The following is a 112,521-nucleotide window of genomic DNA, read 5'->3' as shown; positions in this document are numbered from 1 at the left end:
GGGGTGCGAGGGGTCCTGCGCGCCGACGATGACCTCGTAGGCGGGCACGCCGCCGCAGTCCTCCGGCGGCTCGGCGCCGTGCCCGTCGCGGCACGCTGCCGGTGGTGCGCTCTCCTCGTGGGTCTCGATCGCCTCGAGGGTGAGCGTGACCCGCCAGTCGTCGCCGTAGTCGTAGATGTAACGAAGCCGCTCGCCCGCATCGGTGAGGACCTCGCCGGCGCGCACGAGTTCGGCGGGCACACCCGTGTCGCCCTCGGCAATCTCGAACGGGCACAGGTACGCCGGCTGCCCCCACGGGTCGTCGGGGTCGCTCGAGAACCGGTGCAGGTGGTAGTCGTCCCACCCGAACGCGGCCTGGAGTACGACGTGCAGCTCGTCGAGGTGCAGCCCCGGTGACACCGCCAACTGCCGCCACACCGCCGGCGCGGCGCCGTCGAGTTCCGCGCGCAGCACGTAGGTCGTTGTCGGGCCGCTCCGCCCGTGCGGTGGCTGGGTTCGTGCGGTGGGACCGCTGGCCGTGGGTTCTCCCATGGCGGCATTATCGCGGAGACCGCGACCTCGAGCCGGTGCCGGCATCGTGACATGACATCCGCGAACCGCTTCCTCGTGATGCGCGTCCGTGGGCTGGACGGGACATGTGCACCGGGCGCCGGCTCCGACGCACGTGGCCCGTAGCATGGCCCCCACGGATGCGGTGGTCAGGAGCGCTCGTGGCCTCTGGGCTTCTGGGGTGAGCAGTCGCACGACGCGGTCCCCCGTGCCCGGAACGCAGCGGTGATGCTGGCGTAGTGCGTGCTTGTCGGAGAGGGGTGACGAGGTGACGGTACGCGTCGATGTCGCCCCCCGCGTGCTCGAGTGGGCCATCGAGCGGTCTCGTCGGGATCCCGCGGAGCTCGAACGACGTCACCCGAAGCTCTCGGAGTGGACGCGAGGTGAGCGGCGGCCCACCTTGACCCAGCTCACCGAGTTCGCGCGGGCGACGCGAACGCCCGTGGGGTACCTGCTGCTGGCTGAACCACCCGACGAGGAGGTGCCGCTCGCGGACTTCCGGACGCTGGAAGACGAGGCGATCGAGCAGCCCAGCGCGGATCTCCTCGACACGATCGCGCTGGTCGAGCAACGTCAGGCGTGGTACCGCGGCTTCGCGCGCTCGATGGGCGAACCCCCGGTGCCGTGGCCAGGCGTGGCGAGTACCGAGGACTCGCCGCGGGTGGTGGCTGAGCAGATGCGGTAGGTCTTGGCCTTCACCCTCGAGCAGCGGACGGCGTTCTCGACGTGGGAGGAGGCGCGCAGCGGCCTCGTCGCAGCGATCGAGGCTGCCGGGATCCTCGTCATGGTCAGCGGGATCGTGGGCAGCAACTCGCATCGCCGGCTCGACCCAGGTGAGTTCCGTGGCTTCACGATCATCGACGATTACGCGCCGGTGGTGTTCGTCAACGGCGCCGACACCAAGGCCGCGCAGATCTTCACCTTGGCGCACGAGCTCGGCCACGTCTGGCTCGGGCAGTCCGCCCTCGACAGCCCACGGATGGACGTGCACGCGGAGCATGACCTGGAACCGTGGTGCAACGCCGTTGCGGCGGAACTGCTCGTCCCCGAGGCCGACCTGCGGCAGCACCACGACCCGGACCGCGATCTCGTCGAGGAGGCCGGCCGGCTGGCTCGCCGCTACAAGGTCAGCAGGCTCGTGGTGTTGCACAGCCTCTATGACGCGCGGCTCGTGGCATGGGAGCGCTTCCGAGCGTCGTACCGCGAGGAGCTGGAGCGGGCCGCGGAGCGGCCTTACACCGCAGGGGGCGACTACTATCGGACCCAGCCGGTCCGCATGAGCAGGCGCTTCACCCGAGCGGTCGTCGCCAGCGCACTGGAGGGGCAGACGTTGTAGCTGGCGTCCGATCCCATCGAGTTCTGCCGGATCCTGGAGGATGGTCAGGCCCGTGAGCTCGGCGGTTGCCGCGACCAGGAGGTGAGGTGGGGCCTGTGGATCTCCCCGTCTTCGAAGACACCGGCATGATTACCGTGCGAGGCATGTCTGAGCCGATGCACGAGCTCCCCGAGTCGATCGTCCTTCCCCGGGAGGAGTACCGGCTCCAGCACGCAGCCTTGGAGGCGGCACTGGACGTGTTCGACCGATTCCCGGAGGTCGATCAAGGCGGCGCGGCTCGTCGGCAGGTTGAGACCGCCCTGCGAGTCCTCCTGCGGCGGATCTGGCCCTTCCTCGACGAACTCGACGGTGAGTAGGCTGGTGGTCATGGACGTAGTCCAGGAAGCGACCTTGACCCTGGGACAGGCGGCCCGGCGCCTGGGCACGTCGGTCGATGAAGTCCTTCGGCTCGTCTATGAAGGGACGCTTCCCGCTGTGCCCGAGCGGGCGACCGGTCGCTTGCTGGTCGACAGCGCTGACGTGGAACGCCTCCGCGACCGCAGCAGCTGATCTCCCGAGTGCCCCCTTCGGGGCTGACTCTTCCAGAACGTCGAGTCGGGCGTCCGATCGTCGACGGTGAGCTCCTCGACGTTCCTGTGTGGGTCTTGACAGAGGTGCCACGAGCCGTCAGGCTAACAGTGTTAGAAACATCGTCCACTGATCGGAGTCGCCCGGTGTCGGCGTCTGCCCCCGTGCCCGTGCGAGAACGCCGTCGTCAGCAGACGCGGGCAGAGATCTTGGAGGCGGCCTGGCGGCTTGCGGAGCGCGACGGGATCGCGGCCTTGTCGTTGCGGGAGCTGGCGACAGAGGTGGGGATGCGGGCGCCGTCGCTGTACACCTACTTCGAGAGCAAGGCGGCGATCTACGACGCGATGTTCGCGCAGGGCTACCGCGAACTCGACGCCATGAAGGCCGGCCTCGAGCTCGACCCGGACGATCCAGTCGGCACGCTCGAGCGCAACATCGAGGCGTTCGTGGACTTCTGCGGCGAGTCGTTGGCGCGGTTCCAGCTGATGTTCACCCCAGCGGTGCCCGGGTGGCAGCCGTCGGCAGAGGCCTACGCGGTGTCGGTGACCACATACGAACGTTCGGTCGAGGACTTCGCGCGGTTGGGCATCGAAGAACTGCGGCACTTCGATCTGTTGACCGCGCTGCTCTCCGGGCTGGCGTCCCAGCAGTTGGCCAACGACCCCGGCGGGGATCGCTGGCGCCGGCTGAGCCGCGAGGCCGCCGAGATGTATCTCGCGCACGTGCACAAGGGGAGGGGACAGCCATGAGCGTGGACATGACTCGTTGGGCGCAGGAGATCCCGGGGATCTCGCGCGACACCGATGCCCGGGAGGTCGCACTGGGTGCCTACGAGCGGCTGCTCGAGGCGCTCGAGCAGCTCGAGCCCGAGGAGTGGCGCGCGCCGACCGAATGTCCGGGCTGGGACGTGGCGGCCATGGTGGGCCACCTCATCGGCGCGGCGAAGGCGGGCGCGTCCGTGCGCGAGACGTTGCGGCAGCAGCGATGGGCCAGACGCCACGCCGAGGCGTTCGACAGCAACCGCCTCGATGCGGCCAACGAGCTGCAGGTCCGCGACCACGCCCACCTCACACCGGACGAGCGCATCGCGGAGCTCCGCCGCCTGGCTCCCGCCGCCGTGCGGGGACGGATGCGGCTGCCGCGCGTGCTGCGCCGCATCGAGCTGCCCCTCGACCCTGGCGGATCGAACGCTGCGGGAATGCCGGCCACGGTGTCGCTGGGCCACCTGATGGACGTGATCTACACCCGCGACGTGTGGCTGCACCGCGTCGACATCGCGCGCGCCACCGGGCGGTCCGTCGACCTCGACTCGTCGACCGAACGCCGCGTGGTCGAGGACGTCGTGGCCGAGTGGGCCGAACGGCACGCTCAGTCCTTCCATCTCACCCTGCACGGTCCGGCGGGCGGGGTGTTCCGCCACGGCGAGGGGGGACCGGAGCTGGCGTTCGACCCGGTCGAGTTCTGCCGGGTCCTGTCCGGACGCGCGTCGGGCGAAGGCCTGCTGGCCACCCGCGTGCTGTTCTGAGTCGACACAGCTCGTCGGCCTGCATCGGCATGCACGACAAGTGAGCACAAGGAGGTCCACCCATGGACAGTGAGCGCATTCACCGCATCACCTCCGACGACGGCACCGAGATCGCCGGCCGCGTCGTCGGGCGGGGTCAGCCGTTGGTGCTCCTGCACGGCGGGGTCTTCTGCGGCGAGACCGCCTGGGAGGGGATGCTGCCCCACCTCACCGACCGGTTCACCTGCTTCCTGCCCAGCACCCGGGGCAAGGGCCTGAGCGCCCACGCCCACCAGTACTCGCTGCAGTGGCAGCAGGCGGACGTGATGGCCTTCATCGACAGTATCGGCCAGCCGGTGCCGCTGTTCGGCTGGTCCGGCGGAGGGCTGACGGCGCTGGGCGTGGCCGAGCAGAGCGACGCGGTAACCGCGGTGACCGCCTACGAGCCGGCGGTCTTCGAGACGATCGACGAGGACACCTTCGCCGAGATGGGCGCCACCCTCACCCGCATGGCCGAGGGGGTGGACCGGGACCGGCCCGCTGAGGCGGCACGCCAGTTCCTGGCCCTCGTCGGCAACGACGACGAGTTGGCCGCCCTGGTCGCCGATGGCCTCCACGAGGTCACCGCACCGAACCAGCTCGCCGACCTGCGGGTGCTGCAGAACGTCGACCCCACGGCGCCGAGTGCCACCGACCCGGCGGCGCTGGCCACCATCACCGCGCCGGTCCTGGTCCTGCAGGGTGACCGCCCGGCCTTGTCGTGGTTCCCGCGCATGAACCAGCACGTGGCTGAGCACGTGCCTGGTTGCGAGGTCCGCACGATCGCCGGTGCCGGTCACCTGGGCCCGGTCGCCGCACCCGAGCCGGTGGCCGCGGAGCTCCGCCGCTTCCTCGTGACGAGCGGGGAGCGTGATACCGGAGAGTCGTCTCGTCGCTTGGTGGGTTAGATTGCCGTCGTGCGCATTGGTGACATCGACATCCTTCCCGTCAGCGACGGGATGGTGGGGATGGAGCAGGCCTTCTTCGTCGGCCTGGACTTCGCCGCCCACCCGCAGCTGCTCGCCGACGACGGTCGGGTGCACATTCCGGTCGGCTGCTTCCTGATCCGCACCGGTGGACGGACGGTGCTGATCGATGCGGGTTTCGGACACGTGCAGGAGGAAGCGGTGGACTGCGGCTACCTGCCGCAGGCGCTGCGCGCGGCAGGCGTGTCCCCCGCCGAGATCGACGTGGTGGCCTGCACGCATCTGCACCTGGACCACATCGGGTGGCTGGTGGCCGACGGTGCACCGTTCTTTCCCAACGCGGTCGTGCGGTACGGTCAGGCGGACTGGGAGCACTTCGCCAGCGGTGCGTACTCCCACGACCACGTCCGGCAGATCATGCAACCGCTGCAGGCAGAGGACCGCCTCGACCCGTTCGATGGGGACCTCGAGACGGTCGCACCCGGCCTGACCGCTCGCCACACCCCCGGACACACGCCGGGCCACTACGGTTTCATGGTCGCCTCCGGCGACGACCGCGCCTACATCCTCGGCGACGCGGTCGAGTCACCGCTGCAGATCGAAGAAGGCGACTTCCACGCGCTGTCCGACGTCGCTCCCGAGGTGGCGGCCCGGACCCGTGAGGCGCTGCTGCAAGAGATCGAGGGCAGCGAGCACGCGATGACCGGCTCGCACTTCCCCGAGTTGGCGTTCGGACGCGTGGTCACCGGCACGGGCCGGCGCTTCGTCCCGGTGGGCTGAGCGGGCCGAGCGCGGGGCGTGGTGGCCCGCGACGACGATGGCAGCCTGTACGCAGAGTGGTCGATTGTGGTGCTTCGTGCACGTGTGCGTCCGTGCCGTTGGGCCTCGTGCCAGAAGCTGACGAAGACGTGGGGCAGGCGCGCAGGGCAGTGCTCACCTCCCGCCTTCGGAGGGTGCGGACCGGAGGCTGCCGTCCGGCGAGCCGGGCGGGTCCGGCGGCGCCTGGGTGTGCGGCAGCACGTGTGGCTTGTAGCGGGCGAGCAGCGCGTGGCCGATCCCGAGCGTGGCGAGGACGGTCGCGGGCACGGCCACTTGGGGGACCGGCAGGGCCAGCGCCGGGACGATGAGGAACCCGATCCAGAGCGAGATGTAGGTGAAGTAGAGGTGGTCGAGATAGCGCGCCTGCCAGCCGTGGCGCTGGAGGCGTGCCTCCCGGTGACCGCGGACGAGGCGGTAGGCGATCACGGCCCCGAGGCCGCAGAGTCCGGCGAAAGCGACGCGGGCGCCGGCGGCGAGGTGCGGCCAGTCGAGCGCGACGAGGGCGACCATGGCGACGAGCAGCACCGCGACGAGCGCGGCGTAGAGCCGACGCAGCCACTGCCGACGCTCGGCGGTCACGCTGCGCGGAGACAGCACACGCAGGCCCACGATGAGGCCGCCGACGCCGGCGCCGGCGTGGAGGAGCACGAGCACGGTACGAAGCATGGGGTCTCCTTCCCCTATGGCTGGTCGAAGGGATCCAGCCCGGGGTCGTCGATGAGGTGGGCGACCGCGCCGAGAAGCTCCAGCCAGCCGTCGAAGGGGGCTTCCTGCCCGGAGTCGGCCATCGCTGTCCCGCGGCAGTGGCTGCGGTCGTCGAGCGTGAGCCGCACGACCACCATCCGCCTAGCGGGCATGACGTCCCGCCCTCGTCAAGGATCTGCGTCCAGGGGCCATGCGTGCCTCCGTCCGGCGCGGTGGGTGCCGTCCGAGGGGTGGCGTTCATCGCAGGTGCACGGTTGTTCGCCCGCAGAGGACTCCTGGTGAACGGTCCCGACGGCTACGTCTCAGCGGGGTGGTTCCATCGGATCGGGGCGCGCGGGTCGGGGGTGTAGGAGCAATAGGTGCCGGTGCGCACGGTCGCCCGGAGGTGCTCGCCGAGGGTCGGGTGCGTGTCGGCGATCTTGGCCATCGCTGCGCGGATCGCCCGGGTGACGTTGAGTCGGGCGCGCTCGGTGTGCGAAGCGGCGTGGCGGTCTCGGCCCCCGAGGCCGACGGCCCGGGTGAGCTCGCTGGTGAGGAAGTCGAACTCCTCTCGGGCCCGGCTCGCCCGCTCGGGATCGTGGTGCCGCTCGGCCTCCTCGAGGTCGGCCTCGAGCTCTGCGAGCCGGGCTCGGTAGGCAGCCTTGGCCTGCTCGTCGAGCAGCGCGCCCGCGTCGCCGAGGTCGCGGCGCGCGGTGAGGTCGTCATCCGCGCTCGGCGCGGAGCGCCGGGCGTCCGGCGGAGCCTCGGTCCGCTCGAGATCGATCGCGTGCAACTCCCTTCCCGGGTTGGCGAGGAGGCGGGCGAGGTAGCCGAGCCCCTTGGTGTCTCGCAGTCGGACGAGCATGCCGTCGAAGGCGATGGTCCAGTAGTCGCCCTCGCGACGGAACTGCTCGGCCGGCGCGGCTGGCGCGTCCACGCGATCGGCTGCGGCCTCTACCGGGGCAACGTCCGCGGTGCCGGGGATCTCAGGTGCGTCGTCGGACCGTGCGCTGTCCGCCTCGAGGGCCGCGAGGCGTGCGAGGACGGCCGGGAGCCCGGCGGCGCCCGCGAGGTCCCTCGCTTCCCGCAGGCGTTCTTGGACTCGTTCCCGTTCGTCACCGCGGGCGAGGAGGACCTGGGCGTGTGCGCAGGCGGTGCGCGCCTGCCAGGTCCGGGCCTCGAGCTGGGCGTTGGCGGTGGCCGCGCGGGAGAAGAGCGCGTCGGTGTCGGCGTCGGCGAGCACCGCCGCGAGCAGGGCGCGGAACAGCCACACCGACCCCAGGCACACGACCGGGTGGGGCATCCCCACCGCCACGACCCGGTCGGTGTAGGCGTCGAGGAGGGGAGACAGGCGGGCGGCGGCGTGCCGGTCGTCGAGCTCGTGGGCGGCGAGCGCGGCCACCGCGGCGGTGGGCAGCCACAGCCCGTCCCGCGGTTGTTCAGGCAGGTCCTCGCTGAGCCGGTGTAGCTGCTGGCGTGCTTCGGCGCCATGGCCGCGCTCGACCTCGGCGAGCGCGAGCCAGCCGCGCGCCCACCCGAGACGCGGGAACTGCTCGACGAGCCGCCGCCAAGTGGCGTGCAGCTCGCCCAGGCGGCCCTGCTCCCACCGGATGACCGTGAGCTGGTTGCCGTGCGCATGCGCCGCGTCGGGGCGGCCCGCTCCGAGGTCGAGAGCGCGGGCTGCCCGCTCCTCGGCGGCCTCCAGCCGGCCGGTCAACAGCGCCCGCATCGCCTCGAGGCTGGCGGCGGTCCACCGGTGGTAGGGCATGCGGGCCTCGTCGGCGAGGCGGGCGTGCGCGGCGAGATCGTCCTCGGCAGCGCGCACGTCGCCGGCCTCCACCCAGCAGGTGATCCGCCGGGCGAGCGCGACGAGCTCGAGCGCCGTGTCACCGGTCGAAACGGCGAGCTCGCGCATCTCGTGCGAGAGGCTCAGCCGCTCCTGGAGACCGTCGGGCCCCCACACGGCCATCCAGCGGGCGCGCAGTGCCGCGCCGAGTGCGGCGGCGTCACCCGCCTCGCGGGCCAGATCGACCGCCTCTCGGCTGAGTTGGCCCTGCGCCGCCGCCTCCGAGGCGAAGGTGAGCTCGAGGGACAGCCTGGCCAGCAGACGAGCGCGCAGCGCCCCCGCCTCCACCCCCGCGAGTGCCTCCTCCAACAGCGCACGCAGCTCCCGATCGCTGACGCCCGACTGGACCTGCGGCTCACCGAACCCCAACGCCGCCTCGGCCAGCTGCCAGGCAGTGCCGAGACGACGAGCACACTCGGCCGCACGGCGGAACGTCTCCTTGGCCGCGGGATAGTCCCCGGCGCAGGCCCGCGCGTGACCGAGCCGCAGCAGCAACGTGCAGTGCTCGTCCTCGCCCGCATCGGCGAGCGTCGCGGCCTCGAGAGCGCGGCCGTACTGCCGTGCGGCGTCTTCGTACGCCAGCGAGGCCATGGCCGCGTCGCCGGCACGCCACGAGTAGCGCAACGCCTTCGCGGCGGCCCCGGTCGCGGCCGCGTGTGCGAAGTGGTGCGCGAGCGCCTCGACGTCGGCGTCGAGACCGCGTCCCTCGAGCGCCTCGCCGACGGCGAGGTGCAGCTCGGCGTGGGCGCCGAGCGGCAGGTCCTCGTAGATGACCTCGCGGAAGAGCGGATGGGTGAAGCGGTAGCGGCCGGCGGCCTCGTCGACCGTGATGATGCCGAGCCTCGCGCTGTGAGACAGTGCGGCGACGACGTGGTCGTGCGGCAACCCCGTCGCCGGTCCGGCCAGGGCGAGGTCGAAGTCGCGGCCAACGACCGCCGCCGCGGAGAGCGCCCGGATCGCATCGGCCGACAGGGGGGAGAGGCGGCGCCGGATGACCGCCCGTACCGAATCCGGCACAGGCGGAGTGACGCGACCGGGCACGTGCAGCGGCTCCGTGGCGGCCAGCAGCCGCGTGACCTCCCGAACGAACAGCGGATTGCCCTCGGTCACCTCGAAGATGGCCGCGACCTTGCCCTCCGCCGGGGTGATGCCCGTCTGCTGCTCGACCAGGCGGGCGACCTCCGACAGTCCCAGCCCCGCCAGCGGCACGACCTGGCCCTCGCGGACGAGCTCACCGAGCATCCCGGTCGCCTCCGGGCCCCCTTGGATCTCCCGGGCGCTCGCCACGATGACGACACCGCCGACGCGGTCCTCGCGGACGAGGAACCGCAGAAGGTGCAGCGACGCCTCGTCCGCAGCGTGCAGGTCGTCGATGAGCAGTAGCAGCGGCTGCTCCGCCGCCGCAGCGGCAAGCAGCGCAGCGATCTCATCGAAGAGTCGGAAGCGGTCACTGCCCGTGTCCGCGACAGATGGCGCGTCGGCAGGGTCGGGCCGCTCGTCGGCGAGCTCGGGCAGGATGCGGGCGAGCAGCGACGCGCCCCGGACCGTCGGCGCCGGCAGCCCGTTCGGCTCGTCGGTGACAGCGAGGTTGCGCAAGAGCTGGGTCCACGGCCAATAGGGGGGCGAGCTGCTGTCCTCCCAACAGCGCGCACGCAGCACCCGCAACCCTCGTTCCCCCGCGTGGACGGCGACCTGATCGGCCAGGGCCGTCTTGCCGATCCCCGGCGCCCCGGTGACCAAGAACAGCTCCGGACGCTGCGCCGGCGGGCCCTCGACGGCAGCGAGGAGCTCGGCCTGCTCAGGCTCGCGCCCGACGAACACCGCCCGGCGCTCCCGACCCGGATCGCTGGTGGAGGCCATGAACTGTGCAGTCTCTCACAGGCCGCCCCAGCGAGCGGCGAACGAGCGTGCAGGCCAGATGAACGCATCCCCGCCGTGAGCAGCCCATGCCGTCGCGTCGCTGCGAGGAGGAGACCATGCCAACGAACGCCGCCACAGGGACGCCACGACCCCTGGCCCAGGGGTGGGTGACCCTGCAACGGGCGGTCGCGCTCGGTCAAGTGCTGGTCTTCACCGGCATCATGCTGCTCGTGCGCGGCCAACTCATCCCGCCCCTGGCCGTCGCCACGGCGCTGTTCGCCGCCGCCGGCCTCCTCAGCCTGCGCGCGCCGCGCACCGGGGCCGTGACGGTAGGGATCCTCGCCGCGCTGTGGCTGGCCTCCAACGTCGCCTTCGCCGCGCAGGTCGTCCCCGACCTGGCCGCCGTCTCGATCATCGAGATCTTCGTGCCGACCTTCGCGATGAACGTGCTCGCGATCGCCGGCACCCTCGGCCTCGTGGGCAGCCTGCTGCGCAGCACCGGCATGGCCGCGCGCTACATCGGCTGGGTCGTGGGTGCGGTCCTGGCGACCGGGATCGCCACGAGCCTCATCGCAGGCCTCACGTGACGGGAGCGTCCTGCTGAGCACCGCTCACAGGACCGCCGTCGCCTGTCATGTCGTTCCAGCAGCCTCCGGCTAGCTGGCGAGCTCGACGGAGCGAACAGGGCGTTGCTATTCGGTCTCGCCGCTGCTCTCGGCGATCCCTTCGCGCACTGCCCAGACGCCGAGTTGGGTTCGGCCCGACAGCCCGGTCTTGGTGAGCAGGTTCGAGACGTGGGTGGAGGCGGTCTTGCGGGTGATGAAGAGGCGGTCGGCGATGCCGGAGTTCGTGTAGCCACGGGCGACGAGGTCGACGACCTCGAGTTCCCGCGGGGTCAGCGCCGCGTGCCGTCCGCGCCCACCGTCGCCGCGTGAACCGCCGCCGTCGCCGCGCCCACTGCGCCCTCCGCCTCGGCCTGCGACGTGGAGTCGCTGCCGCCCGGCCTCACAGCGGTCCCGGCGGGCCCCGGGCCAGTGTTCCAGCCACCTCACCGCGGCGGCGGCGTGTTCGCGGGCTTCTTCGAGACGCTCGCTGCTCGACTCCCCCGCGATCTCACCCCCGCGGACGAGTTGCTCGCTGAGACGGTGGTGCGCGTCGGCGAGGAGCGTCGCTCGTCGTCCACGCCGCTCGGCGGCGACCGCGGTGCGCAGTGCGGTGACGCTCTCGGGCCTCCGCCCCCATGCGGCGTGCACAGCGCCTCGGGCGTGCGCGACGAGCCCGGCGTGGCGCGGCAGCACCGGCGGCGCCTCACGCTCGACCAGCGAGTCGACCAGGCCGGGGTCCACGCCGGCGTCGACCGCGGCAAGGGCAGTGTCCCACCACATCGAGGCGACGCAGGGGCAGACGTCGTCGACGTGCTCGCCGACCCGGCGCAGGCCTTGCTCACCCGCGTCGGCATCACCGCGGAGGGTGCCGAGCGTGGCGAGAACGAACCCGGCGTCGACCTCGCTCTCGGCCGGTAGCGGTCCGCCGCCGAGATCGAGTTGCTCGGCGTGCGCGCGTGCTGCTCGGTCGAGGTCGCTTTGCTCGGCGGCGAGGTAAGCGTCGAGCGAGGCCCGCCACGACGCTTCGTGGGGTGCGAGCGGGACGCGTCGTGCGGCGACGAGCGCGGTCTCGGCGGCACCGAGGTCGCCGGCGGCGACCGCGAGGTAGGTGGCGAGGAGGTCGAGTTTGTGGTCGAGGCGCTCGAGGCCGTAGCGGTCAGCGACATCGCGGGCGTCGGCGAGGATCTCGGCGGAGCGTTCGGTGCTGACGTCGTCGGGCTGCTCGGGGACGAGCCGGTTGTGCAGCGAGCCGGCGAGCGTGTCCACGTCGCCGTGGCGTTCGCTCTCGTCGCGGGCGCGGTTGAGCAGATCGGCGGCGTGGGCGAGATCATGTTCGGTCTGGTGCTCCGGCGAGTCGAGCAACCCGCCGGCCTTGTGCAGCCACGCCTTCGCGAGGGTGCGTCGGTCGCCGATCCGTTCGGCGATCGTCGCGGCTCGGTCGCCGGTCTCGACCGCGGCGGCTGGATGCCGGCGGGTCTGCTCGAACCGCGCCCGGGTCGCGAACGCGTGCGCTTTCGCCGGCGAGTCCGGCAGTGTCTCGGCGGTGGCGACCGCGTCGCCGAGCACTGCCAACGCCGTCGAGGTGTCGTCGTCCCACCAGCGGAACCAGGCGAGGTGGCACCGCGCGAGCGTCGCGGCCTCGAGGTCGCCGGTCTCGTCGGCTTGGGCGGCCCACTGCTCGGCGTGGGCGGCGGCGAGCGCGAAGTCGCCGATCTGCGCGGCGGCGCGCGCGGCGAGCTCGGAGAGTTCGGTGTCGCGGCGCGAGGCGAGCGCGAGCTCGGCCGCGGCGAGCGCTTCGCGGGGCGCTCCGGCGTGCAACGCGCCGCGAGCCGCTTCGTGCGCGTGCGCGGCGGCCTCATCGGTCCGCTCGGCGCCCGCGGCATGGTGCGCCAACGTGGCGTGGGCGACGTCACCGCGCTCGCGCAGCGCGTCGTGCGCCCGGGCGTGCAACGAGCGGCGCACCGTGTGCAGCACCTGGCCGGCGACGGCATCGGCGACGAGCGCGTGGCGGAACCCCAGCCGAGCGTCGGCGGCTTCCTCGAGGACGCCGGCGCGAACGAGTCCGGCAGCAGATTGGGCGAGTGCCGCCTCGTCGGTGTCCAGCGCGGCGGCGATGGTGGCCAGATCGACGCGACCGGCGAGGACCGCGGCGGCTTCGAGCAGCCGCCACGCGGCCGCGTCAATGCCGTCGAGGCGGCGCAGCGCGGCCTCGCTGGTGCTCCACGGCAACTCGGCGGTCGCGAGCGCTTCGGGGTCGGCCAGGCGTGCCCCGGCACGGGCGTGGGCGCCGCCGGCCCCGGCGTCGAGGAGCTCCTCGACGAAGAACGGATTGCCGCGGGTCCGGCGGCGCAGACGCTCGACGACCCCGGCGTCGACGGGGCGGCGGTAGGCGTGCTCGAGGAACTCGTGCAACTCCGCGGCGATGAGCGGCTCGACGGGGATGTGGCGGACGGTGCTCTGGCGTTCGAGCTCTGGCAGGGCGCGCGCGAGCGCGTGGCGGCGCTCGAAGTCCTCGGGACGGAACGTGGCGACGACGAGGAGCGGCTCGCGGCTGCGGGCGAGGCGCGTCAGCACTTCAAGGCTCGCCGAGTCGGCCCAGTGCAGATCCTCGAGGACGACGACCGCGGGCCGCGAGCCGGTGAGGTGACAGACCAGCGCGACGCCGGCGCGGGCCAGCTCCTCCTGACTGTGGGTGTGGCCGTCGTCGGGGTGGTCGGCGAGGCGGACGAGCGGGTCGAGCAGGTGCCCGATCGGGTGCCGCCAGCGCTCCAGCGGTTCGGGGACCGGCTCGAGGAGGGCGGCGTGGTCCTCGGCGAGGTCGCGGACCAGGCCGAACGCACGGTCGGTGTCGCCCTCGCGCGCCTGGCCGACCAACGCCGGCACGTCGGCGGGCAGCTCTCCCGCGAGCTCGCGCAGCAGCCGCGTCTTGCCGATACCCGCCTCGCCGGTGACCAGCGCTACGACGGGCCCGGTCTCACAGTGGACCGCGTCGAGGCTTCGACGGAGCTCGTCAAGGAGCCCGCCGCGACCCACCATCGTCGGCAGCCGACCGGGTCTAGAGGCGAGCATCGCTCTATCATAGGCAGCAGCGGTCGGGACACAGCGCCCCCGGTCGCGGGTCAATCGCGGGGCTGGGCGCGTCGCGTCACTGGGCCGCGGGCACAGTCACGAGGACGACGAGGATGACCGTGGCGAAGGCCGCGCCGAGCGCCATCGCGCGGGCCAGGGCCACGCGCGGCGCCGGCCGGCTGACAGGTGCCGCGCGGCGGCGCGCGGCGGCGGCGCGCAGGCCCTGTTGCCGCTCCTCGGCGACGACCTTGACCAACTCGTCCTGGATGAAGTGCATGGCGTGCTCCTGGTCGGTTGAGGAACACGATGCGCGTCTCAGGCACCCCGCCACCTCGGGCACATGCCCGAGATTCCGGCGCCATCCGGATTCCGGCGCGATCTAGCCCAGGTCCGCCACGGTCATGCCGGTGACCGCTAGGAGTCCGAACGCGACGCCCCAGAGGGTGATCGACACCAGCTGCCAGCCGATCACCGCCGACCGGCTCGCGCCGAAGGAGACCATCGCCGCCGCGGTGATCTGACTGGGGAGCACGGACTGTCCGAGCAGGCTCACCCCGGGTACGCCGAAGCGGTCGAACATGCGCCGGAGCTTGCGTCGTCGCGACGAGGGCTCGGTAGGCTCGTCCGAAGCGAGGCGCCCGCGCGCCGCTCCGGCTCCCATGACCAGCACCAGCATGGTCACGGCGTTGCCGAGGATGGCCACGGGGATCGCGGCAGCGGGATGGACGCCCGCGACCACGCCGATGACCGAGCCGAAGTAGGACTCGACGAAGGGCACCGCCCCGGCGACCAGCACGCCGAACCAGGCCAGCAGCTCAGGCAGGGACTCCGTGAACGACTGCAGTTGCTCCACCACGGGAACCTCCGGGGATCGGGCGGGGATCGGGACAGCGCAGTCCGGATAGTACACTGTGCTAGCACGCTGTGCTAGCATGGTCGGCAACGGTCGGGAGTTGACCGTCGGCGAAGGACGGCGATGAGTACCGAGCGACGGGCCGAGATCCTGCGTGCCGCCCGCGAGATCGCGATGCGGGGAGGGCTCGCAGCGATCAGCGTCCGCTCGGTGGCAGCGGAGGCGGGCATCGGGGCCTCGACGCTGCGCCACTACTTCCCGACCCAGCGGGAACTGCACGACGCCGTGGCGGCGGCGTTGATGGACGAGCAACTCGATGACCTGCGCATCGCCGATGCCGGACTCGATCCGGCGGCGCGGCTGACCGAGTGTCTCGCTCAGTTCCTCCCGCAGAGCGACGAGCGCATCCACGATCTGGACCGGTGGCTGGCGCTGCACCACGCCGTCCGCAAGGGCGAGGCCGACCCCGCACCGTTGGCGGCGATGAGCGCGCGCGCCGCCGAGCGGATCGACGCCTGGTTGGAAACCCTGGCCGAGGAGGGTGTGCTGCGGGACGCGCCCCGGCAGCGGCACCTCGCCACGGTCCTCGCGGTGGTGGACGGGGTGTGCCTCGGGTTGCTGACCGGCACCAGCCTGGCCACCGTCGCCGACGCGCTCGAGGTCGTGGACGCCACGGTCCGACACACGGTCGTCGCGTCCGGGCGCGCCCCCTAGTCGATCGTCGCCTGCGACATCCAGCAGCCGGTCGGCTCGCGCAGCCCGCCCTCGCCCCTTACCGAGCTCCCATCCCGCCGAGCAGGAGGTTCCCATGTCGGCAACGCTCAAGATCCTCACGGCCGTCGCAGGGGTTGTGCTGACCGTCGTTGGTGCTCACGCGCTTCTCGGCATCTTCCCGACCGACAGGAACGTGCACCCACCGCTCAGCCCTGCGCCGAAGGCGCCGGTACTCTGGATCGCCCACAGTCGGCGCGTCGGTACCTGCACTAACAGGTGCTCGGGAAGATCAGGAATCGTACCGCTCTACCGAGCGCGAGCCTGTGGAGTCGAATGTTTGCTTTGGTTCCGTGCTCGCCCACTGACGGCCGAGGAACCACAGTCCGCGAAGTCCGAAGGCTGTCAAGACGCCGAACGTGAAGCGAATTTCGCCCGTCCCGGCGGCCAGTTGGGCGAAACTCCAAAGCGCGTACCCGAGAGCGAGTGGAGAGGCCACGAGCGTGCTCGACGACTGAGCGGTGGCGCCGCGACCGTCCGGCGCGGCCTGGGCACCCCGAAGAGGGCCCGACGGGCGGGGATCACACGAAGTGGATGCCCCCGTCGACGATGACCGACTGGCCGGTCATGTAGTCGCTGTCGGGCGAGGCGAGGTAGGAGACGAAGCCGACGACGTCCTCGGGGCGCTGCATGCGTCCGAGGGAGATCATCTGCTCGGTGTACTTCTGCTTCGCCTCACCCGGCTCGAGGCCCTCCTCCTCGGCGAGGCGTTCGTCGATGAGGTCCCACATGGGCGTGTCGACGATGCCGGGGCAGTAGGCGTTGACGGTGATGCCGTGCTTGGCCCATTCCGCGGCGGCGTTCTGGGTCAGGCCGCGAACGCCGTACTTGGAGGCGACGTAGTGCCCGAGCATGGGGAACGGCCGGTGCGCGACGAGCGATGCGGCTCCGATGATCTTGCCGCCGCGGCCCTGCTCGATCATCTGGCGCGCGGCGGCGGTGTAGGTGAGGAACATGCCGCGCAGGTTGATGCCGAGCATGCGGTCCCAGTCCTCGGCGGACACCTCGAGCAGTGGCTTCACCTCGGCGATCCCGGCGTTGGAGACCATCACGTCGAGCTGACCGAGCTCGCTGACGAGCCGCGCGACCACGTCGTCGGGACCGCCGGCCTCGGAGATATCGCCGGGCACCACGGTGGCCCGGACCCCGCGTGACTGGACCTCGGCGGCGAGGTCGTCGAGCGCCTCACGTTGGTCGGGGAGGTCATTGAGAGCGACGTGCAGGCCGTCTTCGGCGAGTCGGCGGGCGATGCTCGCGCCGATGCCGGACGCGGCCCCGGTGATGCACGCGACACGCTCGGTGGTGTGGGTGGGGGTGGTCATGGCCTACCTCACAATCGCTCGGGTTGGTGTCGGTCGGTCCTGCGATGCGCCGGCCATGTACCCACTGTCGGGCCGTCGACGCTCCAACCGCCTTCTCGCGGCCGGCGGGAGAGGCCTCGTCGTGGTCGACGGCGGCGGGGTTGGCGGCGGCTCTCGGGGGTGTCCGCCCCTCTGGCGAGGGGCCATCGCAAGGTTGGGCACGAGCGGGTCTACGCCCTCTGGGGTAGTCGCGTGCCGGTGGTCTGCGACGAGGCGCGTACCGCGGTCACGCTGGACGGCCGACGCGGGCGGGGCGGAATGCTGCGTACCATCAGCGGCGTCGGAGGAGGAGGAACCGGGCCCATGGCGTCTGTCCGTGACGGGGTGCGCGGCGTGGTGGGCCGGTACCGGCGATATCGCCGCGCGGGCGGTCGGGCGAGGTCGTGGGTGCCCGATGTCGGGTTCGCGACGGGGGTGTGCGCGGTCGCCTTCGCTTCGCTGGCGTTGTCCGACGAGCCTGCGGTCCGGGCGGTCGACGTCGGCGCCTATGGGCTTCTGGCTGGGGGGTCTGCGTTGCTGCTCCTGCGGCGCCGCCAGCCCGTGGCGGTTCTCGCCGCGGTCGCTGTGGTGGCCCTGATGTCGTTCGCGTTGGGCTACCCCGGTGGCCCGCCGACGGTGGTTCTGATGGCCGCGATCTACGCGGCGGCAGCGGCGGGGCGACAAGCTTGGACGTGGTCGGCGGTCGGGCTGTTCGCGGGGGTTGGCTCGGTGTACCGGGCGCTGGTCGAGGGCGACCCGCTCGTGACGATCGCGTTGAACTCGGCGTTGTTCGTGCTCGTCGCGTTGCTCGGTGATGCGGTGTCCAGCCGCCGTGCACTGCGGGGGGAGGCCGCGGCGCGGCTTCGTCACGCGGAGGAGGAGCGCGAGCGGGACGCGCAGCGGCGTGTGCTCGACGAGCGTCTCCGCATCGCTCGTGAGCTCCACGACGTGATGGCGCACACCCTCAGCACCGTGACGGTGCAGGCCGGCGCGGCGGCGGACAGCCTCGACGAACGGCCGGAGGCTGCCCGCACCGCCGTGGCGACGATTCGGGGCAGCACCCGCCAAGCGATGTCGGAGCTGCGGGCGACCGTCAGCGTCCTGCGCGACGGCGACCAACGCTCCGGGCTCGCTCCCACCCCTGGACTCGTGGATCTGCCGCCGCTGATCGAGTCGGTGGAGCATGCGGGCCTGACCGTCGCGCTGCACGTCGAGGCGGGTGAGCGGCCGTTGCCGGCCGCCGCGGAGCTGACCGCTTACCGACTGGTCCAGGAGGCGCTGACCAACGTGGTGCGCCATGCCGGTGCGGCCACCGCGACTGTCGTCGTTGCGCGTGAGGGCGACACCCTCGTGGTGACGATCGACGATGACGGGTGCGGCACTGCCGCGGTCAGCCAGCCGGGCTTCGGGTTGCAGGGAATGCGCGAACGCGCAGAGGCGGTCGGTGGCTGGTTGCGCGCGGGTCCGCGGGCCCAGGGAGGGTTTCGCGTCGGGGCGGACCTGCCGGTCGGGGAGCTGACGCGGTGACCGCCTCGAGCGAACCGGTGCGGGTCCTGCTGGCCGATGACCAGACGCTCGTGCGCGCCGGGTTTCGGCTGATCCTCGAACGCGACGAGGGCATCGAGGTGGTCGGGGAGGCCGGCGATGGGCAGGAGGCCGTCGACCTGGCGCGACGGCTGATGCCCGACGTCGTGCTGATGGACGTGCGCATGCCGCTCATGGACGGGCTCGAGGCCACGCGTCGCATCCTCGCGGACCCGCGCACCGAGGCGAGCAAGGTCGTGGTGCTGACCACGTTCGAGGTGGACGACTACGTGTTCGACGCGTTGCGCGCCGGGGCGAGCGGCTTCTTGCTCAAGGAGACCGACCCCGCGGAGCTGCGCCAGGCCGTTCACGTGGTCAGGTCGGGGCAGGCGCTGTTGTCGCCGAGCGTGACCCGACGGGTGATCGCGCAGTTCGCTCGCGCCGCTGACCAGCGCCCCACCGAGCCCGAGCGGCTCGACCGGCTCACCGCGCGGGAGCGCGACGTGCTCGCTCTGGTCGCGGAAGGGTTGACCAACGACGAGGTCGGCCAGCGACTGTTCATGAGTCCGGCCACGGCGAAGACGCACGTCAGTCGAGCCATGAGCAAGCTCGATGCCCGTGACCGTGCACAGCTCGTCGTGATCGCCTTCGAGACCGGCCTGGTCGGGCGAGGCTAGCTCCCCCGGGTGGGGTCGAGCCGGGTGGGGTCGAGCCGGGTGGGGTCGAGCCGGGTGGGGGTCGAGCCGGCGGGACGCCGGCTGCGTGGTCGCGTACCCCGCCAGCGGCACCTCCTCGACGCGGCGGTACGCCCATTGACGGAGCCGGATCGCGACGCTCGGCGGACGACGGCGCCCGACTTCTTGCGGACTATCGGTGTCGACACCGAACGCAAGGGAGGGCGACATGGGACAGGACCGCACCGCGCTGGTGATCGGGGGAGGGGTCGCCGGACCCGTCGCAGCCGAGGCGCTGCGCCGAGCCGGCATCGAGGCGGTGGTGTACGAGGCGTACGCCGACAGTGCCGAGGACGTGGGCGCGTTCCTCGGTCTCGGGCTCAACGGCATCGACGCGCTCCGCGCGGTCGACATGGACGCGCCGGTGCTCGACCGGGGGTTCGCCACGCCACGGATGGTGATCGCCAACGGCAACGGCCGGGTGCTGGCCGATTTCCCGAACGGCGGGACGCTGCCGGACGGGACGCGCGCGATCACGATCGCCCGCCCCGACTTGTGCGCCGCGCTGCGTGAGCAGGGCGAGCAGCGCGGCATCCGCATCGAGCACGGCCAACGGCTGGTCGACGCCCGTGCGACCTCCGAGGGGGTGCGGGCGGTGTTCGCCGATGGGAGCACCGCCGAGGCGGACCTGCTGGTCGGCGCTGACGGGATCGGGTCCGCCACCCGGCGGGCCATCGACGCGTCCGCCCCCGAGGCGAGCTACGTCGGATTCCTCAACACCGGGGGGTACGCCCGCGGGCTCGACCTCGACACGGAGCCGGGCGTGACCCACCTCGTCTTCGGTAAGCGCTGCTTCTTCGGCCACGTCAAGGCACCGGACGGGACGATCTGGTGGTTCGCCAACCCCCCGCGCGCGGTCGAGCCTGCACCCGGCGAGCTCGCGGCGATCTCACCCGACGAGTGGCGCAGCCACCTCATGGAGCTGTTCGCCGAGGACCGCACGCCCGCGATCGGGGCGATCGAGCACACCGACCGCATCTTCGCCGGCTGGGTCACCTACGACATGCCGTCGGTGCCGACGTGGCACCCGAGCGGATGATCATCATCGGCGACGCGGCCCATGCCGTGTCCCCCTCGGCCGGGCAGGGCGCCTCCATGGCCATCGAGGACGCGGTCGTCCTCGCCCAGTGTCTGCGTGACGTGCCGGCCATCCCCCGGGCGTTCGAGCGCTACGAGCAATTGCGCCGCGACCGCGTGGAGTCCGTCGTCGCTCAGGGCCGCCGCAACGGCCAGGGCAAGACGGCCGGCGCGTTCGGGCGCGTCACCCGCGACCTGTTCATGCCGCTGGCGATGCGCGCGATGTTCCGAGGTGGCCGGGACCCGTTCCGGTGGCAGTGGGACCACCACATCGACTGGGACGCGCCCGTGACCAGCCCAGCTCCCTCGGTGGCGCTCCCACCACGGCAGTAGCCACGACGCGCCGCTCGGCGATGTCGAAGCGGGCCGGCGCGAGCACGCTCGTTGCTTGGCCCACTCGCTCCGAGTCCGTCTCGACCCGGCCGGCGGGTTCGTAGGTGCCCATCACCCGTGACGCAGCAGCTGGACGAGGTCGCCGGCTGGAAGGCGCGACTCGTAGCCGGTGAGGCGAATGGCCGCGGCCCGGTCGACGGGGCTATCCGTCCGCGCCGGCTGCCGTGTCGCCCCGATGGTGTGCGTTCACCAGCTCCTCCCACGCGGCCAGGAGGTCACGGCCCCGATGGGTCCCACGCTGGACGATTCGGTGAAGCGCGTCCGTTGCCCGGGCTCGCTCTTCCCCGTCGGCGACGCCGAGGAGCGCGACGAGATCCACGTCGTCCTGAGGGCGCTGTGCCTCGCGCGACAGCAGCTTCAGGGCCAGGAGGTGGCCGATGCGGGCGACCGGAACGATCAGGCCGGGGAAGACCTCGAGCGCTTCGGCATCGTCGGTCAGTTCCTGCTCGATGCCGGAGGAGGCGAACAGCAGGTCCGCGACCGCCGTTTCGTGGCCGGGTTCCGAACCGAGCCGGACCGCGGCCAGTCGCTCCAGCGAGTCGTGCTCGAGGGAGGCCAGCAGCACGTAGGGCGGCACCAGCCGGCGCACGACTTCTTCCGCGGCCGTGTCGTCGGCGACGGCGACGGCCAGATCGACGTCACGGGTGAAGCGGGGTTCGGTGTGGGCCGACACGGCGAGGCCCCCGACGAGCGCGAGATGCACGCCCGCCTCCCGGAGCCGGTCAACGAGGTCGCGGAGGGTGCGCTGCAGGTCACTCACTCGTTGATCCGCAGCGTGACCGGTGTGCCGGAGCCGTCCCCGTGTTCGGCGCCCGGGCGTTCCCGGAGCCAGGCCGCCAGGCGCCGGTCGATCTCCTCTGCCGACGCGTCTGGACAACGGCGGCGGAGGTTCTGGCGCATCATGGCGACGCCGTCCTCGTGCAGCGCGAGGGCCGCGCGGAGCCGCTCCGCCCGCTGGTCGTCCATGGCGCCATTGTCGCAGAGCACGGCGCCGCGTGCCCTCGGGACGCCCTTGGCAGGCGCTGCCTCAGGTACGAGAGGTCGGCTCCGCCCGGCTGCTCGACCTCGGCGAGTCGCGCGGCGTCCAGCACCGCCAAGGTGACGTTGTCCAGCCCGCGTGCCACCGCGGTGTCGCGGGCGGATGGAGATCATCAGGCACAGCGGTGATCTGAGGGCGCTCACCGGGCTTCTGGCCTGGGTGCGAGCCCCATTGAGCGCTCAGGTCTCCGACGGTCGGGGGAGGGGTTGGAGGCGGTGGTCGGGGGTGAACAGGCGGCGGGTGAGGCCGAGTCCGACGATCGCGCTGGTGGTGGCGACAGCGCCGAGGACGAGGAACATGACGACGGCCTGGACGAGGACGGCGTCGACGGGATGGACGCCGGCGAGGACCGGCGTAGGCCGTCATCGCGGCGACCCACAGCCACGACCACGCCAGCGACCGGTCGGGGTCGAGCACCACCGCCAGCGTGCCGCCGACCAGCAGCAGCTGAACCATCGCGCGGGCCGCGGACCAGGCGATGCGCCGTTCGAGGCCGAGACGCTGCCAGCCGGAGATGCCGACGGCGACGGCGACGAGGGCCAGCGAGGCGAGCAGGCCGAGCGCAGTGACGTCTCCCTGCCCCATCATGATGCTCCTCCATCGGAGAGGAAGGTGTCGAGCTCGGCGACGTCGCGGAGTCCTTCGGGGGTGCCCGCGTGGACCAGCGCTCCGTCGACGAGGGCGAGCACGCCGTCGGCGATGCGTTGCAACTGCGCGAGCTCGTGGGTGACCCACAGCATCGGCGTCCCCCGGGCCGCCAAGTCGACCGCGAGACGCTCGAACGCGTGCTTGGGGGCGGCGTCCAGCGCGGAGGTCGGCTCGTCGAGCAACAGCGCCTCGCAGTCGGCCACGAGCGTGCGTGCCAGGCAGGCGCGTTGGGCTTCGCCGCCCGAGAGGCTGTCGGCGTCCCGGTCGAGCAACGCAGGGTCGAGTGCGGCGGCGGTCAACGCGGCGGCGAACCGGTCGTCGTCGCCGGCGGGCGCGGCGACGACGAGGTTGTCGCGGACCGTGCCGGCGAACGGCGTCGGCGTCTGGAAGACCATGCCGACGCGGCGGCGGAGCTCAAGCGGGTCGAGACCTGCGAGGTCGGCGCCGCGATAGGTCACCGTTCCGGTGGTGGGCACGTCCAGCCGGTTGCACAGGCGCAACAGCGTCGACTTGCCCGCCCCGGACGGGCCGATCACCACGGTGATGCCGGACGCCGGCACCTGTGCGCACACGTCGGTGAGCACGGCGGTGCCGTCACGTTCGACGTTGACGTGATGGAAGGTGAACAGGTCTCGTGCGGCGGCTGTGGGCGCAGGTTAGGTCATTGCGCGCCCCGGACGGGTCGGTGCAGGTCGAGGGCCCACGAGTAGCCGACGAGACAGGTGAGCTGGACCAGGAACAGGTAGAGGAGGAAGAGCACGGCCGCGCCGAGCTCCTCGGAGCCGCCGTAGGCCCGGCCCACCTCGACGCCGATCTCGAGCAGCAGCACCCAGCCCAGCGACATGCCCGCGAGGAAGCTGCCGGTCGCGCCCGAGGCGACGAGCAGCGGGCCGAGCGCGACGGGCACGGGCGTGAACGCCCGGTAGGTCACGGCGAGGACGACCCAGCCGCCGAGCCAGGCCGCCCAGAAGCTGAGGCCCGCCGCCAGCAGCATCACGTCCTGCGCGGCGAGCCGCCTGCGGGTCGCAGGCAGCGACGCGCGCAGCCAGGCGAGGACGTGGCGAGCGGCTGCCGGCAGGTGCATGCGCTCCCTCAGCCCTGGGGTGTCCTCGCCGGAGGCCAGCACCCGAGACGTCTGTTGGCGAGCGATTGTCGGTCCCTGGTGAGCGCGGCAGCAAGACGAGGTAGCGTTGATCTGCGATGAGCGAGGATGGGGACGAGGAGGGGGACGGAAACGGCTTCAGTCCCGTGATGGCGATAGCTCTGGGACCCACCTTCGGCGCGCTCCTCGGCATGCTGGGGATCACCGTGACGGACCACATCGGGCCGGCTATCGCGATTGGCGCGGCCATCGGACTCATGTTCGGCGCGGTGATCTACGCACTCTTCGGTCAGCACGAGGAGCCGTAGCCCGAAGCGCGCCTCGCGGGCGGGAGTGCGCAGTCCCGGGTGGGCACGGGCGGGTCACCAACGGTCGACGATCTGGATGAGGTTGCCGCAGGTGTCGTCGAACACGGCCATCGTGACGTTGCCGAGATCGGTCGGGGGTTGGGTGAACTCGACGCCGCGCTCGGTGAGCCGTTCGTACTCGGACTGGACGTCGTCCACGCCGAACTGCGCCAGTGGGATGCCGTCCTCGACGAGGGCGTCTCGGTACGGCTTGACGGCGGGATGGCCCGCGGGCTCCAAGAGCAGCTGCGCACCGTCGGGCTGTTCGGGTGACACGACCGTCAGCCACCAGGCGTCGTCGCCGATGGGGATGTCGTGGTGGGCTTGGAAGCCGAGGACGTCGGTGTAGAAGTCGAGGGCTGCCCGCTGATCGTCGACGAAGACGCTGGTGAGGTGGATCTTCATGAGGCGTCCTTTCCGGGGTTCAGCCACCGCTGGGTGAGGTCGGCGAGGGGTTCGCGGTTGAGGTAGTGGAGCTTCGAGCGCCCACGCCACTGCACCGTGACCAGGCCAGCGGACTCGAGCACGGTGAGGTGCTGCGAGATCGCCTGCCGGCTGGAGTTGATGCCGTGCCGGGCGATGAGCAGGGAGCAGATCTCGAACAAGGTTTGTCCGTCGCGGGTGGCCAGTTCGTCGAGGATCAGACGGCGGGTCTCGTCGGCCAGGGCCTTGAACACGTCGGTCACACGGCAAGATTACGCAAGCAGTCACTTGCATGTCAAGGGATTTATGCGCGCGGCCTGCGCCGGTGTGGCGTCTGTGTCACTTGAGCCAAGATGGCACTTGCCGTGGTGCCGTACCGGTGCCATACTGCCGCCATGGATCTCACTCCGTACATCGACCGTTTGCGCCGTGACCTGGCCGTGGCCGCCGAAGCCGGTGGTGACGAGGCCCGCGCGCTTGCGGACCGGCTCTCCGCGCCACTCGAGTCGGCCGCGCAGCTCGTGCTCCTCGAGGCGCTGACCGCTGCCACCGAGGAGATCACCGTCGAGCTCGCCCCGGGCTCGGTGGAGGTCCGCCTACGCGGCCGCGAGCCCGACTTCGTGGTGACGCTGCCCCCGTCCGCCGAGGGAGCCGACGTCTCCGCCAGCGACGACGCCGACCGGGCGGGCTCCGAGCCGGGAGGGCTGGCGCTCGGCGTGGCCGGACGGGACGCCTTCGCCGACGAGGGGGGCACGGCACGGCTCAACCTCCGCCTCCCCGAGACGCTCAAGGCCCGCATGGAGGAAGCAGCCCGCGCCGAAGGGCTGTCCCTCAACGCCTGGCTGGTCCGCGCGGCGGCTGCGGCGCTCGACGCCGGGGAGCGGCGGAGTCAGCACGCCCGGCCCGGGGGCGCCAGCGGCGGCCAGCGCTTCACCGGCTGGGTTCGGTAGCGGGCCTCCGCCACTCCACCCGCCACCGAGCCGGCGCCACACACCGCCCCCGCCCTGCACGCCCGAAGGGAGCGCCATGCAGACGTTCCACACGCCCGAGCCGATCACCGCGGTGATCGACGTCGCGCTCGGTGCGGTCCACCTGATCGCGAGCGACCGGACGGACACCGTCGTCACCGTGAACCCGAGCGACCGCACGCGCGAAGCCGATGTTGAGGCGGCCGAGAAGACCCGCATCGAGCACGACAGCGACGGGCTCGCGGTCCGCGGTCACGCTCCCAGTGGTCTCGGCAAGCTCGTCGGACCGAGCTCCCGTTCGGGATGGGTGTCGGTCGTGATCGAGCTGCCTGCGGGCTCGGACGTCGAGGTGGACGCACAGGTCGGCGACGTTCGTGCCGACGGTCGTCTCGGCGAGGTCCGCGTCAAGACGAACGGCGAGATCCGGTGCGACGACACCGGCCCGGCCCGGCTCGAGACACGCGCCGGCGCCGTGACGCTCGGTCGTGCCGGCGGACGGGTGACGGTCGTCGCTGCCGGCGAGGTGCGCATCACCGCGGTCCAGGGCGAGGCCGAGGTGAAGAACCTCAACGGCCGCACCTGGATCGGTGAGGTCACCGGCGAGCTGCGGGTCCGCTCGTCCAACAGCGACATCACCATCGGCCGGACCCACGGGCCGATCGAAGCCAGGACCGCGAACGGCGCGATCAGCGTGGGCGAGGTGACCGGCGGCAGGATCAACCTCGCGACGGGCTCCGGCCAGGTCGACGTGGGAATTCACGCGGGCACCGCCGCCTGGGTCGACGCACACTCGCGCTTCGGGCGGATCACCCGGGACCTCGACGACGCGCACGGGCCCGGGGACGACGGGGCGACCGCCGAGATCCGCGCCCGCACGTCTTTCGGCGACATCGCCATCCACCGCGCCTGAGCAGGGGCGCATCCGCACGAGGGAGGAACCCCCATGCCCATCGCACCCAACCCGCCAGCGATCGCCGCCACCGGCCTGTGCAAGTCCTACGGCGACCACCTCGTCCTCGACGGCATCGACCTGCACGTCGCCGAGGGGACCGTGTCCGCGCTGCTCGGCCCGAACGGGGCCGGCAAGACCACGATCGTGAACATTCTGTCCACGCTGGTCGGCGCCGATCAGGGCCACGTCGAGGTCTTCGGTCACGACCTGACCGCCGAGCCCGACGAGGTTCGCGCGGCGATCGGTCTGACCGGCCAGTTCTCCGCCGTCGACGAGGTGTTCACGGGCCGCGAGAACCTGCGGCTCATGGCCGATCTGCACCACCTTCCACGGGATGCGGGGCGTCGACGCGTCGCCGGACTGCTGGAGCGCTTCGACCTCGTGGACGCCGCCGACACGCCGGTGCACACCTACTCCGGCGGGATGCGGCGACGGCTCGACCTCGCCATGACGTTGGTCGGTCGGCCACGGCTGATCTTCCTGGACGAGCCGACCACCGGCCTCGATCCCCGCAGCCGCCGTGGCCTGTGGGAGATCGTCCGCGAGCTCGTCGCCGACGGGGTCACGGTCTTTCTCACCACCCAGTACATGGAGGAGGCCGACCAGCTCGCCGACCGCATCGTCGTGCTCGACCGTGGGACGGTCGTGGCCGAGGGCAGCCCCGACGAGCTCAAGCGTCGCCTGCCCGGCGGGCACGTCCAACTCGAGTTCGCCAACGTCGACGACCTCGAGGCGGCCGCGACCCGTCTTGACGCAGCCGTGCGCGACGAGGCGGCGCTCGCGCTGCGCGTGCCCGGCGACGGCAGCCTGCAGACGCTGCGTGGGCTCCTCCACGAGCTCGACGCGGCCGCGGTCGACGTCGCCTCGTGGTCGGTGCACCACCCCGATCTCGACGACGTCTTCCTCACCCTGACCGGGCACCCGACCGCGACAGCCGGCTCCGAGCCCGCGTCCGCCGCACCGACCACGGAGAACGAGTCATGAGCACCATGGCCCGCACCCTGCGCGACTCGACCACGATGGCGCGGCGCAACCTGCGCCGCCAGGTCCGGCTGTCGCTGATCGTCTACCAGCTGGCCGTCCCCGTCGTCCTCCTGCTGCTCTTCGTGTACGTCCTCGGCGGCACGATGGGTGATGGGCTCGGCGTGCCCGAGGGCGGGCGTTCCGCCTACCTCGCCTTCGTCACCCCGGGCATCCTGTTGATCGCCATCGCCGGTGGTGCCACGAACACCGCGATCGCCGTGACGATGGACATGACCGAGGGCATCATCTCCCGGTTCCGCACCATGTCGATCGCCCGTGGATCGGTGCTCACCGGACACGTCGTCGTCGGCGTCCTCCAGGCGGTCGCGGTCGTCGCGGTCGTGGCGGGACTGGCGGTCCTGCTCGGGTTCCGCCCCACCGCGGGGCCGTTGGAGTGGCTGGCCGTCGCCGGCGTGAGCGCCCTCATCGCGCTGGCCATGACCTGGCTATCGGTCGCGTTGGGTCTGGTCGCCAAGAGCGTCGAGAGCGCCAGCAACCTCCCGATGCCGCTGATGCTGCTCCCGTTCCTCGGCAGCGGGTTCGTACCGGTCGAGTCGATGCCCACCGGGATGCGCTGGTTCGCCGAGTACCAGCCCTTCACCCCCATGATCGACCTGTTCCGCGGGCTGCTCACCGACGCCCCGATCGGCAACAGCGCCGTGGTGACGATCGCCTGGTCGCTCGGGATCGCGCTCGCCAGCTACCTGTGGGCGCGCCGCAGCTACGAACGGGTCACCGACCGCTGAGCGCGGCCTTGAGCGCGGGTTCGAGTCCGGGTTGGCGACCGAGCCAGGGGCCCGGACGCTCATGCCCCCGATGGTCGAGACCCGATGCGCACGCCGCTGACGAGGGCGGTGGGCGTCAGTGCCGTCGACACCGGGTGCGGCGTGGCACGATGCGGCCATGACGCCCACCGCTCGCTCCGAGGACACGTCGCTCGACGCGGCCGTGAGGTTGTTGCGCGCGGCCGGAGCGCTGTTCGTGTTCTTGCACGGCAGCCGAGCCGAGGGGACCGAGCGGGCGGACTCGGACGTCGATGTCGCGGCGCTCTTCGATGGCGAGGTCGACGAGGCGGAACTTCGATCGCGTCTGCCGGCGGGGGTCGATCTGCTGGTGCTCGATCGGGCGCCGCTGGAGCTGGCCGGGCGGGTGGCGTTGCATGGCCGCCTGCTGGCCGAGGCCGACGCGGCGCGTCGGGTCGAGTGGCAGGCCATGACCCGCAAGGTCTACCTCGATGAGCGTTTCCGGGTAGAGCAGGCGCGAGCGGACTTTGCCGAGGCGTGGCGCGGTGGTTGACCCCGAACGGCTCGCCCGGCTGCTGCGCAGCGTGAGCGACGACGTGGGCCGCTTGGAGCCGCATGCCTCGGCGGCGCCCGAGGACGTGCTCGCCGACGACGTGCGGCTCGATCACGTGAAGTATCGGTTCATCACCACGATCGAGGCGGTGGTGGACGCGGCCCATCACATCTGCGCCACCGAGGGCCTGCGTAGCCCCGCGACCAACGCGGACGCCGTGCGCGAGCTCGCCGAGCATGGCGTGTTGCCGCGGGAGCTCGCCGACGAGGTGGCCCGCGCGGTCGGGTTCCGCAACGTGCTCGTGCACCGCTACACCGAGGTGGTGGACGAGCACGTGGTCGCGCAGCTCGCTCGTCTCGCAGCGCTGCGGGAGTTCGTGCGAGTCGTCTCCGAGCGCTACCTGTAGACGACGACGCCGCTTGACTGGGCCGGAGGGCACGGCTTGCATTTACTTCGGTAAGGTATACCTTAGCGGATCGGCGCCGTGGGGTGCGGCGTTCCCGATCCGCGACAGGAGTGTGTGTGTCCCTGAACGCCGAACCCTCGACGGCGACTCCGGCCCCGACACCGAGTCCGGAGTCGACCCCGGCGAGGGAGAGTCGTCGCCGCGACTCGTGCGCCACCACCTCGGTTGACGCTGGCGAGTCGATGGTCGGGCGGGGAGGTCAGGTCGAAGCGTGGATCCTCCTCGAGCACAACGGCCCCTGGCCGGCGACGGCGCCTGACGGGGTCGTGGACCCGGGTGTTCTCGCCGAGGCGCGACGGCGCGCTCCCGGCGTGCGTGTCCAGCTCATCCGCAGCGCGGAGCGGCCCCGGGTGACGCGACCCCTCGCCCTGCTGGCGTGGACCTCGGGGACGAATCCTTGGGTCGAGGCGCGTCGGCTGGGGAGCGAGCAGGAGCTGCTCGACGTCGACCTCGAGGCCCTGGCTCGGGGGGCGCCCGTCGGCTTTGGGAAACCCGTGTACGAGCCGTTCCTCACGGTGTGCACCCACGGGAAGAAGGACCCCTGCTGCGCCGAGTTCGGCCGACCCGCCTTGCGGGCGCTCTCGGTTGCGCTCGCGGGGCGCGTGTGGGAGACGACGCACCTCGGTGGCGACCGCTTCGCGGCGAACGCACTCGTTTTCCCCTACGGGCTCTGCTACGGGCGCGTCGGACCAACCGACGCGCTGGCGCTGGCCCGCTGCGCCGACGCCGGGGAGGTGCACCTGCCGAACCTGCGGGGCCGCACGAGCCTGTCGCCCGCCGCCCAGGTCGCCGAATACCAGATCCGGCGGGCGACCGGCCTCACGGGACTCACCGACGTGAGCGTCGAGGACGTCGCCGAGAGCGACGGGCAGTCGGTCGTGCAACTGGCCAGCTCGGTGGGACGATTCGAGGTCGCGCTGGCGCTGGTCGACGAGGGGGTGCCGGGTGTCGGCAGCTGCGGGAGCGGGGCGACCGCTTCGACGGGCCGGTGGGTGGCGCGATTGGTGCGCCACGTCGAGGCGGCCGCCGCGGCTGATGTCGCGTGACGCCCCCGGTGCCGCCTCGGCAACCCGACGTGGCGCACCGGGGGGCCAGGCTGCGCGGGGCGGGGGGTCACGGTTGGCGTGCCGTGGGCTTGCTCGTCCTGGCGGTGGGGCTCGCCGTCGCGGTGCTGGCGAGCCTGCGGTTCGGGTCGGTCGCCCTGTCGACTGAGGCCGCGCTGGGCGCTTTGCTCGACTTCGACGGCTCGAGTGAGCACCTCATCGTCCGGCGCATGCGGCTACCCCGCACGATGATCGGTCTCGGGGCGGGCGCGAGCCTCGCCGTGGCTGGTGCGATCATGCAGGCGGCGACCCGCAACCCGCTCGCCGGTCCCGGCATCCTCGGTGTGAACGCCGGCGCCGCGGTCGCCGTCGTCACCACGGTCCACGTCGCCGGGGCCGTGACCCCGAGGAGCTCGGTGTGGGTGGCGCTCGCCGGCGCCTTGACGGCGGCCCTGCTCGTGTACGTGATCGGTGCGGCCGGGAGGTCGGGCGCGACGCCGATCAAGCTCGCGCTCGCCGGTCTGGTGACGACCGCGCTGCTCGAGTCGTGGACCTCGGCCGCCCTGGTCCTCGACCGTCGCACCCTCGACCAGGTGCGGTTCTGGCTCGCTGGCTCGCTCGCCGGCGGCGAGCCGGAGCTCCTGTGGCAGGTTGCGCCGCTCATGCTGGCCGGGATCGTGCTCGCCCTGCTGCTCGCCCGGCAGTTGAACGCGCTCGCCCTTGGTGACGACGTGGCTCGCGCGCTCGGACAACGGACCGGCAGTGTCCGGGTCGCGTGTCTCGGCGTGGTCGTCCTCCTCGCCGGGTCGGCGGTCGCGGTAGCCGGTCCGATCGCCTTCGTCGGCCTCGCGGTTCCGCACATCGCCCGCGTGCTCACCGGACCCGACTACCGCTGGGTGCAGGCGTACGCGGTCGTCCTCGGCCCGACGCTCCTCCTCGCTGCGGACGTCCTTGGTCGGGTGGTGGCCCGCCCGAGCGAGCTGCAGGTCGGCATCGTCACCGCCCTGTTGGGGGCGCCGTTCCTCGTCGCGCTCGCCCGCCGTCGATCGCTCCCGAGCGTTTGAGGCGCGACGCGATGCCCGAACTGCTGCCCCGCCCCCACACTCGCGGGGCGACCGGGTCCCGGTCGCAACGGGTCACGGTGCGGTTGCCGGCCGTGGCGCTGTCGACCCGGATCAGTCCACGCACGGTCGGTGCGGGCATCGTCGCATTCGCCCTGGTCATGGCTACGACGGTCGCGGCGCTGCTGCTCGGCGAGGTCGAGCTCGGCCCCGGCGGGGCGCTCAGCGCGCTGGCCGGCGCCGAGGAGACCCCGGAGGCGGAGGCGTTCGTCGTGCGCGCCCTGCGGTTGCCCCGTGCCCTTGCCGCGGTCCTGGTCGGCGGGGCCCTCGCAGCGAGCGGCGCGATCTTCCAGGGACTCGTCCGCAATCCTCTCGTCGCGCCCGACGTCATCGGGGTCAACGCCGGCGCGGGAGTGCTCGCGGTCCTCACGATCGTGACCGCCCAAGCGGTGGTGTGGCTGCCGGTGGCGGCGCTGGCGGGGGCGGTGGGTACAGCGTTCGCGATCTACGGTCTCACGTGGCGCCGGGGGATCAGCGGCCATCGGCTCGTGCTCGTCGGCATCGGCGTGAACGCCGCCCTGACCGCACTCACGACGCTCCTGATCGTCCGGTTCCCGGTCGAGCGGGTCTCGTCCGCGGTGCGATGGCAGACCGGCACGCTGCACGGCACCGGCTGGGACGAGGTCGCGCTCGTGGGGGTCGGTGTCGCGGTGCTGCTGCCCTTGGGGGTATGGCTCACGCGCCAGCTCGGGGCGCTCGAGCTCGGCGACGACGCAGCCCGCGCGCTCGGCGCCCGGGTCGAGCCCGCCCGTGCGGGCCTCCTGGGCGTCGGCGCGGGACTCGCTGCCGTCGCCGTGGCCGCGAGTGGCCCGATCGGCTTCGTCGCCCTGGCCACGCCACACCTCGCTCGTTGGCTCGCCGGGCCTCTGACGCGGGGCGTGCTGGTCCTGTCCGCCCTGCTCGGCGGCGGGTTGGTCGGACTCTCCGACCTCGCCGCCCAGCACGCGCTCCCGACGAGCCTGCCGGTGGGTGTGGTGACCGCTGCGGCCGGGGCTCCCTACTTCCTGTTGTTGCTGTATCGCACGAACCGTGCTGCTCTGTGATGGAGGTCCAGCCGATGCGCCGACGCACCGAGACGCCCGCGACCACGCTCTCCCCGCGTAGCGAGGACTGGGTCGCGGACCGTCCGAGCCACGGCTCGAGTGGGTTGTGGGCGGAGCACCTCGAGCTGGCGTACGACACCGAGACCGTCGTGCGCGACCTGTCGCTCGAGGTCCCCGAGGGGCGCATCACGGTCATCTGCGGTCCGAACGCCTGCGGCAAGTCCACCCTGCTGCGCGGTCTCGCGCGCCTGCTGCGTCCGCGCCATGGGGCGGTACACCTCGACGGCCAGTCGATCGCGCGACTGCCGACGAGGGTCGTCGCCATGCGTGTCGGCCTGCTGCCCCAGGCGCCCCAGGCCCCCGAAGGGCTGACCGTGGAGGACCTGGTCGCCCGTGGCCGGTTCCCTCACCAGCGCTGGTTCCAGCAGTGGTCCTACGAGGACGAGCGGGCGGTGGACGCTGCGTTGGCGCTGAGCGGGGTCGACGACCTGCGCGACCGGCCCGTCGACGAGCTCTCCGGTGGCCAGCGTCAGCGCGCGTGGATCGCGATGGCGCTCGCGCAGGAGACGCCCATCCTCCTGCTCGACGAGCCGACCACCTTCCTCGACCTCGCACACCAGGTCGAGGTGCTGGACCTGCTCGCCGAGCTGAACGAGCGGCAGGGACGCACGGTCGTCATGGTGCTGCACGACCTCAACGAGGCCTCCCGCTACGCGCACCACCTCGTCGCGATGCGCGGCGGGCGCGTCCACACCAGCGGCGCCCCGGCCGAGATCCTCACCCCCGAGACGATCGGCGAGGTGTTCGGGGTGTCCGCCCGCGTCATCGAGGACCCGGTCACCGGCACACCGCTGTGTGTGCCGTACAGCGAGGCCCGATCGGCCGGACGACGGGGACGGTCCGATGCTGACCGCGGCGCGGGTGCGGTCCGCCTCGAGACCGGAAATTGATAAGGTTAGCTTTACCTAATATCAGCCGAGGACTGGAGGATGCGTGACACACGCGACCTTGCGATTGATCGGGTTGGTGGCCGTAGTGGCCGCGTTGCTCGTGGCGTGCGGCAGCACCGAGGGCGGAGATGCGGAACCTGACCCGGAGGCCGCCCCCGACGGCGACGACGCGGAGGAGTCCGCGGAGGACGGGCAGCAGGAGGAGCCTCCCGACGAGAGCGGGGAGGCGACGTCGGAGCCGGAGGACGGCGGGGACGGCGACACCCGCACCGTGGCTCACGACCTCGGCGAGGCCGAGGTGCCCGCCGAGCCGGAGCGCGTCGTGGCACTGGACTCCCCGCACCTCGACGCCGCCCTCTCCCTGGGGGTGGACCCCGTGGGCGCGGTCGAAGTGTTCGCGGGGGAGGGGTTGCCCGCCTACCTCGACGACCAGGCCGAGTCGGTCGTTCCCGTCGGCACGATCGAAGAGCCCGACCTCGAGGCCATCGTGGAACTCGAGCCGGACCTCATCCTCACCGCCACCGTGCGCCACGAGGGCCTACGGGACGAACTCGAAGCCATCGCGCCGACCGTGTTCACCCAGTCGTCGGGCACCACATGGCAGGACGACTTCCAGCTCGTCGCCGACACGCTCGGTCGGGCTGAGGCCGGCGAGGAGATCCTCGACGATTACGAAGCACACGCGGCCTCGGTCGGCGAGACAGTCGGCGCGGAAGGGGCCGAAGCTGCCGTTGTGCGGTTCCTACCCGACGAGACGCGTGTCTACGGACCCGAGACGTTCTCGGGGAGAGTGCTGCGGGAGGTGGGGTTCGAGCTGCCCGAGCTCGAGTACGACGAGTACTCGATGGCGCTGATCAGCCCCGAGCAGATCGGCCGGATCGACACCGCCGAGGTCATCTTCGCGACGGCGTACGGTGATCCCGCGGAGAGTACGCGGGGTGAGGTCACCTCCCTGTGGGAGCAGCTGCCGGCGGTGGGCGCGGGATGCCAGTTCGATGTCGCCGACGACGACTGGATGATTGGCATCGGACCGATCGGCGCCGAGATAATCCTCGAGGACGTTCTGGAGCGTCTTCAGGGGCCGGCCTGCCCGTAGGCCCAACTCTGCTCCGCGCTTCGGTGACCTCGTGGCACTCGTTGGCCGCAACAACCCGTGGGGGCTTGGGGTTGCGCGCTGGTCTCAGATCCGGGGTGCCTCTCGGCGCACGCCCTCGAAGCGGTCGAAGTCGTGGTCGAAGGACACGATCGTGCCGCGGTGCTCGATCGCCAGCGCCGCGAGGTGCGCGTCGTTGACGAGGTTGCCGCCTGCTCCCAGCCCGCGAAGGAGGTCCCGCACGAGTCGCGCGTGCTCGAGGGTGGGGTGCACCACGACGGCCGGTGGGGCGGCCAGCCACCCGTCGACACGGTCCATCGCGTCGTCGATCGTCAACGGCGAGGGGAACAGCCCGTCGCGGGTGGCAAGGCGCACGAACGCGAGCAGGACGACCCACGCGAACGCGACCGTGTCCTGCCCGGACAAGGCTCGGTCGAGCCATCGTCGTGACGGCTTGTGGCGCTCGGCGTCCACGTTGACCGCGTACAGCAGGACGTTCGCGTCGACGAGCTTCACGAGCCGGCCCGCTCCTTGCGAACAAGGTCCTCGTCCTCGAGGTCACCGGCGACCTGCAGCGCGCGGTCGAGGTTCACCGACGGGCGTCCGAGCGAGGCGGTCGGTGTCTGGAACTCCTCGGCAGTATCCCCCGCGCCGCTGCGGATGACGTCGTTGAGCGCTTCCTTGAACGTCATCCCGCGCTCGCGCATCCGACGCCGCACGATCTGCGCGGTGTCGGGGTCCAGGGTCACGGTCGTCCGCATCGGGCTCATCATAGCATCAGGACTACTGATGCGATGATGCATCCGTGAGGTATCGCTCGCGGTCGGTTGGATCGAGCTTCTCGACGGCGAGGCGGAGTGCGGGGCGGGGCATCGTTACCGCGTGCTCGGTGAGGAAGCGGTGGAGGGCGGCGGGATCCCTGGACCCGGCGTGTTTGAGGAAGATGCCGACCGGCTTGTGCACGGTCGGATCCTCGTCGCCGGCCAGTTGCGCGGCGATGGCAAGGCCCGCGGCGAGGTCGTCGTCGCTGCCCGCGCGGACGAAGTGCAGGGGCGCGGTGATCGCGGTCCGTCGCTCGAGTGATGCGGGGGAGGCTGCGAGGTCGTGCAGCGGAGTGGGGGAGCGACCGGCGAGGTAGCCGCCGACGACGCGGGGCGCGGCACGATCGACCATGTCCCAGGTGGTGATCCGGTCGTGGCGGGCGAGGTAGCGCTCGTAGAGCTCGCGGCGCTGGTCGTCGTCGAGTCGGCGGCGGGCCCGGAAGTCCAGGATGCTCATCGCCGTCATCCGGGGCTCGTAGGCGGGATGATCCAGCAGCTGGTCGACCTCGACCAGCGGCAGGTCGGTGTGGGCCTTGGCGACGTCGAACAGGTCGCGCATGCGCACCCCGAACGCCGGCTCGTCGGGTGCCAGCCGCTTGCGGACCTTCGCGAGCTCGTCCTCGGCTCGCAGGGCCTCGAGCTCCTCGACGATCGCCGTCGCAGACGACTTGGACGTCGACATCCCGCCTCCCTGGTAGCCGGGCAGGGAGCGTAGCGGGTCAGGCCGGCGAGTCGACGGTGGCGAACTGGCACGAACCCGTGATGGTCGGCGGCGAATTCGTGTCAACGAAGGGCTCGGCGCTTGCCTTCGGTCCAAGCATAAGCCACTATTAATATAGCCATCTCCTTATGGAGTTCGACCGGATGGCGACGAGGGAGGCCCGGGATGGCGATCGACCCCGAAGGTACGGCGAGACTGGTGACCCGTGAGGTCCGCACCGACGCCCGTGACGGGCGGGCCACGCGGGTGGTGGTGGCGCGTCGCTCGTATGCGACCACCCAGGACGACCTCTGGGACGCGGTGACCAATCCCGAGCGCATTCCGCGCTGGTTCTTGCCGGTCAGCGGCGATCTGCAGCCGGGTGGACGCTACCAACTCGAGGGCAACGCGGAGGGCACCGTTGAGCGGTGCGATCCGCCGCGGTCCTTCGAGGTGACCTGGGAGTTCGCCGGGCAAGTGTCGTGGCTAAAGGTCGAGCTGGCGCCGTCGGCCGACGGCGCCACGCTCGAGCTGGCGCACGAAGCGCCGGTAGACCCGGACTTCTGGGCGCAGTACGGGCCCGGCGCCGCCGGTATCGGGTGGGACCTCGGGCTCATGGGCCTCGGCTTGCACCTCGACTCGGCGGCTGGGGTCGACCCGGCCGACGCCGACGACTGGGTGGTGAGCGAGCCGGGCGTGGCGTTCGTTCGACAGGCCGCTGCCGACTGGGCCGACTGTGCGATCGCCGACGGCGACGACCCGCGGGCCGCGCAGGAGGCAGCCGAGCGCACCGTGGCCTTCTACACCGTCCCGCCGCAGTGACCGACGCGTCGTTCGCTGCGCTGGGCGACCCGGTCCGAAGGCGGATCCTCGAGCTCCTCGCCGAGGGGGAGCAGCCCGTCGGCACGCTGGTCGTGACCCTGGCCGCCGAGCACCCCATCAGTCAACCGGCGGTGTCGCAGCACCTGCGGGTGCTGCGAGACGCCGGACTCGTGACCGTCCGCGCGTACGGCACCCGGCGCTTGTACGACCTCGACCGCGACGGGCTTCGCGAAGCGGCCACGTGGCTCGCCGGGTTGGCCGAGCAGCCGGGACCGTTCACTCAGCCGTTCGATGCCCTGGCCACAGAGGTCGTTCGCAGCCGTCGTGCCACCACGATCCGGGAGGGCGGGGCGCGCGCGGACCCCGCCGCGGGCTGAACCGTATCGACAGCGACCTCGGCTTCGCCCTCCCCGCCGGCGAGGTGGTGCGGGGGCGGAGGTCCTCGAGATGGGGCGGCGGCTCGACCGAAGTCGCTCATGTCGAGACCGCAACGGCGCCGGGCTTCCGGGTTTCGCGCTGGGCTCGTAGCTTCAGGCCGGCGTGATCTAGTGGTTCGTTGCGTAGGTTCCTTTCCTGTTGGGGGTCGGGGGTGGATACTGGCCGGCATGGCCAACCATGCGAAGGTTCTGGACGTCTCGGAGGAGGACCGGCGGGTCCTGCAGTCCCGCGTGGCAGCGCGGACGGTGTCGGTGCGGGATCGGGAGCGGGCCCAGATCGTGCTGCTGGCCGCTGAGGGACTGCCGGCAGGCGAGCTCGCCGCCCGCGTGGGGTGCTCCCGACCCACGGTGACCCTGTGGCGCAACCGCTACGCCAAGGACGGGCTGGCTGGGCTGGACGATGCGCCGCGCTCAGGCGCGCCGCCCAGGCTGACCCGCCAGCGCACCGACGAGATCCTGGCGGCCACGCTCGCGCCGCCACCGGCGCATCTGGGGGTGACGCACTGGTCGTCGCGGCTGCTGGCCCGCCACCTGGGCGATGTGTCGCACACCACGATCACGCGGCTGTGGAAGTCATGGCAGCTGCAGCCGTGGCGCGCCGAGACGTTTAAGTTCCCCACCGACCCCGAGCTGGTCGCCAAGGTGCACGACATCGTCGGGCTGTACCTGCACCCGCCGGAGAACGCGGTCGTGCTGTGCGTCGACGAAAAGTCCCAGATCCAGGCGTTGGAGCGCACCCAGCCGATCCTGCCGCTCAAGCCCGGCCAGGCCGAACGGCAATCCCACGACTACCGCCGGCACGGCACCACCACCCTGTTCGCCGCCCTGGAGGTGGCCACCGGCAAAGTGGCCGGCGCCTGCTACCCCCGCCACCGCCACGAAGCGTTCCTCCAGTTCCTCAAGCAGGTCGCCAAGACCTACCCGCGGGTGCCGCTGCACGTGATCGTCGACAACTACTCGGCGCACAAGCACGCCGACGTCAAGACATGGCTGGCCAAGAACCCGCGGATCCAGCTGCACTTCACCCCGACGCACTCCTCATGGATGAACCTGGTCGAATCGTTCTTCTCGATCATCACCCGCCAGGCCATCCGCCGCGGCTCGTTCACCTCCGTGCGGCAGGTCACCGACGCCATCGCCACCTTCATCGACGGCTGGAACGACCGCTGCCAGCCCTTCACCTGGACCAAAACCGCCGACGACATCCTCGCCACAGCCAACCGGAAAGCCGACTCCGTTACAGAGCACTAGCCCACCCTGGCGCCCCGATGGGCCGGGAGATGGGCGTCGATCCGTTCCCATGGCGTCTCTTGTGCTGGTGCGATCGACGCAGGACGATCGAGTCGCTCCCGATTCTCGGGCTGGGAGCCCGACGCCAGGGCCTCCGGGTGATCAGCGAGGGCACGCCGAGCGACGGCAGGCTCAAGCGATGCTTCGCTTAGTCCCGCTCGCGGTGGCGCTCAGCGATGTCGAGCTGAGCGAGCCTGCGGGTCGAGGTCGTGCGGCAAGGGGTCAAGTCGGCATGGCTTGTGCCGACATTGACAGCACGGGCAGGACAAGCGAGTAAATAGGGGTCTCCTGACGTGTTCGTGGGTCATGTGGGGGCTCGGCCGGGCAGGGGTGGGCAGAGTCCGCCGAGGGTGAGCATGGCCAGCGCGATCAGCGGTGGGGGCGAGTGGAACCCGAACGCGACGCGGGTCAGCAGCCGGATGCGGGTGTTGGCGCTCTCGATCCGCGCGTTCGAGAGACCGTGGGCCACGGCGGCGTAGATGCGGGTCTTGTGCGCGCGGACGATGCGGGCGAGCTTGACGAAGCTGGGATCTTCGAGCGGGCTGCCCAGGCGAGCCAGCGCTCGAGCAGCGCGATGGCGGCCTCGGGGGTGTGTTGGTGGAACACCAGGCGTAGCTGCTCTTTGAGCAGGTAGGCGCGACACAGCCGTTGGTTGGTCGCCGCGATGTCGGCGAGCTTGGCGCCCTGGCGCTCGGCGAGGTCGCCGGGGCTCTTCCACAGCGCGTAGCGGGCGCCCTTGAGCTCTCGTGCGTGGGTGGTCTGCCCGGCGCGGCGCGCGTCGTTGCAGGTCTGGCGGCGCGCCTCGTCGAGCGCGTCGGTGGCCCAGGCCACCACGTGGAACGGATCCATGCAGCGGACCGCGCCTGGCGCGCGCCGGTCGACGACGTTGGTGATCCAGTTGCCCGCATCCCCGCTGAGATCAGCCGGAGCCGGGCGGCGCGCTGCTCGCCGAGGTCGCCCGGAGAACGCCTCCACGGTGGCCTCATCCCGGCCCGCCCGCGCCCAGATCAGCCGGCCGGAGTCGTGATCGACCACGACGGTGAGATACCGCTGCCCCTTGCGATGGGAGATCTCGTCGATGCCGATGCGGCGCAGCCCCTCGAGCGGGTCGATCTTGGCGCCGCGCTCGTCGGACACGCGGGTGATCGTCGCGCCGACGGTGCGCCACGCCACCCGCAACAGGCAGGTGACCGCCTTCTTCGACGTGTGCGTCGCCAGCCACGCGGCCTGCTCCTCGAACGCACGGGTGAACCCCGCGCCGTGACGCGCCCACGGCACCGTCTCGGCGTCGTCGTCCCACTCGACATCCTCGATGACCGTCCGGTCGTCGACACCCAGCAGCCGCTTCCATACCCTGACCCTGCGTCGCGGTGCTCTCGCGTGCGTCCGGCAGGGTGCCGGCATCGGCCTGACAGGGCTTGAAGGTCTCCCGCATAGTGGGTCCGAGGACCGTTGCAATGAAGAAGGTAGTCTGGCAGCTCGGCAGAGTCGCTGTGCTGCTATTGCTGCTTGCCGCGATTGGATATGTGCAGCATCTGGCGATTCAGCCTTGGAGAATGATCTCCCATTCGGATCTGGTGTGGCCATGGTTGGTGTCGGCCGCGCTCGTGGTCGTGTTCCTGGTGATCGCCTTGGTTGGACGCAATGGGAGACAGTCCCGAATCATCCTGCTGGTTGAGATGTTCGTCTCCGCAACCTTCGGTCTGATGCCGCCATCGCTATGGCTGCAGTGGTTCTTCTCCGGACCGCTGGACTGGCTCCCTGACAACTTCCTTCTCATTACCGGGGCGGGCAACACCAACGGGTTCGCGGCCGCGGTCTCGATCGCGTGGTTGGTCGCGGCTGGGATGGCGCTGGTACGCCGAGTTGGAAGCGACGCGCAGGAGGGGTTGCCGGGATAGCGGTTTGTTGGGCTGACATGGTGGAGTTTGCCTGTGGGGAGCAAGACCGTCCTCGACCGTGATCCGGAGGAGGTTAAAAGGGGGGTCTACTGACGAGATTGCAGGTCGTGCGGGTGGTGGGGAAGCCGGCCGGGACCGTCCCGTGAGCTGCGAGACCGTCCCGTGAGCTGCGAGCGGGGTCCGCGTGGACGCTTCGACGCGCCTCGACGTTTACGCAACGTCAGCGACCCGCAGGGCGTGCGAGGACGCGCGTCGCGTTAGTGTTCGAGCGGCTCGATGAGGAAGTCCAGCAGCCGTTCGACCGCGCCGACGAGGCTCGGCTCGAGGTCGGCGATCGAGTCGACGGCGCGCAGCAGCCTGCGCCACAGTGCCGCCGGCTCCTCCTCGCCGAGCGCGCGGCAGATGCCGGTCTTCCAATCCTGCCCCTTCGGGACCTCCGGCCAGGCACGCAGGCCGACGGCACGCGGGCGCACTCCCTGCCACACGTCGACGTAGGGATGGCCGGTCACCAGCACGTGCGCGCCCGTGATGCGCTCGGCGATGCGGGTCTCCTTCGAGCCGGCGACCAAGTGGTCGAGCAGCACGCCGAGCCGTCGGTCGTGAGCGGGACCGAAACGGCGGACGGCCTCGGGCGCCTCGTCGGCCCCGCCGATCGGCTCGACGACCACCGCGGCCTCGCGCAACTCCTCTCCCCAGACCTTCTCGAGCAGCTCGGCGTCGTGGAGCCCTTCGACGTAGATGCGGTGCGGGCTGGCCACGCGCGCCTGCTGTGAGCGCCCGACGAGCGCGCCCGAAGCGGTCTCGTGGCGCTGGTCGGCAGGGCGCTCGGCGGGATCGGGTCTGCGCACGAGCGTGGCTGGCTGGTCCTCGACGAGGAAGCGGCCCCCCCGCAGGGGGAAGGCGCGCTCGCGGTCGCGCCAGTCGCGCAGCACCACCGACCCTCGTTCGAGGCGGACGATCTCGCCGCTGAAGCCGGACGCGCGATCCTCGACGATGGTGCCCGGCACGGCGGGAACCTCGCGGGAAGCGCGGTCGGTCGAGCGGCGGTCGGGGCCGCCGGTCGGATCGGGTCGCCAGGATCGCACGGGCGCTCGCCAGGGTCGGTGGGACAGGGCGAGGGGAGCGTAGAGCACGCCCTGCCGTCACCGCGGGAGGGCCCGTTCGAGCACGTGGGGCATCCGGGGCCAGCGTCGTCGTCGAAGTCGGCCTGCGCTGCGATGGGCGCACGAGCGCGGTGGCGTTGCACCGTTTCCATCGTGACGGGTGTGGCCGAAGGGGGGTCGTGTGACCGATGCTGGTGTCCGGTAGCGGCCGCGACGCCGCCCGCCACGCCCGCGATCGGGTGTGGGGTCAGGGTGCACGGCGCCGTGGGCGCCTCGACGGTCACGACGAGACGTAAGGAGCACGACATGGGCTTTGCGAATCCGCATGCGCTGGCAACGACCGAGTGGCTCGCCGAGCACCTTGACGATCCGAAGGTCCGCCTCGTTGAGGTCGACGAGGACACGACCGCCTACGAGCGCGGCCACATCCCCAACGCGATCGCGTGGCACTGGGAGCGGGACCTGCACCATCCGGTCCAGCGCGACTATATCGACCAGCCGGGCCTGTCCGCGTTGCTGGCCCGTGCGGGGGTCGACGACGACACCACCGTTGTGCTGTACGGGGGCAACAACAACTGGTTCGCCGCGTACGCATACTGGCTGCTCAAGTACCGGGGATTCGACCAGGTGACGCTCCTCGACGGGGGCCGCAAGAAGTGGGAGCTCGAAGGTCGGGACCTCACGACCGACGTGCCCTCGCTCCCCGAGACCGACTTCCGCATCCGCGAGCCGGAGCGACCGGAGCTGCGCGCGCTGCGCGACGACGTGATCGGGGCGGTCGACCGAGCCGAGTTCGTCGACGTGCGCTCGCCCGAGGAGTTCTCGGGACAGAAGCTCGCGCCCGACCACCTGCCGCAGGAGCAGCCCTACGTCGCCGGCCACATCCCGGGCGCCGCGAACGTGCCGTGGTCGAAAGCCGCGCGCGAGGACGGCACGTTCAAGCCGATCGAGGAGCTGCGCGAGCTCTACGAGGGGGCCGGTGTCGACGGGGATGGCGAGGTGATCGCGTACTGCCGGATCGGAGAGCGCTCGTCGCACACCTGGTTCGTGCTGAGCGAGTTGCTCGGCCTTGACAATGTCCGCAATTACGACGGCTCGTGGACCGAGTACGGCTCGCTCGTCGGCGTCCCTGTCGAGCGGGACGCGTGAGTCCCGCGACCACCGACCGCCCCAACGGGAGGAGTCGACCATGAGCGCGATCGACCAGTGCCTGGCTAACAACGAGCAGTACGCGGCCGCGTTCGGGTCGGCCGACCTGCCGGTGCCCCCGTCGCAGGCGTTGGCCGTGGTCGCCTGCATGGATGCCCGCATCGACGTCTACCGGGCACTCGGGCTCGGGCTCGGCGATGCGCACGTGATCCGAAACGCCGGCGGGGTGATCACCGAGGACGCGATCCGCTCCCTCACGATCTCGCAGCGCCTGCTCGGCACCCGAGAGGTGCTGCTGGTGAGCCACACCGACTGCGGCATGCTCACCTTCCGCGACGACGACGTGAAGGACGCGATCGCCGACGAGGTCGGGTTTCGGCCGCCGTTCGCGTTCGAGGCGTTCGACAGCCCGGAGGAGAACCTTCGGCAGTCGATCGCGCGAATCCGCGCGAGCCCGTTCCTTCCCGACACCGACCGGGTGCGGGGCACGGTCTACGAGGTCGCGACCGGGAAACTGCGCGAGGTCACGCCGAGCTGAGCCGTCTCCCCGGCACTCGTCGAACTCCGAGGTGTCGAAACCCCGCAGTGGGGGATGTTGCAGGGCAGTACCACGAGTGCGCCGCTTTGCCTGGCGCCGTGCGCAATACCCAATGGACGCGACATCGACGCCGCTTGCCGGGCAGTCCTGGCGGCGCGAGGCCGCCCGCCCCGGGAGTCCGCCGATGAGAGCCTCGCCCGTTCGGATCCGAATCGGCGCGGTCGCGCTGGCCACGGCCGGTGTGTCGTTCCTGCTGTACCCGCTCCTGCGTCCGTGGGAGGACGAGACCACCGTCGTCGGTGCGACCGCGGCGATGAGTTCGAGCGCCTGGGTGGCCTCCCACGGATTCGCGATGATCGGGTTCGTGCTGCTCGGCCTCGGCGTCCTCGCCGCGTGGGGTGCCGTCCACCGCACTGCGGGGGAGCCCGTCGCGCTCCTCGCGGTGTTGCTGACCTGGGTCGGTATCGGCCTCACGCTGCCGTACTACGGTGCGGAGACCTTCGGGCTCCATGCGGTCGCCGCCGCAGTCGACGCCGGCGAGGCCTTGGACGTGGTGGCGATCGCCGACGGGTTCCGCTACGACCCCGTCGCGGTCACCAGCTTCGGCCTTGGCCTGACGGCGTTGGCGGCTGGGATCGTCGCCCTCGCCATCGCGGTCCGCCGCTCGGGCATTCTCTCCCCCGGCGCTGGGCTGCTGCTCGCGGCCGGCTTCGTGCTGTTTCTGCCGCAGTTCTTCGCGCCCCCCGCGGGGCGGATCGCCCACGGCGTCCTGGTCGCCGCGGGCTGCCTATGGACCGCGTGGTCGCTGTGGACGTCAGGGAGAACGGCCCATGACGCGGACGTGGACCGACCTCCGATGAGCGGACACCTCGACTGAGTCCCATGACCCACCGACACCGGGGTGGTGACCAGTGAACCCGGGACCTTCGTCCTGCTGGGCCAGGGACGATCGACCCTGAACGCCCGCATTTTGTGAACGAGTGTGTTGCGAAATCCCTGGCGGCGAATTCCGGAGGTAGTGATGCCAGCGCCCACCGAACCGCGTGACGCCCGTGTCCTCACGGACGACGGGCCGCCGGCGCTCTCCCGCGGCACCGCAGGGCCTCGGCACCACACCGCGCTGACGCAGCGGCTGGCCGAGATCTCCGAGCTCACACCGTACCTCGAGTGGCTCATCACCCCCGAGATCCGCGGGCAGCTGGCCGGCATGCTCGGCTTCCTGCACGACGACGTCCTCCACCACGCGCACGAGGAGGAGCGGGTGATCTTCCCCCCGCTCGAGCGTCTCGGTCCCGAAGGCGAGCGCTTGCGGGCCGCTCTCCTCGCCGAGCACGACACGCTACGCGAAGCCGCGGCCCGCCTGGACGCCTGTGCGGTCGTTCACCTCGACCAAACCACGATCCCCGGCCTGGCGGGCTTGATGCGCGCGACCGAGGCGCTCCTGGCACACCATCTCGATCAGGAGGCCTTGGCCACCGAGCGATTGCTGGTCCAGCTTCCCGACTGGGCTCGCCAGGAGGTCGCCGAGGGTCTCGAGCGGCTCGATGCCCTGGAGGTCCGGCCCGGTCCGGGTCCCGACGAGTGGTGGCTACCTGAGCGCATCGCGCACAAGGATCCCGTGGCCCACGACCCGTCGCGGGATCCGGAGTGGCGTGCGTCGTGCGATCCGCGGGCGCTCGTTCTCGCACGCTCTGCGGCTGCGGCCGCGGCCGATGGGACGAGCGTGAACCGGTGGCGTCAGGCGATCCTGCAGTGGAGCGGGTACCGACGCCACGTCGACACCGTGGAGCGCTGCATGCGCGAAGCGGGGGAGTGGCCGTGGAGCATTCCCTCGGCGGGCTGAGCCGTCCGGCCTCCCGGGAGGGGGCTCCCTGGGGGCGGAGGGGATAGGCTCCCGTGTCGCGGACGTCCGCGCCGAGGGGCCCGAACCGTCGAGGGAAAGGACGCGGCTGGTGGCTGGCGTCGACGACACCCGGATCGTGGATCTCGGGGCGTTGGCGGCCGAGGTTCTGGCCGCCGCGCGGGCGGCACCGGCGGGTCGAGCCGCGCGGTCGCTCCTGCCGGGTGCCGGCTCCGCGCTCACCCAGACCATGCTCGGCCTCACCGCCGACCGCGAGCTCGCCGACCACGAGAACCCGGGGATTGCCACGCTGCACGTCCTCGAGGGTCGTGTCGAGCTCCTCGCCGGGGACGAGGCAGTCGAGTTGACCGCGGGACAGTGGGCGCTGATCCCCGCCATGCGCCACGGGCTGCGGTGCCTCGAGGACGGCGTGGTCCTGTTGACCGTGCATTCCGCACGTCCGTCGCCCTAGGACCGTGAGGCCGGCGCGGGGGGTCACCCCCCACTGGCGGGGTCGTCGGTACGGTGACCCGCGGATCCGCGGGTCACCGTACGACGCTTCTGAATCGAGCCGCGGCGCTGTACGCGTACCCGCGTGGGCGCGGGTACGCGTACAGGGGGTCCGGTGCCGCTGAGTGTCACGGCTCCCGGTGGCTCGGGTGGCGGGCTCCGGTCACGAGGCCCCGCGGGCGAGGTCGTTCCAGTAGGCCTGGAGGCGGTCGGCGAGTTGCTTCGGTTGACCCAAGGCGACGAGGTGGCCGCCCGGCATCTCGTCGGAGGTGATGCCGAGACGTTCCTCGGCGACGTGGCGCTGGAAGTCGGCGGGGAAGAAGCGATCGTCCCGGCCGGCGAGCACCCGGGTCGGCACGTCGGGCCACCGGTCCAGTGGGAACGGCTGCGCGAAGGGCGTCTCGGACTGGACCCGAGCCTCCTGTCGGAGGACCTCGGCCACGACGGCCGCGGGAAGGTCGTGGAAGAACTCCTCGAGCACATCGACCTCGTCCGTGACGGGGCGATTCTCGCGGGCTGCGTGCTCGGCGCGCGCCTTGGCCTGGCCGGTCGCCGCCCACCACGAGCCGCCGGTCTCGCCGGGCAGCGGGATCATCGCGTTGACCATCACGAGCAGGGAGACCTTAAGGCGTTCGCAGACCAGCGGCGCGGAGAGGCCGCCCATCGACTGGGCCACCACCACGAGCGGGTCGGAACCGCGGGCCGCGGAGGCCACGGCGTCGGCGTACTCGTGCAGACCCGCGCTGTCCTCGTCGGCCGGTAGGTCCACCGCAAGGGCCGTGTGGCCACGGGCCTCGAGCTCCGGGACCAGCCGGTGCCAGTACGAAGCCAGCCCGCCGGCACCGGGCACGAGCACGAAGGTGGCCGGAGTCGGCGTAGTCACGGGAGCTGCCGAAGCTGTCATGGTGTCGTCCTTCGTCGCCGGCGGTCTCTGGTAGGTAGAGACCCGGCTGCCTCCACGAACTCATCGCTGGCCGCGTGCCCGGGCGAGAAGCAGCCGCGCGTGGCCCACACCGATCCGTGCGGACCGCCGACCGGTCACAATCGCCCCCTCGTGATCGTCTGCGCTCGTTCGGTGGCGACACCGTGCACCTTCCAGAGGGCTCGAAAGTCAAACCACGACACGATCGGCGGCCTGCCAGGGTGTCGGCCTACGCGGTCTCCTCCCGCTCGGCGGCGCGCTCGGCCCGCTCGCTGGACTCCACGACCAGCTCGGGGTGGTCCTCCTCGTGGCGGAACGCGCGCACCAACGCCCAGCAGGCGGCGAGCAGGAGGATCGCCAAGGGCACGCCGGTCGCGATCGAGGCCTGCTGCAGGGCCTCGAGCCCGGTCTCCCCACCGAGCGAGAGGAGAATCGCGGCGACCAGTCCCTCGAGGGCCGCCCAGAACACTCGCGTGCCGGTGTGCGGGTAGATGCTGCCGCCCGACGCGTGGATGTCGTCGACCAGGGAGCCCGAGTCCGACGAGGTGATGAAGAACAGCGCGATCGCCGCCACGGCCACGAGCGACGTGAGCACGCCGAACGGCAACAGCTCGAGCGTCTCGAACAGCGCCACGTCCAGGTTCTCCTCGGCCGCGTCCACCACGCCGGGCTCGCCGGTCAACTCGGCGAACAGCGCGGTCTCGCCGAACACGGTGAGCACGAGCGCGGTCACCACGGTGGGTACGAGCAGCACGCCGGCGATGAACTCGCGGATTGTGCGGCCGCGGGAGATGCGCGCGATGAACATCCCCACGAACGGCGACCAGGAGATCCACCAGCCCCAGTAGAACAGCGTCCAGTCCGCCTCCCAGTCATCGCCGACGAGTTCCTGCGCACCGAGTGAGAGGCGCGGCAGCGACGACACGTAGGCGCCGAGGTTGTCGAACAGCGCGTTCAGCAGGAAGACGGTCGGGCCGGCGAGCAACACGAACACCATGAGCACGCCGCCGATCCCGACGTTGGCCAGGCTCAGGCGCCGAATGCCACGGTGCAATCCGAGAACGACAGAACCGGTCGCGATGACCGTGATGACCGCGATGATCGCCACCTGGGGTCCGATGCCGGACGGGATGCCGAACACGTGCTCGAGGCCGGCGTTGATCTGCGTGGCACCGATCCCCAGCGACGTTGCCACGCCGAACAGTGTCCCGACGATGGCGAGCACGTCGATGACGTCGCCCGGCCACCCGAAGATGCGGTCACCCAACAGCGGGTGAAAGGCCGAGCGCATCGCGAGGGGCAGCCCACGCCGATAGGCGAAGTAGCAGAGGGCCAGCCCCACCACGATGTAGATCGCCCAGGCGTGCACGCCCCAGTTGGGTCGGAGCGGGGCGCGGTGCCTGGCTTGCGCCGGGTCCGTTTCCCCGCCCCGCCCGCCGAACCGGACGTGCGGCTCTCACCGCATCCGGCTCTCCACAAGGTCATGCCGGGAAGCTGGCTGCTGTGCGGGGTTCCTCGGTCCAGGGGGTGGGGATCTGTGCGCCTCGGTACCGGTGCCTGGTGATGGCGACGGTCGTGGGGTCGAACAGTTCCACGCCTTCGTCCGCTGCCCATGTTCTGCCTGCGGGGCGCAGGTAGCGACGGCGGAGCGTCTTCCAGTTGGCCTTCGGGTGTTTGTGGCGGAGCCAGTGAACTACTCGCCACCAGGTGTAGTGGCGGAGGTAGCCATAGGTCGCCGACGCCGAGGAGTGTCGGAAGTACTGGGTCCAGCCCCGCAGCACCGAGCTGAGGTGCTGCAGCAGGCTGGCGAGGGATCGGTTATATCCCTGTGTCGTGGCCGACTTCACCTTCCGCTTGATCGACGCGAGCGCCTTCTTGGCGGGGTAGGTGTAGATGAAGTGGCGGTCCGACCCCTGTTGGCGGTCCCGTTTGATCCGGAACCCGAGGAAGTCGAACCCCTTGTCGATGTGGGTCACGCCGGTCTTGGCCTCTGACAGGCGCAGGCCCATCGGCGCGAGGAGACTGGCGATGTCGCCGCGCAGCGCGTCGGCGTGCTCGCGGGAGCCGGAGACCAGGACGACGAAGTCGTCCGAGTAGCGGATCAGCCGCCAGGTCGCCCCGCCCCGCAGGCGGTGCCGATAGCGTTGTGTGGCGTCTCCCGCGTTCTGCCACTGCTCAACGACGTGGTCGTCGAGCACCGACAGGGCGATATTGGCCAGCAACGGGGAGAGAATGCCTCCTTGCGGAGTGCCGGTGTGCGTGTCCCTGCTGACCTGATCCTCCGAGAGGATCCCGGCCTTGAGGAACGCCTTGACCAAGGCCAGCACCCGCTTGTCCCCGACCCGTCGGCGCACCCGGTCCATCAGGGCCGTGTGGTCGATCTCGTCGAAGCACGCCTGGATGTCGGCTTCCAGCACCCACTCGTAGGAGCGAGCGGCGTAGAAGCGGACCTCCTCGATGGCGTCTTGGGCGCGGCGTCGAGGCCGGAAGCCGTACGAGCACGGCTGGAAATCCGCCTCGAAGATCGGCTCCAGCACCAGCTTCAGGCTGGCCTGGACCACCCGATCAGCCACGGTGGGGATCCCCAACCGTCGCTTCTTGGTCGTCGCCGGCTTGGGGATCGTGCGTTCGCGGACCGACTGAGGCGTGAACGCGCGCGCCCTGAGCTGGGCGCGCAGACCATCCAGAAACGCCTCGACCCCGCCCTGCTCGATCTCGCGGGCGGTGCGCCCGTCGACACCGGCAGAGCGCGATCCCCTGTTGTTTCGGACCCGAGTCCACGCCACCACGAGGAACGCCGGGTCAGCGACAAGGTTGAACAGGTCATCGAACCGACGGTCCGCATCACCGCGAGCCCATCGGTGCAACTTCGTCTGGATCTCCAGTACCCTGACCCGCGCCTGCGCGGCGTCGGGCCATGGCGCGCCAGTGTTCACCGGCGACCTCCTGGCATTCCAGTCCGACCGTTGCGATCTTGCTGCCTGCCTTCGCCATGTGGACGGCTCTCCCGCCCTCGGACTACTACACAGGCTCCGTCCCACCCCCGGGCCAACAGTCGGCTGTGGACCTGCCCGTCACCGGCCTGGCTGGCCGACGGGAAGGGCAGCCCAAGGGCGGTTCCCACGTTCACTGATCTCCGGTCGACGGATCCGGCGTCCGGCTTTACCCCTGCCGCCTCGCCATGGCTACGCCGCAGGCTTTCCCCATGGCCTCCCCAGCCGGTAACTGGAACCGCTGCAGGAGTCGCATTCCCCAACACAAGGTCCGCGCGCACGACTGACCGGCCCACATCCACCAGGTTCGAGCCGGATCCACACTTAAGGGGCTTCAACCACCGGTTCACTCGCGTTACACCCTTCCGTCTCGCTAGACGAACCCGAGCCGTCTGGTAGTGCCAGCCCGCTCCGCCGTTGTCGAGGCTGCTCTCCACCCTCCCCTGCACACCCAGGATCAGGCTGCCTCCAGCTTCACCGCCCTGCTGCGACAGGACAGAGGAGGGTCCTTACACCCCTCCCGGTCAATCAGCGCCTCGTGGCGCACGTGGAAGAACGTGGTGGTCATCGCGTCCGTCGCGGCCTCGGGTGACCCGGGTTCCGCGTCGGACCAGGGTGGGACCTGGAGCCCGAAGTGGCTGATCGGCTCCGCGACGCTGAAGAACAGCAGGCCGATGCCCATGCCCGCGCTGAACAGCATCGCGAACCACGCGGGGTAGCTGTAATGCGGACGTGCATCGTCGGGGCCGAGCCGCTTCTCGCCGTGACGGCTCACGGCGAGCCAGACCACGAACACCAGGAACACGGTCACCGCGCCGAGATAGAGCCACGCGAGATTCGCCGCGATCGCGTCCTGCACGGCGGCGAACGCCTCCGTCGCCCTGTCCGGAGCGAGCGACCCGAGCGCGAGGAACGCGACGATGATGATCACCGCGGGGATGAACACCTGCGGGCGGATCTCGAAGCGGGTTCGCGTCTCGAGCTTCGTGGTGAGGTAGGCGGTCTCCGCCTCCTCGCCACTCGGGCGTTGCGAGTGGGCACCTTCGCTCATGGCTACCACCCCTGGTCCCCGCGTATCGGTGGACAGTGAAGGTGAGCACGGTGGGTGGCCAGCGATTACCTCGCTGAGACGAAAGAAACACGACTTTCACGTCCGACCGGACGGGGCTACCCCGGGTCGTCGACGAACCCGAGGAAGAGCGGGACGCCGTTCTCGGTGTCGCGGACCGCGAACGCGAAGGAGCGGTCGACGACGACTTCGGTGAGCGCCGGCGCGGACTCCGCCATCACACCACCGGTGACCGCGGCCGCCTCGGTGCCTTCCTCGTCGACCTCGATGACGGCCTTCTGCGCCACCGTCTCGAGCCACGGGTTGTTCGGCGACATGCCGGTGAAGTCGTGGCCGTCGCCCCAGGCGCGCTCGATCCCGAGGGCCTTGAGGGGCGCGGTGAGGTCGTGCTCGGCCTCGAGGTCGAACGTCGGCAGGACGACCGGCAGCTCCTTGCGGGACGCTCGCTCGGACAGCTCCCGCCACTCGTCGGCGCTGAGCTCGTCGAGCACGGCCGCGATGGAGGCCTCGTCGGTGGGTAGCAGCACCTCGAACCCGAATCGCGCGTCGGTCGCCTCCTCGTGCTCGCCGTAGGGGAGACGGGCCAGGTACGAGGTCGCGCTCGTGGTCCGCGGCGACGAACACGTCGGCCTCGTCGTGGTGCATGAGGTCGGTGGTCACCTCGGCGCCGTCGTCGCGGGTGAACGGTCCCGCGGCGGTGTCGTCGGGGTCGAACTGGTCGGTCCAGTCGCCGGCGAAATGGGTGGCGTTGGCCAGTACGGCGACCGCGTTCGCCCGCGGCAGCCCGAGCGCGTCACTGATCTCGTCGACCAGGCCATCGGTGCGCTCCTCGGCCCACGCATCGATCTCTTCGACGTCGTCGGCGTCGCCGAGATCGAGCTCGTCGATGCTGGCGCCGAGCGTCGCGCGGATCTCCTCGCGGTAGTCGCCCTCGACGGGGTAGTCGGGGGTGAACCACGCGGCGTTGGCGAGGGTGAGGTCGACGTCGGGCGCGGTCGCGAGGTCGAGGAGGAGGCCACCCACCTGCCCGTCGGTCACCGCGTCGACGTCGGTGTGCAGCGCGGCGGCGATCTCCTCGGCGGTCTCGCCCTCGGCGCCCGGCAGCAGCAGCACAAGCAGGGCGGCCGCGGACACGGGCGAGAGCACGGTTCCGGCATCGTCGTCTTCGCCGCCGGCTCCGTCGTCGCGGAGCTCGTCGAGCAGCGCGAACCCGAACGCATCGATGCCCTCGGCGAGACGGGAGGTCCGTTCGGCGTCGACGTCGGCGAGGCGGCTCCGGTCGATGTCCTCCACGTCGCCCACGGGTCCGGCCTCCGCCGGTGCGCCGGTGCCGCTCCCGCACGCGGATGCCAACAACGCAGCGGCGGAGAACAGCGCCGCTGCTCGCGTCGCCCCACTGGTTCGGCCCATCTTGCGTCCCCTCCGGCTTGCCGACGGGCTCGGCCAATCGTGCCCTGTTCCGACGTTGCCCGACCTCGCGAGGTTCCGCGGCGGAAGCGTCCGAGGGGAGGCTCCGATCGGCGGCTGAAGTTGGCCGGTCACTCCTGCTCGGGATGCCACGCCTCTGCCTGTAGTCGCAGGTCATCGAGGCGCTGCCAGTGCCGTCCCACCGCTTCGAGCCCTTCGGGAGTGAGGCGTACCGTGGTGCGTGGCTGACGACCCACGAACGCCTTCTCGATCTCGACGATGCCCGCATCCTCGAGCCTGGCGAGGTGACTGCCGAGATTGCCCGTGGACAGCCCGGTCAATCGCTGCAGGAACGTGAAGTCCGCCTCCCGGCACGCCGACAGCGCCGTCGCGATCGCGAGCCTCGCCGGCTCGTGGATCAGCTTGTCGAGCCGTGTGAGCTCGGCGAAGGGTGGATCCTGCCGGTCGTCCGAGTCGGTCACACCTCGCCCCCCACGGCACCCCGAGGCCCTCGCGTGAGCAGGCGCACGTACTCGACGGTCCCGGCGAGTACCAGCCAGACAGGTACGAGCAGGGGTTGGTAGCCCGCGAGGGGGTGGATCGGCTCGGCCAGGGCCGGCGTGGCCGGCGGGAGCGGGACGTCGATCAAGGCCCCGAGGGAGAGCAGGCTGGCGACCGCGATCACCGCCCCGATCACGAGGTGCTGGGCGTAGGCCCACGGGGCCTGCCAGGCGAGCGCGGCGATCAGCAGCCCCAGCAGCACTCCCGTTCCAAAGACGGGCGAGTCGAGCGTGGGGTGGTCGAGGGCCATGGTGACCAGGAGCGCCGTCGCGGCCACCACCACGATCGCGACGCTGCGCCATTCCCAGCGGAGCGCCACTCTCCCGAACCGGGCGCGGTGCCACCGATGGGCAAGGACCGTGGCCCCGGCCGCGGCGAGCACCCCTATCCCGAGCGCCGGCAGGAACCAGCCTCCCAGGTCCCAGCCCAGTTCCCCGACGCCGAACAGCAGGAGGAGCGCGCCGAGCGGCACGATCCGCAGGCCCGGCACCGTCGCGAGCTGTGTCCGCCGCTCGACGGCTCGGCGATCGATCAGATTCATGATGCAGACCCTTCTGCACTGCAGACTCATCTGCAAGATAGCCACTCCGGCCGGGGTCCGTCAACGCCCGTTGCAGGCGGACTTGACACATCGAACTTCGTATATGATCTTCGAGATATGGATGAGCCGGACGAGACTTCGCACCTCAGTCGGAGCATGCTGAGCGATCGTGCGTACGAGGCGCTGCACGAGCGGATCATCAACCTCGAACTCGAGCCCGGTCAGCGGCTCAACATCGATCGGCTGTCGCGAGAGCTGGGGGTCAGCCCCACGCCGTTGCGGGATGCGCTGCGGCGCCTCGCGGACGAGGACCTGGTCGGGGTCCAGCCGTTCAAGGGCTTCTACGTGGCGCCGCTGCTCGACATCGACGAGATCCACGAACTCGCCGAGGTCCGGGCCCTCATCGAAGCGCACTCGGTGGAACGCCCCGGTGGGGCCGCCAGTGGGACGGTGACCGACCTCCGCAAGGAGGTGGAGCTCATGGACGGCCTGATCGAGGCCGATGAGCTGGACCTGCGGGGGTTCAACGGGGCCGACGCGCGGTTCCACACCACGCTGGTCGCCTCCGCGGGGAACCCGATGCTCGAGCGGACGTACCGCAAGCTCAACGCGCACGTGCAGATCGCCCGGCTGTTCATCGGTCGCGGACGCGTCGATGCGAGGCAAGCCAACGACGAGCACCGCCGGATCGTGGCGGCCCTCACCGAGGGCGATCTCACCAAGGCACGCGCCGAGCTCACCGCCCACATCCAGGGTGTGGCCGATCGGTTGGGACACGAAGGCGAGGCCGTGACATGAGCGGGGTCGCGGAGGCGATCGTCGAGCAACTCGTCGGGGTGGGGGTGCGGCGTGCCTACACGGTGCCGGGGGAGAGCTTCCTACCGCTGCTCGATGCGTTCGACCGCCATCCCTCGACGATGCTCGTCTCGACGCGGCATGAGTCCGGGGCGGCGTTCATGGCGGAGGCCGACGCCAAGCTCACCGGTGTCCCCGCCGTGGCCATGGCGACGCGCGGTGTGGGGGCATCGAACCTGTCGATCGGGGTCCACACCGCTCGGCAGGACTCCACCCCGATGATCGTGTTGCTCGGCCAGGTTGAGACGGCCCACCTGACACGCGAGGCCTTCCAGGAGGTGGACCTGCCCGCGTACTACGCGGAGATCACCAAGTGGGCGGCCACGGCCACGAGCGCCGAGCGGTTGCCCGAGCTCGTGGACCGCGCCTGGCACGCGGCGACCTCCGGGCGACCCGGGCCGGCGATGCTCGCACTGCCGGCGGATGTGCTGGAGGGGGACGCGCCGGAGGACGACGGGTGGCGGCCGAGTGTCGCGCGGCACGCGACGGCGGCGCTCGCGGGCCCCGAGGCCGAGGAGTTGGCGGCGCGCCTGAGCGAGGCTGCGGCCCCGGTGATCATCGCCGGTGGCGGGGCGCAAGGAGCGCGCGAACAGCTGGTCGCGGCTGCCGAGGCCCTGGGCGCAGGGGTCTACGCGAGCTTCCGCCGGCAGGACGTCTTCCCGAACGACCACCCCCTCTACCTGGGGCACCTCACGCTGGGGACGCCGCCGACGATCCTGGAAGCGCTGCGGGAGGCGGACGCGGTGCTCATCGCCGGCGCCCGAATGAGCGAGATCACCACGCAGGCGTACACGCTGCCGCGGCCGGATGCGTGGATCGCCCAGATCGACGCCGACCCCGAGATGGTCGGTGCGGTCGTCCCGGTCGACCTCGGCGTGGTCGGTGGCGCACGGGAGGTGCTGGGCCAATTGGCTGCCACGGCCGCCCAGCAGCCCGCACCGACCCGTGACTGGCGCGAGGCCCACACCGCCTTCGAGGAGGCGAGCCGGCCGACCGCCCACGTCGGGGATCCCATACACCCGGAAGCGGTGATGGCCGCACTGGCCGCCACGCATCCCGACGACACGCTGATCGCCAACGACGCCGGCAACTTCTCGGTCTTCGGGCACCGTTTCTGGTCGTTCCGACATCCCAGGACCCAGCTGGGGCCGACGAGCGGTGCGATGGGCTACGGGGTGCCGGCGGGGGTCGCGGCGGCGCTGGCGGAACCCGAGCGGGAGGTCGTGGTGCTCGTCGGCGACGGGGGCCTGCTCATGACCGGGCAGGAGCTGGAGACCGCGGTTCGATACGGCGCCCGCCTCACGGTGGTGGTCTTCCGCAACGGCCTGTACGGCACGATCGCGCTGCACCAGGGTCGCCAGCACGGCCGTACGTCCGGCGTCGACATCGGCGAGGTGGACGTGGCCGGCCTCGCGCACGCCTACGGGGCGGCTGCCTGGCGGGTCTCCCGATCCGACGAGCTCGAGCCGGCGCTCGCGGCCGCGCGCGACCACGCCGGTCCAGCGGTCGTCGACGTGCTCGTCGATCCCGACGTTCTGACCCCGGCAGCTCGACTCAGCGACCTCGTCGCGGAAGGAGGCTCGCGATGAGCCGCCGGCCGCAGGTCGTCAAGATCGAGCCGATCCCGGTCGCCCACCAGCTGCCGAGCGGACACCGCTACGGCAGTGCCCGCGGGCAGATCCCGGCCCGCGCCGCGACGCTCGTGCGGCTCGAGACCAGCGAGGGGGTCGTGGGTTGGGGTGAGGGCTTCGGCCCCCCCGGTCCGGTGGTCGCAGGTGTCGCCGAACTTCGCGACGAGGTGGTCGGCCAGCCCGTCGACCGCATCGTGCCCCTGGTTCGTCACATCCTGCAGACGGGCTATCACCGCGGTCTCGGCGGCGCGCATCTCGCCGCTCTCAGCGGCGTCGAGATCGCGCTGTGGGACGCGTGGGGCCGCACGCTCGGCGTGCCGGTGACATCGCTGCTGGGCGGGCGCGCCCGCGAGGAGCTGGTGCCATACGCCTCCACCGGCTACGTCCTCGACCACGAGGACGGGGAGGCCGCTTACGCGGCCCAGCTCGAGACCGTCGCGAGCGACGGATTCCCCGCGGCCAAGGTCAAGCTCGGGCTGGGCGCCGAGCGCGACCGGCGACGCGCGGAGCTCGCCCGGGAGAAGCTGGGTGACGACCGCGTGCTGATGGTGGACTTCAACGGCAACTACACCGCTGATCTCGCGATCGAGACGTTGATGGCGATCCGCGACCTGCGCATCGCGTGGGTCGAGGAGCCCGTTCCTCCCGAGGACCTCGACGGCCTCGCACGCGTTCGCGCCGCAGGCGTGCCGATCGCCACCGGCGAGGCCCTCTACACCCGGTACGGCTTCCGGCCGGTGATCGCCTCCCAGCTCGCCGACGTCGTGCAGCCGGACGTCGCGAAGTGCGGGGGCATCGCCGAGGCGCGCGTCATCATCGACCTCGCTCACACCTGGAACCTTCGGGTCTCCCCCCACGTCTGGGGTGGGGCGGTGGCTCAAGCCGCCTCCCTGCAGCTCCTCGCCGCCGTCCCCGCGACCCCGCACACCGCCGTCGCCCCGCAGCCGTTGTGGCTGGAGTTCGACCGTGGGGCGAACCGCCTGCGTGACGACCTGCTCGTCACCCCGATCCGGCCCGTCGACGGGGTCGTCCCGGTCCCTGACGGCCCGGGACTCGGCGTGGAGATCGACGAGGACGCCGTCACCGAGCTGCGCGTGAGGACATCGTGAGCCGCGTGACACTGGCCGTGTTCGGCGGCACGGGGTTCATCGGCCGTGCCGTCGCCGCGGCCGGGCGCGCTCGGGGCTACGAGCCGGTGCTCCTGGCACCCGACGACCCGGCCGGGGCCGCGGTCGTGGCCTCCGACGTGCCGGTCGTTTACTGCGACGTGGCCAGCCCGGAGAGTGTGCGCGAGGCGCTGGCGACCACGCGCCCGGGCGCAATGGTCCACCTCGCCGCCTACGGCTCGGGGCCGGCGGGACTGCTCGCGGGCGCGAGTGAGAACCCCGTGGCCGCGGTGGACGTGAATGTGCGGGGACTCGTGAACGTGGTCGAGGCGGCCGGCGAGGTCGGGCTGGACCGGATCGTGTGGTCGAGCTCCACGACCGTCTACGCATTCGGCACGCCCGATCCACGGTCACTCGTGGACGAGCGCGTGCCCCCCGCCCCACAGACCATCTACGGGGCGACCAAAGCCGCCGCGGAGCTGATGGCGGCGCCACTCGAGGGACGTACCGGCGTCCGGCCGGTCGGGTTGCGGTTGCCGCTCGTGTTCGGACCGGGACGCTGGTACGGGGGCTCGCAGGACGCGCTGGTCGCCTTCGTCGCCGATGTCGCCGCCGGGCGACCGACCCGCATCCAGGCGACCGACACCCTCGCCGACTGGATGTACGTCGACGACGCCGCACACGCCCTGCTGGCCGCGCTCCACGCCGACTCCCCGGGCCACGTCTACAACCTCGCCGCCCACCAAGCGTCGCTGGCCGAGCTCGCCCGCGCCGTGGCCGCCCACGCCAGGGCGCCGGCCGCGGTCGACCTCGTCGCGCGGCAGGGACCGGATTTCCCGCTCGTCGACGGCTCCGCGGCCGTCACCGACCTCGGGCTCGAGCCGCCGCTCGGGCTCGCCAGCGCTGCCGCCGACTACGTCGCCCGAACGGAGGTCACCGATGCCCACGCCGACTGAGCGCCTGGCCGAACTCGGCCTACAGCTGCCCGAGCCCGCCAAGCCGTCCTTCAACTACGTCCCCGTCGCGGTGCACGGCGACCTCGCCTTCGTGAGCGGCCAACTGCCCAAGGAGGAGGGCGAGGTACGCATCACCGGGCGCGTCGGCGAGGACGCGGACCTCGAGGAGGCCAGGACGGCCGCCCGGATCTGTGTGCTGCAGGGGCTCGCGGTCACCGCGGACGCGCTGGGCGGTCTCGATCGCATCCGGCGCGTCGTGCGCGTCACCGGCTTCGTCGCGAGCGCCGAGGGCTTCCACGGGCAGCCGAAGGTCGTGGATGCCGCCAGCGACCTGCTGGCCGAGGTGTTCGGGGACGCGGGTCGCCACGCCCGCTCGGCGGTCGGCGTGGCCGAGCTCCCGCGCGACGCCCCGGTCGAGCTCGAGTTCATCTTCAGCCACGACAACGTCCAATAGGGACGGGAATGGCCATCGAACAAAAGGAGGCACCGAGATGCGAGCGCAACTCCGCAGATTCTGGCTGCTCGCCGCGCTGATGACCGCCGCCCTGGTCCTTGCGGCCTGCGCCGAGGACGAGGACGACGTGGCCGACGACGAGCCCGACGCCGACGGCACCGAGGAACCCGAGCCTGACGACGAGCCCGACGACGAGCCCGACGACGAGCCGGACGACGAGCCGGACGACGAGCCCGACGAGGAGGAGGCCGAGGAAGAGCCCGACGAGGCCGCCGACGAGACCATCGATGTCGAGGAGCGCACGATTCGGCTGGCCACGATCCGGACCACGGACGACCCCGCGCACGCCGGGGCCGAGCGGTTCGGCGAGATCCTCTCCGAGCGCACCGACGGGGCGGTCGAGGTGGACATCTTCCCCGACAGCCAGCTCGGCGACTTCCCTGATCTGTTCGCCGACATGCAGGCCGGCGAGCTCGACATGTTCTACGAGGGGATCTCGATCTACCCGACGCTCGACGGCGGGGACAACTTCCTCGTCACGAGCGTGCCGTTCATGTGGGAGAGCTACGAGCAGTTCCGGGAGGTCATGGAGACCGACCGCTTCCAGGAGCTGTTCGACGAGGCGGCGGAGGAGACCGGGGTGCGCGTCATCGCCACCGCGGGCGACAAGGAGCCCCGCGCGCTGAGCGCCGACCGCCCGGTCGAGACCGCCGACGACATGGAGGGCCTCTCGCTGCGGATCGCCGAGGCCGAGATGCCACAGCAGTTCGCGACCGCCCTCGGCGCCCAGCCCGAGGTTGTGCCCTTCAGCGATCTGTACCTCTCGTTGCAGCAGGGTGTCGTCGACGCGCAGGAGAACGGCGCGATCTCGATGGTGACCCAGAGCTTCTACGAGGTGCAGGACTACTTCATGCCGATCGACTACATCCGCGACGTCGAGACCTTCTACATGAGCGACGAGATCCACGCGGACCTGGAACCTGAGCTCCAGGAGGTCATCGAGGAGGCGGCCGAGGAGGCCGGCGAGGTCGTGACCGAGCAGGTCGGCGAGCAGATGGACGAGGCCATGGGCACCCTCGAGGAGAACCTCGAGATCGTCGAGCCCGACATCGAGTCGTTCGAGGAGGCGCTCGAGGGCGAGTTCGAGCAGTTCGACGGTGACCTCTGGGAGCAGGGCCTGCTGGAGGAAACCCGCGAGCTGGCCGAGGAGGCCGGTTAGCCCACTCGGCCGGGGCCGGGGCCGGGGCCGGGGCCGAGTCCCGACCCCGGCCGCCCCGTGGCCTGACGGGGGTCCTGTGGCCCCAGCGGCGGCCCCGGCCGGCCGTTGGCGATGAGGAGGTGACGTGACGACGCTCCCCGTCGAACCCTTGCGCGCCGGTGTGCACCACCTCGCCCGCGCGTGCGCCGGCCTCGCCGGGCTGTGTTTCTTCGCGATCTTTCTCATCAACGCGGTCCAGATCGCGATGCGGACCTTCTTCGGCGGTGGCTTCCTGTGGGTCACCGATCTCAGCCAGTTGCTGTTCGTCTGGATGGTCATGCTCGGGGTCGTCGTGGCTTATCACCAGCGGGGCCACATCGTCGTCGACTTCGTCGTCGCGCGGTTCCAGGGACGCTCGGAGCTCGCCCTCGCCACGGCCGTACGCGCCATCGAGTTGGTGCTGTTCGCCTCGCTCGTGTACGCGGGCATCCAAGTGACCCTCGTGCGCACCGGCATCGCGTACATCCAGTTGGGTCTGCCCACCAGCTGGGCCTTCGCCGCGGTCCCCACCGCCGGGACCCTCCTGTTGCTCGCCGCGCTGGTCCTGCCGTTGCGCTTCGAGCGGGAAGCGGCGCGCGACGACGTCGAGCCACCGGAAGGAGACCAGGAGTGAGCGCCCCGTTCGATCTGTCCGCCGCGAGCTCGGCCGAGCTCGCCCCCACGCTCGGCGAGGGGCAGGTAATCCTCCTGCCCGTCGGCGCCACCGAGCAGCACGGACCCAACCTCGGTCTCGGGATCGACTACCGCATCGCCGATGGCTTGGCCCATCGGATCGCCGAGCGGCTGTACGGCCTCGCACTCGTCGCGCCGCCGTTGCCGTTCGGGCTCTCGGCCCATCACATGGCGTTTCCCGGCACGATCTCTATCGGATCGGACGCCTTCCAGGCCGTGATGACCGACGTCGTGCGCAGCCTGGCGCGCCACGGCCCGCGCCACTTCCTGTTCGTGAACGGGCACATGGGCAACCAGGCCGTGCTGTCGGTGCTCACCACGCGGCTCGAGTTCGAGGACGGGCTGCGGGCGGCGTCGGCCTTCTATCTCGCCCAGGCACGCGACGTGATCCAGGAGCACGCGGTCACCGATCGATGGGGCCACGCCTGCGAGATCGAGACCAGTGTGGCGATGGTGCTGGCGCCGGAGCTCGTCCACACCGACGCGCTCGAGGCCGGCGACCTGATCGAGGAGTACGGGCCCTACGAGGACAATTACCAGCCGCACGCGCTCCAGGTGCCCAAGTCGTTCGCGGCCCGCACCCGCAACGGGGCGTTCGGGGACGCCCGCCGTGCGAACCGCGGGGCGGGGGAGGAGATCGTGGAGACGGCCGTGGACCGGATCGCGGCCTTCGCTCGTCACTTCGTCACGACGGACCCCAACGCGTGATCGCGCTCCTCTTCGTCCTGCTGTTCGCCCTCATGGCACTGGGGGCGCCGGTGTGGGTCGCCATGGCCACGTCGGGCGTCGCCTACGTGTTGATCGCCGATCTCGGCGAGGCGACCCGGCTCCCCACGGCGATGGTGGACGGCGTGTCCGGCTTCGAGTTGCTGGCGGTGCCGTTCTTCATCCTCACCGGGGACCTGATGAACCGCAGCGGGATGACCAAACGCCTGATCGACCTCGTGCTGTTCTTCATCGGCAAGGTCCGGGGCGCTTTGGCGTACGTGTCGGTCAGTGTGAGCTTGTTCGCGTCGGGAATCTCGGGCAGCGCCCCGGCCGACGCCTCGGCGGTGAGCGCCGTGCTCATGCCCGCCATGCGCGAGGAGGGCTACCGGCCGACGTTCGCGGCGTCGGTGAACGCGGCGTCGGCGATCATCGGGCCGATCATGCCGCCGAGCATCCCGATGATCTTCGTGGCCCTGGTCACCAACCTCTCGGTCGGGCAACTGTTCCTCGGGGGCGTCGGTCCCGCGCTGCTGCTCACCGCGATCCTGTTCGTGGTGCTGTTCCTCCGTGGCCGCCACCAGCCCATGCCGGTGGCCAAACCCACCGAGCGGTCGTTCGGCAGCCTGCGGCGTCTGCTCAGCGAGGCGCTGATGGCCCTGGTCGCCCCGGTCATCATCGTCGGTGGCGTGCTCACGGGCGTTGCGACGGTGACCGAGCTCGCGTTCGTGGCCAGCGGCTACGTGTTGCTGGTGGGCATCCTCATCTACCGGACGATCTCGCTGCGGGACCTGTGGGGGATCTTCCGCGACAATGCGGTCTTCGCCTCGACGGTGATGGTCCTGTTCGCGGTGGTGGGGATCTTCAGCTACATCGTCGCCGCCGAGCGGGTCGGGGACGACCTTGCGACGCTGGTGGACGGCCTCGATGTCGGGCCGGTGCAGTTTCTGCTGCTCGCGATGGTCTTCTTCCTCGTCGTGGGACTGGTCATCGACGCGGTACCCGCCATCCTGATCTTCGCACCGATCCTGCTGCCGGCCGCGCTCGACGTGGGTGTGGACCCCATCCACTTCGGGGTGGTGATCGTGGTCAACCTCATGATCGGCCTGCTGACGCCGCCGGTCGGGGCGTTGTTGTACGTGGTGAGTAAGGTGAGCCAGGTCTCGTTCGTCGGGCTGACGCGTCAAGTCCTGCCGTTCGTGGTCGCGTTGCTCGGTGGGTTGGTGATCATCGTCCTGGTCCCCGAGATTGTGATGTGGCTACCCGAGGCCATCTTCCGCTGATCCTGACGGGTCGTTCGTGGTCCGCGGAAGCGGCTCCGGGAACCGGTCATCGACGGCTCCGGTCCAGAGCGACGGCTCCCGCCCGGGGTGACGGCTCCCGCCCGGGGTGACGGCTCCGGCCAGGGTGGAATGTTGACGCGACGTCGACACGCAGAAGGAGTACGCACATGAGTACCGAGGGGATCGAAGCGCTGACCGGGGCGAACCTGGTCGCTGACCGTGAGCGCGCCGAAGGAGCGCGCTTCCGCGGGCCGGACCCGCGCACCGGCGGGGAGGGTCCGCTGGCGGTGGCCGAGGCCACCAGCGGCGAGGTCGCCGACGCGGTCGCTGCGGCCGTGGAGGCCGCGCCGGTGCTGGCTGCCTGGACGCCGCAGCGGCGCGCTGAGGTCTTGCGAGGGCTAGCCGACGCGCTGGACGCCGACGGCGAGGCGATCATCGCCGTCGCCGATATCGAGACCGCCTTGGGGCGGGCTCGGCTGTCCACGGAGTTGGCGCGGACCAGCAACCAGCTACGCCTGTTCGCCGACGTGGTCGCGGAGGGTCGCTACCTGGAGGCGACGATCGACGCGCCCAACCCCGATGTGGTGCCCCCGAGACCGGATCTGCGCCGTCAGCTCGTGCCCCTGGGTCCGGTCGCGGTCTTCGGTGCGAGCAACTTCCCGTTGGCCTTCAGCGTGCCCGGTGGTGACACCGCCTCGGCGCTGGCGGCGGGCTGCCCCGTGGTGGCCAAGGCACACCCGTCCCACCCGGCGACATGCGAGCGGACCGCCCGGGCGCTGCGGGCGGCGCTGACGGACGCCGGCGCCCCGCCCGGCTCGCTGTCGATGGTCCACGGTCAAGGGGTCGAGGTCGGGTCGGCGCTGGTCGAGGCGCCGGGCATCGCCGCGGTGGGATTCACCGGCTCGCGGGCGGGGGGTCGGGCGCTGCACGATCTCGCGGCACAGCGTGATGTGCCGATCCCGGTCTACGCCGAGATGAGTTCGCTGAACCCCGTGTTCGTGACCGACGGTGCGCTGGCGGCCCGAGGCGAGGAGATCGCTGACGGCTTCCTGCAGTCGATGACCATGGGCACCGGGCAGTTCTGCACCAAGCCCGGGGTGCTGGTGCTGCCCGACAGCGCCGAGGGCGCCTCGTTCGCCGAGCGTGTTGCCGAGCAGGCCGGGGCGCATGCGGGTGGCCCACTGCTCAACGGGCGCATCGCGTCCGCGCTGGCCGAGCAGCTGGCGCGAACCCGAGCGATCGACGGCGTCGAGGTACTGGCAGCCGGTGAGGTCACCGAGCGCGATGGGTTCGCCGCCCGCCCGACCGTTCTGCGCGTCCCTGCCGAGCGCTTCCTGGCCGAACCGGATCTCGCCGCCGAGCACTTCGGACCGATGGCCGTGCTGGTCACTGCCTCACCCAGTGAGCAGATCACCGTCGCAGCCTCGCTGGAGGGCCAGCTCACCGCCACCGTGCACACCGAAGAGGACGAAGCGGACAAGATCACCGAGCTGGTCGAGGAGCTGACCCGCATGGCCGGCCGCGTGGTGTGCAACGGGTATCCCACCGGCGTGGCCGTCACCCACGCGATGCACCACGGCGGCCCCTATCCGGCCACCACCAACCCGCTGCACACCTCGGTCGGCTCCACAGCCATCCGCCGGTTCCTGCGTCCCGTCGCCTATCAGACGGCCCCGCAGGCCCTGCTGCCCCCCGCCCTGCGCGACGAGAACCCGCTCGACCTGCCTCGGCTGCTCGACGGCGCGTGGACCACGGCGCCGGTCGAGCGTTAGGGCGAAGACCGGTCGCTGCCGTGGGCGTCATCGCCCACGGCAGCGACCGATGATGTCCACACGCGGGCTGTTTGCGCGCCCGATCAAGGCACTGTGCGGGCGTGACGTACGCCCATGCGCGAGTCCTCGATGCCCCAGGAGACGACACGCTCGGGGTACAGGCGGATCAGGGCGCTCGGTTCGGTCAGCGCCTCGGCGCGGCCGCGCACCTCGACGCCCCGCGGTTGCCACGGCGGCAGGACGTCGTCGATGACGACCGCCGCGCGACCGGTGCGCGCGACGTCCCGGAACTTCTTCGTCGACGGCAGGTCCATGCCCTCGAAGTCCAGCGTGTCCAAGTCGCTGTTGTGCGTCCAGCCGGTGGGGACGACGTGCGGGGTGCCGTCGGGGCCGACCGTGGCGATGCGGCCGAGACGACGATCGCCGTGCAGGTACTCGAGTTCGGCGTCGGTGAAGACCTCGCTCACGGGTGCACTCCTTCCACCGGGCCGCTGGGCGCGGCCCATGCCGCGGCCCTCTGTGCCGAGGGACTACACTCCCTGTGTAGTTCCTAAGTATGCACAGTCTGTGTAGTTGTTCAAGGGGTGGTGCTGTGGAACCCAGCAACGCGCGCAGTCGCCGCACTCGCGGTGCCCTGTTGGGCGCGGCCCGTGCCATCCTCGAGAACGAGGGATTCGACGCGTTGACGATGGCCGCCGTCGCCCGACGAGCGGGCGTGACCCGACGCGCGGTGTACCTGCACTTCTCGTCGCGGGCGGAGCTGCTCGCCAACCTGTTCGGGTACGTGGCGCAGGCCGAGGGACTCGCGGACTCCCTCGAGCGGGTCTGGCAGGCGCCCGACGGGCCGACGGCGCTTGAGCGGTGGGCGCACCACCTGGCCGACTATCATCCGCGGATCATGGCAGTCGACCGCGCGATCCAGCAGGTCGAGGCACGGGATCCGGACGCGGCCGCCCACCGCGAGCGCGTGTCGGCGGCTCAGCTCGAGGGCTGCGGAAGGATCGTGGCGCAGTTGGCCGACGAGGGATGCCTCGCTGCGGGCTGGACGCGGCGCACGGCCACCGACTTCCTGTTCGCGCTCATCTCGACCGATATGTTCGAGCGCTTGCTCTTCCGGGGGTGGTCGTCCTCGGAGCTCTCCGAGCACCTCGCCGGGTTGCTGCGCGCCACGTTCGTCGACGCGGACACAACGGGGTTCGAGCTGACCTCGCCGCAGTCGCCGACGTGACGTGAGCGCTACCTGAGCAACAGGGCGTTCGAAACCGCAGTCGTAAACTTTATGTCATCGGACCTACCGGGAGAGTGTGATGAGACTCGGCTTACACTACGTGTCGTTCTCCGGTCCGCCCGATCCCCCGAAGATCGCGCCGACGCTCGCCGAGACCGCACGCACGGCCGAAGACGCCGGCTTCTCGGCGTTCACGGTGATGGATCACTACTTCCAGATGGACATCGAGGATTGGCTCACCGCCGAGGAGCCCATGCTCGAGGCCTACACGACCCTCGGTTACCTGGGGGCGGTGACCGAGCGCCTGACGCTCGGGACGCTCGTGACCGGGGTCATGTACCGCTATCCGGGCCTGCTCGCGAAGATCGCGACCACGCTGGACGTGCTGTCCGAGGGTCGCTGCCGGTTCGCCATCGGCGCATCCTGGTACGAGCGCGAGAAGCGTGGTCTCGGTGTGCCGGTCGTGCCGATGCGTGAACGGTTCGAGCGGCTGGAGGAGACGCTGCAGATCTGCCTGCAGATGTGGAGCGACGACGACGGGCCCTACGAGGGTCGCCACTACCAGCTCGCCGAGACGATGTGCGTGCCCCAGCCGGTGAGCCGGCCGCATCCACCGATCATGGTCGGGGGTGGTGGGGAGCGCCGAACCCTGCGGCTCGTCGCCCGCTACGCCGACGCGTGCAACCTGTTCGGCGCGGAGCCCGAGGAGCTCGCGCGCAAGCTCGGCGTGTTGCGGGCCCACTGCGAGGCCGAGGGCCGTCGCTACGAGGAGATCGACAAGACCGTGCTCGAGCTCGGTTCCCCGCTCGACGATCCGGACGCGTTCGTGGCGACGCTGGAGCGTTACGCCGAGCTGGGGGTAACCGAGGTCCTGACCGTGCCGGACCGGCCACCGGTCCAGTTCGCCGAGCAGATGGGCGAGCTCGTCGTCCCGAGGGTCGCCGCGATCCGGTGACGGCTTGCGCTCACGCGCGGCGCCCCCACGTCAGAGCGTGCACGGGGGTGAGTTCGGTCGAGCCGAGGTCGACGAATCCGTGACGCGACAGTAGCTCGTCATAGGCGCTGCGCGGCAGCAGCTGATCGTCGATCTGCGCCTCGAAGAACTGGATGCCGCCCATGATCCGGCCGGGAACGCTGGCCAACCCCTCGTCGGTCTCGGGGAAGGGGAAGTCGCTGATGACGAACCATCCACCGGGCTCGAGGGTCCCGAGCACCCGCTCGGTGGTGCGGTCGAGGTCCCGGCACTCGTGCATCGAGATGTTGTTGACCACGAGCGCGGCGGGGTCGTCGAGGACGAGGTCCTCCAGCGGACTGACGTGCACCGAGACGCGCTCGGACAGGCCGGCCTCAGCCACGCGGTCGCGGGCCAGGCTCACCGAGTACGCGTCACCGTCGACGCCGACGATCTCACAGGTGGGGTAGGCCTCGGCCAAGCGCAGTAGACCCTCACCGGACCCGCACGCGGTGTCCACGATGCGCCCGCCATCGGCCAGACGCTCGTCGAGGCCCGAGACCTGCCCGAGCCCGGAGCCCACGAGGCGCGTGTAGAACGGAGTGCCGGTGCCGGCCACCCCGGCGATCCACTCCGGGCCGCAGTCGTCCCACCAGAGCCGCTCCCCGGACGGGAGGGCCGCCTCGAAGCGGTCGAACATCTCGTGCTGTTCGAAGACCAGGAAGACCCCGCCGATGTAGGCGGGCGAGTCCATGTCGAGCAGGAGCGTGGCTACGTGCGGGGCGAGACGGTAGCGCTCCCCGTCCCGCTCGCACACGCCGGCAGCCAGCGCCGAGCGGCACCACACGGCGACGTAGAAGCCGTCCAGGCCGAGGCGGCGGGCGAGTCCTTCGGGCGAGAGCCCGTCAGGTTCGTGGGCCAACGCCTCCACGAGGCCGGTGCGCAGGCCGAGGCTGATCGTGCGGTGGCTGGCGTAGCCTGCGGCGTGGGCGAGCAGGGGCTTGGCCTGCTCGGCGACGGTGAGTGCGGCGCTCGCGGTGGCGGTCATCACGGCTCCTGTCGGTGGCGGTCGAGTTCGCTCGGTGCTTGGATGTGCCCTGACGATGGCACCTCCCGGGGGTGCGGCGCATCCGTGACCTCACCCAATCCGAGCGCAACTTCGGAGTGGCCGGCACGGCCCGGCGCGTGAAGGCGTTCCGTTCCCTACGATCACCGGCATGGGGACCCGCCTGGCCCACCTCGAGGCTGCCGAGCGTGCCCTGGCTGAGGGTGATTGGCCCGCAGCCAGGGATGCGTACAACGCCGCGCTCGAGACCGTTGAGACTCCCGAGGCCCTCGCCGGGCTCGGCGAGGCCCTGTGGTGGCTCGGAGAGATCCCGGCGGCGATCGAGCGCACCGAGCGTGCCTACGCGGCCTTCCGCCGCCGGGGCGAGCCCAGGGCCGCCGCCCGGGCGGCCCTGTGGCTCGCGCTGCGCCACGACGCCAACCTCGGCAACTCCGCCGCGGCCGCCGGCTGGCTCGCACGTGCCAGGACCCTCGTCGACCACCACGACTTCGAGGACCTTCGTGGGTGGGTGTTGTTGTACGAGGCCGAGACCGCCGGTCCGGGGCCAGGCCAGGCCGCCGCGCATCGGGCCCGCGAGCTGGCCCGGGAACACGGGGACCTCGCGCTCGAACTGTGCGCCACCAGCGAGCTCGGAGCCCAGCTCATCTCCGGTGGCCGGATCGGCGAAGGCAAGGTCCACCTCGACGAGGCGATGGCCGGGTCGCTCGCCGGCGAGGGCGACGCGCCGTTCACCGTCGTCTACGCGAGCTGCAACACCCTGCATTCATGCACGGCCTGTGCCGATTTCGAGCGGGTCGTGCAGTGGGCGCGCGCTGCGGATCGCTTCGTCCGGAGGTTCGGTTGCCCCTTCTTGTTCAGCCGGTGCCGCACGATCTACGGGGCGGCCCTCGTCGCGGTCGGTGATTGGGTCCAGGCCGAGGAGGAGCTCGTGGCCGCCGTGCGCCTCACGCGCGAGGCACTGCCGCCGGTGCACGCGGAGGCCCTCGCAGGGCTGGCCGGCCTGCGCCTGGAACAGGGCAGGGAGGAGGAAGCCGCACGCCTCGTCAACGGCCTCGGCGAGCACCCGCTAGCCGCTGCGGTCCTGGCCAGGATCCGCCTCCAGCGCGGTGACCCCGCCGGGGCGGAGGCCCTCCTGCGTCCCTGGCTCACTGGGCCCGCGAAGGCCACCCTTGAGGAGCTGGCAGCCCACGAGCTCTTGGGGGAGGTCGAGATCGCGCAGGGGCGAGCCGACCGGGCCGGCGAGCGCGGCCGGGTGCTCGCCGAGGCCGGCGAGCGATCATCCTGCGAGCTCACGTTTGCCCGTGGCGCGCGGTTGATGGCCCGCGCCCAGGCCGGTGACGACGAGGCGGTCCGGTCCGGGCTCGAGCATGCGATGGCGGCCTTCGCTCGGCTGCGGATCCCGCTGGAGGCTGCGCGGACGCGGATGGAGCTCGCTCGCTGCCTCGTCCACGATGCCCCGGAGTCTGCGGCCGCCGAGCTACGCCACGCTCTCGAGGCCTTCGAGGGACTCGGCGCCGCGCGCGACGCCGATGCCGCCGCGGCGCTGCTTCGCGACCTGGGGGTCAAGGTTGCCCGCTCGGCGCCGCGCGGCCGGGCTTCGTTGAGCGCCCGAGAGCGTGAGGTCCTCGCCCTGGTCGCCGAGGGATTGTCGAACCCCGAGATCGCCGAGCGGCTGTACATCAGCCGCCGCACCGTGGAGCACCACGTCGCCCGCGTCCTTGAGAAGCTCGGCGTGCGTACCCGTGGCGAGGCCATCGCCAGCGTCGCCCGGGGCCAGCCCACCGACGCTGCCGAGCCCTGATGTCGGGCGTGGTGAGGTGCCGATCGTCGGCGACCCCTGGGGGAGTAATCCTGCTGATCGGCGTCCGGGGGGAGCCCATGCGCGACCCCTTGAGGACCGTCGAGGACTGGGACGAGCGCTACCGCACCAGCGAGCTCGTGTGGCGCGCCGAGCCGAACCGGTGGGTGCGCACCCACTCCCAGGGCCTCGCGCCGGGCACCGCCCTGGACCTCGCGTGCGGCGAGGCGCGCAACGCGGTGTGGCTGGCCGAGCGTGGATGACAGGTCACGGCGGTCGACTTCTCGGCCGTCGCGCTGGACAAGGCCCGCGAGCTGGCCACCAGCCGCGGGGAGGGCGTCGCGATGCGGATCCGCTGGATCGTCGACGATGTCCTTACCGACGACGACCCAGCGACCTACGACCTCGTGCTCCTCGTCTACTTCCACGCGTCGCAGGCTCAGCGCACCGCCGCGGTGCGGCGCGCCGCCGCCGCCGTCGCCCCCGGTGGGCGGATGCTCGTCCCGCCCTCGATCTCGTCGTCGAACTCGAGCGTCACACGGATGCCGAGCGGGGCGTCAAGGGGCCGTCCCTCGGCAGGGCGCCCTGACCCCTGCGCCCCTGACCCCTGCGCCCCTGACCCCATCAGGGACGATGGCATCGGTTCTGACCGTTTCACCCCCGCTCGCGGCCGCAGCGAAGCCACGGGACGATAATGTGCCCGTTTGTCATGCTCCATACGGGTTCGACCCAATCTACGCATCCTCGAGGAGGCACCGTGCCCACGGTCATCCGGGACCTGTTCGCCGAGCCACGCACTCGCTGGCCGATTCTGGGCGGCTCGGTGGTGTTGCTCGGGATCTTCTTCGCGTTCGATCTGCGCAGCAACGGGATGGAGCGCAACTTCTCGTTCGCGAACATGGCTGATCCCGTGTGGACGCTCGAGGAGTTCGGCGCGTTGTGGGTCTACGGAGGCTTCGCGCTGAACCTGCTGATCGCGGTGGGCACGGCGACGCTGATGGTGCTCGCGTTCACGTGGGCGAGGGCCGCTCGGCGCGCCACCGCCTGCTCGACGAGCGCGGTCGCGCCCGTGGCGATCGCGTTCGGCACGTTCACGTGCCCGGGCTGCATCCTGCCGGTGACCGGTCTGTTCGGGGTGACGGTCGCGGCGACGTCCCTACCGTTGCTCGGCCTCGAGATCAAGGTCATTGCCCTGGCCGTCGTGATCGGCGCGCTCGCCTGGGCCGTGCGCGCGAGCAGCCGGGCCAGGGGCTGGTGAGCGCTTCCCGACCAGGGGTCATTTGGTTGCGGGCTCGGGCGAGGAGCTCGCGCCATCGATCTCCGCCTTGCGGGCTACCAGGATCCTGAAGATGAGATCATCCGGTAAGGCCTCGTCGGGTGGGAACCGAACGACGGTGCGCGAGGCGTCGTAGGGCTCCAGATCCTCCGCGAGGTCCTGCAGCACGCGCCCGTACATCACGTAAAGAGCCACGTGTCGCTGGGCTGCGCCGATGCTGACCAACGGCTGACCGAGATAGCGGAAGGCGGGGACGCCGCGGCGCATGACCTCCTCGACCTGAGGACTCACCTCGGTGACGGCCCGACGCATGCGCTCGATGCCTCGCGCTTCGACTCGGGCAGCTTCGCGAGGTAGTCGTCGACGGGGGACGTCATGGTCGAACCTCCGTGCGGCGTGTGGTGGCGGTGCCCCTCGCAGGGGTAGACGCACGAGCCTTGGGTGACTCATCGGCCTCCCACAGCGCGGGTGCGCCCATTGCTGACAACGGGGAACTCTCGCGACCGACCCTGGGGAGAATTCCGTGTCGCTCACACCCGCATCGCCTTGGCGGGAAGTCGGCGCAGCTTGTCGCTTTCGGGTACGGACCCGGTCGCGGTCGACGACGAGGATGGCCGGCGGTTACCACACGACCTCAGGAGGAGCACATGAGCGGCAAGATCGGGACGACCGGCACGGGGGAGTCGCAGGCAACCGACACGGTGGCGGCGCCTCGTGAGCAGGTTCAGGGCAGCCAAGTCGAACGCCGGGCGTCAGGGTTCACTCGAACCGCGAAGCCGCCGGGTACACAGCGTTGCGGGGACCCCATCGCCGGCTCGCGCTTTGGTCCGCGCGCGAGCGCGCCGTACTCGAACGCGAACGCGACGAAATCAGTTCACAGCCCGACGACGACAACCGGCCGTCATCCTGACCGAGGCCGGCAGCTTCCGCTCAACCGCACGCGTCCCGCAGGCTCGGGTACGGATTGATGATCTGATCGCCGTCCGCGTGGATCTCGAAGTGCAAGTGCGGTGAGGTCCCTCGCGCGTTGCCGGTCGTGCCGACCGTGCCGAGGGTCTGGCCGGTCTCCACCCGCCCCGAGACCGCGAGGCTGTCGAGATGGGTGCCGATGTAGACGTGACCGTCGACCCCGTGCAGGCGGAACTGCAGCCCGGCGCGTTCCCCGCGCACGTGCTCGACACGGCCCGGGACGGGGGCGACCACCCGAGTGCCCCTGGCCGCGTACAGATCCACCCCGTTATGGAAGCGACCGCCGGGTTTGGCGATCCCGAAGTCGTTGACCCACCGCGCCGATCCCCGGACGGGGCAGTGCCAGCCGCCGGGGATGGCGAGGGTGCTCCCCGGCAGGATCCGATCGGGGTCGGCGATGCCGTTGGCTTCCGCGAGCCGGTCGACGCCGACCCCGAAACGCTGGGCGATGCCCGACAGGGTCTGGCCTGGCGCGACCCGGTGTTCGCCACCCCCGCGTGAGGCGACGTTGCGGGCGGCAGGGCCGCCCACGTTCAGGCGCTGACCCGCCTTGACGTGGTGCCGACTCGCCAAGCCGTTCCAGTCCGCGAGCTGCCGTGCGGTGACGCCGTAGCGGCTGCCGATCATCGCGAGGCTCTCGCCGGGGCGGACCACATGGTGGCCGCCGGATCCGGCCCCGCCACCGGTGGCTCCCGGGATGCTCAGGGTGGAGCCGGCGACGATGCGGTTCGGGTCGGCGAGGTCGTTCGCCCGTCGGAGCGCCGAAACCGTGGTCTCGTGGCGCTGGGCGATGTCCTCGAGGGTCTCCCCGGGCTCGACCGTGTGGTTCTCGGGCGCGGCCCCAGCTGTGAGCAGCGCGCCGGTCACGACGAGCATTCCTGCCGTCCAACGACGTCCCCGCCACGCCGACCGGCCGGTCCTTGAGCCTGTCTCTCGCGGATAATCGGACATCACTATCCTCCGTGCCGACATGCACGACATGTCTTTACTGTGACCACATCACTGTGACCACATCACTGTGACCACATCACTGTGACCACATCACTGTGACCACATCGAACACTCATTCCAACATGACCATCCGTACGGGGCTGTCCACGCTCAGCAATACCCCCGTTGGGCGGACGTCTCTCCGTCGCGACGAACGGTCGCCGTCCGCGCCTGCGCCGCAAGCAGCTCGTCCTGGGGGCGAGGAGGAGTCAGCAAGCGCCTCGAGCGGGTGGGTCCCATTCGGCGGCTCAGCGTCGCTGCCGGATGCGGATCATGTTGCCCGCGGGATCCCGGAGGGCTCAGTCGCGCGCGCCCCACGGCTGATCGACCGGCTCCTGGACGATCTCGGCGTCGCCGGTCTGCACCGCACACCTCGGTGACGCTGAGGTCGCCCCGTCGCAGCAGCGCCATCGCACGCTCGATGCGCCGCGTCATCAGATAGGCGCAGGGAGACTCCCCGTAGGCGCGCCGGAATTGGCGGCTGAGGTGCCCGGCCGACATGTGCACGCCGCGGGCGAGGGCCTCGACGTCGAGCGGCTGCGCGTACTCCCGGTCGATCCGGTCGCGGCGGCGCCGCAGTCGCGCGAGTTCGCGCAGGTACTGCGCGGCGGCGCGTGTGCGGGTCCGAGCGCGAGCCTGCCATGTCGCCGTGGCGTTTGCCCAGTCCTCGCCCGGGCCCCCGCGCCGCTACGGGGTGCGCAGGGCGGGGTCGCTGGACTCGCGGTGCCGTGCGGCCAGGAAGGCCTCCCAGGTCAGCTCGCCGACCGCCCGGTCCGGGGCGAGGTTGGCCCCGTCTCGAAAGGCGCGGGCGGCCCGTCCCGGAATGCGCACCGGCACGATCGGGCGCCGTGTACGGTGAGCCCGTAGGTAGCCGCGGGCCAGATCTCCCAGCTCGTGGATCTGTGGACCGGCCATGTCGGGCACGTGTCCGGCCGGGGGCGCGAGCGCCAGGTCGGTGAGCCGACCGGCCACCTCGCCGGCCTCGACCGGTTGGAACCGGAACCCGGACGGCACCGGGATGGCCGGTAGCCGGCTCATCTGGCGGACGGTCGCGAGGATCAGGTCGTGGAACTGGCTGGCGCGCAGCGTCGTCCAGGGCAGTCCCGAGTCGGCCACCACCCGCTCGGCGGCGAGCTGCGATGCGTAGTACCCGAACATCGCCCGGTCGAGGCCGGCGGTGGCGGGGATACGGTCCGCCCCGACGACCGAGATGAACACCAGGTGCTGAGCGCCTGCCCCTACCGCGGCCCGCACCAGATGCCGCGCCTTCTCCTCGTCGCCCTTGGCGCTGCCCGCGCAGTGCACGATGACCCCGGTGCCGGCCACCGCGGCATCGATGCCCTCGCCGGTGGCCAGGTCGCCCCTGACAACCTCGAGGCCCGCTCCGCCTCGGTCGAGGTCGGTACGGCCGGTGCGGCCTTGACGGCTAAGCACGCGTACTTCGTGGCCCCGGGCGCGCAACCGCGCGACGACGTGACGGCCCAGGGTCCCCGTACCGCCAGTGACCAGAACGGGACGCACCCGGTCGCTCGGGCCATCGTGCATCGGTTCCTTATCGTGCATCGGTTCCTTATCGTGCATCGGTTCCTCCAATGTCACATCGGGGGTGTTGGGCGGGTCACTTACTATGACCCCTGGCAGCGCGAGGATGTGACTGATGAGCGACCACGACTGGCTCGCCGACCGGTTCGAGAAGCAGCGGCCCCATCTGCGGGCGGTGGCCTACCGGATGCTCGGGTCGTTGGCCGAGGCCGACGACGCCGTGCAGGACACGTGGCTGCGCGCCAGCCGGGCCGGCGCGAACGACATCGACAACCTCGGCGGGTGGTTGACCACGATCGTCGCGCGCGTGTGCCTGAACGTGTTGCGGTCCCGCAACGCGCGACGGGAGGCCTCCCTCGACGCGGACGTCCCCGACCCCGTCGTCGGGCCCGGGGACGAGCCGCCGCCCGACGAGGAGGCGCTCTTGGCGGACTCGGTGGGTCTCGCGTTGCTCGTCGTGCTCGATGCCCTCTCCCCGGCGGAGCGGGTCGCCTTCGTGCTCCATGACATGTTCAAGTTGCCCTACCAGGACATCGCTCCGCTGGTCGGTCGGTCTCCCGCGGCCGCGAGACAGTTGGCCAGCAGGGCCCGCAGACGGGTTCGGGACGCCGGGCCAGCGACCCCCGACCCCGATCTCGGACGGCAACGGGAGGTCGTCGACGCGTTCTTCCGGGCCGCCCGCGGTGGCGACGTCGACGCGCTCGTCGCGGTGCTCGACCCCGAGGTCGTGCTGCGCGCTGACGCCGGTGTCGGGGCGCCCCAGGCGTCGGGGGTGTTCCGCGGCGCGGCGGCGGTCGCGCGCCAGGCGCTGCGGGGTGCCACCCCCGCCGCGGTGGTGCGACCGGCCTTGGTAAACGGCGCCGCGGGAGCTGTCATCACCGTCGGGGAGCGGCCCGTTGCGGTGATGGGCTTCACCGTCGCCGGGGGCAGGATCGTCGAGATCGTCGCGATCTCGGACCCTGAACGCGTCCCGAGGATCGCTGCCCCGGGGCGGTCGTGGTCACCGGGCACCGCTCGGTGATGGAGCAGCCCGTCCTACCGGCCGCGCGGGCGAGGTGCTGCGGTGATCGCCGGGCATGGACACCGTTGCCTATTCCCGGGACTCCGGTCGCTCGGCGGGCATCGCCGACTCGGTCGTGAGCAGCAGGATCGCGCTCAGGAGCGCCAGGAGCGCCCCGGTGCCGAACAACGCGATGTCGCCGTACCCCGCGAGCTGCCCCGCGAGCAGGCTGCCGGTCATCCGCCCGCCGCCGAGCACGGCGGTGGCGTACACGCCCTGCATGCTCGCGCGGAACTCGTCGCTGGCGCGGCGGTCGAGGTAGATCTGCGGTGCGACCGCGACGGTGACGATGACGAGGCCGTGCACGAGCTGCGTGCCGAGCGCGATCCCCACGGTCGGCACGAACGCGAGCAGCAGCAGTCGCACGACCTGCGCCGCCATGCCCAGGACCACGAGGCGGCGGAACCCGACGAGCCCGAGCAGCGCGCCGAACGCGAGCATCCAGCCGATCTCGACCACGACGCCGACGTTGAACACGATGCCGGCCCACTCCTCGCCGATGCCGACCGAGTCGGTCAGCCACAGCGGGTAGAACGTGAACCACAGCCCGTTCGAGATGTTCGCGAGCAGCATCGCGAGCACGAACCAACGGATCCGTTTGGCCATGAGCGCGCGGATCGCCGCCCGTGTCGCGACCGGCCGCCCGACCGGGCTCGTCGCAGCGACTCCCGTGATCGGCGGCAGCCGCCACGTGTTCGCGACCCCGAGTGCGCAGGCCAGCACGGCGGCGACGATGATCGCCTGCGTCGAGCCGGCGCGCTCCACCAGGAAGTACAGCGCGAGGCTCGGAATGATGAACCCGACCGTGCCCCACACCCGCACCCGGTGGAACGGGGTGTCACCACTCAAGCCGGCGGCGCGGCCTTGGAAGAAGAGGCCGTCCTGGACCGACATGATCGGTTGGTAGGCGAGGCTGTGGAGCCCGAACAGCAGGGCGACGAGCGCGAAGCCGGTCGAGTGCGACATCCCCCACAGGGCCGCGCCCCCGATCGCGAAGCTCCCGGCGAGCAGCCGGCGGGTGGGCACCCCCAGGTCCGCGAAACGGGTCAGGAAGATCGGCGCCACGATGATCGCGAAGCCGCTCAACCCCACGACGAACCCGATCTGCGGGTCGGAGAGGCCCTGCTCGCGGCTGAGGTAGATCGGCAGGAACGGGCCGATCGACCCGATCACGGCGTACGCGAGGACGTACTGGGTACGGATGCCGCGCATCAGCGCGACGCGGGGTGGCAGCGCATCTCGGCTTCGTACCCCTGGTGCGAGTCGCTGTCAAAGAGACGTGCTGACCCTCCCGCCCGCTGAACGCCCGCCGCGCCCGGTCGACAGCACCCCGCGAGCTCACCGGCGGTTGATCAACGCGTCGCGTCGGCCAGGAGATCGACCTGATCGACGTCGGCGACGGTCGGGTCGAGGATGAGCTCGTCGAAACCCGCGTCGGCGAACGCACCCACCGTCTGGGCGACGCTCTCGGGGTCGCGCAGGATGCTGTCGGCGATCATGTTCGCCACCTCGGTGCCCATGGGCCCGTAGTAGTCGAGCGCGTAGTCGCGGGCCCGCTGGCCCACATCACCGAGGCCGAAGTACACCAGGGCGACGAGACGCGGCTCGCCGCTTCGGCCAGCCTCGTGCCAGGCGGTGCGGACCCGGTCGGCCCACTCCTTGGCCGTGTCCGGGGGGAGCCCACCCGCGGTCCAGCCGATGCCGACCTCCGCTGCCCGGCGGATCGCCGCGTCGGTGTTGCCCCCGATGAGCAGCGGGACCCCCTCGGGGCGCGTGGGCTGCGGCGTGATGGGTCGGCTGCCCTCGACGAGCGGCTCTCCGCGCCAGGCGGCCAGCAGCTCGTGGAGCTGCGCGTCGAAGCGCTGTCCGCGCGTTTCGAAGTCGCGGCCGGTGAGCTGGTAGTCCGTCGCGCGCCATCCCACGCCGAGGCCGAGCGTCAGGCGCCCACCGCTCAGCTGGTCGACGGTCGCGGCCTGCTTGGCGAGCTCGGCGGAGCTGCGCGGCGGCGCGATCAGCACGTTGGTGAGCAGCCCGATTCGCTCGGTGACCGCGCCTGCCGCGGCCAGGGCGGTGAGCTCCTCGTAGGTGGGGAATTCCACCGCGCCGATCGTGGCCAGCGTCGAGAAGCCCGCGGCCTCCGCACGCCGTGCCCACTCCAGCATCCGACCGCCCGGCGTCCCGGGAATGCTGTTGGGGATCCCGATCCCGACGTCCATGACACTCTCCTTCATCGATGGCCGCCGGACTTCCGTCACTCGCCCGACCAGCCCTGTTCAGCCTCGTCAGCCCCCTGCGGCCCAGGACGCCCATCGTGTGATGTCGACCACGATGAGTGGGCCGTTCGGGGGCGCGTCCCGGTAGTGGGGGTACTTGCCGACCAGGTGCTGCAGTCCGTCGTGCTCCGGCTGGGGTTCGTCGACGATCGCGGCGTGCCCGTCGGCCCGGACCCACCACAGATCGCTCCAGTCCTCGCCGTAATGGTCGACGAGCAGCGAGCACCGTGGCTCGTGCCAGAGGTTCGCCAGTCGCTGCAGCCGCTGGTGCCGCTTGGGCTTGCGGTCCACTGCCGTGTAGACCGCATCGCCATCGACCGCGAACACCACCGGGACCACGTGTGGCGCGCCGTCGGGGCGCACGGTCGCCAAGCGCGCGATCCGGCTGTCGGCGAAACGGGCGCGCGCGTCGCGTTCGTCCACTGGGACAGCCTATGCAGCCGGTCAATGTCCCCCGGGTCGTGCGCGTTGTCACCCCGGGTCGTATCCGTTGCTCCCGCGTCGTACCCGGTGCCCCCGACCCGTACCCCTCGGGCAGCCATCGGCCGCTCGGTCCCGGCTTCGCGGGTGGGACCGGACCGCTCGGACCCGGGCCCGCGAGTGGGACAGGCTCGATACTGGCGGCATGTGGCTCGTGGTTCGAGTGGTCGCGCTCGCCGTGGTGATCGCCGGCGCCCTGGTGCTGGCCGGGGAGGGTGATCGGCTCCTCGCGTTGGTGGATCGCGCCGTCGGGTTGTTCGGAACCGGCCCCGTGATGCCGCACGACGGTGGGGAGTTGCCGTGGCCGATGAGGGTCGGCGGGCTCGCCCTCGGATTGGCGGCCGCGTTCGCCCATCCCGTCGGCCGGGCCGTGCGCCAGCTCGTCACGTTGCTGCACGAGCTCGGCCACACCCTCGTCGCCGCCGCTCTCGGCGCACGCCCGGCCGGCATCGTGCTGCGACACGACGCCTCGGGGCACGCGAGGGCGCGGTGGGTGGGGCGCGCGGGACTGATGCGGCGCCTCGCACTGGCCGCGGTGGCGTTCGCCGGGCTCCCCGCAGCAGCGACCGTCAGTGCCATCGGTGCGCGCCTGTTCGACCTGGTCGGACCGGACGCCGTGCTGTGGCTGTTCGCGATCGCCGGGCTCGTCGTCACCCTGCTGGCGCGGAGCCCGTGGTCACTGTTGGTCGCCGTCGGCACCGGTGGCCTGGCGGTCGCCGCGATGACCGAGGCCGCCGAGGCATGGGCGGCCGGGATCGTCGTCGCGGTGCTCGCGGCGATCGCGGTCCGGACCACGCACGACAACTGGCGGGCGCTCGGTCACCCCCTCCAACGAGGCGATGACGCGCGCGCGGTCGCCGGCCACCTGCGGCTTCCCGCACGGATGGTCCAACTCGTCCAGTTCGTCCTGGGCGCAGGGTTGAGCGTGTGGGCAGTGTGGCTGCTCTTGGCGCCCCTTCCGGGGCTGACCTGAGCGCTTCGAGGCGCGCCCCGCGGCTTGCGGTTCCCCCTTTGGGGAAGTCGGCGCGTGCATGAAGCAAGGCTTTATTGCTAGGCTTGCCATGACGCAACGGCGCGTCACCGAGCCTGCGGGACGCGGGGGCTCCGCGCCGTTCTTGCTGTCGTCCGGTCGCCGGGCTCGGTCATCGAGATCCTTCGAGAGGGAGGCCCGGGCGTGACCACCGATCTACACCAGTTCGCGCTGGCCAGCATCGACGTGGCCGTGGCCGAGCTCGGCCTCGACGATTGGATCCGAGAGGTCCTGCACCAACCGGAGCGGTCGATCGCCGTCCAGGTGCCCTACCGCGGGGACGACGGCGAGATCCGCCTCGTCCCGGGGTACCGCGTGGCTCATTCGACGGCCCGTGGTCCGGCGAAGGGCGGGACGCGCTTCCATCCCGACGTGACGCCCGAAGAGGTCGCCGGGCTGGCCACGTTGATGAGCATCAAGACCGCGGTGCTCGATCTACCGCTCGGCGGCGGGAAGGGGGGCGTCACGGTCGATCCGAAGCAGCTCAGCGAGACCGAGCTCGAGTCGCTCACCCGCAGCTACACGCGGGGGATCGCGGCGAACATCGGTGCCGACCTCGACGTGCCCGCCCCGGACGTCGGGACCGGTGAGCGGCACATGGACTGGATCGCCGAGGAGTACGCGGCGGTAACCGGCCGTCCCAACCCGGCGGTGGTGACGGGCAAGTCGATCGCTGCCGGCGGCTCGTTGGGGCGGGACTCGGCGACCGCGGCCGGCTGCCGCACCGTGCTGTTGAGCAGCGCCGCGCGGCTGGGGCTTCCCGCCGATGCGCGCGTGGTGATCCAGGGCTTCGGCAACGCCGGGTCGCACCTCGCCCGCATGCTCGCGGCGGACGGCCTCCGCGTGGTGGGGCTGTCGGACAGCCGTGGCGGTCTGCACGATCCGAACGGGCTCGACGTGGCGGCGGTCTGCGCGGCGAAGGATGAGCACGGGTCGGTCACCGCCTATCCCGCGGAGCGGGTCTCCGACCGGGATCTGCTCGGACTGGACTGCGAGATCGTTGTCCCGGCGGCGTTGGAGGCGGCGATCGACGAGACGATCGCGGAGGAGATCCGTGCCCGGCTGATCGTCGAAGCCGCCAACGGTCCCTGCACCGTGTCCGCCGACGAGGTGCTCGCCGATCGGGGCGTCGTCGTGGTGCCCGACGTCCTCGCGAGCGCCGGGGGCGTCACGGTCTCCTGCTTCGAGTGGCAACAGAACCTCTACGGGGAGCGCTGGAGCGCCGACACCGTCGCCACACGGCTCGAACAGCGCATGGCCGAGGCCGCGGAGGCCCTTTGGGCGGTCGCGGACGAGCGGGGCCTACCGCTGCGGACCGCCGCCACGGTCCTGGGCCTCGGACGCATCGCCGACGCCGTGATCGAACGTGCGGGGCAGCGCCCTGCCGCACTCGTGTCCTGATCCGCCGCACTCGTGTCCTGACCCGCCGCGCGGCATCTCACGTACCATGAGCGTGGCCGTGAGCGGCCGTCGCGACGAAGGGTCCGCGTGTGGAGCAGCCGACCAGTGGAACCGCGCTCGTCGACGAGCTGATCGATGGTGTGCGCATCGGTGACAACCTGGTCTTCCAGGGGGAGGCGGGCACGCCGCTCGCGTTGCTGGTGGACCGGTTCGTGAGCGCCGCCCGGGGGCAACTCCCGCTCGTGATCGTCAACGCTGCGGAGCCGTGGAAGGACGAGGTGCCCGAAGGCGTCACCGTGCTCGACTGGTCGCCCGTGCACGACGGGACGCCCTCACCGCTCGCGCGCGCCCTCGACGAGGATGCGACGTTCGAGGACGCGCTCGCGTCCCTGCGTGCGGTCGAGGCCGACGTGGGCAGCGGCGCGGCCTTCGTGTTCGACCGGTTGTCCGCCGTGCAGGACGCGTGGGGTAGTGACGCGGCCCTGGAGCTCTTCCTGTCGGCCTGCCCCCGGCTCTACCGTCAGCGCAGCCTCGCGGTGTGGCCGGTGGACTGGGATCGGCACCGGCCCGCGTTCCTGCGACGGCTCGGCGAGATCACCCAGGTGGTCCTCGAGCTCGCGGCCACCGACGGGGATCTGCAGGTCACGGTCCGCAAGGCGGACGGGCGAAAAGCCAGCATCGTGGGGCGCAGCGTGCGCGCCCGTGTGGCCGACCGGGACCTGCAGGCGACGGAGGCGCCGACCAGCACCCGGGAACGGTTGGGCACGGTGATCCGTGACCAACGGCTCGCACTGGGCATGCCCCAGGCCGAACTCGCCCGGCGCGTCGGCATCACGCCCTCGGCGCTCTCCCAGATCGAGCGTGGGGTCCGAGGGCCATCGGGTGACACGCTCATGGGCCTCTGGGAGGTGCTCGGGGTGCCGTTCGGCCCCACCACACAACCCCAGGACCGCGGCTACCGGGTCGCCCGGCGCAGCGGCCGGGAGCGGGTGGGCATGCAGGACGGGCTCACCGGCGAGTGCCTCGTCGACGATCCCGCGGCGGGGGAGCTGTGGCTGTTGGAGCTCGCCCCCGGTGTGACCGGCGGCCGGTCGCCGTTCGCGGTCAAGAGCATCGAGGTCGTCACCGTCGTCCGGGGCGTGCTCGATCTCCACCTCGAGGGGCGCACCGAGACGCTGCACGAGGGTGACGCGCTGGTGGCGGCCGAGGCGGCGGTCACCGGCTGGGCGAATCCGAGCAGCACGTCCACCCAGGTGCACTGGAGCCTGCACCCCCGGCCCTGAACGCGGCGAGTTCGCGGGTTCAGCGCCTCGAGCGCGACCATGAGCAGGAAGATCTGCAGGCTGATGATGACGAGGACGTAGATGCCCACGTTCGCTGGGATCGTCCGGCGGGCTCGGCGCATTACTCGAGCATCTCGAGCGCGCGGCGGGTCTTGTCCGTGTCCGGTAGCGACACCATCGGGTTGGAGCAGATCAGCATGAGGCCCTTGATGCGCCCGTCGAGGATCGCGTCGATCTGCTCCTCGTAGGACGATGCGGCGGGGTTCCGCGGCGCGGCGGAGGGTGCGGGTCGAGCCCCCCACGAACTCGACCCGCACCGGCCCGCCGGCGGGAAGGTCGGTGTGACGACCTACCACCCGTACATGTTCGGCGAGGCCCGATCGTTACAGACGACTTGAGAATTCCTCGCGAGGTATCCGAGCGAGCGGCGGTGCGCTAGTGGTCGCGGAATCGTGTGGCGGTACGCCCCAGGGGCGGGAGAGGTGCACCAGCTGTCGCCGCCACGACGGGCACGGTGGCTGTGACCGCCCGTCCAGGAAGGCGTTGGCGGCGCGATGCAGCCCGGGCGTCAACGGCAGGTAGGGGTGGGCCTCGCGAAGCGGGCAGGCGTCCTCCGCGCCCTCTATCCGCCAGCCCTGGGGCATGAGGCCGAGGTCGCTGGTGGCCGTCAGGCTGAGCGCCCGTGTCCCCTCGGGCAGCGGATCGGCGAGGATGCCCGCCGCCGACCGCGGCCTTCCCAGCAGCTCGCGCGAGAGCGGGGCGTCGACGTCGAAGTGGAAGTCCACCGCCTCGGCAAGCGGGGCCAGCATTCGGAAGCCGTCGCCGCCGACACGTCCGCTGCCGTCCGCACTCGGCTGCGGCCAGCCGACGGGGTTGTCCGGGAAGGGGCCGACGAGGAGCAAACGGCTGTCGCGGGGGAGCGCGCCTTCGGCGGCAGCCGCCCAGGCCACCCACGCCGCTTGCGAGTGCGCCGCGATCGTCAAGGGCTCGTCGAGATCCGCGGCCTGAGCCGCCAGGAGCTGTACTTGCTCGTTGAAGGCGCGCTGCGTGTGGCCCTGCTCGTAGGGCGCCCCGGTGCGGATGGGACAAACCGCGTCGCCACGCGGCTGTCCCTCGCCCGTGCCGGCGTAGGAGTAGTAGTAGGTCTGCTCGCAGGTGAACCCGAGCGCCCTGGGGTCGGTCTCGAATGCGGCGCCGTCTCCCGACGCTGAGTTGATCCCCGACATCATGAGCAGCGAGCCCGGTCGGGCGTCGGCTTCGACCGCGTCCTCCCCGCGGCTGACGACGACGAGGAGGAGTGCGAGGGCCCCGGCCGCGAGGACGAGGGCGGGGATCGCCCGTGGTTCGGGAGGCCGCGACAGCCAGGTCGCGGTTGCGGCCGTCAGCAGCGCGGAGGCGAGGACGAGCATCGCGACGCCACTCGGTGAGCTGCGGTCGGCGAGGGTGCCGATCGTCACGAGGGCGAGGGCGTAGACGGCGAGCGGGCCGAGTCTCAGGCCACCGCGGACGCTCGTCGCCAGTGCCCTGCGAAGCGTCGGCTGCCCGGTCCATGGGGACGGGGCGAGGACGACCGCGACGAGGCCGGTGAGCGTCGTCGCCGCCCACAGCAGGCGGGAGTAGAGCGCGGCATGCGCGACGAAGTTGAGCTGTGCGGCCAGCAGCGCGAAGGGAGCCGCGGTCCCGTAGAAGGCGGCGGCGAACGGGAGCCGCGCGCGCCAGGGCCCGGGCAGCAGGGCCGCGAGGAGCGCCGTGCGTCCTGCTATGGACGCCGCGATCCCGAACCATGCCCAGGGGTGGGACGGCGCCCACGACAGGAGCGCCCGCAGGTCGGCGAAGACGTCCAGCGGCGGGAGGGCGACCAGGTGCACCACTCCCGGCCACGCCGGCAGCCCGGGGAGCAGCGCGACCGTAGCCGCCAGCAGTGCGGGTACGAGCAGCCATGCCGCCCGCGGACGGCGTTTCACCTCGGCCGACTGGAGCGACTCGTCACGGGTCGACACGGCGGGCATCAGCGAGGGCCTGCCCACCTCGTCGGGGTCGAAACGGATCGGTGGACCCGCATATCGCGCCGCCCACTGGGTATGCGTGTGGCGCCCTCGAGGGGAAGGACGTGCCGATGGGTGCGCTGCAGGACCGGGTCGCGGTCGTCACCGGGGCCTCGAGCGGGATCGGCCGGGCGACCGCGCTCGAGTTGGCGGATCGCGGCGCCGCGGTCGTCGTGACCGCCCGGCGCGAGGACGCCCTGGACGAGGTGGCGCAGGCGTGCCGGGAACGGGGAGCGGAGGCGATCGCGCTGCCCGCCGACGTCACCGACGCGGACGCCGTCGACGACGTGGCGCGCCGGACGGCAGGCACGTACGGCCGGATCGACGTCTGGATCAACAACGCGTCCGTGAACCTCTTCGCGCCCATCGAGGAGGCTCCCGTCGAACTGTGGCACCGCGTGGTGCAGACCAACCTGTTCGGCGCCTACCACGGGGTTCGTGGCGCGCTGCCGTGGATGCGAGAGCAGGGCGAGGGCGTGATCGTCAACGTCGGCTCGGTGCTCTCCAGGGTCGGGTCGCCGTATCAGAGCGCCTACGTCACCAGCAAGCACGCCGTGCGGGCGCTCTCGGACTGCGCGCGACAGGAGGTCGGCGACGTGCCCGGCATCGACGTGTGCACGGTGCTGCCCGGGCCGGTCGATACCCCCCTGTTCCACCACGCGGGCAACTACACGGGCCGGGAGGTCGAGCCGGTCACCCCGGTGGCGTCGGCCCAGCGCGCCGCCGCCACGATCGTGGCGTGTGCGGCCCGACCCCGGCACGAGGCCATCGTCGGCGCCTCGACCGCGCCGGCGCTGGTCGCGAACCGGTTGGCGCCAAGCCTGGTGGAGCGGGTGGCCGCAAGGCAGGTCGCGAAGGACCACTTCGGCACCTCGCCGGCACGGGCCTCCCCGGGGAATCTCGTCGAGTCCACCGGGGCGACGACGGTGAGCGGTGGCTGGAGTCGAGGCTCGCAGCAGGTTGGCGTCGAGAGCCGGCGTGCGGCCTCGACTCGAGGCGGAGGAATCCGAATCCGGGGGTCCGTCGTCGCCGGCGTCGTCGCGTCCGCAGCACTCGCCGTGTGGGCGGTGCGGCGGGCATGAGCGCCGTCACGGTCGCGCGAGCGGACACGGACACCGCCGATCCGGCCGGGGTCGGACCGGGCGGGTCGCCGTCCCTGCCGGAGCACCGGCGATGGGAACGAGTGCACGGCCTCGCGATCCACACCCGTTGCTGGCCCGGGCCGACCGGTGCCCAGCGAACCCCCGCGGTGGTGCTGCACGGGCTCGGCGTGGCGAGCCGCATGTGCCAGCCGGTCGCGGGACGGCTCGCGAGGGACAGGCCCGTGTGGGCGCCGGATTGGGCCGGCTTCGGCCACAGCGAGCCCCCGTCTCGCGATCTCGACATCGACGGGCACGCCGACCTGCTCGCCGACTGGATGGGCACGATCGGGGTCCCTGCGGCGGTGCTGGTCGGCGTCTCCCTCGGTTCGCAGGTCGCCGCGGCGCTCGCCGAGCGCTATCCCGCCCGCTGTGCCCGTTTGGTGCTGGGCTCACCGACCGTGCAGGCGGATCGCCGAACCTGGCGTCAGCAAGTGCCCCGCTGGCAGCTCGAACAGGCGACCCAGTCCGGCCGGATGCGGGCGATCCAGCTCGGGGACTACGCCCGTTGCGGCCCCCGTCGGGCGCTGAGGACCTTCGCGTTCGCGCTCGCGGATCGCATCGAGGACCGCTTGCCACAGGTCGACGCGCCCGTGCTGACCTGCTGGGGCACCCGAGATCCGCTCATCACCCGCGGCTGGGTGGAGGAACTCGCCGCCCGTGCTCCCGACGGGCGGCTGGCGGTCCTGCCGGGCGCCGTGCACGCCCTCAGCCACGAGCACCCGCTGGCCTTCGCCCGGGTCATCGAGCACTTCGTCGACAGCCGCCCGGCACGAGAGCAACCAGCCGACCGACGGCCCCCGAGACGAGGAGCCGCGTAGATGCCGCCGCCCAACTTCGTCGCGAACTTCGACTCGGCCACTGCGATGGCGCAGGCCACCGCGCACGCACTGCGCGGTGAGCCGTTCCCAGCGCTCGGCAACCCCCCTTCCCTGAAGCCGGCGGCGCGGCGGGCCAACCTGCTGCCCTCCCGCGTGCGGGAGAAGGGCTTCGTGGTGAGCGGGGCCGCGGAGACGATCAGCCCGCGGCGGGTGCACCGGCTCGACATGGAGGCCGCGGCCGATTGGCTGGCGGAGGAGTACCCGCCGGGACCCTATCCGGCAGTGGCCGTGGGCTCGTCGTGCGGCGCGCTCGTCAATCTCTACGCCGCCATGGGCATCCCCTGGCTACCACAGACCCTGCTCGTGCCGGTGCGCCAGAGGGTCCACCCCGACGACCCGACGGCGGCGATGGAGAAGGCCCGCCGCTACGGCCACCGGATGATGGAGGCACTGCCCGACTGGCAGTTGCACCACATGCACGACGCGAACCAGGACCGCCTGATGGTCCGCGCCCTCACCTACTTCCGTGTGAAGCGTCGAACGCTCGGTCCGGGCTACGAACGGTTCCTGCGCGAGCGCCTCGAGCCGGGCGGCACGATCATCGTCCCCGAGTGCACCCGGACCTGGGGCACCACCCGCCTCGGGGAGCGGTACGTCTTCCAGCACGGCGCCCTGGGCGGGGCCACCGAGGAGGAGTTCCACGAGGGCAGTGAGCGCGTCGCCGAGTACCTCGAGCGCTACGACTCGCCCGTGCGCCGGTGGGACGGTCCCCAACCCGACGGGAGGAGCCCGGAGGCCGAGTGGGGCTTCGAGCCGGCCCTGAGGGACGACATCGAGCGCTTCGCCGACGAGCACGGCTACCGGGTCAAGCGGCTGGTCTTCGAGGAGCCCGACGACCCGAGCCCGATGGTCGCCGACCTCCACCGGTGGTGGTATCGGCAGCGACGCATCCCCGCGAACCGGCTGCTCGTGTCGAGCTTCATCGTGAATGAGCCCTACTGGGGGTTGCGCACCGGCTCGGTGCCCTTCTGGATGAAGTTCAACATGCAGCCCTCGCTCACGACGCTGCATCGCTACCTCGACAGCGTCGACGAGCCGTTCGACGAGCTCTACCTGATGCTCTTCCAGCACGGGGTCGAGGCCGTTGGACTGCCTTCCAAGGAGCAGTGGCGCGCCGTGCTCGACCGTGCCCGCCAGCACGGGACCACCCTCGGGGTCGATCTCGACGAGTACCCGCTCGACTTCCCTCACTACGCGAAGTACGACGATGCGCTCCTGCGCGAGGTTGCCAGTCGCTACCCGTGGCCGGCGCCGCTGTCGCTGCACGACCTCGAGACGTTCCTCGAGAGCCACGGGCACCGTTACGCGGTCGACTGGTTGTCCGCGACGCCGGCGTGAGCCCGCCCACCCGGCCGGCAGACGCGTTTGTTCGCGTGAGCACCGGGTAGCCCGCGTCAACCCAGCCCGCAAGGAGGCAACCGGTGGCCGAGAACGTGAGCGACAGGATCCTCGAGCGTCTATCGCAGTGGGGGGTCGAGCGCGTCTACAGCTACCCCGGGGACGGCTTCAACGCGCTGCTGGGCGCGCTGCAGCGCCGCGGCAACGACCCGATGTTCGTCCAGACCCGACACGAGGAGATGTCGGCGTTCATGGCGACCGCCCACGCGAAGTGGACCGGGCAGGCAGGCGTCTGCATGGCGACCTCCGGTCCCGGGGCCATCCACCTCCTCAACGGGCTCTACGACGCCAAGCTCGACCACCAGCCCGTCGTCGCCATCGTCGGCCAGACCAACATGAGCGCGCTCGGTGGTGACTACCAGCAGGAGGTGGACCTCCTCTCGCTCTTCAAGGACGTCGCGGGGTACCTCCAGATGGTCGGGACGTCGGAGCAGATCCCCGCGGTGCTCGATCGGGCCTTCCGGGTCGCCCTGAGCGAGCGCACCGTCGCGGTGCTGGTCGTGCCCGCGGACGTGCAGGAGATGGAGTATCAGCCGCCGACACACGAGTTCAAGATGGTGCCGGGCAGCCTCGGCTGGTCCCGGTCACGCGTCCTGCCCGAGCCCTCCGAGGTGCAGCGCGCGGCGCGGATCCTCAACGAGGGCGAGCGCGTGGGGATCCTGATCGGCCAGGGCGCGCGGGGGGCCGCCGCGGAGGTCGTCGAGGTCGCCGACCGGCTGGGCGCCGGCGTCGCGAAAGCGCTGTTGGGCAAGGACGTCCTGTCCGACGAGCTGCCGTTCGTCACGGGGGCGATCGGCCTGCTGGGCACCAAGCCCAGCTACGACATGATGATGGGCTGCGACACCTTCCTGATGATCGGCTCCAGCCTCCCGTACACCCAGTTCCTCCCGGAGTTCGGCCAGGCACGCGGGATCCAGATCGACATCGACGGGCGGATGATCGGTCTCCGCTACCCGATGGAGGTCAATCTCATCGGCGACGCGCAGAGCACGCTGGCCGAGCTGCTGCCGCTCCTCGAGCGCAAGGAGGACCGTTCCTGGAGGCAGGAGATCGAGGACGGCGTCGCACGCTGGTGGGACATCGTCGAGGCGCGCGCGATGCAGGACGCCCATCCGCTGAACCCGCAGCGGGTGTTCTGGGAGTTGTCCCCCCAGCTGCCGGGCAACGCCATCGTGACCGCCGACTCGGGGTCCGCGGCGAACTGGTACGCCCGCGACCTCAAGTTCCGCGAAGGGATGCGCGGCTCGCTGTCGGGCACTTTGGCGACGATGGGTTCGGCGATGCCGTACGCGGTCGCCGCCAAGTTCTGCCATCCGGACCGCCCCGCGATCGCGCTGGTCGGTGACGGAGCGATGCAGATGAACGGCAACGCGGAGCTGCTGACGGTCGCGAAGTACTGGCAGCAGTGGTCGGACCCGCGACTGGTCGTGCTGGTCCTCAACAACAGCGACCTCAACCAGGTCACCTGGGAGATGCGCGCCATGGAGGGCGTGCCCAAGTTCGAGGAGACCCAGGTCCTGCCGGACATGAACTACGCGGAGTACGCGCGGTTGGTTGGGCTGGACGGGATCCGCATCGACCGGCCGGATGATGTCGCCGACGCCTGGCGGCGCGCCCTGGGGGCGGACCGGCCGGTGGTCATCGATGCGGTCGTGGATCCCGAGATACCCCCGCTGCCGCCACACGTGGAGCTCGACGACGCCAAGGCGATGATGCGCGCGGTCCTCAAGCAGGATCCCAACGCCGCGGACATGATCAAGCACGCCTTCGAGGGCAAGGCGCAGGAGTTCCTGCAGCGGGGTTGACACTGCCCGACACAGGGGCCGCGGCGTGCCGTCAGCGGCGTCGCGCGAGCACGGCCGCTGCGGCCGCGAGCGCGGCGCCGGCCACCGACAGCCCGGGCTTGTGCGTCGCCACCCAGAGCTGGCCCGAGCGATCGTGGGCCCGCTCACCGAACCTACCCCGGGCGCCGAAGTCGACGTCGTCGTCGAGCGGCACGTCGAGGTTGTCGGGTCGCTCACCCACCGGCTCGTCCGTCTGTTGGTCGTCGAGGCCGGTCGCGCCGAGGTAGCGGTCGAGCAGCGCGGGGGCGAGGCGGTTCGCCCAGCGCACCAGCAGGGTGGGCAGTCCCACGTCGAGTTCCCGCGGGGCGTGGTCGGCCGCCCACGCGACGGCCCGCGCCGCGACCTCCGGCTGGAAGATGGGCGGCATCGGTTGCGGGTGTCGCGGGAGGCGGTTTCGCACCCAGGAGAACTGGGGCGTGTTCACCGCCGGGAGGTTCACGGTGGTGAGCGCCACGTTGCTGTTCTCGGCGCGCAGCTCGGCGCGCAGCGAATCCCTGAAGCCCTCGATCGCGTGCTTCGCCCCGCAGTAGGCGGCTTGACCCGGGATCCCGCGGAGGGCCAGCGAGGAGCCGACGAACACGAGCGTGCCCCGGTCACGCGCCCGCATCCGCTCGAGGGCCGCGAGTGTGCCGTTGACGTACCCCAGGTAGGTCACCTCCGTGACACGACGGATCTCGTCGGCGTCGATGCGGGACACCGGTGCGAACACCGACGCCATCGCGTTGTTCACCCACACGTCGACCGGGCCCAGCTCCTCGTCCACGGTGCTCGCGGCGGCCTCCACGGCCTCGGCATCGCTGACGTCGGTGGCCACGGCGACGGCTTCGGGCGCGCCCGCGGCCTCGACCTCCCGCCGCGCGGCCTCGAGTCCGGCGCGTCCCCGCGCCAGCAGGGCCACCCGATCCCCCGCCGAGCCAGCTCGCGGGCGACGGCCCGCCCGACCCCCGCGCTGGCACCCGTCACGACCGCGACCCTCGGTGTTCGGTGAGGCCCGGCAGGTGTCATGCCGGCGCCCTACCCGCCACACCGGCCCGCAAACGCGGGCGACGGCCCCCTGGGGGACGTGTGGTCGTGCCGCACGTGGGCACACACGGGGTCCGACATGGTGTCGCCGCGAGAGAGGGGGAGCCGATGAAGGCCGTCGTCTATCAGGAGCCGTTCGAGGTCGCCGTCGAGGAGGTCGAGGACGCCCGCATCGAGGCGTCGACCGACGTGGTGGTGCGCATCACCTCCACGGCGATCTGCGGCTCCGACCTGCACATGTACGAGGGCCGCACCGACGCCGAGCCCGGCATCGTGTTCGGCCACGAGAACATGGGCGTCGTCGAGGAGGTGGGGTCGGGGGTCGCGTCGCTGCGGAAGGGCGATCGCGTCGTCCTGCCGTTCAACGTGGCGTGCGGGTTCTGCGAGAACTGCGAAGCCCGGCAGACCGCCTTTTGTCTCACCGTGAACCCGGGCTACGCCGGGGGCGCCTACGGGTACGTGGGCATGGGGCCCTATCCGGGGGGACAGGCCGAGTACCTGCGCGTGCCGTTCGCGGACTTCAACGCGCTCAAGCTCCCGCCCGGCGACGACCACGAGGCCGACTTCGCGATGCTGGCCGACATCTTCCCGACCGGCTACCACGCGACCGAGATGGCCGAGGTCAAGCCGGGCGACACCGTCGCGGTCTACGGCGCCGGCCCCGTCGGCCTCATGGCCGCCTACTCCGCGCAGCTGCGCGGCGCCGAGCGGGTCTTCGTCGTCGACAAGGTGGCCAACCGGCTCGAGTTGGCGGAGCAGCAGATCGGGGCGATCCCGGTGAACTTCGCCGAGGTCGACCCCGTCGAGTACATCGTTGACCAGACCGACGGGCTCGGCAGCGACAAGGGCATCGACGCGGTCGGCTACCAGGCGACCGTGTCCGACAGCAACGAGGAACAGCCGGCCGTCGTGCTGAACCAGCTCGTGGGCACCGTTCGGCACACCGGCCTGATCGGGACGGTCGGCCTGTACCTCTCGTCGGACCCGGGGGCGCCGTCGGACGAGGCCAAGCACGGGCGTCTCTTGCTCGAGATGGGGCGGTTCTTCGAGAAGGGGCTGCGCATGGGCACCGGCCAGGCCAACAGCAAGAACTACAACCGAGAGCTGCGCGATCTCATCATCGCCGGCCGCGCCCGGCCCAGCTTCGTGGTCTCCAAGCAGCTGCCGCTGGACGAGGCACCCGACGCCTACCACCGGTTCGACCAGCGCGAGGAGGGCTACAGCAAGGTGGTGCTCCAGCCCTGACTAGAGGTCGGCTCGACCCTCGAGCACCGCGCGCGCAGCGTCGTGGATCCGCTGGTGGTTGCTGCGGGCCTCCCTGCGCAGCCGCTGGAAGGCCTCGTCGGCGTCGATGCCGTGACGTTCCGCCAAGAGGCCCTTGACCCGTTCGATGACCAGGCGCGACTCCAGGGCCCGCTGCAGCTGCTCGCTGAGTTCGCAGGCCTCGCGGTGCACCCGAGCGTTGCGGATCGCCACTGCGGCTTGGGTCGCGATGCTCTGGAGCAACGGCAGGTTGCGCCGGTCGACCCGGCGCTCCTCGCTGGTGGCGACGACCGCGAGGACGCCGAGCACCTCGTCCCCGGCACGCAGCGGCACGACGATGGTGGAGGTGGCACCGAAGGCATCCAGCACGGCGCGGTGCTCGGCGTCTTGTGGGCCTGCTCGATCCTCGTCCTCGAGTACGTCGGCGATCCACGACAGCACGAGTGGTTCACCGGTCTCGGCGACCTTGGTGACGTAGGTGTTGCGGATCTCCTGATGGTGCGTCACGAGCTGTTCGAGGAGGGCGCGCGTCGTCGGGTCGCGGTGGGCACTGACCTCCGGACGGAGGGTGCCCTGCTCGTCGAGCAGCGCGATGACACAGCCCTCCCCCAGTGACGGGCCGGCCATCTCCGCGGCCCGCCGCAGGGTCTCGTCGAGATCGAGTGAGGCGGTCAGCACCTCGCCGACGCCGGCCCGGAACCTGGCCTCCTCGCACTCGATCCGGAGGCGCTCGTGCAGCCGTGCCCGCCACAGAGCCCGGGCGCACTGGCGGGCCGTTGCGCAGGCGAGGTCGTGCTGTTCGTCGTCGAGGTCGCAGGACTGCTCGAAGCCGAGCACCACTGCGCCGAGGTCGTCCCCCTCGGCGGCGAGCGGGGCGACCAGGTGAGCCTCGTGGGTGAGGTCCGTGCCCCTCAGCGACCGGAAGCGCTGGTCCCGCTCGGTCGCATCGCGCCAGGCGATCGGTCGATGATGCCGCGACACCCAGGCAACGGGCCAGCGTGGATCGGCCGGGCCGGTGGTTCCGTGCGCCACCATCGGGTCGCCGCCGACCTGCCGGGCCAACCGCAGAGCACCTTCGTCCTCGTCGACCAGCCAGACCGCCATCATGGCCGCGTCGAGCTCGTCCCTGACGGTGGTGGCCATCGTCTCGATGACCTCGTCCAGGGTCACGGTTCGCGCGAGTGCTGCCGTCAGGCGTTGAAGTCGGCTGAGTGCCGAGTGCGATTGTTCGCTGTGCCGGCCGGCGGCAGTCTCGGCGGCGAGGACTTGCTCGCGCTGGCGCTCGACCTGCGTGCCCCGAGCCTGTTCACGACGTAATCGCTCGAGCTGTCCGGCCGGATCGGCGACGTCGTGCTGGTCGGTCCGCCGCGACGTCGAAGCGTTTTCGGTCGACACGAATCCCCCTCGCAGCGCTGGCGAGTCCCCCTGCACCTGCATCGCCGGCGCGCCCAAGGCTCGGGGCGGATCCGCGGTGGCGGTGGCCCGGCCTCACTGGAGCGTACGCGGTGCCACACGGCCCTACAATGCACATCGTGCGCCGGTGTCGAGCCCCCTGGCCCGGGTGTTTGGTCCGGCCGCGTCGGGGCACGTCGCAATCGTAGCTCGCCGGGTGCCAGATGTGAGGGCCAAAGGGGCCATGACGTCACCATCGCGGGTCACGCTCGTCGCCTCGGCGGTCGACTGCGACGCCGCGCGTGCGCTCGTCGCGCAGCTGCCCTGGGGAGTGGTGCTCGAGCGGGTGCTGGTGGTCGATGCGCGGCCCACACCCTCGGCTTCGGACAGCTCCTCCCCGCTGCTCCCGGATGCGGGGATCACCGGGCCATTGGCGTCCCGTCTCGAGGTCCTTCGCTGCCCGGGCGGCAATCCCGTGGGTGCGCGCAACGTGGGTTGGCGGGCGGCGACGACCCCCTGGGTCGCCTTCCTCGGCGAGGACGCCCGGCCCGCGCCCGGTTGGCTCGAGGCGCTCGCCGAGGACCTGCACGCGGCCGAGCAGGAGGCCGGGGACGCCCCCAACCGTGGCGCCGTGCGCGGGCCCGGCGACCCGGTCGTGGCCGTCCACGGCCGGGTCGAGGTCGAACCACCGTCCGGGAGGCGTCCGACGGAGCGCGAGCGGCGGTTCGTCGACCGCGCCCGCGCGCCGTGGGCAGCCACCGACGCGGCGTACCGTCGTGACGTCCTCGCGGCGACCGGTGGGCTCGACGAGCGTTTCGCGACCCTCGACCACGCGCATCTCGAGCTCGACCTGCGGGCGGCGGCGTTCGGTCGGGTACGCCAAGGCGATCGGGTGGTACGACGTGAACCTCCCCCCGGTTCCTCCTGGCCGGCGGTGGCGGAGCGTGACCGCGCGTCCGATGTCCTGTTGCGGTGCTTGCACGGACCGGGGGCACGGCCACGCGACGGCCCGCGCGCGACCGGGATGCCGTGGCAGGTGTTGACCGGCGCGCTGGCGAGCGTGACCTGCGTCGCGGCGGCCGCGGAGGCCGTTCGTCGGTCGATGGGCGTTGATCGGCGACGCTCGGGGCGCGTGGCGGTCGTGGGCGCGGCGGCCTGGGCCGCGAGCACGACCCGCCTGGCGCTCGTCCGGCTGGCGCCAGGGCCGCGGACCCCGCGGGAGGTGCTCGGGATCCTACTGACGACCCCGGTGCAGCCGCTCTCGGCGACGCGGTGGTGGCTCCACGGGAGGCGGACAGCGCGCGGCGCCACCCGGTGGCAACCCCCACCGCCCGCGGCGGTCCTGATCGACCGAGCGGTCCTGGACTCGACCGAGGAAGCCGCGCCGTCCGAGACCGGCTCGAGCGAGCGGGCGGGTGGATCCCCGCACGCGCCCGCTGTACAGAGCCTCCGGGACGCCGGTGTGCGGGTCGGCGTCTTCGCGGTGGAGGAGGGCGTCGCCACCGGGACGGTATCGGCGACGGAAGTGGATGCGGGTAATGCCGCCCTCGAGCGGAGCCTGGGTGGCGTGGATGCCCGGGCGGTCTGCCCGCACGGTCCGACGGACGGCTGCCGTTGCCGGCCGCCTCGTCCGGGGCTCCTGCAGGTGCTCGCCCAGCGCTTGCAGGCGGACCCGGCCGATTGTGCGGTCGTCAGCGACCGGGCGGCGCCGCTGCGCGCGGCGGTCGCGACGGCCGCCCGCGGCCTGCTCTGCGCGAGCGACCGCACGCCGGGGGAGGAGGTCGGCGCCGCGGTCGAGCGGTCCGACTCGCTCGTGGACGTCGTCGACCGTCTGCTGGCCGGCCCGCCGGGCAACCGCTCGTAGCCGTCGCGCACGGCTGGCGCCATCGCCGGGGACCGCGTCGTTCCCTCGCGCGGGACCTGTCCGACGGAACGACAGCTGATCCCCCCTGCCGGCGGGCGTTGAGCCACACCGAGTGGGTACGTGGTGGCTCCGTCCGAACCGAGCGAGACGCGTGGAGCTCACGCCGCGGAGGGATTTACGATGCCGGACTTCGATCTCGCAGCGCTCGACATCGCGGTGATGGCCGCGTACGTGGTGTTCGTGCTCGCGCTCGGCTGGTACGTCGGTCGACGCAAGCAGGACTCGGAGGGCTTCTTCCTCGCCGGCCGCGGCATGATCTGGCCGCTCGTCGGGTTCGGCCTGATCGCCTCGCAGTTCTCCGGCACCCAGTACCTCGGCCTCGCCGGCGCGGGCTACGACGAGGGCATCGCCGTCTGGAACTACGAGTGGCTGGCCACGCTCGTGCTCGTGGGCTTCGCCCTGTTCGTCCTGCCCTTCTACATCCAATCCAGGGTGTCGACGGTGCCGGAGTTCCTGGAGCTGCGCTACGACCGCCGTTCCCGGTACGCCTTCAGCGGCTTCACCGTGTTCACGGGGATGTTCATCGACAGTGCCGGGGCGATGTTCGCCGGCGCGCTGGTGCTCCAGCTGCTCTTCCCCGATCAGCCGCTCATGCTGCACATCGTCACGATCGCCCTGATCGGCGGGATCTACGTGATCCTCGGCGGGCTCCAGGCCGTGATGATCACCGACACACTGCAGGGGGTGCTGCTGTTCGGCGCGGGCGGGGCGATCTTCCTGTCGGTGTTCGCGGAGTTCGGCTTCGACTGGAGCGCGCTGCCGGCGCTGGCACCCGAGGGCGGCTGGACGCTGGCCCCGCCGGCCGACGACGAGTTCCTGCCCTGGCCGGGGATCTTCACCGGCGCGGTCTGGCTGGGCTTCTACGTGTGGATCTCCAATCACATCATCGTCCAGAAGGTGCTCGCGGCGAAGAGCCTCGACCACGGCCGCTGGGGTGCCCTGTTCGCGGGGCTCATGCAGCTGCCTCTGCTGGTCCTGCTCATCTTCCCCGGCGTGCTCGCCCGTGGCGTGTACGACGACGTGCCGGACGGCGACATGGTCTGGCCGGCCCTGATCTTCGAGTTTCTGCCCGTCGGGATCCGCGGCCTGATCGTCGCCGCCTTGCTCGCCGCGATCATGTCGACCCTCGACTCGGTGCTGAACGGGGCGTCGAGCCTGGTCGTCAACGACTTCATCAAGACCCGCCGACGCCAGTTCACGGAGCGGCAACTGCTGCTGATCGGCCGGATCCTCGTGGGCGTGTTCATGGTGCTGGCCGCCGCCTGGGCGCCGGTGATCACCACGTTCGGGGGCATCGTCGAGTACTTCCAGTCCTTCCTGGGCTACGTGACGATGCCGCTGGTGATCGTGCTGCTGGGCGGCCTCTTCTGGCCCCGCGGCACCCGTCAGGGGGCGTTCTGGACGTTCGTGATCGGTTGCCCGATCGGGATTCTCGGGTTCCTGTCCGGCGAGGTCCTGGAGCTCTTCGAGCTGCAGTTCCTCTACGGCACGGGACTGATGGTCCTGCTCAGCATCGGTCTGTACATCGGCCTGTCGCTGGCGACCGAGGCGCCTTCGCGGGAGCAGGTCGCCGAAGTGACGTGGACGCGTGAGACCTGGCAACGCGAGACCCGCGAGCTCCAAGACAAGCCGTGGTATGCGAACTACCGCTACCTGTCCGCAGGGCTCGTGATCATCACGCTCGCTGCCGTGCTGCCGCTCATCTAGGAGGTCCCGGAGATGACCCCCGACGCCGTCGGCCTCGCGATCGTGCTCATCGGCGGGATCGTCCTGCTCGGGAAACTGCTCCGCGCGTGGTGGGGCGTGGCGCAGCGCCTGTTCCTGCCCGCCTCGATCCTCGCAGGCTTCCTCGCACTGGTGCTCGGCCCGGACGTGCTCGGCGCGGCGGTGGGGGCGGTGTTCGGTGAGGAGGCCGCCCTGGCGGACGGGGTGTTCGGGGAGACGACCCTCGAGGTGTGGGAGACGCTGCCCGAGCTGTTGATCACGGTCGTGTTCGCAACCCTGTTCCTCGGCCACCGCATCCCGAGCCCACGGACCATCTGGGAGCGAGGCGGGCCGCAGCTGTCGCTCGGCCTCACGATGGGCGCGGGCCAGTACGTCCTCGGGATCGCGCTCACCGCCCTCGTGCTCACGCCGATGTTCGGGATCAACCCGGTGGCCGGGGCCATGATCGAGATCGGCTTCGAGGGCGGACACGGGACCGCCGCCGGCCTCAGCGGCACGTTCGACGCCGTGGGCTTCCCCGAGGGTGCCGACCTGACGCTCGGCATGGCCACCGTCGGCATCGTGGGAGGGATCCTGCTGGGGGTGGCGCTCGTCAACATCGGCGCCCGCACCGGCCGGACCGAGATCCTCGACGCGGCGACGCAACACTCGGCCGACGAGCAGCGGGGCATCTTCGGCCGCTTCGAGCGCGGAGCGGCCGCGACCATGACGGTGCGGCCCTCGTCGATCGAGCCGCTGACCATCCACTTCGCATTCGTGGCCGTGGCGATCCTCGTCGGCGTCGTCCTGCTGGAGGGGCTGCAGGCGCTGGAGGACGCCACGTGGGGCGCGCAGGACGTCGAGGTCATCGAGCACGTCCCGCTGTTCCCCCTGGCGATGGTCGGCGGCGCGCTCGTGCAGTTGCTCATCGACCGCTTCGACGACCGCGCGCTCGTGGACCGCGCCATGATGATGCGCATCCAGGGGATCTCGCTCGACGTGCTGATCGTCGCGGCGCTGGCCACCCTCTCGCTCGACGTGATCGGCGAGCACCTCGCCTCGTTCCTCGCGCTGGCGGCCGTGGGGCTCGCGTGGAACGTGCTCGCCTTCTGGTTCCTCGCGCCGCGGATGATCCCGATCTACCCGTACGAGCGGGGCCTCACCGACTTCGGGCAGTCCATGGGGGTCACCGCGACGGGCCTGATCCTGCTGCGCATCGTCGACCCGGAGAACACGACGCCGGCACTGGAGTCCTTCGGGTACAAGCAGCTCGGCTTCGAGCCGTTGCTCGGAGGGGGCCTCGTCACCGCGCTGTCGGTGCCGCTCATCGGCGCCTTCGGGCCGTGGCCCCTCTTCGCGGCGATGTTCGTGCTGCTCGTCGTGGCCCTGGTCGTCGGGATCGGCTACTTCGGACGTCAACAGCCCCTGCAGGCCACCGAGGACGGGTGAGGCGTCACCGTCCCCACGAGGAGAGATCATGACCGAACCGGACCGCGTCGTGCACGCGATGGTGGAGCTCACCGACCTCGTCGCCGAGGACTTCGACCTGCTCGAGGTGCTGTACGTGTTGTCGGCGCGCGCCGCGGAGCTCTCCGGGAGCACCGCGGCCGGCGTCCTGGCGCTCGACGAGCAGCACGACGAGTTCTCCCTGGCCGCCGCGACCTCCCGGGACGTGCGCTGTCTGGAGCTGTTCGAGGCGCAGGGGGCGTACGGCCCCTCCCGCGCGGCCTACCACGCACGGTCCACGGTCATCGCGAGCGACCTGTCCGACAGCTACGACGAATGGCCCGAGTTCGTGGAAAAGGCGGTCGAGGCGCGGTGCCGCAGCTTGCTCGTCGCGCCGATCCAGCGCCGCGGCGTCTCGGTGGGCACGCTCACCGTCCTGCGCGAGGTGCCGGGCAGCTTCGGCGCCGACGTCGAGGCGATCGTCGACGGCCTCGCCCGGATCGCGGCGATCGCACTGCTCACCGAGCGCACGGCGCGATCCGCCCAGGAGCGTCGGTCGAGCCTCGCCCGCGTGCTCGAGGGTCGCGAGGTGGTGGAGCAGGCCCAGAGGGAGGTGGCCACCCAGCTCGGCGTGCCCCTGGCGCAGGCGTTCGACCGGCTACGGCGCTACGCGCGGGAGCACGACACCCTCCTGCAGGAGGCCGCCGACCGTGTGGTCTCGGGTCGGGTCGAGGCCGGCGCCCTGCCACACCTCTAGCCGGAGGGGTTGCGGCCCGGCTGCGCGCCGCCTCACCGGTTCTGGGCAGCGGGGATCAGCGCGAGGCCGCCGTCGACGAGGACGGAGCTGCCGGTCATGTAGCTGCCTGCGCCGCCCAGTAGCGCGGTGATCGTCTCCGCGATCTCTTCGGCGTGGGCCGGACGCCCCATCGGCAGCGCCGGGCGGCCCTCGTTGGTGGGGTCGGTCTCGTGCTGACCGGTCATCGGGGTCGCGATCTCTCCGGGCGCGACGGAGTTGACCCGTACCCCCGGTCCCCGAGCTCGAGGGCCATCACCTTGGAGACCAGCCCCATCCCGGCCTTGGCGGCGCTGTAGGCGATCGCGTTCGGCAGCGGGATGTGCTCGTGCACGCTGGTGACGTTGATGATGTGTCCGCCGTCGGACTCGGCCATGTGCTGCGCGGCCTGTTGGGCCACGAGGAAGCAGCCCGTGAGGTCCACGTCGATGACCTGCTGCCAGTCCTCGAGGGTGTGCTCGAGCGCCGGCGCCTGATGCATCGTGCCCGCGTTGTTGACGACGGCGTCCAGGCCGCCGAGGTCGCTGATCATGTCGTTCAGCACCAAGGGGATGCGGTGGGGCTCGGCGAGGTCGAGCTGGTGGACGCGTGGCGGGCCGACCCCCAGCTCCTCGACCTCGGCGGCCGTCTGCGAGGCCCCGTCGGCGTCGCTGCGATAGGTGATCGCGACGTCGTGTCCCTCGCGGGCGAGGGCGATCGCGGTGGCTCGGCCCACGCCGGAGTCGCCCCCGGTGACGATCGTGCGGGTCATGGATGCTCCTTCGATCTGGGTCGTCAGCTCGCGTCCCGAGCGACCGCGCCGACGTGCCCCGTGCATCGAGGACGAAACCGGCCCTTCCGTTGCCGCCCTCCGGGGCGAGGCCGGTGGGGCGTGTGCTCCCGCCGGGCGTGGGTACCGTGTCGCGGTCGTGCACGCCTCCGACACGAGCCCCTCGTTCGATAGAAAGGTGTCGGCCATGGAGGTCCTGGTCATGATCCCCGTCGCGCTCGTGGCGATCGCGCTGCTCGCGCTCGTGATCGGCTGGGTCACGTCCCGCGTGTCGGGCCGCGAGACCGGACCCGAGGAGGCCGACGCGCCCGGCGACGTGTCGAGCGGCCCCCAGGGAGCGACGCATCCGGACGAGTACGGCGGCCGGGTCGGCGATCCACAGCGGGAGCCGGTGGACCCGCACCCCACCGATGGCGATCGTCCCGCCGAACCGGGCGCCGAACCCGAGCAGCCGCGGCCGAGCCGTTCGATGCAGGAGGACGGGCCCGGGCGATCGGATCCGTCGACCTCGACACACCCGACGGACACGGCGCACGAGGAGCCGGGCGCCGACGGGCCTCCCGGGGCGGGACGGCCACGCTGAGAACGGACCTCAGGCGTGGTGGTGGGCGTGCAAGCGGCGTCGGCGGCGGCGGGCCGCGAGCCCGGCGGCCACCGCGGCGAGGAGCGGTAGCAGGACGACGAGCACCCGCAGGACCCAGACGACGACCTCGATCGGTGCCCCGAGGATCCGGGCGATGACGTCGTTGGCAGCGGCCACGGTCGCCACCGCGACGAACGTGCCCGCACCCCACAGCGCCACGGCCCGGGCGGGGACGTCCAGCAGTCGCTGGTTCACGTGGCTTACGTCCTCGCGCCCGCGGAAGGCGCGCTCGATCCACGGCCAGGCCGCCGTCGCGGCGACGAGCAGCAGCGGCACGGCGACCCCCATCAGGAACGGCGCCGACCACACGGCCCGAGGGCCGAGAACTCCAGTGGCGGGGCGAGGCGCAGCAGGCCCTCGACCCAGAACAGGAACCAGTCCGGCTGGGACGCGTTGCTGGCCTCCCCGATGCGGTAGGGGGCGTGCAGGTCGAGGTCCGCGTAGGGCAGGAGCGCAGCCGACAGCGAGATCACCGCCGCGACGCCCAGCGCGAGCACCGTCGAGGTCATCGCCTGCCACGGCCAGAGCGGCTCGCCCACCGTGTACTGCTCGCCGTCGAGGTCCGCTCGTGGCCGTTGCGTGTGCTGTTGCCGGGCGATCAAGCTGAGGTGCAGCCCGAGCAGGGCGGTGATGACGAGGGGGGCCCACAGCGCGTGGAGGGCGAACATCCGAGGCAGCATCTGCCCGGTGGGGAACTCGCCGGCGAAGAGCCACTGCGCGAGGGTCTCACCCACCCAGGGGATCGAGATCACGAGGGCGTAGAAGATCCGGAGGCTGGTGCCCGCCAGAACGTCGAACGGGAGGTTGTGGCCGGTCCATCCGGAGATCACGGCGACGAACAGCAGCGCGACCCCGATGAGGTGCGTGAGTTCGCGGGGAGCCCGGAACGCGCCGGTGGCGACGACCCGAACGAGGTGCGCGAGGATCGCCCCGATGAACACGTGGCTGGCGATGCGGTGGATGCGCCGGAGGAGCATCCCGCCGGGCACGTCGTTCGAGAGGGTCACGACCGATGCGTACGCCGCGGGCATGTCGCGTCCCCGGTGCAGGTCCGACCCGCCTTCGTACGTGACCGTGGCCGCGGACGGCTCGTAGAACAGCGTCAACGCGATCCCCGTGGCGACCAGTATCGCGAAGCTCACGACCGCGACCTCGCCCAACAGGTAGGACCAGTGGCGTGGGAAGGGCTTGCGCGACAGCTTCGCGACGAACGGGCTGATCGCCAGGCGACGGTCCACGCCCACGATGACCGCGCGCACCGGGCGCGTCATCAGCCGCCCCCTTCGTCGAGCAGGCGGTCGGTGCTGCGTCCTTGTCGCGGGCGCAGCCCGGTGGTGGGGCCGACGTGGCCGATGAACGCCCCTGCGGCCACGAGCACGCCGTCCTCGAGCCGCAACGGCAGTTGGGGGAGTGCGCGCTCGGCGGGACCGAAGGTGGGCACCGCCCCCGCCCCGGCATCGAACGACGCCTGATGGCAGGGACAGAACAGGACGCCGGTGCCCGCGCGGAACAGCCCGACCGGGCACCCCATGTGCGTGCACACCTTCGAGTAGGCGACGAGGTTGCCGTCGACCACCCCGTCCATGTCGGTCGGCGGGCCCAGGTCCTCCTCGGGCGCGCGGATCAGCACGACGGCCGAGAGCTCCTCGCGCAGCGGGCCCCCGTCCGGTCCTTCGGGCCAAACGGTGTCGAGTCCCCCCTCGGGCAGTGCCTCGGGTGCGAGCGTCCGACCGTCGTCGTCCAGGAGGCGGGTGCCCTCGGCCCAGCGGGTCCGCAGCCCCACGTCCGGCCGGGTTGGCCCCATCGAGGTCGCGGGCGCGAGCAGTCCGATCGCGAGGGCCCCGCCGGCGGTGAGGATCGTCCGCCGCCCCCAACGCAGCCGGGAGGCGGCGGCGGTGTCCTCGTCCACCGCCGGATCGATCGCGACGTCGCCGGGGTCGACCGCGGGGCCCTCGCTCGGGAGGTCAGGGCGCTCCTCGACCCCGGTCACCTGCGGGTAGTGGGCGAGGACCAGCCGGCGCAGCGCCGCGGCGAGGCCGCCGAAGGCCAGGGCGAGCAGCAGGCCGAGGACCGCGACGTTCGCTTCCAGCACGAAGGCGACGGCGAAGCCGAGGCCGCCGGCGGCGCTCAGCGCCCCCCAGGCGAGGACGGCGCGGAACGAGGCTCGATCCCGGGTCGGCTCGCTGCGTTCGTGTTCCTGCACTGGGTCACCCCTCCCGTCGCGGTCGACGGGCTACTGACGCGGACGGCGGTGGGCCAACGCGATCGCGAACCCCACGAGGACGAGGACGCCTCCCGCCGCGAGCGCCTGCGACACCCGGTCGAGCTCCCGGAGCCCGAGCGGTGTGGTCGGCTGGTCGTCCATGCTCGTGGTGTAGGCGGCGATGTCGGCGACGCCCTGCTCGTCGAGCTGGTCGTCGTCGAAGGCCGGCATGGTGAACGGACCCACCCGGATGGCCTGTGCGATGGCGACCTCGTCCAGCTGCCGCACCGCCAGCACGAGCTCGCCCCCGCCGGAGATCCCGCCGACGCCGGTGGCGCCGTGGCACTGCATGCAGTTGGCCGCGTAGAGATCGCCTCCCCGCGCGGGGTCCCCCTCGCCGACAGTGGGGATGTCTCCGGGCAGGCCGAGCTCTGAGGACAGCCACGCGGCCAGCGCGTCGCGGTCCTCGTCGGTGATGTCGGGCTCCTCGAAGATCCCGGCCTCCTGGTCGACGATCGGCATGCGGCCGGTCCGCACCAGCAGGTCGTTGTACGAGACGGAGGTGTCGTCGATCGGCGGGCCGGCCTGCACCCCGGTGCCGGAGCCGCCCCCTCCGGACGTGCCGTGACACGTCACGCAGTAGCGGGCGTAGACCTCGCCCCCCCGCTCGACCTGCGCCCGCTCGGGGTCCTCGGTCGGATCGTCGGCGTCGTCGTCCTCCGAGGCGACGGCGAGCGTCGTGGGGACGAGCACGGCGACCGCGACGGCGACCCCGAGCCACTGCAGCAGCGGTCGCGCCGCCCCGCGGCGTGGCGCGCTCGTCATGCCGGCGTCGGGTCCATGCAGGCGCTCCCCTTCCGCACCTTGGGTTACTGGGCGGGTCGCGCCCACGCGGGTGGGCGGCGACCGAGTGTGCCCCCCGTACCCGTTGACGGTCCATTCATTCGTGCGGTGGCTCGGGACAGACCGCGTCGTTGGGTTTCGAGCCGGCGGGGCCGGGTAGGCGGGGGCGCCGCGGGGTCCGCCCACGCACACCGCCCCCCTTCACCCGGTCCGCCGAGCCGCTTCGAGGAGGCCCGACGATGCGACGCCCCAAGCTCCGCGACTGGCCCGTGATCCAGCAGTTGCGCGGCGAGGATCCGTGGGGCCTCGGGCGTGCGGCCCGGTCGGCGCGCACCGAGGAGGTGCACGCGCGCACCGACGATGCGGACCGGGTCGTCCCGTCGGTGTGTCCGTTCTGCGCGGTCGGCTGCGCGCAGCGGATCCACGTGAAGGACGAGCAGGTCGTGCACGTGGATGGCGACGCGGACAGTCCGATCTCGCGGGGCCGCCTGTGCGCGCGCGGCTCCTCGACCGGTGAGCTCGTGACCGGGCCCGCCCGCGAGCGCCGTGTCAAGTACCGCCGTCCCCACGGCACCGAGTGGGAGACCCTCGACCTCGACACCGCGATGGACATGATCGCCGACCGGGTGATCGCCACCCGCCGCGAGACGTGGGAGGACACCGACGAGCAGGGGCGGACGCTGCACCGGACGATGGGGATCGGCTCCCTCGGCGGGGCCGCGCTCGACAACGAGGAGAACTACCTCATCAAGAAGCTGTTCACCGCCCTGGGCGTGGTGCAGGTCGAGAACCAGGCCCGCATCTGACACTCGAGCACGGTCCCCGGTCTGGGGACCTCGTTCGGTCGCGGGGGCGCGACCACCTACCAGCAGGACCTCGCGAACAGCGATTGCATCGTGATCATGGGCTCCAACATGGCCGAGTGCCATCCGGTGGGGTTCCAGTGGGTGGTGGAGGCCAAGGAGCGCGGGGCCCGAGTGGTGCACGTCGATCCGCGGTTCACCCGCACGAGCGCGCTCGCCGACCTCCATGTGCCGCTGCGGCCGGGCAGCGACATCGCGTTCCTCGGGGGCCTCATCAACTACGTCCTCACCCACGAGGCCGACTTCCGCGAGTACGTGCTGCCCTACACCAACGCCAGCCACGTCGTCTCGGAGGACGCGGAGCTGCCGACCGATCTCGACGGGCTGTTCAGCGGCTACGACCCCGAGACCCGGACCTACGACGACACCAGCTGGCAGTACGAGGGCAGCCAGGGGTTGCAGCACGTCGCCGCCGCGGGCGACCGCGACCGCGACCTGCCCGCGGACCACGAGGAGGAGGGCGGCGAGGCGTTCGAGGGAGGGTCGATCGAGGACATCCACCACGTCGAGCGCGACGAGACCCTCACCCATCCCCGGTGCGTCTACCAGCTGCTCAAGCGCCACTACGCCGCCTACACGCCGGAGAAGGTCGCCGAGGCGTGCGGCATCGACGTCGAGGCCTTCCGCACCGTCGCCGAGTGGCTCGTCGCGAACTCCGGGCGGGAGGCGACCAGCGCGTTCGTCTACTCGGTGGGATGGACCCAGCACACCGTCGGCGCGCAGTACATCCGCGCGGCCTCGGTTCTGCAGCTGTTGCTCGGCAACGTCGGCCGCCCGGGGGGTGGGATCCTCGCGCTGCGCGGTCACGCGTCGATCCAAGGGTCGACCGACATCCCGACATTGTTCGACCTGCTCCCGGGCTATCTGCCGATGCCCCACGCCGAGCAGCATCCCGACCTCGACACCTACGAGCAGCGGATCACCGCCCACAAGGGGTTCTGGGCGAACGCACGGGCCTTCGCGGTGAGCCTGTTGAAGGCGTGGTTCGGGGAACACGCCACCGCCGAGAACGACTACTTGTTCAACCTGCTCCCACGCCTCACCGGCGACCACAACGCGTACCAGACCGCGCTGGACATGATCGACGGCACCGTTCGCGGCTACCTGCTGTTCGGTCAGAACCCGGCCGTCGGGTCGGCCAACTCGGGCCTGCACCGCGAGGCACTGCGTCACCTCGACTGGCTGGTGGTCCGGGACCTCACGATGATCGAGAGCGCCGAGGCCTGGCGCAGCGCCCCCGAGGTCACCGAGGGCCGCGTGCGACCGGAGGACGTCGGCACCGAGGTCTTCTTCCTGCCCTCGGCGGCGCACGTCGAGAAGGACGGGACCTTCACCAACACCCAACGGTTGCTGCAGTGGCACGAGCGGGCGGTCTGGCCGGCGGAGGACCAGCGCAGCGACCTCTGGTTCTGCTACCACCTGATGCGTCGGATCCGCTCCAAGCTGTCGGCGGATCCGGAGGCGGCCGAGGAGCCGCGCAACGCCAGCATCTTCTCGATGACGTGGGACTATCCGACCGAGGGGGCAATCGCCGAACCCGACGCCGACGCGGTCCTGCGGGAGATCAACGGCCGGCACGCGGACGGAACGCTGCTGTCGGGGTACCCGGAGCTCACCGATGACGGGAGCACCGCCTGCGGCTGCTGGATCTACAGCGGCTGCTACGCCGACGGCGTGAACCAGACCGCGCGTCGGACGCCTCGGACCGAGATGGGGCCGGTCGCGGCCGAGTGGGCGTGGGCATGGCCGGACAACCGCCGCGTGCTCTACAACCGGGCTTCCGCGGACCCCGAGGGCAACCCCTGGTCCGAACGCAAGGCACTGGTCTGGTGGGATCCCGAGGCGGCGGCCTGGACCGGGGACGACCGGCCGGACTTCGTGCCGGGCCGCCCACCCGACTACGTGCCGGACGAGGACGCGCTGGGGCCCGACGCGATCGCGGGCACCGACCCGTTCGTCATGCAGGCCGACGGCAAGGGGTGGCTGTGGGCCCCGTCCGGGCTCGCCGACGGCCCGCTGCCGACCCACTACGAGCCGCGCGAGGCCCCCACGGCCAACCCGATCGAGGGCCAGCAGAGCAATCCCGCGCTGCGGGAGTACCACCACCGGTTGAACCCCTACCACGGTCCGATCGACGGGCCCGACGACCCCTACCCGTACGTCGCGACGACCTATCGGGTGGCCGAGCACCACACCGCCGGGGGGATGAGCCGATTCAGCGCTCGGCTCTCCGAGCTGGCTCCCGAGATGTTCGTCGAGGTGCACCCCGACCTCGCGGTCGATCGCGACCTCGAGCACGGAGGCTGGGCGACCGTGTCCAGCGCCCGCGGGGTCATCGAGGCACGGGTGCTCGTCACCGAGCGGATCGCGCCGCTGAACATGGCCGGGAGGATCGTCCACCAGATCGGCCTGCCGTACCACTGGGGTCACGCCGGCCGGTCCACCGGGGACGCCGCCAACGACCTCTTCCCGATCGTCCTCGACCCGAACGTCTACATCCAGGAGGTCAAGGCGGGGACCTGCGACATCCGCCCCGGGCGTCGTCGGCGTGGCCCGGGTGCCGCCTTCGAAGGGGGCAGCGCGTGAGCGAGGACACCAGCCCAGCGCAAGCGGCCAGCGTCGGCGACGAGGTGGTGCCCGCCGCCGGACGACGATACGGGTTCTTCACCGACACGACCGTGTGCATCGGGTGCAAGGCCTGCGAGGTCGCCTGCAAGGAGTGGAACGCCGTCCCCGACCACCTCGGCGGCTTCACCGGCCACTCCTACGACAACACCGGCGAGCTGGGCGCGAACGCGTGGCGCCACGTCGCCTTCGTCGAGCAGCCGGTCTCGCCCACGGTGGGCCTCGAATGGTTCGACCAGCCCCCGGACGTCGCGGTGCAGGGGGCGATCGATCCCAGCGGTGAGGTCGGCCAGCCTCCGGGCACGGGTACCGAGGGGGACGTCGGGGGCATCCGGCTGCTCATGAGCTCGGACGTGTGCAAGCACTGCACGAGCGCCGCGTGCGTGGAGGTCTGCCCGACCGGAGCGCTGTTCTACACCGAGTTCGACTCGGTCGTGGTGCAGGACGACATCTGCAACGGCTGCGGCTACTGCGTGACCGCCTGCCCGTTCGGTGTCATCGAGCGCCGCGAGTCCGACGGCGGGGCCCACAAGTGCACGCTGTGCTACGACCGGCTGAAGTCCGGGACGCAACCAGCGTGTGCGCAGTCCTGCCCGACCGACTCGATCCAGTTCGGCCCGCTCGACGAACTGATCGAGCGCGCCGAGAACCGGCTCGCCCGAGTGAGCGAGTACGAGCCGAAGGCGCAGCTGTACGGCCGCGACGAGGAGGGCGTCGCGGGCACCGGTGCGCTCTTCCTGCTCCTCGACGATCCGGAGCACTACCGGTTGCCACCCGATCCGGTGACGCCGACCCGCAACCTCGGCCAGATGTGGCGGTGGGCGGGGATTGCCGCCGCGGCACTCGCCACCGGCGTTCTGGCGAGCGTGGGCGCGGGCGGCGCGGGGGGTCGGTGATGAGCGAGCCCACGAGCGCACTCCCGACGTCCCATGTCAGCGGTCGAGCGACCGCACGGTTCAGCGACGACCTCCCCTCCGAATGGCCCGAGGAGGTCGCGACCTACCACGGCCGCCCGGTGGTCAAGGAACCCGAGTGGACCTGGGAGGTCCCCTGGTACCTGTTCTTCGGCGGGATCGCCGGCAGTGCGTCGGTGATCGCTGCGGCCCGGGCCGTCACGGGAGACGAGCGCGCCGCCCGGCGGGCCCGGCGCCTCGCGGCCGCGGCTGCGGCGCTCTGTCCCCCGTTGCTCATCGCCGACCTGGGCCGGCCCAAGCGGTTCCTGCACATGCTCCGAGTCCTGAAGCCGAGTTCCGCGATGAGCGTGGGCAGCTGGACGCTCGCGGCCTTCACCGGCGCGTCGAGCGCCGCTCTGGCCGCCGGGGAGGCGGATGCCCTGCGGCGCGTCCGCCCGCTCACCGACGCCGGGGCGGCGGCGCTCGGCCTGGCGATGTCGACCTACACGGGCGTGCTCGTCGCCGACAGCGCGATCCCGGTCTGGCACCACGCCCGGCGCGAGCTGCCGGCCCTGTTCGCGGCCGGCGCGACCGGCGGGGCCGCGGGCTTGCTCCAGGTCGCGCACCCCGCGCCCGAGACGCGTCGCCTCGTGCTGGGCGCGGCGGCGGTCGAGCTGGCCGTCGAGCGCCGCATGACCCGCCATCTCGGGGTCCTGGGCGAGGTCTACGAGCAGGGGGATACCGGTGCGTGGTCCAAGGCGGCCAAGGCGTGCACGGCGGTGGGCGCCGCGCTCTCGGTGCTGCCGTCGAGGTGGTCGCAGCGAGCAGGAGGAGCCCTGATCGCCGCGGGGGGACTGTGCCAACGTTGGGCGGTCTATCGCGCGGGCTTCGCCTCGGCCGCCGACCCCCGCCACGTGGTCGTCCCGCAACGGCAGCGGCTCTCCGGCGGGCGGAGCCGGGCGCGGACGGACGCGTCGAGCGCGACGTCGAATGGGGAGACGCCATGAGCACCGAGAACCGCATCGAACGGTCCGAGGGCACCCCCGCCATGCGAACGCGCTGGTGGATGGCCGCCGCGACGTTCATCGTCCTGTTCCCGCTGGGCGGCGTGTACGGCTGGAGCGTCTTCGTCACCCCACTGCAGGAGAGCTTCGACTGGACCTGGACGCAGGCGATGGCCCCGCTCATGGCGAACATCGGGGCGATCTTCCTCGGCGCGTACTTCGGCGGCCGGGTCCAGGACCGCTGGGGGCCGCGATGGGTCGTGGTCATCGGCGTCGTGGTGTTCTGCGTCGGCGTCGCGACCGGGGTGCTCGTCACCGACCCCGGCGATCTGTGGATCCTTGTCGCCGGTCACGGCGTGCTCGCCGGCATCGGCCTGGGCATCGCCTACATCCCGTGCCCCGCGCTGATCGTGAAGTGGTTCCCCGACCAGCGGGGGATGGCCGCGGGCCTCGCGACCATGGGCTTCGGCGCCGGAGCGCTGCTCGCCGGACCCGCCGGTGAGGGCCTGATGGCGCTCGTGGGCGACGTGCCGCCGGTGTTCGGCATCCTCGCGGCCATCTACCTCGTGATCGGATTGCCCTTCGCGTTCTTCCTGAAGGATCCGCCGGAGAGCGCCGACCTGCCCGACCCGCCGCCCTCGCCTCGGGGCGACGACCTCACCGCGGGGGAGGCCCTGCGGACCTGGCAGTGGTACGCGCTGTGCATCGCCTTCCTCGCGAACGTCACGGTCGGCATCGCCCTCGTGACCCTCGCCTCGCCCATCGCCCAGGAGGTCGCGGAGGCCAGTGCTGGTCAGGGGGCCTTCATCGTCGGCCTGCTCGGCGTGTTCAACGCGCTGGGTCGACCCGGGCTGGCGGCGCTCTCGGACCGGGTCGGCCGGCGGACCACCTACACCGCGATGCTCGTGGTCCAGGCGCTGTGCTTCGTGGCGATCCCGTTCGTGCCACAGATCGTCGTGTTCGCGCTGCTCGCCTCGATCGTGGCGCTCGGGTTCGGGGGCGGCTTCGGGATCACCCCCGCGTGGACCGCCGACCTGTTCGGACCCGAACACAACGGGGCCGTCTTCGGTGCGATGATCATCGCCTGGAGCGCGGGCGGGGTGATCGGTCCGCTCGTGACCTCAGAGTTGCGCGACCTGACAGGCTCGTTCGAGGTGCCGCTCTACGTTTGGGCGGTCGTGGCGTTCGTCGCCGCGATCCTGCCGGCGATCCTCGCGAGGGCACCTGAGCGTATCGCCGAGGGTGGCGAGACTGGCGCACGGGACGGCGCGTCGATGGACGAGAGCGGAGTCCCGGCGCGGTGAGGCATGGGGGAGGAGTCCCGGCGCAATGAGGGACGAGAGAGGAGTCCCGGTGCGATGACCGACGAGAGAGGAGTCCCAGCGCGATGACGGAGGACAGAGGAGCCCCGGCGCGATGACCGACCGGTCGGGCCGCTCGGGGGCCGGCGAGACCTCGGTGCTCGAGCCCCAGGGGCCAGCGGCCGAGATCATCGCCACCGTCTGGCAGATCCTGCTGTGGGGCGCGGTCGTCACCTTCGTGATCACGATGCTGTGGCTCGCGCTCGCGCTGCTGCGACGCCACGGCGGTACCTTGCGGGAACCCTTCGTCGTGGTGTGGGGTCTCGTCCTGCCCGGTCTCGTGCTGCTCGGGCTCATGGGGGTACTGCTGTGGAGCGGGGAGCAGGTGTACGACCCCCCCGGCAACCCCGACCTCACCGTCGACGTCGTCGGTCACCAGTTCTGGTGGGAGATTCGCTACAACGCGGGCGAGGAGGACGAGGTCATCACGGCGAACGAGCTGCACATCCCGACGGGACAGCCGATCGAGCTGCGCCTGCACGCCTCGGACGTGATCCACAGTTTCTGGGTCCCGGAGCTGCACGGGAAGATGGACATGGTCCCCGGCCGGGTGAACGAGCACTGGCTCGAGGCCGAGGAGGCCGGCGTCTACCGGGGGTTCTGCGCGGAGTACTGCGGGATCGCGCACGCGCAGATGCTCAAGATCGTCGTGGCCCAGGAGCCGGCCGCGTTCGACGCCTGGCTCGACGAGCAGCGCGCTGAAGCCCCGGAGCCCGACACCGAGTTGACCGCCCAGGGCGAGCAGGTCTTCGAGGATGCCGCGTGCATCGACTGCCATGCCATCCGGGGGGTGGGCGGCCCCGAGCCCGGTGACCTCACGGAGGGGGAGTTCGGCGTCGGGCCCGACCTCACGAACCTCGCGAGCCGCCAGACGCTCGGTGCGGGCATCATGCGCAACAATCGGGGGGAGTTGTCCGGCTGGATCCTGGATCCGCAGTCCAACAAGCCGGGGGTGTCGATGCCGCCGACCGATCTCGACGGTGAGCAGCTGGAGGCGTTGCTCGCCTACCTCGAGTCGCTCGAATGAGCGCACCCCCCGCGGACCGGATGGAGGCCACCTGGGCGACGAAGCCCGGGGTGCTGGGATGGCTCGGCGCGGTGAACCACAAGCAGGTGGGCAAGCGCTTCCTCGTCACCGCGATCGTGTTCTTCGCGTTCGGCGGCATCCAGGCGCTCCTGATGCGCTGGCAGCTGGGGGCGCCGGGACAGAGCGTCCTCGACGCGCAGACGTACAACGAGCTCTTCACGATGCACGGCACCACGATGCTGTTCCTCTTCGCGGTGCCGATCACCGAGGCGCTCGCGATCTACTTCGCGCCGTTGATGCTGGGCACGCGGGACATGCCGTTTCCCCGCCTCAACGCGTTCGGGTACTGGGCCTACCTGGCCGGGGGAATCTTCCTGTACGCGAGCTTCTTCGCCGGGAGCGTCCCCGACGGGGGATGGTTCGCCTACACCCCGCTGACCGGGCCCGAGTACAGCCCCGGGGACAACATCGACTTCTGGCTGCTCGGCGTGACCTTCGTGGAGATCAGCGGGATCGTCGCCGCGCTCGAGATCGTCGTGCTCGTCCTGAAGACACGGGCGGCGGGGATGACGTTTGCGCGGCTGCCCCTGTTCGTGTGGAGCGTGTTCGTCACCGCGCTGATGGTGCTGTTCGCGTTCCCCCCGCTCGTGATGGGCTCGATCATGCTCGAACTCGACCGCAAGGTCGGGACGGTGTTCTTCAATCCCGACCTCGGCGGTGACCCGGTGCTCTGGCAGCACATCTTCTGGTGGTTCGGCCATCCCGAGGTCTACATCATGAGCCTGCCGACGTTCGGGGTCGTGTCCACCCTGATCCCCGTGTTCGCGCGGCACCGCATGGTGGCCTACCCGCTCGTGGCGGCCGCCACCGTCGCGATCGGCATCATGAGCTTCGGCACGTGGGTGCACCACATGTTCGCCACCGGCCTGCCGTTCATCGGCCTCGCGTTCTTCGCGGCGGGCACGCTGCTCATCACGATCCCGAGCGGCGTGCAGATCTTCGCGTGGATCGCGACGCTCTGGAACGGCAGACCGAAGTGGGACCCTCCATTACTCTACGTGATGGGCTTCTTCATCGTGTTCGTGACCGGCGGCCTCACCGGGGTCATGTTCGCGATGATCCCGTTCACGTGGCAAGCGCACGACACCTACTTCGTCGTGGCGCACTTCCACTACGTGATCATCGGGTCCACGGTCTTCCCGCTACTCGCGGCGCTCTACTACTGGACGCCCAAGATCACGGGGCGGATGCTGTCCGCCAGGCTCGGCCACCTCGGCTTCTGGTTGTTCTTCATCGGGGTCAACGTCACGTTCTTCCCGATGCACCAGCTCGGCTTCGACGGGATGGCCCGGCGGATCTGGACCTACGAGGCCGGCCTGGGTTGGGAGCTCGGCAACCTCGTGGCCTCGATCGGCGCCGTGGTCTCGGCCCTGGGGATCGCCGTGGTGCTATTCGATCTCTTCCGGGGGAGCCTGCGTGGCCCCACAGCGGGCAACGACCCGTGGGACGGCGGCACGCTCGAGTGGGCGGCGACGAGCCCACCGGCGCAGTACAACTTCAGCCACTCCCCGCGGGTCCTGGGCCGCTACCCGCTGTGGGACGGCGTGGCCGAGGACGGTGCCGGTGCGCTCGTCGAGCGCGCCGACCGCCGGGAGCTGCTCATCAGCAGCGTGCTCGACGCCGAGCCCGAGCGCCTCATCACGATCCCCGTGCACTCGCTCTGGCCGCTCGGGACGGCACTGTCGGTCGCGTTGCTGCTCTTCGCCGTCCTCGTGGACATGCTGGCCCTGTTCATCGCGGGAGCGTTGGGGGTCGCGGTGTGCCTGATCGCGTGGGGCTGGAGTCGTCAGGACGTGCCATGAGCCGCGTGGTTGCCGTACGCGAGCCGATCTGGTGGGGTGCCGTCGGCGCCATCACCGTGCTGTCCTCCATGCACGTCACGATCGCGTTCGCCGCGATCTACCTCGCACAGGGCGCCGAGGCGTGGCCCCCCGCGGAGACGCCGTTGCCCGCACCCGGTCTGCCGCTCGCGGTGGTCGGGGCCGGGGTGCTCACGTTGCTCGCCGCGGTCGCGGCGCACCGCCGGGTCGCGCGGGACCAGCCGGGTCGGCTGCAGGCCGCCGCGGCCGTCGTGGCCGTCCTGCTGGCGATCTCGGTCGCGCTCTCGCTCGGCGACCTCCTCTCGCTCGGCTACGACCACACGGTCAACGCGTTCGCGTCGGCCTACTGGGTGAACGTGGGCCTGCACGCGATCGTCGCCTTCGCGGTGCTCGTCGCCCACGCGGTGCTGGCGCTGCGCCACTGGGCCCCCGAGGAGCAGTTGCGGCTGCGCAACGCCTACGTGGCGACCCTGCTGCTGACCTATTACGTCGCCGTCGGCTGGGGCACGGCGTACGCCGTCCTCCACCTCGTGCCGCGGTACTGGGTGGGTGGTGGGGCATGACGCGAGTCCAGGATCCGGGTCCGCACCCCGGCTGGCGCTGGTTCGCGCTGCTCGGCGGCATGAGCGCGTACGCGTTGCACCTGATCGTCAGCTACTACGCGCTGCCGGCCGTCTGCGCGTACGCCACCCGGATGCCGTTGTACGTGGCGACGGTCATCGCGCTGGCCGTGGCCGCTGGCGCGACGGTCGCCGGTTGGCGCCATCGCCGGATCCCACCGGGTGACCCCGAGGACCCGCGCCTCGAGCGCCAGCGCTTCATGAGCCGCGCCGGCGTGGTCCTGAGCCTGGTCGCCACGCTGACGATCATCGCCGCCGGGGCGGCGACCCTGCTCTTCGATCCC

At 71.4% G+C, this 112,521-nt stretch carries 111 protein-coding genes and 8 pseudogenes (2 of these 119 running past the window's edge); 73 read left to right on the top strand and 46 right to left on the bottom strand.

Annotated elements, in window-relative coordinates:
- Positions 1-531, bottom strand: partial view of a plasmid pRiA4b ORF-3 family protein gene (locus ER308_RS02125; protein WP_165491744.1) — the 5' portion only. The gene continues 909 nt to the left of window position 1, outside the view; only the first 531 of its 1,440 coding nucleotides appear in the window; the start codon lies at positions 529-531; its stop codon lies beyond the left edge, outside the window.
- Between the two features lie 286 nt (positions 532-817).
- On the opposite strand from ER308_RS02125, the gene ER308_RS02120 reads away from it, so the two are divergent.
- From ER308_RS02120 to ER308_RS02085, 8 genes are all read left to right on the top strand, one after another.
- Positions 818-1,234, top strand: coding sequence for a hypothetical protein (locus tag ER308_RS02120; protein ID WP_165491743.1), 417 nt, complete (start codon positions 818-820; stop codon positions 1,232-1,234).
- Between the two features lie 3 nt (positions 1,235-1,237).
- Positions 1,238-1,885 carry an ImmA/IrrE family metallo-endopeptidase gene (locus ER308_RS02115; RefSeq protein WP_131153476.1) on the top strand — a complete coding sequence of 216 codons (648 nt, stop codon included), beginning with the start codon at positions 1,238-1,240 and terminating at the stop codon, positions 1,883-1,885.
- A gap of 143 nt (positions 1,886-2,028) precedes the next feature.
- Positions 2,029-2,241: a hypothetical protein gene (locus ER308_RS02110; RefSeq protein WP_131153475.1), complete on the top strand. Its 213-nt coding sequence runs from the start codon at positions 2,029-2,031 to the stop codon at positions 2,239-2,241.
- A 10-nt stretch (positions 2,242-2,251) separates the two neighbouring features.
- Positions 2,252-2,434: a helix-turn-helix domain-containing protein gene (locus ER308_RS02105; protein ID WP_131153474.1), complete on the top strand. Its 183-nt coding sequence runs from the start codon at positions 2,252-2,254 to the stop codon at positions 2,432-2,434.
- Between the two features lie 188 nt (positions 2,435-2,622).
- The gene (locus tag ER308_RS02100; protein WP_165491742.1) at positions 2,623-3,201 is read left to right on the top strand and encodes a TetR/AcrR family transcriptional regulator; all 579 of its coding nucleotides are present in this window, start codon (positions 2,623-2,625) and stop codon (positions 3,199-3,201) included.
- Positions 3,198-3,977 (top strand): maleylpyruvate isomerase family mycothiol-dependent enzyme, encoded by a 780-nt coding sequence (locus tag ER308_RS02095; protein WP_131153472.1) that lies wholly within the window; start codon positions 3,198-3,200, stop codon positions 3,975-3,977. The genes ER308_RS02100 and ER308_RS02095 overlap by 4 nt, the downstream gene beginning before the upstream one ends.
- A 62-nt stretch (positions 3,978-4,039) precedes the next feature.
- Complete coding sequence (locus ER308_RS02090) at positions 4,040-4,903, top strand: alpha/beta fold hydrolase (protein ID WP_131153471.1); 864 nt, start codon at positions 4,040-4,042, stop codon at positions 4,901-4,903.
- A gap of 9 nt (positions 4,904-4,912) precedes the next feature.
- Complete coding sequence (locus tag ER308_RS02085; RefSeq protein ID WP_131153470.1) at positions 4,913-5,701, top strand: MBL fold metallo-hydrolase; 789 nt, start codon at positions 4,913-4,915, stop codon at positions 5,699-5,701.
- A gap of 153 nt (positions 5,702-5,854) precedes the next feature.
- Here the strand turns inward: ER308_RS02085 and ER308_RS02080 are convergent, their stop codons facing one another.
- The 3 genes from ER308_RS02080 to ER308_RS02075 all read right to left on the bottom strand — a co-directional run bounded on the left by ER308_RS02080 (position 5,855) and on the right by ER308_RS02075 (position 10,130).
- The gene (locus ER308_RS02080) at positions 5,855-6,406 is read right to left on the bottom strand and encodes a hypothetical protein (RefSeq protein WP_131153469.1); all 552 of its coding nucleotides are present in this window, start codon (positions 6,404-6,406) and stop codon (positions 5,855-5,857) included.
- 14 nt (positions 6,407-6,420) lie between these two features.
- A complete protein-coding gene (locus ER308_RS21275; RefSeq protein WP_165491741.1) occupies positions 6,421-6,597 on the bottom strand; it encodes a hypothetical protein in 177 nt (58 codons plus the stop codon).
- Positions 6,598-6,740: 143 nt separating this feature from the next.
- On the bottom strand, positions 6,741-10,130 hold the full coding sequence (locus ER308_RS02075; protein ID WP_131153468.1) for an ATP-binding protein: 3,390 nt from the start codon (positions 10,128-10,130) through the stop codon (positions 6,741-6,743).
- A 116-nt stretch (positions 10,131-10,246) separates the two neighbouring features.
- Between ER308_RS02075 and ER308_RS02070 the strand changes: the two genes are divergently transcribed.
- Positions 10,247-10,717 carry a hypothetical protein gene (locus ER308_RS02070; protein WP_131153467.1) on the top strand — a complete coding sequence of 157 codons (471 nt, stop codon included), beginning with the start codon at positions 10,247-10,249 and terminating at the stop codon, positions 10,715-10,717.
- 105 nt (positions 10,718-10,822) lie between these two features.
- Here the strand turns inward: ER308_RS02070 and ER308_RS22680 are convergent, their stop codons facing one another.
- From ER308_RS22680 to ER308_RS02055, 3 genes are all read right to left on the bottom strand, one after another.
- The gene (locus ER308_RS22680) at positions 10,823-13,804 is read right to left on the bottom strand and encodes a helix-turn-helix transcriptional regulator (RefSeq protein WP_131153466.1); all 2,982 of its coding nucleotides are present in this window, start codon (positions 13,802-13,804) and stop codon (positions 10,823-10,825) included.
- Between the two features lie 76 nt (positions 13,805-13,880).
- The gene (locus ER308_RS02060) at positions 13,881-14,081 is read right to left on the bottom strand and encodes a hypothetical protein (RefSeq protein ID WP_131153465.1); all 201 of its coding nucleotides are present in this window, start codon (positions 14,079-14,081) and stop codon (positions 13,881-13,883) included.
- 102 nt (positions 14,082-14,183) lie between these two features.
- Positions 14,184-14,657: a hypothetical protein gene (locus tag ER308_RS02055; protein WP_240731916.1), complete on the bottom strand. Its 474-nt coding sequence runs from the start codon at positions 14,655-14,657 to the stop codon at positions 14,184-14,186.
- A 123-nt stretch (positions 14,658-14,780) separates the two neighbouring features.
- On the opposite strand from ER308_RS02055, the gene ER308_RS02050 reads away from it, so the two are divergent.
- Positions 14,781-15,371, top strand: a complete 591-nt coding sequence (locus tag ER308_RS02050; protein ID WP_131153463.1) for a TetR/AcrR family transcriptional regulator — start codon at positions 14,781-14,783, stop codon at positions 15,369-15,371.
- A gap of 578 nt (positions 15,372-15,949) precedes the next feature.
- On the opposite strand, the gene ER308_RS02045 is transcribed toward ER308_RS02050, so the two are convergent.
- Complete coding sequence (locus tag ER308_RS02045) at positions 15,950-16,750, bottom strand: SDR family oxidoreductase (protein ID WP_131153462.1); 801 nt, start codon at positions 16,748-16,750, stop codon at positions 15,950-15,952.
- Between the two features lie 342 nt (positions 16,751-17,092).
- On the opposite strand from ER308_RS02045, the gene ER308_RS02040 reads away from it, so the two are divergent.
- The 4 genes from ER308_RS02040 (at position 17,093) to ER308_RS21925 (ending at position 20,436) form a co-directional block, all read left to right on the top strand.
- On the top strand, positions 17,093-18,295 hold the full coding sequence (locus tag ER308_RS02040) for a sensor histidine kinase (RefSeq protein WP_165491740.1): 1,203 nt from the start codon (positions 17,093-17,095) through the stop codon (positions 18,293-18,295).
- The gene (locus tag ER308_RS02035; protein ID WP_240731912.1) at positions 18,292-18,969 is read left to right on the top strand and encodes a response regulator transcription factor; all 678 of its coding nucleotides are present in this window, start codon (positions 18,292-18,294) and stop codon (positions 18,967-18,969) included. The genes ER308_RS02040 and ER308_RS02035 overlap by 4 nt, the downstream gene beginning before the upstream one ends.
- Positions 18,970-19,195: 226 nt before the next feature.
- The gene (locus ER308_RS02030; RefSeq protein ID WP_205745846.1) at positions 19,196-20,065 is read left to right on the top strand and encodes an FAD-dependent oxidoreductase; all 870 of its coding nucleotides are present in this window, start codon (positions 19,196-19,198) and stop codon (positions 20,063-20,065) included.
- Positions 20,047-20,436, top strand: coding sequence for an FAD-dependent monooxygenase (locus ER308_RS21925; RefSeq protein ID WP_276319862.1), 390 nt, complete (start codon positions 20,047-20,049; stop codon positions 20,434-20,436). The genes ER308_RS02030 and ER308_RS21925 overlap by 19 nt, the downstream gene beginning before the upstream one ends.
- A 202-nt stretch (positions 20,437-20,638) precedes the next feature.
- Here ER308_RS21925 and ER308_RS02025 read toward each other — a convergent pair whose 3' ends face one another.
- The 5 genes and pseudogenes from ER308_RS02025 to ER308_RS02005 form a co-directional block, all read right to left on the bottom strand.
- Positions 20,639-21,256: a nucleotidyl transferase AbiEii/AbiGii toxin family protein gene (locus ER308_RS02025; protein ID WP_205745845.1), complete on the bottom strand. Its 618-nt coding sequence runs from the start codon at positions 21,254-21,256 to the stop codon at positions 20,639-20,641.
- Positions 21,253-21,462 (bottom strand): hypothetical protein, encoded by a 210-nt coding sequence (locus ER308_RS02020; protein WP_131153460.1) that lies wholly within the window; start codon positions 21,460-21,462, stop codon positions 21,253-21,255. The genes ER308_RS02025 and ER308_RS02020 overlap by 4 nt, the downstream gene beginning before the upstream one ends.
- Before the next feature lie 252 nt (positions 21,463-21,714).
- Positions 21,715-22,120 (bottom strand): annotated as a pseudogene (locus tag ER308_RS23015) (ABC transporter permease).
- A complete protein-coding gene (locus tag ER308_RS02010) occupies positions 22,120-22,767 on the bottom strand; it encodes an ATP-binding cassette domain-containing protein (RefSeq protein ID WP_205745843.1) in 648 nt (215 codons plus the stop codon). The pseudogene ER308_RS23015 and the gene ER308_RS02010 overlap by 1 nt, the downstream one beginning before the upstream one ends.
- Positions 22,768-22,844: 77 nt before the next feature.
- Entirely contained in the window at positions 22,845-23,267 is a 423-nt protein-coding gene (locus ER308_RS02005; RefSeq protein ID WP_131153458.1) for a hypothetical protein, read from the bottom strand.
- Between the two features lie 116 nt (positions 23,268-23,383).
- Here ER308_RS02005 and ER308_RS02000 point away from each other — a divergent pair, with 116 nt between their 5' ends.
- Positions 23,384-23,593, top strand: coding sequence for a hypothetical protein (locus tag ER308_RS02000; protein ID WP_131153457.1), 210 nt, complete (start codon positions 23,384-23,386; stop codon positions 23,591-23,593).
- A 54-nt stretch (positions 23,594-23,647) separates the two neighbouring features.
- On the opposite strand, the gene ER308_RS01995 is transcribed toward ER308_RS02000, so the two are convergent.
- Complete coding sequence (locus tag ER308_RS01995; RefSeq protein WP_131153456.1) at positions 23,648-24,037, bottom strand: VOC family protein; 390 nt, start codon at positions 24,035-24,037, stop codon at positions 23,648-23,650.
- On the bottom strand, positions 24,034-24,318 hold the full coding sequence (locus ER308_RS01990) for an ArsR/SmtB family transcription factor (RefSeq protein ID WP_131153455.1): 285 nt from the start codon (positions 24,316-24,318) through the stop codon (positions 24,034-24,036). The genes ER308_RS01995 and ER308_RS01990 overlap by 4 nt, the downstream gene beginning before the upstream one ends.
- A gap of 132 nt (positions 24,319-24,450) precedes the next feature.
- Here ER308_RS01990 and ER308_RS01985 point away from each other — a divergent pair, with 132 nt between their 5' ends.
- The 11 genes from ER308_RS01985 (at position 24,451) to ER308_RS01935 (ending at position 34,013) form a co-directional block, all read left to right on the top strand.
- Positions 24,451-25,005, top strand: a complete 555-nt coding sequence (locus ER308_RS01985; RefSeq protein ID WP_131153454.1) for a toxin-antitoxin system HicB family antitoxin — start codon at positions 24,451-24,453, stop codon at positions 25,003-25,005.
- A 76-nt stretch (positions 25,006-25,081) separates the two neighbouring features.
- Entirely contained in the window at positions 25,082-25,933 is an 852-nt protein-coding gene (locus tag ER308_RS01980) for a DUF4097 family beta strand repeat-containing protein (RefSeq protein ID WP_131153453.1), read from the top strand.
- Between the two features lie 33 nt (positions 25,934-25,966).
- Positions 25,967-26,959 carry an ATP-binding cassette domain-containing protein gene (locus tag ER308_RS01975; RefSeq protein WP_131153452.1) on the top strand — a complete coding sequence of 331 codons (993 nt, stop codon included), beginning with the start codon at positions 25,967-25,969 and terminating at the stop codon, positions 26,957-26,959.
- The gene (locus ER308_RS01970; RefSeq protein WP_131153451.1) at positions 26,956-27,744 is read left to right on the top strand and encodes an ABC transporter permease; all 789 of its coding nucleotides are present in this window, start codon (positions 26,956-26,958) and stop codon (positions 27,742-27,744) included. Before ER308_RS01975 ends, ER308_RS01970 begins: the two co-directional genes overlap by 4 nt.
- A gap of 157 nt (positions 27,745-27,901) precedes the next feature.
- Entirely contained in the window at positions 27,902-28,294 is a 393-nt protein-coding gene (mntA, locus tag ER308_RS01965; protein ID WP_131153450.1) for a type VII toxin-antitoxin system MntA family adenylyltransferase antitoxin, read from the top strand.
- Positions 28,287-28,700 (top strand): type VII toxin-antitoxin system HepT family RNase toxin, encoded by a 414-nt coding sequence (hepT, locus tag ER308_RS01960; RefSeq protein ID WP_131153449.1) that lies wholly within the window; start codon positions 28,287-28,289, stop codon positions 28,698-28,700. Before mntA ends, hepT begins: the two co-directional genes overlap by 8 nt.
- A 242-nt stretch (positions 28,701-28,942) precedes the next feature.
- A complete protein-coding gene (locus tag ER308_RS01955) occupies positions 28,943-29,806 on the top strand; it encodes a sucrase ferredoxin (protein WP_131153448.1) in 864 nt (287 codons plus the stop codon).
- 83 nt (positions 29,807-29,889) lie between these two features.
- On the top strand, positions 29,890-30,867 hold the full coding sequence (locus tag ER308_RS01950; protein ID WP_205745842.1) for a FecCD family ABC transporter permease: 978 nt from the start codon (positions 29,890-29,892) through the stop codon (positions 30,865-30,867).
- An 11-nt stretch (positions 30,868-30,878) separates the two neighbouring features.
- Complete coding sequence (locus ER308_RS01945; RefSeq protein WP_131153447.1) at positions 30,879-31,967, top strand: FecCD family ABC transporter permease; 1,089 nt, start codon at positions 30,879-30,881, stop codon at positions 31,965-31,967.
- 14 nt (positions 31,968-31,981) lie between these two features.
- The gene (locus tag ER308_RS01940; RefSeq protein WP_131153446.1) at positions 31,982-32,917 is read left to right on the top strand and encodes an ABC transporter ATP-binding protein; all 936 of its coding nucleotides are present in this window, start codon (positions 31,982-31,984) and stop codon (positions 32,915-32,917) included.
- Positions 32,918-32,960: 43 nt separating this feature from the next.
- Positions 32,961-34,013, top strand: a complete 1,053-nt coding sequence (locus tag ER308_RS01935) for an ABC transporter substrate-binding protein (RefSeq protein ID WP_205745841.1) — start codon at positions 32,961-32,963, stop codon at positions 34,011-34,013.
- Positions 34,014-34,097: 84 nt separating this feature from the next.
- On the opposite strand, the gene ER308_RS01930 is transcribed toward ER308_RS01935, so the two are convergent.
- From ER308_RS01930 to ER308_RS01920, 3 genes are read right to left on the bottom strand one after another with little or no spacing between them, the layout of a single operon-like run.
- Positions 34,098-34,526 (bottom strand): type II toxin-antitoxin system VapC family toxin, encoded by a 429-nt coding sequence (locus ER308_RS01930; protein ID WP_131153445.1) that lies wholly within the window; start codon positions 34,524-34,526, stop codon positions 34,098-34,100.
- On the bottom strand, positions 34,523-34,771 hold the full coding sequence (locus ER308_RS01925) for an antitoxin (protein ID WP_131153444.1): 249 nt from the start codon (positions 34,769-34,771) through the stop codon (positions 34,523-34,525). The genes ER308_RS01930 and ER308_RS01925 overlap by 4 nt, the downstream gene beginning before the upstream one ends.
- Positions 34,772-34,793: 22 nt before the next feature.
- The gene (locus ER308_RS01920) at positions 34,794-35,513 is read right to left on the bottom strand and encodes a DNA alkylation repair protein (protein ID WP_131153443.1); all 720 of its coding nucleotides are present in this window, start codon (positions 35,511-35,513) and stop codon (positions 34,794-34,796) included.
- A gap of 204 nt (positions 35,514-35,717) precedes the next feature.
- Between ER308_RS01920 and ER308_RS01915 the strand changes: the two genes are divergently transcribed.
- From ER308_RS01915 to ER308_RS01905, 3 genes are all read left to right on the top strand, one after another.
- On the top strand, positions 35,718-36,353 hold the full coding sequence (locus tag ER308_RS01915) for an SRPBCC family protein (RefSeq protein ID WP_131153442.1): 636 nt from the start codon (positions 35,718-35,720) through the stop codon (positions 36,351-36,353).
- Entirely contained in the window at positions 36,350-36,730 is a 381-nt protein-coding gene (locus tag ER308_RS01910) for an ArsR/SmtB family transcription factor (RefSeq protein WP_131153441.1), read from the top strand. The genes ER308_RS01915 and ER308_RS01910 overlap by 4 nt, the downstream gene beginning before the upstream one ends.
- A 228-nt stretch (positions 36,731-36,958) precedes the next feature.
- Positions 36,959-38,041, top strand: a complete 1,083-nt coding sequence (locus ER308_RS01905; protein WP_131153440.1) for an IS630 family transposase — start codon at positions 36,959-36,961, stop codon at positions 38,039-38,041.
- Positions 38,042-38,384: 343 nt separating this feature from the next.
- Here ER308_RS01905 and ER308_RS01900 read toward each other — a convergent pair.
- Positions 38,385-39,484, bottom strand: a pseudogene (locus ER308_RS01900) (ISL3 family transposase).
- 53 nt (positions 39,485-39,537) lie between these two features.
- Between ER308_RS01900 and ER308_RS01895 the strand changes: the two are divergent.
- A complete protein-coding gene (locus ER308_RS01895) occupies positions 39,538-39,981 on the top strand; it encodes a hypothetical protein (RefSeq protein ID WP_131153439.1) in 444 nt (147 codons plus the stop codon).
- Between the two features lie 257 nt (positions 39,982-40,238).
- Here ER308_RS01895 and ER308_RS01890 read toward each other — a convergent pair whose 3' ends face one another.
- Positions 40,239-40,988: a DUF3097 family protein gene (locus tag ER308_RS01890; protein WP_205745840.1), complete on the bottom strand. Its 750-nt coding sequence runs from the start codon at positions 40,986-40,988 to the stop codon at positions 40,239-40,241.
- 402 nt (positions 40,989-41,390) lie between these two features.
- Between ER308_RS01890 and ER308_RS01885 the strand changes: the two genes are divergently transcribed.
- The 5 genes from ER308_RS01885 (at position 41,391) to ER308_RS01865 (ending at position 45,083) form a co-directional block, all read left to right on the top strand.
- Complete coding sequence (locus ER308_RS01885; protein WP_131153437.1) at positions 41,391-42,233, top strand: sulfurtransferase; 843 nt, start codon at positions 41,391-41,393, stop codon at positions 42,231-42,233.
- Between the two features lie 40 nt (positions 42,234-42,273).
- Positions 42,274-42,771 (top strand): beta-class carbonic anhydrase, encoded by a 498-nt coding sequence (locus tag ER308_RS01880; RefSeq protein WP_131153436.1) that lies wholly within the window; start codon positions 42,274-42,276, stop codon positions 42,769-42,771.
- A gap of 184 nt (positions 42,772-42,955) precedes the next feature.
- On the top strand, positions 42,956-43,648 hold the full coding sequence (locus ER308_RS01875) for a hypothetical protein (protein WP_131153435.1): 693 nt from the start codon (positions 42,956-42,958) through the stop codon (positions 43,646-43,648).
- A 144-nt stretch (positions 43,649-43,792) separates the two neighbouring features.
- Positions 43,793-44,614 carry a hemerythrin domain-containing protein gene (locus ER308_RS01870; RefSeq protein ID WP_131153434.1) on the top strand — a complete coding sequence of 274 codons (822 nt, stop codon included), beginning with the start codon at positions 43,793-43,795 and terminating at the stop codon, positions 44,612-44,614.
- 109 nt (positions 44,615-44,723) lie between these two features.
- Positions 44,724-45,083, top strand: coding sequence for a cupin domain-containing protein (locus ER308_RS01865; RefSeq protein ID WP_240731908.1), 360 nt, complete (start codon positions 44,724-44,726; stop codon positions 45,081-45,083).
- Between the two features lie 201 nt (positions 45,084-45,284).
- On the opposite strand, the gene ER308_RS01860 is transcribed toward ER308_RS01865, so the two are convergent.
- The 8 genes and pseudogenes from ER308_RS01860 to ER308_RS21270 all read right to left on the bottom strand — a co-directional run bounded on the left by ER308_RS01860 (position 45,285) and on the right by ER308_RS21270 (position 52,614).
- A complete protein-coding gene (locus ER308_RS01860; RefSeq protein WP_131153433.1) occupies positions 45,285-46,025 on the bottom strand; it encodes an alpha/beta fold hydrolase in 741 nt (246 codons plus the stop codon).
- A gap of 247 nt (positions 46,026-46,272) precedes the next feature.
- Entirely contained in the window at positions 46,273-47,412 is a 1,140-nt protein-coding gene (locus ER308_RS01855; RefSeq protein WP_131153432.1) for a BCCT family transporter, read from the bottom strand.
- A 112-nt stretch (positions 47,413-47,524) separates the two neighbouring features.
- Positions 47,525-48,979, bottom strand: a complete 1,455-nt coding sequence (gene ltrA / locus ER308_RS01845; RefSeq protein WP_131153430.1) for a group II intron reverse transcriptase/maturase — start codon at positions 48,977-48,979, stop codon at positions 47,525-47,527.
- Between the two features lie 514 nt (positions 48,980-49,493).
- A complete protein-coding gene (locus tag ER308_RS01835) occupies positions 49,494-50,087 on the bottom strand; it encodes a BCCT family transporter (RefSeq protein ID WP_131153429.1) in 594 nt (197 codons plus the stop codon).
- A 116-nt stretch (positions 50,088-50,203) separates the two neighbouring features.
- Complete coding sequence (locus ER308_RS22675; RefSeq protein WP_276319882.1) at positions 50,204-50,692, bottom strand: serpin family protein; 489 nt, start codon at positions 50,690-50,692, stop codon at positions 50,204-50,206.
- A gap of 55 nt (positions 50,693-50,747) precedes the next feature.
- Positions 50,748-51,515: pseudogene (locus ER308_RS23010) on the bottom strand (serpin family protein); the annotation flags it as partial.
- A 128-nt stretch (positions 51,516-51,643) separates the two neighbouring features.
- Positions 51,644-51,994, bottom strand: coding sequence for a winged helix-turn-helix domain-containing protein (locus ER308_RS01825; protein WP_131153427.1), 351 nt, complete (start codon positions 51,992-51,994; stop codon positions 51,644-51,646).
- A complete protein-coding gene (locus tag ER308_RS21270; protein WP_165491739.1) occupies positions 51,991-52,614 on the bottom strand; it encodes a hypothetical protein in 624 nt (207 codons plus the stop codon). Before ER308_RS21270 ends, ER308_RS01825 begins: the two co-directional genes overlap by 4 nt.
- Positions 52,615-52,731: 117 nt before the next feature.
- On the opposite strand from ER308_RS21270, the gene ER308_RS21265 reads away from it, so the two are divergent.
- From ER308_RS21265 to ER308_RS01770, 10 genes are all read left to right on the top strand, one after another.
- Positions 52,732-53,412 carry a GntR family transcriptional regulator gene (locus ER308_RS21265; RefSeq protein WP_205745839.1) on the top strand — a complete coding sequence of 227 codons (681 nt, stop codon included), beginning with the start codon at positions 52,732-52,734 and terminating at the stop codon, positions 53,410-53,412.
- Positions 53,409-55,058 (top strand): thiamine pyrophosphate-dependent enzyme, encoded by a 1,650-nt coding sequence (locus ER308_RS01810; protein ID WP_131153424.1) that lies wholly within the window; start codon positions 53,409-53,411, stop codon positions 55,056-55,058. The genes ER308_RS21265 and ER308_RS01810 overlap by 4 nt, the downstream gene beginning before the upstream one ends.
- Entirely contained in the window at positions 55,055-56,209 is a 1,155-nt protein-coding gene (locus ER308_RS01805) for a mandelate racemase/muconate lactonizing enzyme family protein (RefSeq protein WP_131153423.1), read from the top strand. The genes ER308_RS01810 and ER308_RS01805 overlap by 4 nt, the downstream gene beginning before the upstream one ends.
- Positions 56,206-57,162, top strand: coding sequence for an NAD-dependent epimerase/dehydratase family protein (locus ER308_RS01800; protein ID WP_165491737.1), 957 nt, complete (start codon positions 56,206-56,208; stop codon positions 57,160-57,162). The genes ER308_RS01805 and ER308_RS01800 overlap by 4 nt, the downstream gene beginning before the upstream one ends.
- Positions 57,146-57,616 (top strand): RidA family protein, encoded by a 471-nt coding sequence (locus ER308_RS01795; RefSeq protein WP_131153421.1) that lies wholly within the window; start codon positions 57,146-57,148, stop codon positions 57,614-57,616. Before ER308_RS01800 ends, ER308_RS01795 begins: the two co-directional genes overlap by 17 nt.
- 37 nt (positions 57,617-57,653) lie before the next feature.
- On the top strand, positions 57,654-58,835 hold the full coding sequence (locus ER308_RS01790; RefSeq protein WP_131153420.1) for a TRAP transporter substrate-binding protein: 1,182 nt from the start codon (positions 57,654-57,656) through the stop codon (positions 58,833-58,835).
- A 124-nt stretch (positions 58,836-58,959) separates the two neighbouring features.
- On the top strand, positions 58,960-59,487 hold the full coding sequence (locus ER308_RS01785; RefSeq protein ID WP_131153419.1) for a TRAP transporter small permease: 528 nt from the start codon (positions 58,960-58,962) through the stop codon (positions 59,485-59,487).
- Positions 59,484-60,254, top strand: a complete 771-nt coding sequence (locus ER308_RS01780) for a creatininase family protein (RefSeq protein WP_165491736.1) — start codon at positions 59,484-59,486, stop codon at positions 60,252-60,254. The genes ER308_RS01785 and ER308_RS01780 overlap by 4 nt, the downstream gene beginning before the upstream one ends.
- Positions 60,251-61,534 carry a TRAP transporter large permease gene (locus ER308_RS01775; RefSeq protein WP_131153418.1) on the top strand — a complete coding sequence of 428 codons (1,284 nt, stop codon included), beginning with the start codon at positions 60,251-60,253 and terminating at the stop codon, positions 61,532-61,534. Before ER308_RS01780 ends, ER308_RS01775 begins: the two co-directional genes overlap by 4 nt.
- A 167-nt stretch (positions 61,535-61,701) precedes the next feature.
- Positions 61,702-63,306 (top strand): aldehyde dehydrogenase (NADP(+)), encoded by a 1,605-nt coding sequence (locus ER308_RS01770; protein ID WP_131153417.1) that lies wholly within the window; start codon positions 61,702-61,704, stop codon positions 63,304-63,306.
- Positions 63,307-63,389: 83 nt separating this feature from the next.
- On the opposite strand, the gene ER308_RS01765 is transcribed toward ER308_RS01770, so the two are convergent.
- On the bottom strand, positions 63,390-63,773 hold the full coding sequence (locus ER308_RS01765; RefSeq protein WP_205745838.1) for a PPOX class F420-dependent oxidoreductase: 384 nt from the start codon (positions 63,771-63,773) through the stop codon (positions 63,390-63,392).
- Between the two features lie 125 nt (positions 63,774-63,898).
- Between ER308_RS01765 and ER308_RS01760 the strand changes: the two genes are divergently transcribed.
- Entirely contained in the window at positions 63,899-64,534 is a 636-nt protein-coding gene (locus ER308_RS01760; protein ID WP_165491735.1) for a TetR/AcrR family transcriptional regulator, read from the top strand.
- A 79-nt stretch (positions 64,535-64,613) separates the two neighbouring features.
- Positions 64,614-65,489 (top strand): LLM class F420-dependent oxidoreductase, encoded by an 876-nt coding sequence (locus ER308_RS01755; RefSeq protein WP_131153414.1) that lies wholly within the window; start codon positions 64,614-64,616, stop codon positions 65,487-65,489.
- Between the two features lie 10 nt (positions 65,490-65,499).
- On the opposite strand, the gene ER308_RS01750 is transcribed toward ER308_RS01755, so the two are convergent.
- Positions 65,500-66,534 carry a class I SAM-dependent methyltransferase gene (locus ER308_RS01750; protein WP_131153413.1) on the bottom strand — a complete coding sequence of 345 codons (1,035 nt, stop codon included), beginning with the start codon at positions 66,532-66,534 and terminating at the stop codon, positions 65,500-65,502.
- Between the two features lie 169 nt (positions 66,535-66,703).
- On the opposite strand from ER308_RS01750, the gene ER308_RS01745 reads away from it, so the two are divergent.
- From ER308_RS01745 to ER308_RS01730, 4 genes and pseudogenes are all read left to right on the top strand, one after another.
- On the top strand, positions 66,704-68,353 hold the full coding sequence (locus ER308_RS01745) for a LuxR family transcriptional regulator (protein WP_131153412.1): 1,650 nt from the start codon (positions 66,704-66,706) through the stop codon (positions 68,351-68,353).
- A gap of 77 nt (positions 68,354-68,430) precedes the next feature.
- Positions 68,431-68,613 carry a hypothetical protein gene (locus ER308_RS01740; protein WP_205745837.1) on the top strand — a complete coding sequence of 61 codons (183 nt, stop codon included), beginning with the start codon at positions 68,431-68,433 and terminating at the stop codon, positions 68,611-68,613.
- 33 nt (positions 68,614-68,646) lie between these two features.
- Positions 68,647-68,790: pseudogene (locus ER308_RS23005) on the top strand (class I SAM-dependent methyltransferase); the annotation flags it as partial.
- A gap of 317 nt (positions 68,791-69,107) precedes the next feature.
- The gene (locus tag ER308_RS01730) at positions 69,108-69,608 is read left to right on the top strand and encodes a hypothetical protein (RefSeq protein ID WP_131153411.1); all 501 of its coding nucleotides are present in this window, start codon (positions 69,108-69,110) and stop codon (positions 69,606-69,608) included.
- Between the two features lie 18 nt (positions 69,609-69,626).
- On the opposite strand, the gene ER308_RS01725 is transcribed toward ER308_RS01730, so the two are convergent.
- The 5 genes and pseudogenes from ER308_RS01725 to ER308_RS01705 all read right to left on the bottom strand — a co-directional run bounded on the left by ER308_RS01725 (position 69,627) and on the right by ER308_RS01705 (position 73,130).
- Entirely contained in the window at positions 69,627-69,938 is a 312-nt protein-coding gene (locus ER308_RS01725; protein ID WP_205745836.1) for an iron chaperone, read from the bottom strand.
- Positions 69,939-70,556: 618 nt separating this feature from the next.
- A complete protein-coding gene (locus ER308_RS01720) occupies positions 70,557-71,462 on the bottom strand; it encodes a LysM peptidoglycan-binding domain-containing M23 family metallopeptidase (protein WP_165491734.1) in 906 nt (301 codons plus the stop codon).
- Positions 71,463-71,884: 422 nt separating this feature from the next.
- A pseudogene (locus ER308_RS23000) lies at positions 71,885-71,950 on the bottom strand (VOC family protein); the annotation flags it as partial.
- Positions 71,946-72,182, bottom strand: a pseudogene (locus ER308_RS22995) (helix-turn-helix transcriptional regulator); the annotation flags it as partial. The pseudogenes ER308_RS23000 and ER308_RS22995, both read right to left, overlap by 5 nt.
- A gap of 90 nt (positions 72,183-72,272) precedes the next feature.
- Positions 72,273-73,130, bottom strand: a complete 858-nt coding sequence (locus ER308_RS01705; protein WP_131153409.1) for an SDR family oxidoreductase — start codon at positions 73,128-73,130, stop codon at positions 72,273-72,275.
- 112 nt (positions 73,131-73,242) lie between these two features.
- Between ER308_RS01705 and ER308_RS01700 the strand changes: the two genes are divergently transcribed.
- Positions 73,243-74,148, top strand: a complete 906-nt coding sequence (locus ER308_RS01700) for a sigma-70 family RNA polymerase sigma factor (protein WP_131153408.1) — start codon at positions 73,243-73,245, stop codon at positions 74,146-74,148.
- A 69-nt stretch (positions 74,149-74,217) separates the two neighbouring features.
- Here ER308_RS01700 and ER308_RS01695 read toward each other — a convergent pair whose 3' ends face one another.
- The 3 genes from ER308_RS01695 to ER308_RS01685 form a co-directional block, all read right to left on the bottom strand.
- Entirely contained in the window at positions 74,218-75,399 is a 1,182-nt protein-coding gene (locus ER308_RS01695) for an MFS transporter (protein ID WP_131153407.1), read from the bottom strand.
- Positions 75,400-75,539: 140 nt separating this feature from the next.
- Entirely contained in the window at positions 75,540-76,403 is an 864-nt protein-coding gene (locus ER308_RS01690; protein ID WP_131153406.1) for an LLM class flavin-dependent oxidoreductase, read from the bottom strand.
- 66 nt (positions 76,404-76,469) lie between these two features.
- Positions 76,470-76,883 carry a TIGR03668 family PPOX class F420-dependent oxidoreductase gene (locus tag ER308_RS01685; RefSeq protein WP_131153405.1) on the bottom strand — a complete coding sequence of 138 codons (414 nt, stop codon included), beginning with the start codon at positions 76,881-76,883 and terminating at the stop codon, positions 76,470-76,472.
- 202 nt (positions 76,884-77,085) lie between these two features.
- Between ER308_RS01685 and ER308_RS01680 the strand changes: the two genes are divergently transcribed.
- The 3 genes from ER308_RS01680 to ER308_RS01670 all read left to right on the top strand — a co-directional run bounded on the left by ER308_RS01680 (position 77,086) and on the right by ER308_RS01670 (position 80,654).
- A complete protein-coding gene (locus tag ER308_RS01680) occupies positions 77,086-77,913 on the top strand; it encodes a M50 family metallopeptidase (protein ID WP_131153404.1) in 828 nt (275 codons plus the stop codon).
- A 201-nt stretch (positions 77,914-78,114) separates the two neighbouring features.
- Entirely contained in the window at positions 78,115-79,371 is a 1,257-nt protein-coding gene (locus tag ER308_RS01675) for a Glu/Leu/Phe/Val family dehydrogenase (RefSeq protein WP_131153403.1), read from the top strand.
- 89 nt (positions 79,372-79,460) lie between these two features.
- On the top strand, positions 79,461-80,654 hold the full coding sequence (locus tag ER308_RS01670) for a helix-turn-helix domain-containing protein (RefSeq protein WP_131153402.1): 1,194 nt from the start codon (positions 79,461-79,463) through the stop codon (positions 80,652-80,654).
- 383 nt (positions 80,655-81,037) lie between these two features.
- Here the strand turns inward: ER308_RS01670 and ER308_RS01665 are convergent, their stop codons facing one another.
- Entirely contained in the window at positions 81,038-82,663 is a 1,626-nt protein-coding gene (locus ER308_RS01665; RefSeq protein ID WP_131153401.1) for a hypothetical protein, read from the bottom strand.
- A gap of 107 nt (positions 82,664-82,770) precedes the next feature.
- On the opposite strand from ER308_RS01665, the gene ER308_RS01660 reads away from it, so the two are divergent.
- From ER308_RS01660 to ER308_RS01645, 4 genes are all read left to right on the top strand, one after another.
- A complete protein-coding gene (locus ER308_RS01660) occupies positions 82,771-83,781 on the top strand; it encodes an SDR family NAD(P)-dependent oxidoreductase (protein WP_205745835.1) in 1,011 nt (336 codons plus the stop codon).
- Complete coding sequence (locus ER308_RS01655; protein ID WP_131153400.1) at positions 83,778-84,659, top strand: alpha/beta fold hydrolase; 882 nt, start codon at positions 83,778-83,780, stop codon at positions 84,657-84,659. Before ER308_RS01660 ends, ER308_RS01655 begins: the two co-directional genes overlap by 4 nt.
- On the top strand, positions 84,660-86,057 hold the full coding sequence (locus ER308_RS01650) for a hypothetical protein (protein WP_131153399.1): 1,398 nt from the start codon (positions 84,660-84,662) through the stop codon (positions 86,055-86,057).
- An 83-nt stretch (positions 86,058-86,140) separates the two neighbouring features.
- Entirely contained in the window at positions 86,141-87,922 is a 1,782-nt protein-coding gene (locus ER308_RS01645; protein ID WP_131153398.1) for a thiamine pyrophosphate-requiring protein, read from the top strand.
- Positions 87,923-87,953: 31 nt separating this feature from the next.
- On the opposite strand, the pseudogene ER308_RS01640 reads toward ER308_RS01645, so the two are convergent.
- Positions 87,954-88,966 (bottom strand): annotated as a pseudogene (locus ER308_RS01640) (SDR family oxidoreductase).
- A gap of 126 nt (positions 88,967-89,092) precedes the next feature.
- Between ER308_RS01640 and ER308_RS01635 the strand changes: the two are divergent.
- Positions 89,093-90,229: a glutathione-independent formaldehyde dehydrogenase gene (locus tag ER308_RS01635; RefSeq protein WP_131153397.1), complete on the top strand. Its 1,137-nt coding sequence runs from the start codon at positions 89,093-89,095 to the stop codon at positions 90,227-90,229.
- On the opposite strand, the gene ER308_RS01630 is transcribed toward ER308_RS01635, so the two are convergent.
- Complete coding sequence (locus ER308_RS01630; RefSeq protein WP_165491732.1) at positions 90,230-91,642, bottom strand: GAF domain-containing protein; 1,413 nt, start codon at positions 91,640-91,642, stop codon at positions 90,230-90,232.
- 241 nt (positions 91,643-91,883) lie between these two features.
- On the opposite strand from ER308_RS01630, the gene ER308_RS01625 reads away from it, so the two are divergent.
- The 4 genes from ER308_RS01625 (at position 91,884) to ER308_RS01610 (ending at position 97,470) form a co-directional block, all read left to right on the top strand.
- A complete protein-coding gene (locus tag ER308_RS01625) occupies positions 91,884-93,503 on the top strand; it encodes a glycosyltransferase (protein WP_131153395.1) in 1,620 nt (539 codons plus the stop codon).
- A gap of 180 nt (positions 93,504-93,683) precedes the next feature.
- Positions 93,684-95,270, top strand: a complete 1,587-nt coding sequence (locus tag ER308_RS01620; protein WP_131153394.1) for a sodium:solute symporter family transporter — start codon at positions 93,684-93,686, stop codon at positions 95,268-95,270.
- A gap of 12 nt (positions 95,271-95,282) precedes the next feature.
- Positions 95,283-96,716, top strand: coding sequence for a sodium/glutamate symporter (locus tag ER308_RS01615; protein WP_131153393.1), 1,434 nt, complete (start codon positions 95,283-95,285; stop codon positions 96,714-96,716).
- Between the two features lie 28 nt (positions 96,717-96,744).
- The gene (locus ER308_RS01610; protein ID WP_131153392.1) at positions 96,745-97,470 is read left to right on the top strand and encodes a GAF and ANTAR domain-containing protein; all 726 of its coding nucleotides are present in this window, start codon (positions 96,745-96,747) and stop codon (positions 97,468-97,470) included.
- A 32-nt stretch (positions 97,471-97,502) separates the two neighbouring features.
- Here the strand turns inward: ER308_RS01610 and ER308_RS01605 are convergent.
- Positions 97,503-98,257 (bottom strand): annotated as a pseudogene (locus ER308_RS01605) (SDR family oxidoreductase).
- A gap of 205 nt (positions 98,258-98,462) precedes the next feature.
- Here ER308_RS01605 and ER308_RS01600 point away from each other — a divergent pair.
- Entirely contained in the window at positions 98,463-98,858 is a 396-nt protein-coding gene (locus tag ER308_RS01600) for a hypothetical protein (protein WP_131153391.1), read from the top strand.
- A gap of 9 nt (positions 98,859-98,867) precedes the next feature.
- On the opposite strand, the gene ER308_RS01595 is transcribed toward ER308_RS01600, so the two are convergent.
- Genes ER308_RS01595 through ER308_RS01580 form a run of 4 tightly spaced genes read right to left on the bottom strand, consistent with a single transcriptional unit; the run spans position 98,868 to position 101,946 of the window.
- Entirely contained in the window at positions 98,868-99,227 is a 360-nt protein-coding gene (locus ER308_RS01595; RefSeq protein ID WP_131153390.1) for a hypothetical protein, read from the bottom strand.
- Positions 99,206-100,189: a cytochrome b gene (locus ER308_RS01590; protein WP_131153389.1), complete on the bottom strand. Its 984-nt coding sequence runs from the start codon at positions 100,187-100,189 to the stop codon at positions 99,206-99,208. Before ER308_RS01590 ends, ER308_RS01595 begins: the two co-directional genes overlap by 22 nt.
- On the bottom strand, positions 100,189-101,121 hold the full coding sequence (locus ER308_RS01585) for a QcrA and Rieske domain-containing protein (RefSeq protein WP_131153388.1): 933 nt from the start codon (positions 101,119-101,121) through the stop codon (positions 100,189-100,191). The genes ER308_RS01590 and ER308_RS01585 overlap by 1 nt, the downstream gene beginning before the upstream one ends.
- A 30-nt stretch (positions 101,122-101,151) precedes the next feature.
- The gene (locus ER308_RS01580; RefSeq protein WP_131153387.1) at positions 101,152-101,946 is read right to left on the bottom strand and encodes a c-type cytochrome; all 795 of its coding nucleotides are present in this window, start codon (positions 101,944-101,946) and stop codon (positions 101,152-101,154) included.
- A gap of 257 nt (positions 101,947-102,203) precedes the next feature.
- Here ER308_RS01580 and fdh point away from each other — a divergent pair, with 257 nt between their 5' ends.
- The 8 genes from fdh to ER308_RS01535 form a co-directional block, all read left to right on the top strand.
- Positions 102,204-105,413, top strand: a complete 3,210-nt coding sequence (gene fdh / locus ER308_RS01570; protein ID WP_165491730.1) for a formate dehydrogenase — start codon at positions 102,204-102,206, stop codon at positions 105,411-105,413.
- A gap of 44 nt (positions 105,414-105,457) precedes the next feature.
- On the top strand, positions 105,458-106,348 hold the full coding sequence (locus tag ER308_RS01565; protein WP_131156846.1) for a 4Fe-4S dicluster domain-containing protein: 891 nt from the start codon (positions 105,458-105,460) through the stop codon (positions 106,346-106,348).
- The gene (nrfD, locus tag ER308_RS01560; protein WP_131153384.1) at positions 106,348-107,352 is read left to right on the top strand and encodes an NrfD/PsrC family molybdoenzyme membrane anchor subunit; all 1,005 of its coding nucleotides are present in this window, start codon (positions 106,348-106,350) and stop codon (positions 107,350-107,352) included. Before ER308_RS01565 ends, nrfD begins: the two co-directional genes overlap by 1 nt.
- Positions 107,349-108,653, top strand: coding sequence for an L-lactate MFS transporter (locus ER308_RS01555; RefSeq protein ID WP_131153383.1), 1,305 nt, complete (start codon positions 107,349-107,351; stop codon positions 108,651-108,653). The genes nrfD and ER308_RS01555 overlap by 4 nt, the downstream gene beginning before the upstream one ends.
- Positions 108,654-108,765: 112 nt before the next feature.
- Positions 108,766-109,737: a cytochrome c oxidase subunit II gene (gene coxB / locus ER308_RS01550; protein ID WP_131153382.1), complete on the top strand. Its 972-nt coding sequence runs from the start codon at positions 108,766-108,768 to the stop codon at positions 109,735-109,737.
- A complete protein-coding gene (gene ctaD, locus ER308_RS01545; protein ID WP_131153381.1) occupies positions 109,734-111,599 on the top strand; it encodes a cytochrome c oxidase subunit I in 1,866 nt (621 codons plus the stop codon). The genes coxB and ctaD overlap by 4 nt, the downstream gene beginning before the upstream one ends.
- Entirely contained in the window at positions 111,596-112,180 is a 585-nt protein-coding gene (locus ER308_RS01540; RefSeq protein WP_131153380.1) for a hypothetical protein, read from the top strand. Before ctaD ends, ER308_RS01540 begins: the two co-directional genes overlap by 4 nt.
- A protein-coding gene (locus ER308_RS01535) for a hypothetical protein (RefSeq protein ID WP_131153379.1) crosses the window boundary here: on the top strand, positions 112,177-112,521 show its 5' portion. 18 nt of this gene lie beyond the right edge of the window; the window shows 345 of its 363 coding nt (coding positions 1-345); it begins with the start codon at positions 112,177-112,179; its stop codon lies beyond the right edge, outside the window. The genes ER308_RS01540 and ER308_RS01535 overlap by 4 nt, the downstream gene beginning before the upstream one ends.

Source organism: Egibacter rhizosphaerae (genome assembly GCF_004322855.1).
Taxonomy (GTDB): Bacteria; Actinomycetota; Nitriliruptoria; order Euzebyales; family Egibacteraceae; genus Egibacter; species Egibacter rhizosphaerae.
The sequence above is the reverse complement of the archived record's forward strand: the minus strand, read 5'-3'. Positions and strand labels throughout refer to the sequence as shown.

Coding starts and splice junctions, on each gene's coding strand:
- ER308_RS02110 (WP_131153475.1), top strand. CDS start 2,029: ATGTCTGAGCCGATGCACGAGCTCCCCGAGTCGATCGTCCTTCCCCGG.
- ER308_RS02105 (WP_131153474.1), top strand. CDS start 2,252: ATGGACGTAGTCCAGGAAGCGACCTTGACCCTGGGACAGGCGGCCCGG.
- ER308_RS02095 (WP_131153472.1), top strand. CDS start 3,198: ATGAGCGTGGACATGACTCGTTGGGCGCAGGAGATCCCGGGGATCTCG.
- ER308_RS02090 (WP_131153471.1), top strand. CDS start 4,040: ATGGACAGTGAGCGCATTCACCGCATCACCTCCGACGACGGCACCGAG.
- ER308_RS02080 (WP_131153469.1), bottom strand. CDS start 6,406: ATGCTTCGTACCGTGCTCGTGCTCCTCCACGCCGGCGCCGGCGTCGGC.
- ER308_RS21275 (WP_165491741.1), bottom strand. CDS start 6,597: ATGCCCGCTAGGCGGATGGTGGTCGTGCGGCTCACGCTCGACGACCGC.
- ER308_RS02075 (WP_131153468.1), bottom strand. CDS start 10,130: ATGGCCTCCACCAGCGATCCGGGTCGGGAGCGCCGGGCGGTGTTCGTC.
- ER308_RS02070 (WP_131153467.1), top strand. CDS start 10,247: ATGCCAACGAACGCCGCCACAGGGACGCCACGACCCCTGGCCCAGGGG.
- ER308_RS22680 (WP_131153466.1), bottom strand. CDS start 13,804: ATGCTCGCCTCTAGACCCGGTCGGCTGCCGACGATGGTGGGTCGCGGC.
- ER308_RS02060 (WP_131153465.1), bottom strand. CDS start 14,081: ATGCACTTCATCCAGGACGAGTTGGTCAAGGTCGTCGCCGAGGAGCGG.
- ER308_RS02050 (WP_131153463.1), top strand. CDS start 14,781: ATGAGTACCGAGCGACGGGCCGAGATCCTGCGTGCCGCCCGCGAGATC.
- ER308_RS02045 (WP_131153462.1), bottom strand. CDS start 16,750: ATGACCACCCCCACCCACACCACCGAGCGTGTCGCGTGCATCACCGGG.
- ER308_RS02040 (WP_165491740.1), top strand. CDS start 17,093: ATGGCGTCTGTCCGTGACGGGGTGCGCGGCGTGGTGGGCCGGTACCGG.
- ER308_RS02030 (WP_205745846.1), top strand. CDS start 19,196: ATGGGACAGGACCGCACCGCGCTGGTGATCGGGGGAGGGGTCGCCGGA.
- ER308_RS02020 (WP_131153460.1), bottom strand. CDS start 21,462: ATGGACGACCAGCGGGCGGAGCGGCTCCGCGCGGCCCTCGCGCTGCAC.
- ER308_RS02005 (WP_131153458.1), bottom strand. CDS start 23,267: ATGCACCTGCCGGCAGCCGCTCGCCACGTCCTCGCCTGGCTGCGCGCG.
- ER308_RS02000 (WP_131153457.1), top strand. CDS start 23,384: ATGAGCGAGGATGGGGACGAGGAGGGGGACGGAAACGGCTTCAGTCCC.
- ER308_RS01995 (WP_131153456.1), bottom strand. CDS start 24,037: ATGAAGATCCACCTCACCAGCGTCTTCGTCGACGATCAGCGGGCAGCC.
- ER308_RS01985 (WP_131153454.1), top strand. CDS start 24,451: ATGGATCTCACTCCGTACATCGACCGTTTGCGCCGTGACCTGGCCGTG.
- ER308_RS01980 (WP_131153453.1), top strand. CDS start 25,082: ATGCAGACGTTCCACACGCCCGAGCCGATCACCGCGGTGATCGACGTC.
- ER308_RS01975 (WP_131153452.1), top strand. CDS start 25,967: ATGCCCATCGCACCCAACCCGCCAGCGATCGCCGCCACCGGCCTGTGC.
- ER308_RS01970 (WP_131153451.1), top strand. CDS start 26,956: ATGAGCACCATGGCCCGCACCCTGCGCGACTCGACCACGATGGCGCGG.
- mntA (WP_131153450.1), top strand. CDS start 27,902: ATGACGCCCACCGCTCGCTCCGAGGACACGTCGCTCGACGCGGCCGTG.
- ER308_RS01955 (WP_131153448.1), top strand. CDS start 28,943: ATGGTCGGGCGGGGAGGTCAGGTCGAAGCGTGGATCCTCCTCGAGCAC.
- ER308_RS01945 (WP_131153447.1), top strand. CDS start 30,879: ATGCCCGAACTGCTGCCCCGCCCCCACACTCGCGGGGCGACCGGGTCC.
- ER308_RS01940 (WP_131153446.1), top strand. CDS start 31,982: ATGCGCCGACGCACCGAGACGCCCGCGACCACGCTCTCCCCGCGTAGC.
- ER308_RS01925 (WP_131153444.1), bottom strand. CDS start 34,771: ATGCGGACGACCGTGACCCTGGACCCCGACACCGCGCAGATCGTGCGG.
- ER308_RS01920 (WP_131153443.1), bottom strand. CDS start 35,513: ATGTCGACGTCCAAGTCGTCTGCGACGGCGATCGTCGAGGAGCTCGAG.
- ER308_RS01915 (WP_131153442.1), top strand. CDS start 35,718: ATGGCGATCGACCCCGAAGGTACGGCGAGACTGGTGACCCGTGAGGTC.
- ER308_RS01905 (WP_131153440.1), top strand. CDS start 36,959: ATGGCCAACCATGCGAAGGTTCTGGACGTCTCGGAGGAGGACCGGCGG.
- ER308_RS01895 (WP_131153439.1), top strand. CDS start 39,538: ATGAAGAAGGTAGTCTGGCAGCTCGGCAGAGTCGCTGTGCTGCTATTG.
- ER308_RS01885 (WP_131153437.1), top strand. CDS start 41,391: ATGGGCTTTGCGAATCCGCATGCGCTGGCAACGACCGAGTGGCTCGCC.
- ER308_RS01880 (WP_131153436.1), top strand. CDS start 42,274: ATGAGCGCGATCGACCAGTGCCTGGCTAACAACGAGCAGTACGCGGCC.
- ER308_RS01875 (WP_131153435.1), top strand. CDS start 42,956: ATGAGAGCCTCGCCCGTTCGGATCCGAATCGGCGCGGTCGCGCTGGCC.
- ER308_RS01870 (WP_131153434.1), top strand. CDS start 43,793: ATGCCAGCGCCCACCGAACCGCGTGACGCCCGTGTCCTCACGGACGAC.
- ER308_RS01860 (WP_131153433.1), bottom strand. CDS start 46,025: ATGACAGCTTCGGCAGCTCCCGTGACTACGCCGACTCCGGCCACCTTC.
- ER308_RS01835 (WP_131153429.1), bottom strand. CDS start 50,087: ATGAGCGAAGGTGCCCACTCGCAACGCCCGAGTGGCGAGGAGGCGGAG.
- ER308_RS21270 (WP_165491739.1), bottom strand. CDS start 52,614: ATGAATCTGATCGATCGCCGAGCCGTCGAGCGGCGGACACAGCTCGCG.
- ER308_RS21265 (WP_205745839.1), top strand. CDS start 52,732: ATGGATGAGCCGGACGAGACTTCGCACCTCAGTCGGAGCATGCTGAGC.
- ER308_RS01810 (WP_131153424.1), top strand. CDS start 53,409: ATGAGCGGGGTCGCGGAGGCGATCGTCGAGCAACTCGTCGGGGTGGGG.
- ER308_RS01805 (WP_131153423.1), top strand. CDS start 55,055: ATGAGCCGCCGGCCGCAGGTCGTCAAGATCGAGCCGATCCCGGTCGCC.
- ER308_RS01795 (WP_131153421.1), top strand. CDS start 57,146: ATGCCCACGCCGACTGAGCGCCTGGCCGAACTCGGCCTACAGCTGCCC.
- ER308_RS01790 (WP_131153420.1), top strand. CDS start 57,654: ATGCGAGCGCAACTCCGCAGATTCTGGCTGCTCGCCGCGCTGATGACC.
- ER308_RS01770 (WP_131153417.1), top strand. CDS start 61,702: ATGAGTACCGAGGGGATCGAAGCGCTGACCGGGGCGAACCTGGTCGCT.
- ER308_RS01755 (WP_131153414.1), top strand. CDS start 64,614: ATGAGACTCGGCTTACACTACGTGTCGTTCTCCGGTCCGCCCGATCCC.
- ER308_RS01750 (WP_131153413.1), bottom strand. CDS start 66,534: ATGACCGCCACCGCGAGCGCCGCACTCACCGTCGCCGAGCAGGCCAAG.
- ER308_RS01745 (WP_131153412.1), top strand. CDS start 66,704: ATGGGGACCCGCCTGGCCCACCTCGAGGCTGCCGAGCGTGCCCTGGCT.
- ER308_RS01740 (WP_205745837.1), top strand. CDS start 68,431: ATGCGCGACCCCTTGAGGACCGTCGAGGACTGGGACGAGCGCTACCGC.
- ER308_RS01725 (WP_205745836.1), bottom strand. CDS start 69,938: ATGCGTCGGGCCGTCACCGAGGTGAGTCCTCAGGTCGAGGAGGTCATG.
- ER308_RS01705 (WP_131153409.1), bottom strand. CDS start 73,130: ATGCACGATGGCCCGAGCGACCGGGTGCGTCCCGTTCTGGTCACTGGC.
- ER308_RS01700 (WP_131153408.1), top strand. CDS start 73,243: ATGAGCGACCACGACTGGCTCGCCGACCGGTTCGAGAAGCAGCGGCCC.
- ER308_RS01695 (WP_131153407.1), bottom strand. CDS start 75,399: ATGCGCGGCATCCGTACCCAGTACGTCCTCGCGTACGCCGTGATCGGG.
- ER308_RS01690 (WP_131153406.1), bottom strand. CDS start 76,403: ATGGACGTCGGGATCGGGATCCCCAACAGCATTCCCGGGACGCCGGGC.
- ER308_RS01680 (WP_131153404.1), top strand. CDS start 77,086: ATGTGGCTCGTGGTTCGAGTGGTCGCGCTCGCCGTGGTGATCGCCGGC.
- ER308_RS01665 (WP_131153401.1), bottom strand. CDS start 82,663: ATGCCCGCCGTGTCGACCCGTGACGAGTCGCTCCAGTCGGCCGAGGTG.
- ER308_RS01660 (WP_205745835.1), top strand. CDS start 82,771: ATGGGTGCGCTGCAGGACCGGGTCGCGGTCGTCACCGGGGCCTCGAGC.
- ER308_RS01655 (WP_131153400.1), top strand. CDS start 83,778: ATGAGCGCCGTCACGGTCGCGCGAGCGGACACGGACACCGCCGATCCG.
- ER308_RS01650 (WP_131153399.1), top strand. CDS start 84,660: ATGCCGCCGCCCAACTTCGTCGCGAACTTCGACTCGGCCACTGCGATG.
- ER308_RS01635 (WP_131153397.1), top strand. CDS start 89,093: ATGAAGGCCGTCGTCTATCAGGAGCCGTTCGAGGTCGCCGTCGAGGAG.
- ER308_RS01625 (WP_131153395.1), top strand. CDS start 91,884: ATGACGTCACCATCGCGGGTCACGCTCGTCGCCTCGGCGGTCGACTGC.
- ER308_RS01620 (WP_131153394.1), top strand. CDS start 93,684: ATGCCGGACTTCGATCTCGCAGCGCTCGACATCGCGGTGATGGCCGCG.
- ER308_RS01615 (WP_131153393.1), top strand. CDS start 95,283: ATGACCCCCGACGCCGTCGGCCTCGCGATCGTGCTCATCGGCGGGATC.
- ER308_RS01610 (WP_131153392.1), top strand. CDS start 96,745: ATGACCGAACCGGACCGCGTCGTGCACGCGATGGTGGAGCTCACCGAC.
- ER308_RS01600 (WP_131153391.1), top strand. CDS start 98,463: ATGGAGGTCCTGGTCATGATCCCCGTCGCGCTCGTGGCGATCGCGCTG.
- ER308_RS01590 (WP_131153389.1), bottom strand. CDS start 100,189: ATGACGCGCCCGGTGCGCGCGGTCATCGTGGGCGTGGACCGTCGCCTG.
- ER308_RS01580 (WP_131153387.1), bottom strand. CDS start 101,946: ATGACGAGCGCGCCACGCCGCGGGGCGGCGCGACCGCTGCTGCAGTGG.
- nrfD (WP_131153384.1), top strand. CDS start 106,348: ATGAGCGAGCCCACGAGCGCACTCCCGACGTCCCATGTCAGCGGTCGA.
- ER308_RS01555 (WP_131153383.1), top strand. CDS start 107,349: ATGAGCACCGAGAACCGCATCGAACGGTCCGAGGGCACCCCCGCCATG.
- coxB (WP_131153382.1), top strand. CDS start 108,766: ATGACCGACCGGTCGGGCCGCTCGGGGGCCGGCGAGACCTCGGTGCTC.
- ctaD (WP_131153381.1), top strand. CDS start 109,734: ATGAGCGCACCCCCCGCGGACCGGATGGAGGCCACCTGGGCGACGAAG.
- ER308_RS01540 (WP_131153380.1), top strand. CDS start 111,596: ATGAGCCGCGTGGTTGCCGTACGCGAGCCGATCTGGTGGGGTGCCGTC.